At 72.8% G+C, this 88,766-nt stretch carries 87 protein-coding genes and 4 tRNA genes (1 of these 91 only partly in view); 51 read left to right on the top strand and 40 right to left on the bottom strand.

Features of this window, described 5'->3' with window-relative positions:
• The first annotated feature begins 247 nt into the window (after positions 1 to 247).
• Positions 248 to 415, top strand: a complete 168-nt coding sequence (locus tag ACYVOM_RS38280) for a hypothetical protein (RefSeq protein WP_460308517.1) — start codon at positions 248 to 250, stop codon at positions 413 to 415.
• 224 nt (positions 416 to 639) lie between these two features.
• Positions 640 to 840 carry a hypothetical protein gene (locus ACYVOM_RS38275; protein WP_460308516.1) on the top strand — a complete coding sequence of 67 codons (201 nt, stop codon included), beginning with the start codon at positions 640 to 642 and terminating at the stop codon, positions 838 to 840.
• Between the two features lie 108 nt (positions 841 to 948).
• On the opposite strand, the gene ACYVOM_RS38270 is transcribed toward ACYVOM_RS38275, so the two are convergent.
• The 3 genes from ACYVOM_RS38270 to ACYVOM_RS38260 form a co-directional block, all read right to left on the bottom strand.
• Positions 949 to 1,806 (bottom strand): acyl-CoA thioesterase, encoded by an 858-nt coding sequence (locus ACYVOM_RS38270; RefSeq protein ID WP_460308515.1) that lies wholly within the window; start codon positions 1,804 to 1,806, stop codon positions 949 to 951.
• A 74-nt stretch (positions 1,807 to 1,880) separates the two neighbouring features.
• Entirely contained in the window at positions 1,881 to 3,293 is a 1,413-nt protein-coding gene (locus tag ACYVOM_RS38265; RefSeq protein WP_460308514.1) for an amidohydrolase family protein, read from the bottom strand.
• Between the two features lie 60 nt (positions 3,294 to 3,353).
• The gene (locus tag ACYVOM_RS38260; protein ID WP_460308513.1) at positions 3,354 to 4,571 is read right to left on the bottom strand and encodes a CoA transferase; all 1,218 of its coding nucleotides are present in this window, start codon (positions 4,569 to 4,571) and stop codon (positions 3,354 to 3,356) included.
• A gap of 113 nt (positions 4,572 to 4,684) precedes the next feature.
• Between ACYVOM_RS38260 and ACYVOM_RS38255 the strand changes: the two genes are divergently transcribed.
• The 5 genes from ACYVOM_RS38255 (at position 4,685) to ACYVOM_RS38235 (ending at position 9,225) form a co-directional block, all read left to right on the top strand.
• A complete protein-coding gene (locus ACYVOM_RS38255; RefSeq protein WP_460308512.1) occupies positions 4,685 to 5,734 on the top strand; it encodes an enoyl-CoA hydratase/isomerase family protein in 1,050 nt (349 codons plus the stop codon).
• Positions 5,735 to 5,862: 128 nt separating this feature from the next.
• The gene (locus ACYVOM_RS38250; RefSeq protein WP_460308511.1) at positions 5,863 to 8,121 is read left to right on the top strand and encodes a sensor histidine kinase; all 2,259 of its coding nucleotides are present in this window, start codon (positions 5,863 to 5,865) and stop codon (positions 8,119 to 8,121) included.
• The gene (locus ACYVOM_RS38245) at positions 8,118 to 8,501 is read left to right on the top strand and encodes a roadblock/LC7 domain-containing protein (RefSeq protein ID WP_460308510.1); all 384 of its coding nucleotides are present in this window, start codon (positions 8,118 to 8,120) and stop codon (positions 8,499 to 8,501) included. Before ACYVOM_RS38250 ends, ACYVOM_RS38245 begins: the two co-directional genes overlap by 4 nt.
• 202 nt (positions 8,502 to 8,703) lie before the next feature.
• Positions 8,704 to 9,036, top strand: coding sequence for a hypothetical protein (locus ACYVOM_RS38240; protein WP_460308509.1), 333 nt, complete (start codon positions 8,704 to 8,706; stop codon positions 9,034 to 9,036).
• A gap of 117 nt (positions 9,037 to 9,153) precedes the next feature.
• Positions 9,154 to 9,225, top strand: a tRNA-Val gene (locus tag ACYVOM_RS38235).
• A gap of 170 nt (positions 9,226 to 9,395) precedes the next feature.
• On the opposite strand, the gene ACYVOM_RS38230 is transcribed toward ACYVOM_RS38235, so the two are convergent.
• From ACYVOM_RS38230 to ACYVOM_RS38215, 4 genes are all read right to left on the bottom strand, one after another.
• Complete coding sequence (locus ACYVOM_RS38230) at positions 9,396 to 10,409, bottom strand: cytochrome d ubiquinol oxidase subunit II (RefSeq protein WP_460308508.1); 1,014 nt, start codon at positions 10,407 to 10,409, stop codon at positions 9,396 to 9,398.
• A gap of 1 nt (position 10,410) precedes the next feature.
• A complete protein-coding gene (locus ACYVOM_RS38225; RefSeq protein WP_460308507.1) occupies positions 10,411 to 11,775 on the bottom strand; it encodes a cytochrome ubiquinol oxidase subunit I in 1,365 nt (454 codons plus the stop codon).
• A gap of 93 nt (positions 11,776 to 11,868) precedes the next feature.
• Positions 11,869 to 12,027, bottom strand: a complete 159-nt coding sequence (locus ACYVOM_RS38220) for a hypothetical protein (RefSeq protein WP_460308506.1) — start codon at positions 12,025 to 12,027, stop codon at positions 11,869 to 11,871.
• Positions 12,024 to 13,397, bottom strand: coding sequence for a helix-turn-helix domain-containing protein (locus tag ACYVOM_RS38215; RefSeq protein WP_460308505.1), 1,374 nt, complete (start codon positions 13,395 to 13,397; stop codon positions 12,024 to 12,026). Before ACYVOM_RS38215 ends, ACYVOM_RS38220 begins: the two co-directional genes overlap by 4 nt.
• 120 nt (positions 13,398 to 13,517) lie before the next feature.
• Between ACYVOM_RS38215 and ACYVOM_RS38210 the strand changes: the two genes are divergently transcribed.
• From ACYVOM_RS38210 to ACYVOM_RS38185, 6 genes are read left to right on the top strand one after another with little or no spacing between them, the layout of a single operon-like run.
• A complete protein-coding gene (locus tag ACYVOM_RS38210) occupies positions 13,518 to 14,993 on the top strand; it encodes an ATP-binding protein (RefSeq protein ID WP_460308504.1) in 1,476 nt (491 codons plus the stop codon).
• A 2-nt stretch (positions 14,994 to 14,995) separates the two neighbouring features.
• Entirely contained in the window at positions 14,996 to 15,394 is a 399-nt protein-coding gene (locus ACYVOM_RS38205; RefSeq protein ID WP_460308503.1) for a roadblock/LC7 domain-containing protein, read from the top strand.
• The gene (locus ACYVOM_RS38200; RefSeq protein WP_460308502.1) at positions 15,391 to 15,735 is read left to right on the top strand and encodes a DUF742 domain-containing protein; all 345 of its coding nucleotides are present in this window, start codon (positions 15,391 to 15,393) and stop codon (positions 15,733 to 15,735) included. The genes ACYVOM_RS38205 and ACYVOM_RS38200 overlap by 4 nt, the downstream gene beginning before the upstream one ends.
• A complete protein-coding gene (locus ACYVOM_RS38195) occupies positions 15,716 to 16,330 on the top strand; it encodes a GTP-binding protein (RefSeq protein WP_460308501.1) in 615 nt (204 codons plus the stop codon). Before ACYVOM_RS38200 ends, ACYVOM_RS38195 begins: the two co-directional genes overlap by 20 nt.
• Positions 16,327 to 17,571: a cytochrome P450 gene (locus ACYVOM_RS38190; RefSeq protein WP_460308500.1), complete on the top strand. Its 1,245-nt coding sequence runs from the start codon at positions 16,327 to 16,329 to the stop codon at positions 17,569 to 17,571. Before ACYVOM_RS38195 ends, ACYVOM_RS38190 begins: the two co-directional genes overlap by 4 nt.
• Before the next feature lie 15 nt (positions 17,572 to 17,586).
• A complete protein-coding gene (locus ACYVOM_RS38185; RefSeq protein ID WP_460308499.1) occupies positions 17,587 to 18,831 on the top strand; it encodes a cytochrome P450 in 1,245 nt (414 codons plus the stop codon).
• A gap of 74 nt (positions 18,832 to 18,905) precedes the next feature.
• Here the strand turns inward: ACYVOM_RS38185 and ACYVOM_RS38180 are convergent, their stop codons facing one another.
• Positions 18,906 to 19,265, bottom strand: coding sequence for a PGPGW domain-containing protein (locus ACYVOM_RS38180; protein WP_460308498.1), 360 nt, complete (start codon positions 19,263 to 19,265; stop codon positions 18,906 to 18,908).
• Positions 19,266 to 19,611: 346 nt separating this feature from the next.
• On the opposite strand from ACYVOM_RS38180, the gene ACYVOM_RS38175 reads away from it, so the two are divergent.
• Entirely contained in the window at positions 19,612 to 20,031 is a 420-nt protein-coding gene (locus ACYVOM_RS38175; protein WP_123667917.1) for an SsgA family sporulation/cell division regulator, read from the top strand.
• Positions 20,032 to 20,115: 84 nt separating this feature from the next.
• Here the strand turns inward: ACYVOM_RS38175 and sthA are convergent, their stop codons facing one another.
• From sthA to ACYVOM_RS38160, 3 genes are all read right to left on the bottom strand, one after another.
• A complete protein-coding gene (gene sthA / locus ACYVOM_RS38170; protein WP_460308497.1) occupies positions 20,116 to 21,531 on the bottom strand; it encodes a Si-specific NAD(P)(+) transhydrogenase in 1,416 nt (471 codons plus the stop codon).
• An 85-nt stretch (positions 21,532 to 21,616) separates the two neighbouring features.
• Complete coding sequence (locus ACYVOM_RS38165) at positions 21,617 to 22,426, bottom strand: aminotransferase class IV (RefSeq protein ID WP_460308496.1); 810 nt, start codon at positions 22,424 to 22,426, stop codon at positions 21,617 to 21,619.
• Positions 22,410 to 23,384, bottom strand: coding sequence for a chorismate-binding protein (locus tag ACYVOM_RS38160; protein ID WP_460308495.1), 975 nt, complete (start codon positions 23,382 to 23,384; stop codon positions 22,410 to 22,412). Before ACYVOM_RS38160 ends, ACYVOM_RS38165 begins: the two co-directional genes overlap by 17 nt.
• A 170-nt stretch (positions 23,385 to 23,554) precedes the next feature.
• On the opposite strand from ACYVOM_RS38160, the gene ACYVOM_RS38155 reads away from it, so the two are divergent.
• From ACYVOM_RS38155 to ACYVOM_RS38135, 5 genes are all read left to right on the top strand, one after another.
• Positions 23,555 to 23,626: transfer RNA gene (locus tag ACYVOM_RS38155), tRNA-Gly, on the top strand.
• Between the two features lie 27 nt (positions 23,627 to 23,653).
• Positions 23,654 to 23,724: transfer RNA gene (locus ACYVOM_RS38150), tRNA-Cys, on the top strand.
• Positions 23,725 to 23,736: 12 nt separating this feature from the next.
• Positions 23,737 to 23,811 (top strand) — tRNA-Val (locus tag ACYVOM_RS38145).
• Positions 23,812 to 24,067: 256 nt separating this feature from the next.
• Positions 24,068 to 24,856, top strand: coding sequence for a universal stress protein (locus ACYVOM_RS38140; protein WP_460308494.1), 789 nt, complete (start codon positions 24,068 to 24,070; stop codon positions 24,854 to 24,856).
• A 48-nt stretch (positions 24,857 to 24,904) separates the two neighbouring features.
• Positions 24,905 to 25,513, top strand: a complete 609-nt coding sequence (locus ACYVOM_RS38135) for a TetR family transcriptional regulator (RefSeq protein WP_460308493.1) — start codon at positions 24,905 to 24,907, stop codon at positions 25,511 to 25,513.
• A 27-nt stretch (positions 25,514 to 25,540) separates the two neighbouring features.
• Here the strand turns inward: ACYVOM_RS38135 and ACYVOM_RS38130 are convergent, their stop codons facing one another.
• The gene (locus ACYVOM_RS38130) at positions 25,541 to 26,494 is read right to left on the bottom strand and encodes a GlxA family transcriptional regulator (RefSeq protein WP_460308492.1); all 954 of its coding nucleotides are present in this window, start codon (positions 26,492 to 26,494) and stop codon (positions 25,541 to 25,543) included.
• A 72-nt stretch (positions 26,495 to 26,566) separates the two neighbouring features.
• On the opposite strand from ACYVOM_RS38130, the gene ACYVOM_RS38125 reads away from it, so the two are divergent.
• A complete protein-coding gene (locus tag ACYVOM_RS38125; RefSeq protein ID WP_460308491.1) occupies positions 26,567 to 27,811 on the top strand; it encodes an MFS transporter in 1,245 nt (414 codons plus the stop codon).
• A 1-nt stretch (position 27,812) separates the two neighbouring features.
• Here ACYVOM_RS38125 and ACYVOM_RS38120 read toward each other — a convergent pair whose 3' ends face one another.
• The 4 genes from ACYVOM_RS38120 to ACYVOM_RS38105 form a co-directional block, all read right to left on the bottom strand.
• Positions 27,813 to 28,532, bottom strand: a complete 720-nt coding sequence (locus ACYVOM_RS38120; RefSeq protein WP_460308490.1) for a trimeric intracellular cation channel family protein — start codon at positions 28,530 to 28,532, stop codon at positions 27,813 to 27,815.
• A gap of 51 nt (positions 28,533 to 28,583) precedes the next feature.
• Entirely contained in the window at positions 28,584 to 29,195 is a 612-nt protein-coding gene (locus ACYVOM_RS38115; RefSeq protein WP_460308489.1) for a TetR/AcrR family transcriptional regulator, read from the bottom strand.
• Positions 29,196 to 29,257: 62 nt separating this feature from the next.
• A complete protein-coding gene (locus ACYVOM_RS38110) occupies positions 29,258 to 29,707 on the bottom strand; it encodes a MarR family winged helix-turn-helix transcriptional regulator (protein ID WP_460308488.1) in 450 nt (149 codons plus the stop codon).
• Between the two features lie 161 nt (positions 29,708 to 29,868).
• Positions 29,869 to 30,840: a TIGR03557 family F420-dependent LLM class oxidoreductase gene (locus tag ACYVOM_RS38105; protein WP_460308487.1), complete on the bottom strand. Its 972-nt coding sequence runs from the start codon at positions 30,838 to 30,840 to the stop codon at positions 29,869 to 29,871.
• 79 nt (positions 30,841 to 30,919) lie between these two features.
• On the opposite strand from ACYVOM_RS38105, the gene ACYVOM_RS38100 reads away from it, so the two are divergent.
• Entirely contained in the window at positions 30,920 to 31,549 is a 630-nt protein-coding gene (locus tag ACYVOM_RS38100) for a class I SAM-dependent DNA methyltransferase (RefSeq protein ID WP_460308486.1), read from the top strand.
• Here ACYVOM_RS38100 and ACYVOM_RS38095 read toward each other — a convergent pair.
• The 3 genes from ACYVOM_RS38095 to ACYVOM_RS38085 form a co-directional block, all read right to left on the bottom strand.
• Positions 31,491 to 32,243: a YqjF family protein gene (locus ACYVOM_RS38095; RefSeq protein WP_460308485.1), complete on the bottom strand. Its 753-nt coding sequence runs from the start codon at positions 32,241 to 32,243 to the stop codon at positions 31,491 to 31,493. The genes ACYVOM_RS38100 and ACYVOM_RS38095 overlap by 59 nt on opposite strands.
• A 9-nt stretch (positions 32,244 to 32,252) precedes the next feature.
• Complete coding sequence (locus ACYVOM_RS38090) at positions 32,253 to 33,545, bottom strand: phosphoribosyltransferase family protein (protein WP_460308484.1); 1,293 nt, start codon at positions 33,543 to 33,545, stop codon at positions 32,253 to 32,255.
• Between the two features lie 158 nt (positions 33,546 to 33,703).
• On the bottom strand, positions 33,704 to 34,312 hold the full coding sequence (locus ACYVOM_RS38085) for a TetR/AcrR family transcriptional regulator (RefSeq protein WP_460308483.1): 609 nt from the start codon (positions 34,310 to 34,312) through the stop codon (positions 33,704 to 33,706).
• 98 nt (positions 34,313 to 34,410) lie between these two features.
• Here ACYVOM_RS38085 and ACYVOM_RS38080 point away from each other — a divergent pair, with 98 nt between their 5' ends.
• Both ACYVOM_RS38080 and ACYVOM_RS38075 read left to right on the top strand, forming a co-directional pair.
• A complete protein-coding gene (locus tag ACYVOM_RS38080) occupies positions 34,411 to 35,376 on the top strand; it encodes an AurF N-oxygenase family protein (RefSeq protein ID WP_460308482.1) in 966 nt (321 codons plus the stop codon).
• Positions 35,377 to 35,420: 44 nt separating this feature from the next.
• Positions 35,421 to 36,794, top strand: coding sequence for a 4Fe-4S binding protein (locus ACYVOM_RS38075; protein ID WP_460308481.1), 1,374 nt, complete (start codon positions 35,421 to 35,423; stop codon positions 36,792 to 36,794).
• 8 nt (positions 36,795 to 36,802) lie between these two features.
• Here ACYVOM_RS38075 and gndA read toward each other — a convergent pair whose 3' ends face one another.
• Complete coding sequence (gene gndA, locus ACYVOM_RS38070) at positions 36,803 to 38,242, bottom strand: NADP-dependent phosphogluconate dehydrogenase (RefSeq protein ID WP_460308480.1); 1,440 nt, start codon at positions 38,240 to 38,242, stop codon at positions 36,803 to 36,805.
• Positions 38,243 to 38,319: 77 nt separating this feature from the next.
• Positions 38,320 to 39,315, bottom strand: a complete 996-nt coding sequence (locus tag ACYVOM_RS38065) for a hypothetical protein (protein ID WP_460308479.1) — start codon at positions 39,313 to 39,315, stop codon at positions 38,320 to 38,322.
• 103 nt (positions 39,316 to 39,418) lie between these two features.
• Here ACYVOM_RS38065 and ACYVOM_RS38060 point away from each other — a divergent pair, with 103 nt between their 5' ends.
• Positions 39,419 to 40,009: a TetR/AcrR family transcriptional regulator gene (locus tag ACYVOM_RS38060; protein WP_460308478.1), complete on the top strand. Its 591-nt coding sequence runs from the start codon at positions 39,419 to 39,421 to the stop codon at positions 40,007 to 40,009.
• Between the two features lie 54 nt (positions 40,010 to 40,063).
• Here ACYVOM_RS38060 and ACYVOM_RS38055 read toward each other — a convergent pair whose 3' ends face one another.
• Positions 40,064 to 40,762 carry a type 1 glutamine amidotransferase domain-containing protein gene (locus tag ACYVOM_RS38055; RefSeq protein ID WP_460308477.1) on the bottom strand — a complete coding sequence of 233 codons (699 nt, stop codon included), beginning with the start codon at positions 40,760 to 40,762 and terminating at the stop codon, positions 40,064 to 40,066.
• 157 nt (positions 40,763 to 40,919) lie between these two features.
• Between ACYVOM_RS38055 and ACYVOM_RS38050 the strand changes: the two genes are divergently transcribed.
• Together ACYVOM_RS38050 and ACYVOM_RS38045 are read left to right on the top strand one after the other, a co-directional pair.
• Positions 40,920 to 41,744, top strand: coding sequence for a class I SAM-dependent methyltransferase (locus tag ACYVOM_RS38050; RefSeq protein WP_460308476.1), 825 nt, complete (start codon positions 40,920 to 40,922; stop codon positions 41,742 to 41,744).
• 126 nt (positions 41,745 to 41,870) lie between these two features.
• A complete protein-coding gene (locus ACYVOM_RS38045) occupies positions 41,871 to 42,764 on the top strand; it encodes a metal-dependent hydrolase (protein WP_460308475.1) in 894 nt (297 codons plus the stop codon).
• A gap of 41 nt (positions 42,765 to 42,805) precedes the next feature.
• Here the strand turns inward: ACYVOM_RS38045 and ACYVOM_RS38040 are convergent, their stop codons facing one another.
• Positions 42,806 to 43,549, bottom strand: a complete 744-nt coding sequence (locus ACYVOM_RS38040; protein ID WP_460308474.1) for an SDR family oxidoreductase — start codon at positions 43,547 to 43,549, stop codon at positions 42,806 to 42,808.
• Positions 43,550 to 43,708: 159 nt separating this feature from the next.
• Here ACYVOM_RS38040 and ACYVOM_RS38035 point away from each other — a divergent pair, with 159 nt between their 5' ends.
• Positions 43,709 to 44,455, top strand: a complete 747-nt coding sequence (locus ACYVOM_RS38035) for a VOC family protein (RefSeq protein ID WP_460308473.1) — start codon at positions 43,709 to 43,711, stop codon at positions 44,453 to 44,455.
• A gap of 211 nt (positions 44,456 to 44,666) precedes the next feature.
• Positions 44,667 to 47,639 (top strand): glycosyl hydrolase, encoded by a 2,973-nt coding sequence (locus ACYVOM_RS38030; protein WP_460308472.1) that lies wholly within the window; start codon positions 44,667 to 44,669, stop codon positions 47,637 to 47,639.
• 38 nt (positions 47,640 to 47,677) lie between these two features.
• Here the strand turns inward: ACYVOM_RS38030 and ACYVOM_RS38025 are convergent, their stop codons facing one another.
• The 8 genes from ACYVOM_RS38025 to ACYVOM_RS37990 all read right to left on the bottom strand — a co-directional run bounded on the left by ACYVOM_RS38025 (position 47,678) and on the right by ACYVOM_RS37990 (position 56,703).
• On the bottom strand, positions 47,678 to 48,481 hold the full coding sequence (locus ACYVOM_RS38025) for an endonuclease/exonuclease/phosphatase family protein (RefSeq protein WP_460308471.1): 804 nt from the start codon (positions 48,479 to 48,481) through the stop codon (positions 47,678 to 47,680).
• Positions 48,482 to 48,594: 113 nt separating this feature from the next.
• The gene (locus tag ACYVOM_RS38020) at positions 48,595 to 49,278 is read right to left on the bottom strand and encodes a phosphotransferase (RefSeq protein WP_460308470.1); all 684 of its coding nucleotides are present in this window, start codon (positions 49,276 to 49,278) and stop codon (positions 48,595 to 48,597) included.
• A 116-nt stretch (positions 49,279 to 49,394) separates the two neighbouring features.
• A complete protein-coding gene (locus ACYVOM_RS38015) occupies positions 49,395 to 52,463 on the bottom strand; it encodes a M14 family metallopeptidase (RefSeq protein ID WP_460308469.1) in 3,069 nt (1,022 codons plus the stop codon).
• A gap of 263 nt (positions 52,464 to 52,726) precedes the next feature.
• Entirely contained in the window at positions 52,727 to 53,938 is a 1,212-nt protein-coding gene (locus ACYVOM_RS38010) for a cytochrome P450 (protein WP_460308468.1), read from the bottom strand.
• Positions 53,939 to 53,962: 24 nt separating this feature from the next.
• Positions 53,963 to 55,336, bottom strand: a complete 1,374-nt coding sequence (locus ACYVOM_RS38005) for an NAD(P)/FAD-dependent oxidoreductase (protein ID WP_460308467.1) — start codon at positions 55,334 to 55,336, stop codon at positions 53,963 to 53,965.
• On the bottom strand, positions 55,326 to 55,547 hold the full coding sequence (locus ACYVOM_RS38000; protein WP_460308466.1) for a ferredoxin: 222 nt from the start codon (positions 55,545 to 55,547) through the stop codon (positions 55,326 to 55,328). The genes ACYVOM_RS38005 and ACYVOM_RS38000 overlap by 11 nt, the downstream gene beginning before the upstream one ends.
• Positions 55,548 to 55,736: 189 nt before the next feature.
• Positions 55,737 to 56,123, bottom strand: a complete 387-nt coding sequence (locus tag ACYVOM_RS37995) for an SCO5389 family protein (protein ID WP_460308465.1) — start codon at positions 56,121 to 56,123, stop codon at positions 55,737 to 55,739.
• Between the two features lie 190 nt (positions 56,124 to 56,313).
• Entirely contained in the window at positions 56,314 to 56,703 is a 390-nt protein-coding gene (locus ACYVOM_RS37990; protein WP_460308464.1) for an SHOCT domain-containing protein, read from the bottom strand.
• Positions 56,704 to 56,839: 136 nt separating this feature from the next.
• Here ACYVOM_RS37990 and ACYVOM_RS37985 point away from each other — a divergent pair, with 136 nt between their 5' ends.
• The 3 genes from ACYVOM_RS37985 to ACYVOM_RS37975 all read left to right on the top strand — a co-directional run bounded on the left by ACYVOM_RS37985 (position 56,840) and on the right by ACYVOM_RS37975 (position 60,858).
• A complete protein-coding gene (locus ACYVOM_RS37985; RefSeq protein WP_460308463.1) occupies positions 56,840 to 58,339 on the top strand; it encodes a hypothetical protein in 1,500 nt (499 codons plus the stop codon).
• Positions 58,340 to 58,594: 255 nt separating this feature from the next.
• Positions 58,595 to 59,152: a hypothetical protein gene (locus ACYVOM_RS37980; protein ID WP_460308462.1), complete on the top strand. Its 558-nt coding sequence runs from the start codon at positions 58,595 to 58,597 to the stop codon at positions 59,150 to 59,152.
• A 107-nt stretch (positions 59,153 to 59,259) separates the two neighbouring features.
• Positions 59,260 to 60,858 (top strand): phytoene desaturase family protein, encoded by a 1,599-nt coding sequence (locus ACYVOM_RS37975; protein ID WP_460308461.1) that lies wholly within the window; start codon positions 59,260 to 59,262, stop codon positions 60,856 to 60,858.
• A 67-nt stretch (positions 60,859 to 60,925) separates the two neighbouring features.
• Here the strand turns inward: ACYVOM_RS37975 and ACYVOM_RS37970 are convergent, their stop codons facing one another.
• On the bottom strand, positions 60,926 to 61,390 hold the full coding sequence (locus tag ACYVOM_RS37970; protein ID WP_460308460.1) for an SRPBCC family protein: 465 nt from the start codon (positions 61,388 to 61,390) through the stop codon (positions 60,926 to 60,928).
• 231 nt (positions 61,391 to 61,621) lie between these two features.
• Here ACYVOM_RS37970 and ACYVOM_RS37965 point away from each other — a divergent pair, with 231 nt between their 5' ends.
• The 5 genes from ACYVOM_RS37965 to ACYVOM_RS37945 all read left to right on the top strand — a co-directional run bounded on the left by ACYVOM_RS37965 (position 61,622) and on the right by ACYVOM_RS37945 (position 65,260).
• Positions 61,622 to 62,050, top strand: a complete 429-nt coding sequence (locus tag ACYVOM_RS37965; RefSeq protein WP_460308459.1) for a roadblock/LC7 domain-containing protein — start codon at positions 61,622 to 61,624, stop codon at positions 62,048 to 62,050.
• 322 nt (positions 62,051 to 62,372) lie between these two features.
• Positions 62,373 to 62,741, top strand: coding sequence for a hypothetical protein (locus tag ACYVOM_RS37960; RefSeq protein WP_460308458.1), 369 nt, complete (start codon positions 62,373 to 62,375; stop codon positions 62,739 to 62,741).
• A gap of 8 nt (positions 62,742 to 62,749) precedes the next feature.
• Entirely contained in the window at positions 62,750 to 63,115 is a 366-nt protein-coding gene (locus ACYVOM_RS37955) for a roadblock/LC7 domain-containing protein (protein ID WP_460308457.1), read from the top strand.
• A gap of 4 nt (positions 63,116 to 63,119) precedes the next feature.
• Complete coding sequence (locus ACYVOM_RS37950) at positions 63,120 to 63,920, top strand: serine/threonine-protein kinase (protein WP_460308456.1); 801 nt, start codon at positions 63,120 to 63,122, stop codon at positions 63,918 to 63,920.
• A gap of 206 nt (positions 63,921 to 64,126) precedes the next feature.
• On the top strand, positions 64,127 to 65,260 hold the full coding sequence (locus tag ACYVOM_RS37945) for a glycerophosphodiester phosphodiesterase (protein ID WP_460308455.1): 1,134 nt from the start codon (positions 64,127 to 64,129) through the stop codon (positions 65,258 to 65,260).
• A 395-nt stretch (positions 65,261 to 65,655) separates the two neighbouring features.
• On the opposite strand, the gene ACYVOM_RS37940 is transcribed toward ACYVOM_RS37945, so the two are convergent.
• The gene (locus ACYVOM_RS37940; protein WP_460308454.1) at positions 65,656 to 66,585 is read right to left on the bottom strand and encodes a carbohydrate kinase family protein; all 930 of its coding nucleotides are present in this window, start codon (positions 66,583 to 66,585) and stop codon (positions 65,656 to 65,658) included.
• Positions 66,586 to 66,816: 231 nt separating this feature from the next.
• On the opposite strand from ACYVOM_RS37940, the gene ACYVOM_RS37935 reads away from it, so the two are divergent.
• The 3 genes from ACYVOM_RS37935 (at position 66,817) to ACYVOM_RS37925 (ending at position 70,057) form a co-directional block, all read left to right on the top strand.
• Positions 66,817 to 68,076: an ABC transporter ATP-binding protein gene (locus tag ACYVOM_RS37935; RefSeq protein ID WP_460308453.1), complete on the top strand. Its 1,260-nt coding sequence runs from the start codon at positions 66,817 to 66,819 to the stop codon at positions 68,074 to 68,076.
• Positions 68,077 to 68,183: 107 nt separating this feature from the next.
• Positions 68,184 to 68,501, top strand: coding sequence for a hypothetical protein (locus tag ACYVOM_RS37930; RefSeq protein WP_460308452.1), 318 nt, complete (start codon positions 68,184 to 68,186; stop codon positions 68,499 to 68,501).
• Positions 68,498 to 70,057, top strand: coding sequence for an amidase (locus ACYVOM_RS37925; RefSeq protein ID WP_460308451.1), 1,560 nt, complete (start codon positions 68,498 to 68,500; stop codon positions 70,055 to 70,057). Before ACYVOM_RS37930 ends, ACYVOM_RS37925 begins: the two co-directional genes overlap by 4 nt.
• On the opposite strand, the gene ACYVOM_RS37920 is transcribed toward ACYVOM_RS37925, so the two are convergent.
• The 4 genes from ACYVOM_RS37920 to ACYVOM_RS37905 form a co-directional block, all read right to left on the bottom strand.
• Positions 70,058 to 71,230 (bottom strand): PrsW family intramembrane metalloprotease, encoded by a 1,173-nt coding sequence (locus ACYVOM_RS37920; protein WP_460308450.1) that lies wholly within the window; start codon positions 71,228 to 71,230, stop codon positions 70,058 to 70,060.
• The gene (locus ACYVOM_RS37915; RefSeq protein WP_460308449.1) at positions 71,227 to 71,817 is read right to left on the bottom strand and encodes a hypothetical protein; all 591 of its coding nucleotides are present in this window, start codon (positions 71,815 to 71,817) and stop codon (positions 71,227 to 71,229) included. Before ACYVOM_RS37915 ends, ACYVOM_RS37920 begins: the two co-directional genes overlap by 4 nt.
• A 119-nt stretch (positions 71,818 to 71,936) precedes the next feature.
• Positions 71,937 to 72,416 (bottom strand): VOC family protein, encoded by a 480-nt coding sequence (locus ACYVOM_RS37910; protein ID WP_460308448.1) that lies wholly within the window; start codon positions 72,414 to 72,416, stop codon positions 71,937 to 71,939.
• 172 nt (positions 72,417 to 72,588) lie between these two features.
• The gene (locus tag ACYVOM_RS37905; RefSeq protein WP_460308447.1) at positions 72,589 to 74,748 is read right to left on the bottom strand and encodes an MMPL family transporter; all 2,160 of its coding nucleotides are present in this window, start codon (positions 74,746 to 74,748) and stop codon (positions 72,589 to 72,591) included.
• A gap of 304 nt (positions 74,749 to 75,052) precedes the next feature.
• Between ACYVOM_RS37905 and ACYVOM_RS37900 the strand changes: the two genes are divergently transcribed.
• From ACYVOM_RS37900 to ACYVOM_RS37855, 10 genes are all read left to right on the top strand, one after another.
• Positions 75,053 to 75,322 carry a metal-sensitive transcriptional regulator gene (locus ACYVOM_RS37900; protein WP_460308446.1) on the top strand — a complete coding sequence of 90 codons (270 nt, stop codon included), beginning with the start codon at positions 75,053 to 75,055 and terminating at the stop codon, positions 75,320 to 75,322.
• 73 nt (positions 75,323 to 75,395) lie between these two features.
• Complete coding sequence (locus ACYVOM_RS37895; protein WP_460308445.1) at positions 75,396 to 76,709, top strand: MBL fold metallo-hydrolase; 1,314 nt, start codon at positions 75,396 to 75,398, stop codon at positions 76,707 to 76,709.
• Between the two features lie 32 nt (positions 76,710 to 76,741).
• Positions 76,742 to 77,230 carry a rhodanese-like domain-containing protein gene (locus tag ACYVOM_RS37890; RefSeq protein ID WP_460308444.1) on the top strand — a complete coding sequence of 163 codons (489 nt, stop codon included), beginning with the start codon at positions 76,742 to 76,744 and terminating at the stop codon, positions 77,228 to 77,230.
• Complete coding sequence (locus ACYVOM_RS37885; protein ID WP_460308443.1) at positions 77,227 to 77,991, top strand: sulfite exporter TauE/SafE family protein; 765 nt, start codon at positions 77,227 to 77,229, stop codon at positions 77,989 to 77,991. Before ACYVOM_RS37890 ends, ACYVOM_RS37885 begins: the two co-directional genes overlap by 4 nt.
• Positions 77,992 to 78,076: 85 nt before the next feature.
• Positions 78,077 to 78,601, top strand: a complete 525-nt coding sequence (locus ACYVOM_RS37880) for a PadR family transcriptional regulator (protein WP_460308442.1) — start codon at positions 78,077 to 78,079, stop codon at positions 78,599 to 78,601.
• A complete protein-coding gene (locus ACYVOM_RS37875) occupies positions 78,598 to 79,317 on the top strand; it encodes an ABC transporter ATP-binding protein (protein WP_460308441.1) in 720 nt (239 codons plus the stop codon). The genes ACYVOM_RS37880 and ACYVOM_RS37875 overlap by 4 nt, the downstream gene beginning before the upstream one ends.
• A complete protein-coding gene (locus tag ACYVOM_RS37870) occupies positions 79,314 to 81,464 on the top strand; it encodes an FtsX-like permease family protein (protein WP_460308440.1) in 2,151 nt (716 codons plus the stop codon). Before ACYVOM_RS37875 ends, ACYVOM_RS37870 begins: the two co-directional genes overlap by 4 nt.
• Before the next feature lie 98 nt (positions 81,465 to 81,562).
• Entirely contained in the window at positions 81,563 to 81,856 is a 294-nt protein-coding gene (locus ACYVOM_RS37865; protein ID WP_460308439.1) for an ArsR/SmtB family transcription factor, read from the top strand.
• 18 nt (positions 81,857 to 81,874) lie between these two features.
• A complete protein-coding gene (locus tag ACYVOM_RS37860) occupies positions 81,875 to 82,870 on the top strand; it encodes an LLM class flavin-dependent oxidoreductase (protein ID WP_460308438.1) in 996 nt (331 codons plus the stop codon).
• Positions 82,871 to 82,948: 78 nt separating this feature from the next.
• Positions 82,949 to 83,926, top strand: a complete 978-nt coding sequence (locus ACYVOM_RS37855) for a hypothetical protein (protein ID WP_460308437.1) — start codon at positions 82,949 to 82,951, stop codon at positions 83,924 to 83,926.
• A gap of 5 nt (positions 83,927 to 83,931) precedes the next feature.
• Here the strand turns inward: ACYVOM_RS37855 and ACYVOM_RS37850 are convergent, their stop codons facing one another.
• Positions 83,932 to 84,837: an MBL fold metallo-hydrolase gene (locus ACYVOM_RS37850; protein ID WP_460308436.1), complete on the bottom strand. Its 906-nt coding sequence runs from the start codon at positions 84,835 to 84,837 to the stop codon at positions 83,932 to 83,934.
• Positions 84,838 to 85,187: 350 nt separating this feature from the next.
• A complete protein-coding gene (locus ACYVOM_RS37845) occupies positions 85,188 to 86,282 on the bottom strand; it encodes an FUSC family protein (RefSeq protein ID WP_460308435.1) in 1,095 nt (364 codons plus the stop codon).
• Between the two features lie 97 nt (positions 86,283 to 86,379).
• Here ACYVOM_RS37845 and ACYVOM_RS37840 point away from each other — a divergent pair, with 97 nt between their 5' ends.
• On the top strand, positions 86,380 to 87,240 hold the full coding sequence (locus ACYVOM_RS37840; RefSeq protein WP_460308434.1) for a LysR family transcriptional regulator: 861 nt from the start codon (positions 86,380 to 86,382) through the stop codon (positions 87,238 to 87,240).
• On the opposite strand, the gene ACYVOM_RS37835 is transcribed toward ACYVOM_RS37840, so the two are convergent.
• Positions 87,237 to 88,112 (bottom strand): LysR family transcriptional regulator, encoded by an 876-nt coding sequence (locus ACYVOM_RS37835; protein ID WP_460308433.1) that lies wholly within the window; start codon positions 88,110 to 88,112, stop codon positions 87,237 to 87,239. The two genes, ACYVOM_RS37840 and ACYVOM_RS37835, sit on opposite strands and share 4 nt — an antisense overlap.
• A 196-nt stretch (positions 88,113 to 88,308) precedes the next feature.
• Here ACYVOM_RS37835 and ACYVOM_RS37830 point away from each other — a divergent pair, with 196 nt between their 5' ends.
• A protein-coding gene (locus tag ACYVOM_RS37830) for an alkane 1-monooxygenase (protein ID WP_460308432.1) crosses the window boundary here: on the top strand, positions 88,309 to 88,766 show its 5' end (the start). Its footprint extends 694 nt past the window's final position; the window shows 458 of its 1,152 coding nt (coding positions 1-458); its start codon is at positions 88,309 to 88,311; the stop codon falls past the right edge of the window.

The raw sequence follows: 88,766 nt of genomic DNA, 5'->3' as shown, positions 1-88,766 counted from the left end.
GGGTTCGGCGGGGTGGTGGGGGGTCGGGGGAGGGCAACGGGGAGGGGGAGGCTGGAGGGGTATATGCGTGCTTTGTGGCAAATGCGGCTTATGGGGTGGTTTGGGTGGGTTGTTTTGCTTGTGTTGATCACGGGGGGGCGTGTGACAGTGGAGGTGATGGTCATTCCAACGGATGAGGAGGCTTGTGATGAGCGCATCGCGCTTCGCTCGCGGGTTGGCTGTCGCGGGCGTGCTCGTGGGTGGGGCAGTGGTGGCCGCGCCGGCCGCTTCTGCCGCGGCGTCGGTCTCGACGGCTCCGACGCACGACGGCCCTTACTGGTGCGACGACGGATGGGGGGACAGCTACCACTGCGACTTCGGTGACTGGTGGTACGGAGACGGTGGCTGGGGCTACGGCTACTACGACGGCTGGTGATCCGGCCCCGGTCCTGAGCGGGGCCGGCCGGCGGTCCTGAGCGTCATGACGCCGGCGCGGTCCTCATATCCGGTCCCGGCCTCCTGAGGCTGCACCGTGAGAGTGGGAAGAGAACCCCTCCCTTTACGGGGAGGGGTTCTCGCTGTCGAGGGGGTGCCTCCGACAATGCGGAAGCGGGTGACATACTGGGCGCAATGATCACTCTCTGTAGTGGAGGAATCGCCATGAGTCATTCCCGTATCGCTCGTCGTCTCGCCGCCGGGGCCGTCGTCGCCGCCGGACTGTTCCTCGGCCTTCCCGCGGCGTCCGCGTCGGCGGCCCCGGCCGCGCCCGCGGGCGAGGGAGGGTGCTCCTTCGTCTTCCCGCCCCTTCCGGGCTGCCATGACCAGGACTCCTTCACCGGCTGGGGATTCGACGGCTTCTGAGTCCGCGGCACTTCAGGCCGTGGCGCGCCGGCGGGGACCCCGGGTCCCTGCCGGCCCGCAAAACCGGGACGGGAGGCGAGCGTCTCGGTCTGAGACACCGTCCTGGGATCAGCCCACCGGACGGATGAGGCCCTCCTGCATGACGCTTCCGAGGAGCCGGTGAGAGCGGTCGGAGAGGGATCCGCGGCAGAGCGCGCGGGCGCCTCCGGCCCACATGCCTTCCTGGTCGTAGAAGATCCAGTCATCGGCCTGCGGGACGCCGTGCAGCCACAGGGTGTGGTCGAGGCTGGCGAACTGGAAGCCTCCGCCGTCCAGGGTGGTGGCGTGGGGGGCGACGGCGCTGCACAGCAGCAGGAGGTCCGAGGCGTAGGCGACTGCGCAGGCGTGCAGCAGAGGGTCGTCTTCGGGCAGGGCCTCGTGGGTGCGGAACCAGAACCGCTGGACGGGAGGGGCGCTCTCTCCGCGGAGCCCGGCGAACCTGGGGAGTTCCTCGGCGAACCGGATCTCCAAGGGGCTGTCGCCGTGCACCCGCTCGAACCATGCGCGGGTCTCCGGGTCGGCGGCGGCGATGACGTCCTCGCCGGGCGGCAGTTCCTCCGGTTCGGGCCGTTCGGTCTTGGCGGGCTGATGGGAGAAGCCGTCCTCGGGCCGGTGGAACGAGGCGGACAGGTGGAAGATCGGCTTGCCGTGCTGGACGGCGACGGTCCGGCGGGTGGTGAAGCTGCCGCCGTCGCGGATCGGGTCGACCTGGTAGACGATCGGGGTGCCGGGGTCTCCGGGGCGCAGGAAGTAGGCGTGCAGCGAGTGGACGTGCCGGTCGCCGGGCACGGTGCGGCCCGCGGCCATGAGGGCCTGGGCGGCGACCTCGCCGCCGAAGACCCGGGTGTTGCGGGTCGTGGCCGGGGCGCTCCGGAAGATCAGGTCGTCGAGCCGCTCCAGATCGAGGGTCTCGCGCAGTCCGCCCATGTCGGCCACCTCGCCGTCTTGCCGGTCCCGTCGGCGCAGACGCCGTACAGGTCGCTTGTCTTACGGCTATGACCCTAGCCAAGAGGTAAGTGGTGATTTGCTACCGGGTGACCGTTCATGAAGACCGTCTGGACCGGCGTGTCGGGCAGCGCTGCCAGCACCTCGGCCAGCGGCGCGCGGAGCAGCACCAGGTCGGCGGGCTCGCCGGGCCTGACGCGGCGGGCCGGGCCGCCCGGGTCGTCGGAGGGGGCGAGGCAGAGGTCGAGTGCCGCGCGGGCGCTGAGGCGCTCTCCGGGTCCCAGGATCGCCCCTGAGGGGGTGCGGCGGCGGATCGCGGCGTCGATGACCGTCCAGGGGTCGAGGGGGCCGTAGGGGGCGTCGCTGGACAGCGCGAGCGGGATGCCCGCGGAGATCAGGGAGGCGCAGCGGTAGAGGTCGGCGTGGTCGGTGGAAGGCACGTCGCGCAGGTAGTCGTCGCCGCGGTCGGCGAGGAACCCGGGCTGGGTGACGACCCGCAGGCCGAGCCGCCGGATCGTGTCGAAGAGGTCGGGTGGGACGAGGGCGGCGTGCTCGATGCGGTCGCCGGGCAGGGCGCCTGCGGCCTCCATGGCCACCAGGAAGAGGACGAGAGCCGCATAGGTGACGCAGTGGGCGGCCACCGGGCGTCCCGAGGCGTGGGCCGCGGCTATCCGCGCAGTGAGGTCGTCCAAGGAGGGGAGCCCGGAGTCCGCGATGACGATCTTCTCCGGGCCCGAGGTGAGGCCGCCCGGCAAGGGTCCCGCGGCCCCGAGCAGTTTGACGCGCTGCGGAAGCGCACCGCTCGCTCTGGCCCGCGCAAGGAGGGCGACGGCCTCCGGGGCGAGGTCGGGAGTGGCGTCGGTGACGGAGGTGACGCCCGCCGAGGCGAGCGCCGCGCCCACCTCGGCGAGGCCCGTGCCGCCCTCGTCCGGAAGCCGGGTCCGCAACCATGCGTCCGCTCGCCAGAGCCGCCCCGTCGGAGCGCCTCGCGCGTCCCGCTCGATGCCGGGATGGTCGCCGGAGGCCAGCCCGGCCGCGCGGACGGCCGCGGAGTTCAGCACCCACAGCGCGCCGCTGCGGTGCTGTAGCCGGACGGGGACGTCGGCGCGGAACCCGTCGAGCGCCTCGGCGGTGAGGTCGCCGGCCACGGTCTCGGCGTAGCCGACGCCGCGCACCCAGCCGTCGGGGCCGGGCGCGGCGGTGGCGAGCGCCGCCCGAAGGGCCTCCGGGGCAGTGATCGAGGGCGGGCCGCACGCGACCGAGCGGCGGGCCGCGGCGAGGGCCAGGAGGTGCAGATGGTGGTCGCACAGGCCGGGGACGAGGGCCCTGCCCGCGCACTCGACGACCTCGTCGCCGTCCCGCGCGAGGCCGGTGCCGACCTCGTGGACGAGGCCGTTCCTGAGCCGCACGTCGGCGCGCCGAAGGCCGTCGACCTCGGCGTCGCGCAACAGAGTCCCCGGCCCGCCCACGCGCCCCACCCTACGGGCAGGCCCGGAGAGGGGCGGAGCCCCGTGCACGTCCTTCCGACGTCAGGGAAGAGCGATCCCCAAGGATCCGAGCACGGACACGGTATCGGCCCCCGACGCGGAGGCACCTCCCGCGACGATCGCCCGACGAACGGGTTCGGCCACCGGAACAGGACCGTCGGACGCCTCCACGACCCACCCCGAGGACGTGAAGCGCGCGCGCTCGGAGAGCCCGGTAGACGACGCGGAGAGGGTGGCCGCCACGACGTCGGTCATGGACAAGTCCCAGAGGACTCCCGAGCCGGAAGGGGGTTCCGACGCGGCGAGGACGGCGGCCGTCAGCCCGGTGAGGGGGTCGGCGAAGGCGTCCCCGACGAAGACCGGACCCGAACGGTCCCGGGCCACCAGTCCCGCCGAGGCGGCGACGTCATCGCCGAAGCCGACGCGGTCCGAGGCGCGTCCGTGCGCGGTGATCGAGACCCAGGTCGTGCCCGAAGCGGCGGCGGCCTCGGCGTCGAGCCCCCAGCGGGCCAGCGCGCGCGGGCGCGAGGCCTCGATGACGATGTCGGCGGCGGCCACCAGAGCGGCCAGGGCGCGTCTCCCGCCCGGCGTCTCCGGGTCGAGCACCACCGAGGAGTGCCCGGCGTGCAGCAGGTCGTAGAAGTCCGGGTCGCCGCCGCGCGCTCCGTCCGGCCTGGTCGGGGTCTCCACCTTCACCACGCGGGCCCCGGCCAGCCCCAAGAGGTGGGCGCACAGGGGCCCCGCCCAGAGCGCGCTGAAGTCGACGACGAGCATGCCCGCCACGGATCGCGGCGTTCCCGGCCCGGGCGGGCACGGCGCCTCCGGGCGGCGCACCGCGCCCGCCGCGACGCCGAGGAGCGCGGCCCGCTCGTCGAGTTCCCCGCCCGGGTGCCCGCGCAGCCACCGGGCCGTCGCGTCCCACGGGTCCTCGCCCGCTTCGGCGAACGCCAGCGCGCCGAGCAGCGCGGGGTCGTCGGCGCGCGCGCACGACACGGCGGCCCACCCGTCCAGGCACGGCAGAAGGCGGCAGCTTCCCCCGGCGGAGACGCTTCCGCGCCGTACGAAGCCGGTGTAGGCGGCCCGCTCGGACAGCAACCGCCCTCCGTCGACCTCGACGCCGGTCGCCTCGGTGAACCGCCTTCCGAGCGCGTAAGCCTTCAGGGCCCCTGTACCGGGAGGGACGAGCGGTACGTCACGGCCGGTCAAGGCGACCACGCCACTGCGCGCCCAAGCCAGATCCTCGCTTTCGACGCCTTCCACAGCACCTCCCTTAGCGGTCGAGCCTAACCACGCAGGGGCAGGTCGGCCCGCCAGGAGGGCCACCGGATCGGCACTAGACTCGAACCGACGGTGATCTCGGTGTTGGAGGGGCCATGGTCGGTGCGGTCGTGTCCGTGGAGGAACTGGCCGAGGGCGTGGCGGACGCCGGGGCGCTGGGCGAGGACGGCATGCCGGTCGCCCCCGTCGTGGGCGTCGACCTCGAAGGCTTCCGCAAGCCTGGCGTGCTCGGCAGGGCCGTCGAACGGCTCGCCTCCCACGACCGCGTGCTCATCGGCCTCGTCAACGCCGCCTCCCCTGCCGAGACGGCCCGTGTGCTCGCCCCTCACCTGGACCTCACGCTCGTCCGTTCGGGCCGCGCCCTTCCCCGTCCGTACGTCGGGGTGCCCGACCCGCGCGCCGAACTCGAACTCCTCCAGGCGACGGCCGAGAACAGCCCCCAGGCCGCCTTCACTCTCGGCGGAGTCCTGCGCTCCGGAACACGTCTGGACGTCCGGCAGGCGCTCGACCTTGAGTCGTTCGCCTACTCGACCCTCCTGTCCGGACGTGAGTTCGCCGCATGGCTCGCCGACAGGGGCGCCGCCGAGCCGCCGCCCGAGGTGGCCGACCCTGTCCTGTTCCGAAGGCAAGGCGACAGCCTTCACCTCACCCTCAACCGTCCAGAGCGGCGCAACGCCTACGGCCGCCAGGTCAGGGACGCGCTCGTCGAGGGCCTGTCCATCGCGGAACTCGATCCGACGGTCCGCCGCGTCCTCCTGGACGGGGCGGGGCCGGTCTTCTCCGCCGGCGGCGACCTCGCCGAGTTCGGCACCGCCACCGATCTGGCCGCCGCCCACTTCCTGCGCACGCGCGCGGGCGCTGCCCTGCCTTTGCACCGGTTGCGCGACCGCGTCACGGTGCGCGTCCACGGCACGTGCGTCGGCGCCGGCGTGGAGCTGCCGGCGTTCGCGGGCACGGTCGTGGCCGCCCCCGGCACGACGTTCCGGCTGCCCGAAGTGGCGATGGGCCTCATCCCCGGCGCGGGCGGCACGGTGAGCCTGCCGCGCCGCATCGGCCGATGGCGGACCTTGCACATGGCCCTGGTGAACGCCCCGCTGGACGCCGAAACGGCCCTGGTGTGGGGTCTGGTCGACCGTCTCGACTGACCGAACGGGAGATCTAATTTTGCTTTCGATTTCGGGTTAAGTCCGGCAAAATGGTGGTCTGCCGACCGTCCGAGAACTACGTTGCGTCCTACGAGAATGTCGCTTTCTATGCGGGGACGGGGTACGTGGTGCGCGGTAGACGTTCGTCGGCGAGAGGCGGGAGCGGTCCGAGGGCCCTCCCGGTCAGCGGGAGACTCGCCATCCTGCTGGCCCTGCCGCTGCTCTCACTGATCGTCCTGTGGTCCTTCGCGGCCACGACCACCTTGACGGCGGCGCTGACGAAGCTCGACTTCGACACCCAGTACGACAACATGGGCCTGCCCACGGGCGCCGTCCTCGACGCGATCCAGAAGGAGCGCACCGCGGCGGCCGCCCAGTCGGAGAAGTTCAACCAGCAGATCCAGTACACCGACGGAACCGTGAAGATGTTCCGCGCGGCGGCGTTCTCCGAAGAGACCCAGGACGCCATGGACGACCTGTCCAAGACGCGTGTCAGCGAGCTGAACGACGCGTTCGGCACCCTCACCCAGCTGCGCGGCAAGGTCGCCGCCGGGGTGTCGAGCGCCGAGGTCATCACCGACTACAGCACCATCGTCGACACCGCCATCCAGCTCCTCGGCGGCATGGTGAGCGTCGACGACGTCGCGGCCTACCGCAACAGCAACGCCGTCATCCACGTGCTCTACGCGCACGACCTCATGCTCCGCGAGGTGGCCCTGATCGGCGGGCTGCCCGCGAACGGCAAGCTCGACACCGCCCAGCGCGCGGCCTTCAGCGGCTGGGCCGACAGCCGCGACAAGTTCTTCCGCCTCGGCCTGGCCAGCCTGGACGAGGACCTCCGCGCCAAGGTCGCCGAGTTCGGCGACTCGGAAGCGTTCGCCGGCTACCGCGACCTCGAAGGAAAGATCAAGACAGGCGGAATCAACGTCGGCAAGGCGGGCCCGACCACCGCCCAGTGGGAGGCCGTCGTCGCCAAGGTCGATCCCACCTGGTACGCCAACATGGGCGAGGTCAGCGCGATGCTCGACGAGGAGATCGCGCCCGTCGGCGAGCAGATCATGCTGCGGTTCTACGCGGCCGGCGGCATCGGCCTCCTCGCCGTCGTCGCCTCGCTGGTGCTGTCCGTCCGCTTCGCGCGCAGCATGACCGGCGACCTGCGCGTGCTGGAACGCGCCGCGCACACCCTCGCCGACGAGCGCCTGCCCGACGTGGTCTCCCGGCTGCGCGGCGGCGAGAACATCGACGTCTCCCTCGCCGAGCAGCCACTGCCGGGCGGGGCGCGGACCAAGGAGGTCGCGTCCGTCGCCGACGCGTTCGCCACCGTCCAGCACACCGCCGTCGACGTCGCCATCGGCGAGGCCAGGCTGCGGCGCAGCATCGGACGGGTCTTCGTCAACCTGTCCTGGCGCAGCCAGGGCCTCCTGCAGCGTCAGCTCCAACTGCTGGACACCATGGAGCGGCGCGCCTCCAGCCCCGAGGAGCTGGACGACCTGTTCAAACTCGATCACCTGACGACCCGCATGCGGCGGCACGCCGAGGGCCTGGTGATCCTGTCCGGGGAGCCGACAGTGCGTGCCTTCGACCACCCCGTCCCCATCGAGGACGTGATCCGCGCCGCGATCGGCGAGGTGGAGGACTACACCCGCGTCGAGCCCGCGGTCGCGCGCTCGTCGTCGATCACCGGCGCGGTCGTCGCCGACGTCATCCACCTGCTGGCCGAACTGATCGAGAACGCCACGGTGTTCTCGCCGCCCGGCACCGAGGTGCTGGTCAAGGCCGAGACGGTCGCGAACGGGCTCGCCGTGGAGATCATCGACCGCGGCCTCGGCCTCTACCCCGACCAGCTGGCCGAGCTGAATCGCCGCCTCGCCGAACCGCCCGAATTCGACCTCGCCGACTCCGACCGGCTCGGCCTCTTCGTCGTCGCAAGGCTCGCCGCACGGCACGACATCCGAGTCGCCCTCCAGCCTTCCGCCTACGGAGGCACCACGGCCGTCGTCCTCATCCCCGCGTCCCTGACCGTCCAGGACGCGCCGATCAGGCCCGCCGCCGTGAACCCGCCCCGCTCCGCGCAGACCCAGGCCCCGGCCGTCGCTGCGGCCCCGGAACGGCGGCCCGTGCCGCTCGCCGCCCCGCCGCGCGCGGCGGACAACCGCTTCGAACCCGACGCGACCCCCGAGCAGTCCGGCCGCCTCCCGCGCCGCCGCAAGCAGCAGAGCATGGCTCCGCAGCTGCGCACGCAGGCCGCGCCGCCCCCTGTCGAGGACGATTTCGAGGAACCAGACCCCGAGTCGAGCCGCGCCCTCATGTCCTCGCTCCAGTACGGCTGGGCGCTCGGACGCGACGGGCAGGGCGAAGACCCGAACGACGAACGGAAGAGACCGTGACCGGCGAACTCAACTGGCTCCTGGACGACCTGGTGGATCGGGTCGTCCCCGTCCACCACGCGCTCCTGCTCTCCCGGGACGGCCTCGTGATGGCCGCGTCCCGCAACATGTCCGCCGAAGACGCCCAGTTCGTCGCCGCCCTCTCCTCCGGCTTCCACAGCCTGGCGCGGGGCGCGGCGGAGCACTACTCGGCCGATCGGGTCAACCAGGCGGTGATCGAGCTGGACGACCGGCTCTTCTTCGTCCTGCCCGCGGGCACCGGCACCTGCCTCGCCGTCCTCAGCGACGCGGGCGCCCAGGCCGCCCAGGTCGCCTACGAGATGGCCCTCCTCATCAAGCGCGTCAGCCGCCACCTCACGGCCGCGGCCCGGACGTCCTGACCCCGATCCGCGATGCGGCCGCGTCCCACCTGCGGGGCGCGGCCTTCGCCGTCTCCGGGTCGGCCGCGGCAGGATGCCTGATCGGACAGCGGAGATAAAATCCAGTCAGAACGGACGGCCTGGGGCGTTCTTTGGATCTCGTCCGAGCAACGCCGCGAAACATGATGGACCGCGGAGCCCGTCCGCCTCTACCGTCACCGTTATGAGCATGGACATCACGGAGGCCGCCGAGCCGCCTGCCCCCGGCTCCCCCGACCCGGGCACCGCCCACCTGAGAGCGCTCGCCCAGGCCGTCCGGCGCGGCTGGCCCGACCTGCGCACCGAACTCCTCCCGCCCGCCGAGGGCCGCCCCGAACGCCTCGCGGTCACCCGCGCCGCCGCCCGCGAGGAGATCTCCTGCCGCCTCGACCCCGAAGCCGGCTGGCACTACCTCTGGCTCTGGCCCCACCCCCGGCGCCTGACCCCCGCCTCCACCCCAGCCTCCGCCGCCCGCACCATCGCCTCCGCCCTCGGCTGCCGCACCCTCACCGTCTAGATCCAGAAACACCCGGAAACACCCCCGCCCGTCCCCGCCCCCCTTTTCGATGTGCGAACCACCCCCGAAACACGCTACTCTTAACCCCGTTGCCGGGCCGCCCGCCCGGACACCTCGGGGCGATTAGCTCAGTGGGAGAGCGCTTCGTTCACACCGAAGAGGTCACTGGTTCGAACCCAGTATCGCCCACCCCAGGTAAAGCAGCAGGTCAATGGCCGGTTTCCCGTCGAGGGAACCGGCCATTGGCGTCTCCGAGGTCGATCGGCTGAGCTGCGGACTGACTCACTGCCTGACGAGGACGATCCCGGGCCGTCGGAAGCTCACCGGGTGTCTTCGGGCCTGTGTGGGCGCTGTGGCTCCTATTCCTCTGTGGTGGGGTGTGGGGCGGGGGGCTGTTGGAAGGTGGTGTAGAGCCACCAGAGGGAGGGGAGGAGCAGGAGGGCTCCGCATCCGAGGGCCACGAGGCTCGCGGTGAGGGCCGCGGGGGTGGCGGCGGCCTGCGCGACGGTGAGGCCGGGCAGCAGGTCGGGGTACTGGCCGAGGCCCCAGCCCCACAGCAGGCTGAGCACGGCGACGGCGGCGGTGACGCGGACGGCGACGTAGGAACGCCGCAGCAGCAGGATCAGCGAGGCGATCCCCGCGACGATCGAAAGGACGAGCAGGGGCAGCGCCCGCCCGGTCACCAGCTGGTCGAACAGGGCGCGCGCGTCGGCGTGCAGCACGGCGAGGCCGATCGCCGACAGGACCCCGACGACGCAGCCGGACGCCAGCGCGCGATGCCGGAACGCCTCGACGAGGGCGGTCTCGCCCTCCCGCTGCGCGTCCCTGGTCAGGTAGACGGCGGCGAGGTAGGCGGTGGTGGCCACCGCGAGCGCGCCCGTGACGAGCGACGTGGGGTTCACCCAGCTGCGGACGAGGTCGCCGGCGGCGATGCCGGGCGGGACGCGGCCGGAGGCGAGGGCGCCCGCGACCGCGCCGAGGAAGAAGGGGGTGACGAGCGAGGAGAACGCGAAGGTCGCCCCGAAGAGCCGCTGCTGCCACAGCCGCCCGCTCACCTTGCGGAAGGCGAACGCCGCGCCGCGCGCGATGATGCCGAGCGCGACGAGCGTGAGCGGGATGTAGAGGGTCGACGCGATCGCGGCGAAGGCGGACGGGAAGCCCGTCCACATGACGACGATGACGAAGATCAGCCACACGTGGTTCGTCTCCCACACCGGGCCGATCGTGTGCTCGACGAGGGTGCGCTGCGGCCGTCCGCGCTCGCTGCCGCCGGCGAGGAGGTCCCAGATGCCTCCGCCGAAGTCGGCGCCCGCGAACAGCACGTAGGCGCTCACACCGATCCAGAGCACGGCGAGCATGATCTGCGCGGCCATGTCACACCACCTTGGTCCCGGCCACGTCGGCCTCCTGCGGGGCCAGCGGCACCGGCGCGTCCCGGGCGAGTCTGCGCATCACGTAGACGGTCGCGACCGTCAGCGCCACGTAGACGATGCTCACGAGGACGAATCCCCAGAAGAGCCCCGGTGCCGGGTTGACGGCGTCGGCGGTGCGCTGCACGCCGTAGACGATCCACGGCTGCCGCCCCACCTCGGTGACGATCCAGCCCGCCTCCAGCGCGAGGACCGCCGCGACGCCGGAGACCGCGCCCGCCCGCAGGAACCAGGGGCTGCGCGGCAGGTCGCGCCGCCGCCACCAGGTGAACGCCGCCCACGCCGACAGGAGCAGGAGCGCGAATCCGAGGCCGACCATGGTGTCGAACGCCCAGTGCACGACGTTGACCGGCGGCCGGTCGGCGGGCGGCACCGAGTTCAGGCCGATGACCTCGGCGTTCGGATTCCAGTGCGCGAGCAGCGACAGCAGGTTCGGGATCTCCAGCGCGTACCGCAGTTCGCCGTCGACGGCCACGCCGCCCAGGGCGAGCGGAGCGCCGCGCGTCGTCTCGAAGAGGCCCTCCATCGCGGCGAGCTTCACCGGCTGGTTGCCCGCGACGAAGTGGGCGGCCCAGTCGCCCGCCACGATCTGGAAGGGCGTCACGAGGGCGGCGACCGTGAACGGCAGGAGGAGGCCGAGCCGGTGGTAGCGGTCGCGTCGGCCGCGCAGCATGGCGACCGCGTAGACGCTTCCCATGCCGAAGCCCGCGACCATGAACGCCGCGAGGATCATGTGCACGGTCTGCGGCGGCGTCGCGGGATTGAACATCGCCGCCAGCGGGTCGACCGCGACGATCCTGCCGCCCTCCTGGTCGAACCCGGTCGGTGCCTGCATCCAGGCGTTGGCCGTCACCACGAAGAACGCCGAGGCGACGCCCGCCAGCACGATGGGCAGACCCGCCAGCATGTGCGGAACCGGCTTCATCCGGTCCCACGCGTACAGGTAGATGCCGAGGAAGATCGCTTCGAGGAAGAACGCGATGCCCTCCAGCGAGAACGGAAGCCCGATGACCTGCCCGTAGGTGCCCATGAGGCCCGGCCACAGCAGCCCCATCTCGAACGACAGGATCGTGCCGGAGACGGCTCCCACAGCGAACAGCACGCCCATGGCGCGCGCCCAGCGGCGGGCCAGGAGCCGGTAGGACAGGTCGCCGGTGCGGTGGCCGCGCCACTCGGCGAGCAGCGTGATCGCGGGCATGCCGACGCCGAAGCAGGCCAGCACGATGTGCCATCCGAGGGACAGTGCCATCTGCATCCGCGCGGCCCCGAGATCGGGCCCGGTCACCGCCGCGACCAGGTTCTCCGTCATGCGTCCTGCGCGCGCGCCGAGAGCCGCGGGCTCGTTGATCCGACCATGTCAGGCGCTCTACCCGTCGCTGCGCCGAGGACCCCGCTCACGGGGTCAAGGCCTGGCCAAGGGGGCGGCGACGCCGCGCTGGAGCACGGCGGACTCGACGTCATGCGAGGAGGGCTCGCCGAGATCGGCACGCGGCTCCTCGCGGTGCGCCGGGACGAGGGTCTGGCCATGGATGCGGCGGCACCCTGCAGACCGGTCGGTCATGACGGGAAAGGGGGCGGGGACGGGTGGTGGTGCGGGGTGAAGGCCGCGGTGAGGGCGGTCAGCTGGGCGGCCAGGCGGGCGGAGGTGATCGGCACGGCGGCGCGGAGGGCCTCGGCGGCGGTGCGGTGGGCCTGGTCCGGGGAACCGGTGGCGGCCTGGGCGGTGGCGAGGCGGGCGAGGCCGAGGGCGTGGTCGCGGGCCTGGGCGGGGTCGAAGCCGTGGGAGCGGTGGGATTCCAGGAGGGGGAGGGCGGCCTGGGGGCGGCCCGCCGCGAGGAGGGAGGCGCCGATCTCCATCTTGATGTACGCGGGGGTGCAGTAGCCCGCGCGGTCGTCCTCGGACTGGCCGTCGCCCGCCTCGGCCTCGGCCAGGGCCCGCTCGGCGTCGCGGTCGGCGGCCCGCTCGGCGTCGCGGTCGGCCACGGCGTGGAGGGTGCGCAGGCGCTGGCGGAGGATGACGGCGCGCAGGCGCGGGGTGAGGTCGCCGGACATGGCGAGGGCGGCGTCGGCCAGGCCCAGGCCGGTGCGGGCGTCGCCGGCGTCGGTGGCTATGGCGCTCTTGCGCATCAGGACGTAGGCGGTCACGCGCGGGTCCTGGAGTTGGAGGGCGCAGTCCAGGGCCCGGCTGGTCAGGGCGGCCGCCCGCGCGAAGTCGCCGGTGTCCTGGTGGAGCCAGCCGACGAACTCGATCCACTCCGTGGCGAGGAGCAGCGCGGCCGTCCGGTCGGCGCCCCGGGTCCTCGCGCAGACCTGTTCGACGGTGGCGAGGTGGGCCGAGGCGGCCTCCAGCAGAAGGGCCGGGCCGAGCATCGCGTCGGCGCGGATGTAGGCGGTGAGGATCGCGTGCAGCCCGGCGATGACGTCGGGATCGGCCGGAGAAAGTGTGAGTTCACGCACTTCTTCGGCGAACGGGTGGCGCTCCGGACGGGGCGGATCGAGCGGATTCTGAATTGCCTTATCGAGAGGCCCGGACGGTGACGCGCCCGCCCGATCCACCGGGGCGAGGTCTGAAATGTCGGCAGTTGCCTGAAATGGCGGGTTCATTCCAAGCCTGGTGAGGATGGTCATGATGTGGTGGTAGGTCGGGTCTGTTCGACGGCCGTTGCAGAGCCGGGAGATCTGGGCCTGGGAGACGCCTGCGGCCTCGGCGATGGCGGCCTGCGAGGCCCCCGTACCGGCCTGGACCTCGATGAGGACGGACCGCCAGTCCTGCGCCGCGAGGGCGGCCCGGATGTCGGGGCGGGTCCAGAATCCGCGGCCCAGCCGGATCGGCGACGGGGTGGTCCGGGCGGCGACGGTACAGGGGCCGCAGAGTTCGGTCCGGTTGTCACGGCTGAGTGGGTTCTTGCATTTGCGGCAGCGTGCACTCATCCGTGGATTTCCCTCGTAATTAGCCTCACTGTCAGGGACTATACCAATCGGAAAGGTCATGGCAGAAAACCTTTCCGATTGGTGTTGTCGTCGGGCGGTCGGTCGTCAACGCTGTTCCCAATGATCATGTCTGCTGCCCCGCCGCGTCCCGGGGCCCCGAAGGCGCACGGCAGAGCCGCCGCGGTCGGCCTGCCGCTGTCCGCCGCGGTCGCCGTGGCCCTGCTCGGCGCCGCCGGCCTGGGCTGCGGCGCCTTCGCCCTGCTCGGCGACGGCCCCTCCCCGCTCCTCTTCGCCGCGCTCGCGGCCGTCGTCGCGGCGTCGGCGGCGCTCGCGCTGCTGGCGGTCCGGGCGCGGATCGCGCAGCTCGCCCGGCTCATGTCCCAGGACCACGAGGCCTACCGGCAGCAGCGCGACGCGGCCTGGCGCGCGCATCTCCTGCGGGTGAACACCGCCGAGCGGGAACTGCTCCAGGACGTCCTGGCCGGCATGCCCGCGGTGCTGGCCGGCGAGCCGGCCGCCGAGCCGGACCGGGCGGAGATGGCCGCGGGGATCCACGACCTCGTCCAGCAGTTCGTCGTCATGGGGACGGCGGCTGCCGACAAGCGGCTCGCCCATGAGGAGGAGAAGGCGCGGCTGCGCGCGGACGCCGACGAGGCGGCCGAGCGTGCCGAATCGGCCCGGGTCGCCGTGCTCGGGCTGTCGCGGGACGTCCAGTCGACGATGGTTCTCCTGTTCAAGGAGGCCTCCGACCTGGCCGACGTCGCCGACGCGGGAGCCCGCGAGCTCGGCATGCGGATGGCCCACGCCACCGCGCAGGCGGGACGGCACGCGCAGCGGCTCGCGGTGCTGTGCGGGGAGCCTCCCGGGCAGCAGTGGCCGGAACCCGTGGCGCTCGTCGAGGTCGCCGCGGCCGGGCAGGGCCGCATCCTGGAGTTCGCCCGGGTCGACATCGTCGGCGACCAGACCGTCGCGGTCGTCGCGGCGGCGGCCGAGCCGCTGATCCACCTCGTGGCCGAGGCCCTCGCCAACGCCACCCGCTACTCGGCGCCGTCCACGCGCGTCGAGGTGATGGTGACCCCCACCGACCGCGGCGCGGTGCTGCGGGTCGACGACGCGGGGATCGGCATGGAGGAGCACCGGCTCGCCGAGGCCCGGGAGATCGCCTCCGGACGGCGTCCGGTGGGCCTCGCCGACGTGGAGCAGGTGCCGCGCCTCGGCCTGGCGATCATGGGCCACTTCGCGCGGGAGCACGGATTCGGGGTCCATCTGGAGACCTCGCCGTACCTCGGCGTCCGCGTCATCGTGCATGTGCCGCAGCGGCTGGTGACGACCGTGGCGGAGCCCGGAGAGCTGCCCGCGCCGCGGGGGCCGGAGCCCGGTGGACCGCGCCACGCCAGGTCCGAGGAGCGCACCTCCGCCGGACTGCCCCGGCGGCGCACCCGGCGCGGCGCGGCCGCCGAGGCCGCCGAGGACACTGCGGTATCCGAGGAGGCGAGCCCGGCCCCGTCGCCCGCATCTCCGGACCAGGCGGCCCGGCTGATGGGCGCGCTGGTGGACCTGACCAAGGCCGAGCGGCCTACGACCAAGGACGGATGACGATGAGCGACGGATGGATGCTGGGCGATCTGCGGGCGTTGCCGGGCGTGCGGCACACGGCGATCGTGACGACCGACGGACTGATCAAGGAGGCGTCCCCGGGGCTGGCCAGGGATTCCGCGGACCGGCTCGCCGCCGCCTGCTCCGGCATGCACGCGCTCGGCGTCGGCATGGCCACCGAGCACGGCATGGGCGGCAGGCGGGTCGAGCAGTGCGTGGTCCAGTTCGACGGGGGCTTCCTGTTCGTGCGCGCGGCCGGGGAGGGCACGCTGCTGGCCGTGGTCGCCGAGGCGAAGGTCGACGCCTCCCAGGTCGCCTACCAGATGGTCAGCGACGCCGCACGGATGCGGGAGGGGATGCAGACCGCGCCGCGCGCCGACCAGGGAGCCCCGGCCACATGACGCGTGAGCCGTCCGACCAGCCGGTCCCCCACTACGTCAGGGCGCGCGGGCGGATCGAGCCCTCCCGCAACATCCTGGCCGAGGACAGCCTGCTCCTCACCGTCCCGGGCAAGAGCCTCCAGGCGACGGCGACCCGGACGGAGCGGGCGCTGCTTCGGCTGTGCGCCGGGCAGCTTTCGGTCGCGGAGGCCGCCGCGTACCTGGGGCTGCCGGTGAGCGTCGTGAAAGTGGTGGCCAGCGACCTCATCGACACCGGCCACCTCCAGGTTCGCCCGCGGACCGACGGCGACCCGGACCTCGACCTGCTTGAGGAGGTGCTCCATGGGCTTCGCGCCCTCTGAGGTGCGCTACGTGCCCGACTCGGTGGTCCGCGCGGCGAAGATCCTCGTCCTCGGCGACTTCGGCGTCGGCAAGACGACCTTCATCGGATCGGTCAGCGAGATCGCGCCGCTGCGGACCGAGGAGACGATGACGGCCGCGAGCGCGGGCGTCGACGACCTGTCGCTGCTGCCGGGCAAGACGACGACGACCGTGGCGATGGACTTCGGGCGCATCACCGTCTCCCGCTCGGTCGCGCTCTACCTGTTCGGCGCGCCCGGCCAGCCCAGGTTCTGGGACACGTGGCCGACGCTCGGGCAGGGCGCGGCCGCGGCGCTCGTCCTGGTCGACAGCCGCCGCCTCGCGGGCGGCTTCGACGCGCTCGATCTCCTGGAGACCAAGGTGCGGGTGCCTTTCGCGGTCGTGCTGAACGTCTTCCCCGACACCCCCGCGCACACCGCCGCGGAACTGCGCGAGGCGCTCGACCTGACGCCGGGAACCCCGGTGCTGCGCTGCCGCGCCCCCGAGCGGGCGAGCTGCCTCGGCGTGCTCGTCGCGCTCACCGAACACGCGCTGCAGACCCGTCGGCAGCCCTCCTCAGCGAAGGCCCCCTGGTGACCACTTCCGTCCGCTGTCCCGTGACCGGCGCGATCGCGCCGCCCCTGTCGGCGACGACCACGCAGGCCGACGATCCGGCCGAGGTGCTCGCCGTCTGGCGGGAGGAGGGCCCGCTGAAGTGGGTCGAACTGGAACCGGGGATCGGTGCGTGGCTCGTCATGGGCTACGCCGAGGTCCTGGAGCTCACCCGCAGCGCGGACCGGTTCTGCCGCGACGCCCGCACCTGGGGCCTGTTCGCCGACGGAACGGTCCCGAAGGACTCGCCGCTCGGGCCGATGATGTTCTTCCGCGACAACGTCATCGGCTACGACGGCGCGCACCACCGGCGGCTGCGGGCCCCGCTCGACGCGGGGATCGAGGGCGTCGACAAGCGCCGGCTCCGCCGCAGGTGCGAGGCCATCTCCGCCGACCTCGTCCGCGGGTTCGGTGACCGGGGCGAGGCAGATCTGATCGCGGAGTACGCCGCGGTCGTGCCGATGCTGGCGCTGGCCGACCTGTTCGGCCTCGACGTGGCGCAGGGCCGTCGGCTCCTCGTCGCGATGAACCAGCTGTTCGGGTCCGCCGAGGACGCCCAGGAGGGCAACGCAGTCTTCGAGCGCCTCCTCGGGCAGGCCGTGGAGGCGCGCCGGCGTGAGCCCGCCGACGACCTCACGACGGCTTTCGTGAACCACCCAGACCTGCGCTCCGAGGCCGAGGTCCTCCAGTCGATCGTGGTGATGGTGAGCGCCGGGTACCACACCACGATGAGCTGGATCGGGCAGGCGCTGCGGCTCATGCTCACCGACCCGCGCTTCGCCGCGAACGTCCGGGTCGGCAGGCTCGGGATCGACGACGCGCTGGACGAGGTGCTGTGGCGGGACCCGCCCATGACGAACTTCCCCGCGCGCTACGCCCTGTGCGACACCACGCTCGGGGGCAGGCCCGTCGCCAAGGGCGACGCGCTCGTCCTCGGCCTCGCCGCGGCCAACCACGACCCGGCGATCCGCCCTGACCGGATCCTTCCGGGCAGCCGGGCGCACCTTGCCTGGTCGGCGGGCCCGCACGCGTGCCCGGGGCGGGACCTCGCCCGGATCATCACCCGCGCCGCCCTCGCCACGATCCTGCACCTGCTCACCGACCTCTCCCTCACCGTCCCGGCCGACGAGATCACCAGGGTCCCGTCCCCGTGGGCCCGCTGCCCGGCGGCGCTGCCCGTCGCCTTCTCCCGGCCGCTCAGCGGCCGGACCCCTCCCTCCGCGTGAAACGAAAGGCCTCCCATGTCGTCCTCCGGCCTCACCGGGCACCCGCCCGCCACCGCACTCGACCCGCAGGGCCGCGACCACCACGGCCAGGCCCGCCTGCTGCGCGAGGCGGGCCCCGTGGTCCCGGTGCTGCTGCCGGGCGCGCCCGGCCGCGAGCCCGTGCCCGCCTGGGCCGTCACCACCCACGCCGAGCTGACGGACCTGCTGCGCGACGAGCGCATCAGCAAGGACTACCGGCGGTGGACCGCCTACCGGCAGGGCATGATCGGTCCTGACTCGCCGATCCACGGGATGCTGGTGGTCAACAACCTCGTGACCGCGGACGGGGCCGAGCACGCCAGGCTCCGCCGCCCCCTCGGCCCCGTCCTGTCGGGCCGGCCCGTGAACGCGCTGGTGCCCCGGATCACCGAGACGGCCCAGCGGCTGCTGGGCGAGCTGGAGGCGACCGCCGAGGGCGGGGTGGCCGACCTGGCCCTGTACGCCGAGCGGCTCCCGCTGGAGATCATCGCGGCGATCACCGGGGTCGGCGACGAGCACTTCCCGCGCCTGCGCCGGCTGGTCTCGGCGATCTTCTCCAGCACCATGGGCGCGGAGGAGGCCGAGCGGATCTACCAGGAGATCCCCGCGCTGCTCACCGACATCATCACCTTCAGGGCCGCGCACCCCGGCGACGACATGACCAGCGCGCTCCTGGAGGCGCAGAAGGCCGGAAGGCTCGACGGGGAGGAGGTCGCGGGAACGCTGTGGGTGCTGCTGACCGCGGGCCACGAGACCGCCCGCGGTCTCATCCTCAACGCGGTCCGCGCGCTGACGGGCCATCCCGAGCAGCTCGCGCAGGTGCTCGACGGGTCACGCACGTTCGAGAACGCGGTCGAGGAGACCCTGCGGTGGGACCCGCCGATCACCAACTTCATGGCCAGGTACCCGACCGAGCAGATCACGATCGCGGGCGTCACCCTGGAGCCGGGCGAAGGGATCCTGGCCGCCTACCTGGCCGCGGGCCGCGACCCCGCGCGCTACGAGGACGCTGAGGCCTTCGACCTGTCGCGGCCGCGCGACGCGGGGCTGCTCAGCTTCGGCGGCGGCCCGCACGTCTGCCCCGGCTCCCGGCTGGCCCACCTGGAGACCGCGATCGCGCTGCGCGAGTTCTTCACCCGGTGGCCCGGCGCCCGGCCCGCCGCGGCGGAGGCCGAACTGGTGCCGGTGCCGTCGGTGTTCACCAACTCCGTCGCGGCCCTGCCCGTCACCCTGGCCCCCTGACACCCGGGCTCCGAAAGAACGAGAGGCCGTTCCCCTTCGCGGGAACGGCCTCTTCGACGTGCTGCGGCTGCGGATCAGGTGGTGTTGACGCGGCTCCAGTCGGCGTTCCAGGGGTACTGGAGGCCGATGACGTAGAGGTAGGCCACGACGAGGGCGGCCACGAGAAGGCCGCCGATCACCGCCAGGATGAGGTTGCGTTTGCGGGCCTTGGGGTCGAGGGCCTTCTCCTTGGCGCGTTCCGCGGCGGCCTTGGCCTTGGTGAGGGCGCGCTGGGCCCAGACGAACTCGGTCGCGAGGATCGCGAAGCCGACGACGATGGCGAGGATGCCCGGTCCCGGAAGGACCATCATGAGCAGCCCCGCGATGAGGACCGCGATGCCGACCGTGAAGACGCCGACGCGCCAGGTCGTGTAGAGCAGGGGATTCGAGCGCATCACCGCTTGGAAGCGCGCAAGGCGGCTCGGGCGCTCCCCGAGATCATTTTCCTGGTCAATCGCCACGGTTTCACCCTACGTGAAAAGTCTGTCCCGCGGCGGCTGAACCGCCCCGGGGCCGGGTGCAAACCTTACCGGGGAGTCAGACCTCCGGACCCGTGCCCGCAGGCGTTCCCGCAGGTCAGCGCGGTTTCGGTCACCGACTGTCAGGGCCTCTCGTGGCCTGGTGCTGGGAATGTTCTGACGTGTTCTCGCAGTTACGCGTCATAGATCAGGGGGACACCCGTCATTGAGGCGCAGTCCTCAACTCATGCTCGAGCACCGGGCCCGACGCGAAGGAATGGCGATGAACGGCAGCACCACCGTCTCCGCGGAGTTGGGCCTTCGGCTTGTCGTGCCCGATCGCTCCACAGTGCCACTACTGGCGACCTTGGAGTACGCCGCCGACGACCCGTACGCGATCAGGATGTCGTTCCACGTGGGCAACGACGATCCCGTCGAATGGATCTTCGCACGCGAACTGCTGACGATCGGCATCGAGCGGCGCGCGGGCGACGGCGACGTCCAGGTGTGGCCCGCCGGTCCGGAGAACGACAGGACCCTGCACCTCGCCCTGTCGTCGCCCTTCGGCAACGCGCTCTTCGACGTCCCGCTGACCCCGATGGCGGACTTCCTGCACAAGACGTACGACATCGTCGCGGCAGGCCGGGAGTCGGAGTTCGTCGACATGGACGCCGAGCTCGAACACCTGCTCTGGTCGTCCTGACACCCCTCGCGCAGACCGCGGAGCCCCGCGCCGGCCGTCACCACACCCGGCTTGCGCGGGGCTCCGCGCATGGTCCGGCGCGTCTCACAGTTCCGCGGTGAGCCGCTCGATCGCGCGCATCTTGTTCATGGCGTCCAGCGCCGCGACCTTGTAGGACTCGGCGAGCGTCGGATAGTTGAACACGGTGTTCACGAGGTAGTCGACGGTGCCGCCGCAGCCCATCACCGTCTGGCCGATGTGCACGAGTTCCGTCGCGCCCGTGCCGAAGACGTGGACGCCGAGGAGCTTGCGGGTCTCGGGGGAGACCAGCAGCTTCAGCATGCCGTAGGAGTCACCGATGATCTGGCCGCGCGCCAGCTCGCGGTACCGGGAGATGCCGACCTCGAACGGGACGCGCTCGCGGGTCAGCTCGTCCTCGCTCTTGCCGACGAAGCTGATCTCCGGGACGGTGTAGATGCCGATCGGCTGGAGTTCGTGCATGTCGGCGACGGGCTCGCCGCAGGCGTGCTGGGCGGCCAGGCGGCCCTGCTCCATCGAGGTGGCCGCGAGGGCGGGGAAGCCGATCACGTCGCCGACCGCGTAGATGTGCGGGACCTCGGTGCGGTAGTGCTCGTCGACCTCGATCCGGCCGCGCCCGTCGGCGCTCAGCCCCGCGGCCTCCAGGCACAGCTCGGCGGTCTTGCCCTGGCGCCCGGCCGAGTACATGACGCAGTCGGCGGGGATCTTCTTGCCGCTCTCCAGGACGGTGATGGCGCCGCGCGGACGGCGCTCGACGGCCGCGACGCTCTCGCCGAAGCGGAAGGTGACGGCGAGGTCGCGCAGGTGGTACTTGAGCGCCTCGACGATCTCCAGGTCGCAGAACTCCAGCATCCGCTCGCGCCGCTCGACGACGGTGACCTTGGTGCCGAGCGCGGCGAACATGGAGGCGTACTCGATGCCGATGACTCCCGCGCCGACGACGACGAGGGTCTCGGGGACGCGGTCGAGGTGGAGGATGGCGTCGGAGTCGATGACGGTGCGGTCGTCGAACTCGACGCTGGACGGGCGGGCGGGCGAGGTGCCGGTCGCGATGACGATCTTCTCGGCGGTGACCTTCTTCTCCTCCTTCTCCTCGGTGCCGCCGGACACGCCGATGGTGTGGGCGTCGAGGAAGCGCCCGGTGCCCTCGAACATGTGGACGTGGTTGCGGCCGAGCTGGCTGCGGATCACCTGGATCTCGCGGCCGATGACGTGCTGGGTGCGCATGCCGAGGTCGGTGACGGTGATCTCGTCCTTGACCCGGTAGCTCTGCCCGTAGAGTTCGCGCTGGCTGAGGCCGGTCAGGTAAAGGACGGCCTCGCGGAGGGTTTTAGAGGGAATGGTCCCGGTATTGATGCAAACGCCGCCGAGCATGTGCCTTTTCTCGACGACGGCTGCCTTCTTGCCGAGCTTGGCGGCGGCGATGGCGGCCTTCTGGCCGCCCGGTCCGGATCCGAGCACGAGGAGATCGAAGTCGTACACGGCATCAGTCTGAACCGGGACGGCCGTCGGAATAAGGCCTTTCGTGTAACAAGCAGCGAGGCTCCGGAGAATGTCCCTTTACGGATCAGGGATCGACCTTTTCGGCCGACCGGATCGCGAACTCCTCCGCGGCCGCGCGGGTGCGCTCGCCCACGGGGAGCTCCCGGCCGTCGATCCAGGTGATCGGCTGGACGTCCCGGGTCGTCGAGGTGAGGAACGCCTCCTCGACCGAGCCGAGCGCCTCGAAAGGCACGTCGGCCTCTTCGGCGTCGGTCCACTCCAGGACCAGCGCGCGCGTGACCCCCGCGAGGCAGCCGCTCGCCAGCGTCGGCGTGATCAGCCTTCCGTCGGCGACGACGAAGATATTCGAGCCCGTGCCCTCGCAGAGGTTTCCCGCGAGGTTGCCGAAGATCGCCTCGTCGCCGCCCGCCTCGGCCGCCTTCGCCAGCGCGACGACGTTGTCGGCGTAGGAGGTGGTCTTCAGACCCGCCAGCGGCCCCCGCTCGTTGCGCGGCCACGGGACCGTCGCCACCCGCGACGTCGGTGCGAACGGCTTCTGCTCGCTCACGATCACGATCGTCGTCGGGCCGTCCTCGCCCCGGGACGAGCCGAGCGGGCCCGGGCCGCCCGTGTAGGTGATCCGGATGCGGCCCAGCTCCCACGGGTCGGCCTCGGCGAGGAGCTCCTCGATGCCCTTGCGCACGAAGCCCTCGTCGGGCTCCGGCAGGCCCAGGCCCCGGGCGGAGAAGGCGAGCCGCCGAAGGTGGCGCGTCAAAGCGAACGGGACGCCCCGGACCAGCTTGATCGTCTCGAACACGCCGTCGCCCACGGTGATCCCGTGATCGACCACGCTGATGGTGTCGCGACCCAGGACGCCGTCAGTCCAGACCAGCATTAGCCACCTCCAGTAGGCGCTCGGCCTTCAATTCCGTCTCCCGCCATTCTCTCGTGGGATCCGACCCCCACGTGATCCCCGCCCCCGCGCCGTAGCAGAGCAGGCCGTCCTCGATCCAGAACGTCCGGATCCCCACGGCGAGCGCGGCCTTGCGCCGGTCGGCGTCCACCCATCCGATGGCGCCGCAGTACGGGCCGCGGGCCACGGGCTCCAGCCTTTCGATCAGCTCCAGCGCCGACGCCTTCGGGGCGCCGGTGACCGAGCCCGGGGGGAAAGTCGCGGCGAGGATCTCCGACCAGCCGGCGGATGTCCTGGCGCGGACCGTCGAGACCAGGTGGACCAGGCCAGGATGGTGCTCCACCGCGCACAGCGCCGGGACCTCGACGGTGCCGGGCAGCGCGATCCTGCCGAGGTCGTTGCGGACCAGATCGACGATCATGACGTTCTCGGCGCGGTCCTTCGGCAGGAGGTCGGCCTCCGTCCGCCCGGTGCCCTTGATCGGCCCGGAGGTGACGGTGTCGCCGTCACGGGCCAGATACAGCTCCGGACTCGCGCAGGCGATCTCAAGGCCGGGCAGCTTGAGCGTCATCGAGTACGGGGCGGGATGCGCGTCGGCGAGGCGGCGGCCGAGCCCCGTGATCCCGTCCTCGACCGGCGCGGACAGCACCCGGCAGAGGTTCGCCTGGTAGACGATCCCGTCGGCGATCGCCGCTCGGATCTCCCGGACGCCCTGCTCGTAGGCCGGCCGGTCGAGGGAGCTGCGCCACGGTCCGGGGGAGCGCCACGGGCCGTCCGGGTGCGGGGCGGGCCGGACGCGGTCGAACCTGGCGCACGTCACCTTGCCCTCGTAGGTGACGGCCACGGCCCACCAGCCGCGCCCGTCGAGCACGGCCGGGTCGCAGGAGACCTCGGCCAGATCCGTGGCCAGAAGACCCCCCACGTGGGCGAACGCATCCATACCCCTAGTTTCACGCCCGGAACCCACCACTCGCACCCGGTTCGGCAGGCCCCGGACGCAGCTCACGATGCGCTTCGCGGTTCCGGTTTGGCACTAGGGCCGAGAGTTGGCTAGAGTTTTCCACGTCGCCAGGGACCGGCCGGGACAACCGGAAGGGCCGAGGCAGACACGCGGAAGTGGCTCAGTGGTAGAGCATCACCTTGCCAAGGTGAGGGTCGCGGGTTCGAATCCCGTCTTCCGCTCGGAGAGATCCTTGAAGGGTCGATCACGGTGGAGTGGCCGAGAGGCGAGGCAACGGCCTGCAAAGCCGTGTACACGGGTTCAAATCCCGTCTCCACCTCGCATTTCCCCCGGACGATTAGCTCAGCGGGAGAGCGCTTCCCTGACACGGAAGAGGTCACTGGTTCAATCCCAGTATCGTCCACCACACAGAAGGCCCCGGCGCATCCCGCCGGGGTCTTCTTCTTTTCTCCCGAGTTCCCTTTCTCCCTTTCCCCCGAGCCCTGACGAACGGCCCGCCCCCACCCCGAACCGAGCCCCGCCCCGGAGCCCCGCCCGCCCCCGCTGCGTGCCCCAAGACTCGCCGGACCCCGGTCCGCCCCCGCTGGGCGGGCCCGGGTGTCCGCCTCTCGGCGGATGGGCATGGGCTCGGTATGGGGGACAGTCGAGACGGTGCGGTGCTCGTGGGCACGGATGGGTCGGCGGTGGCGGCGAACGCCGTGCGCTGGGCGGCTCTGGAGGCGGCCCGCAGGGGGAGTTCGCTCAGGGTGCTGCGCGCCTGGGATCCGTGGGGGCCGTGGCCGACCCCGGAGCGGCCGGGCCGCGACGCGCAGGGCCGGGAGACCGATCTCGTGCTGCGGGCCGCCGCCGCGATGGTCGCGGGGCGGGGCCTGAAGGTGGAGACCGAGCTGCTCGACGGTCCGGCGATCCCGGCGCTGCGGGCCGCGGCGGATCGCGGTGCGGTGCTCGTCCTCGGGCACCGGGGTGCGGGGAGGGTGTCGGAGTTCCTGCTGCTCGGCACGACGAGTCTCGGCGTGGCCGGGCACACCGCGGGGGCCGTCGTCCTGGTGCGGGGGCATGACAAGGGCAGGCGGGGCGCCGTGACGGTGGGGCTCGCTCCGGGCAGGCCGGGGGACGCGGCGGAGCTCGCCTACGGGTTCGAGGCGGCCGACCGCGCCGGGGCGGTGCTGCGGGTGGTGCGGGCCAGGCCGCCGCGCGACGACGAGCCGGCCGACCCGCTGGAGGCGCTGGAGGGCCTGCTGGAGCCGTGGCGGGACAGATACCCACTGGTCCGGGCGGTGCCGGTGCTGCACTTCGAGGAGCCGCAGAGCGCGCTCCTTGAGGAGTCGAGGTCGGCGGACCTGATCGTCATCGGTCCGGGCCGCCGTACGGATCTGTGGCCCTACCTGGGTTCGGTGAGCGGCGCGGTCCTGCACCACGCGGACTGCCCGGTCGCGGTCGTCACGCACTGACGTCCGCCCCCTGAGGCCGGATGTGGCCGACCCCGTAGCATTGACCCGGTGAACGGAGCCGTACGGACCACCAGCACCAGGGACATCGCCCGCGCCGCGGTGAGGGCGGAGCTCGCCCAGGTCGCCTTCGACCTCTTCGCCCGCGACGGCTTCGACAACGTCACCATCACCGAGGTGGCCGAGGCCGCGGGGGTCTCGCGCAGCACGTTCCTGCGCTACTTCGAGAGCAAGGAGGACGCGGTCCTCGACGCCCTCGACTCCCAGGGCAGGGCCGCCGCCGAGGCGCTGCGCGCCCGGCCCGCCGGCGAGGACGACTGGACTGCGCTGCGCCACGCCCTCGGCGCCGTCATGGAGCCCTACACCAGTGACCCGGAGCGGACCGTCGCGCTGACCCGGCTGCTGCGAGACACGCCGTCGCTGCGCGCCCGTCAACTGGAGCGCCAGCACGCCTGGCGGCCGCTGCTCGCCGAGGCGCTCGCCGGGCGCTCACGGGCGCGGGTGCCGCAGATGCGCCATTCCGTCCGCGCCGCCGCGGCCCTCGCGTGCCTGCACGCCGCGTTGGAGACCTGGATGGAGGATCCGACGGACCGCGATCTCCTCGCCCTGCTCGATGAGGCCTTCACCGCCCTGTCGATCCCGCGCCGCCGCGTCGGCTGACCCGCGGTCCACGGCAGGGCCGCGGCGCTACGCGGACGGTGCGGGCAGGCCCCGGTGCGCGTGCCGGTAGGCCGACGGGGTGGTGCCGACGGCCGCGCGGAAGCGGCGCCGCAGGTTCGTCGCCGAGGCCAGGCCGGTGCGCAGGGCGACCGCCTCGATGGGCAGGTCGGTCTCTTCCAGGAGGGCGCGGGCGTGCGCGATGCGGCGCTCCAGGAGCCAGCGGCCGGGGGAGACGCCGAGGCGCTCGGTGAACCGGCGGCTGAGGGTGCGCTCGGACAGTCCGGCGTGATCGGCCATCTCCGCGACGGTCAGGGGCCGGGCGAGGTGCTCGGTGATCCAGTCCAGGAGGGGCGCGAGGGGGTCGGCGGCGGCCCCTTCCGTGGGGAGCCTCGGGTACTGGCGCTGGCGGCCCTCGCGGTGCGGGGCCGCGGCGATGTGGCGGCCGATCCGCAGTGCGAGGGCGGCCCCGTGGTCGGCCCGCACGAGGTGCAGGCACAGGTCGACGACGGTCGCCGACGCGCCGGCCGTCACCACGTCGCCGTGGTCGGTGTAGAGGACGGAGGCGTCCGGGCGCACGCGGGGGAACCGGCGGGCGAGTTCCGCGGCCAGCTCCCAGTGGACGGCGGCCCGCTTCCCGTCGAGGAGGCCGAGCGCGGCGGGGACGAACACGCCGGCCCAGACCGTGATGAGCCGGGCGCCGCGCGCGTGGGCCGCGCCGACGGCCGCGAGCAGTCTGGGTGAGGGATGGCTCCGCCAGTCGGCGAGCAGGACCGTGTCGGCCTCGGCGAGGGCCTCCAGGCCGTCGGTGACGTGCAGGGCGGATCCGAGGGTCGTCGGGATGGGCCCGGGCCGTTCGGCGCACAGCCGGAAGGAGTACCGACGCGGGATGTCCGGGCCGTGGTTGCCGAACACCGCGGACGCGCAGGTCACCGGGTACAGCTCCTGCCCTGGGCCGACCAGGGCCACCACACGATGCCGCATGGCAGGAAAGTACCGGATCACGTCTTTCCGGACACCTGTGCGGTCCCCGGGACGCGTCCAAGATGTCCTGTCATGGAGAGCCTCACCCTGACCACGACGGCAGCGCGCACGGCGGTCGCGCGCCAGGGACTCTGGACCCGGAACTTCACCCTCTACTTCGGCGCCCGGGTCGTCTCCCTGTTCGGCGACGCGATGATGCCGGTCGCCACGGCCCTGGCCGTCGGGAGGCTCTACGGGGTCTCCGGGGTCGGCTACGTCATGGCGGTGTGGACCGCGCCGTTCGTCCTGTTCCTCTTGGTCGGCGGGGTGCTCGCCGACAAGACGGGCGCCCGCGTGATGATGGTCGGCGCGGACGCCGTCCGGGTCGTCGCGCAGGGGGCGGTCGCGGTCGCCTTCCTCACCGGCACGCCGTCGCTGGGGCTGCTGTTGGCGGCGTCGCTGCTGTCGGGCGTCGCGGCGGCGATGTTCCAGCCGGGCGTCAACGGGATGGTGCCGCTGGTCGCGGCGGACCCGCAGCGCGCGAACGCGGTGCTGAAGATCGCCGACGCGGGCGCGCAGGTCGCCGGGCCGGTCGTCGCCGGAATGCTCGTCGCGCTGGCGAACGCGGGTGTCGCCTACTCCGTCGACGCGGCGACGTTCCTGGTCAGCGGGCTCCTCCTCGCCCTCCTCCGGGGGCTGCCCCCTGCGGCGCGGCGGGCGACGGCGTTCCTGGCGGACCTCCGCGAGGGCTGGCGCGAGTTCCGGGCGCGGTCGTGGATGTGGTCGGTGATCATCATCTGGGTGTTCTTCGGGCTGCTGGTGTTCGGGCCTGTCGTGCCGCTCGGCGCCCAGCTCGTCGGGGAGCGGCTCGGCGCGACCGCCTACGGGTGGGTGATGGCCGCGCTCGGGATCGGCACCGTCGCCGGCGGGCTCGCCGCGATGCGGGTGCGCCCCGCGAGGCCCCTGGCCGCGGGCGGCGTCGCCCTCTTCGGCTACACGCTCATCCCGCTGACCCTGGCGCTCCAGCCCGATCTGCCCTGGCTCATGGCGGGCCACTTCGTCGGCGGCTGCGCGTGGGCGTTCTGGTCGGTGATGTGGTCGACGAGCGTGCAGACGCAGGTCCCGTACGCGGTCCTCAACCGGATCACCGCCTACGAGGTGGCGGGCTCGGTCGCCGGCGTCGCGGTCGGGCAGGCGCTCGCCGGGTCCTACACGGCGGTCCTGGAGCCGCGCGTGATGCTCCTCGTCTCCACCGCGACGACCTTCGCCGTCTGCTCGGCGGTGCTGCTCACCCGTCCGGCACGCCGCCTGCGGGCGGTGGGGCGCGCGCAGGGCTGAGCTAGGAGCCGTCGTCGGAGCCCTTGCGGCCCAGCCGCCGCGCCCTGCCGCGCGGCGGGCGCTCCCGCGGCGCGCGGCGCACCCGGCCGAAGACCTCCCGCGCCTCGTACGGCATCCCCCTGGGCAGCCCCCAGCCTCTGCGGTACGCGAGGAGCCGCATGAGGGTGCCGACGGCGATGCCGAGGACGGTCCCGGCGACGACCGCGCCGAAGGCCGAGCAGGCGACGTAGAAGGTGGCCACTACGATCGCGACCGACGCGTACAGCTCGTTCCCGCCGAAGACCGTCGGGACGCGCTGGACGAGCAGGTCCCGGATCGCCCCGCCGCCGACGGCGGTGAGGGTGCCCAGCAGGATCGCCGGGACCCAGGCGAGGTCCGCCGCGAGGGTCTTCTGCGCGCCGGCGATCGCCCACACGCTGAGGGCGATCGCGTCGAGGCCGAGGAACAACCGGTTCCAGTCCTGCTCGCTGAATGCCAGGAGGAAGGCGACGGCGGTTCCCGCGAGGGCCGTCGGCACGTAGAGGGGGTTGGTGAGCGCGACGGGAGGGCCCTGCATGAGCAGGACGTCGCGGACGACCCCGCCGCCGAGCCCGGACACCACGCCGATCACCGCGAACCCGAAGAGGTCGAACCCGCGGTTGCGCGCGACCACCCCGCCCAGCAGCCCGTTGATGCAGACGCCGACGAGGTCGAGCACTGTCGTGATGGTCGCGATCTCCACAAGGGAGATCGTAGGGACCGCCCGCCCGGCCGCGCGCCGGAGGGCCGCCGGTCAGGGCGGCAGGGCGTCCCGCGCGGCGAGGACCAGATCCTGCACCCGGTGCATCTGGGCGCGGAAGATCCGGCGCGCCTCGGGGTCGTCGGGAGCGAGGTGGGTGCCGTCCTCGAGGGCGACGCCGCCGTTGAGGAAGCCGTAGAGGCTCCAGGTGACGATGTTGCCGAGCATGAGGTAGTCGGGCTCGCTCAGCAACCCCGGGCCGACGATCTCCGCGCCCCGCTGGAAGAGCGGCATTCGGTAGCGGGGCTCGATCTCGGAGAGGTCGGCGGCGTCGTCGAGCCTGCGGTGCAGCCAGAGCGCCATCACCTCGGGACTGTCGAGGTAGAAGTCGAGGACGCGTGCGAGGAACACGCGGGCGCCGTCGGCGTCGCTCGTGAAGGAGTCGGCCATCTCGTCGAACAGGGCGTTCTGGGCGGCGAAGAAGTCGGCGATGATCTGCTCGTACAGGGCGGCCTTGCCGCCGCGCCCCCTGACCTCCGCGACGTCGACGCCCGCCGCGTCGGCGATCATCTGCGCGGTGGTGGCGTCGTAGCCCACCCCGGCGAAGAGCCGGAGCGCGACCTGGACGACCCGGTCGGGCGGCGGCGCGTGCGGGCTTCGGGCCATGTGCACCACCCTAAGACGCCGGTATGTCAACGATCTGCCGCGAAAGGGAAGATCGTCCGAGGTCAGGGGCGGGGCCAGGGGCGTCCGGTGAGCTTCTCCACGTCGGTGTTGAAGCGGCGCAGGAAGGCGGCGAACGCGTCGGCGTCCTCGGCGGTCCAGTCGACGACGATCTTCTCGACGCCGCCGATCGTCAGCAGCCGCTCCTCCTCCAGCCGTCGGGCGCCCTCATCGGTGATCTTGAACTGGCGGGCGATCCCGGCGTCGGGATCGGCGATCCGCTCGACGAGCCCGGCCCGCAGGAGCGCGGAGGTCTGCCGGTTGAGGGTGGACTGGTCGAGTCCGAAGGCCTCGCTGAGCTGCCGGATCGTCATCGGGCCGTCCAGGAGGATCCGGCTGAGCAGGACGTAGGCGCTGCGGTCCATCCGGTCGCCGTGCCGTCCGTGCGGGCCGAGTACCTGGCTGTGCCGGCCGAGCAGCATCATCTCGTACTCGATCTTCTCCGCCGGTTCCATCGCCCCATCCCGTCCGCGAGCCGCTCCGCCTGGCCGGGGGAGCACGGTCCGAACCTATACCACCCAATTCTTAGGGACTACGAGGCTATGTCCAAGCGCAGGAGAAGCACCTAATGCATAACTTCGGAATGATTATTGGTAAAGGCGGCGGATGCAGTGGTTCAGGGCTGCTTCGGAAGTGCGCGCAGGCGGCCGTCCAGATTCTCGGAGTAGTAGTCGAAGAAGGAATCGGCGTCCGGGCCGCAGTTGAGGATCGCCAGATGGTCGGTGCCGGCCTGGACGTGCTCGCGCGCCGCGGCGACGATCGCGTCAGGGTCGGGTCCACAGGGGAAGGACGCGGCGACGTCCTCCTCCCGCACCGTCGCGCACGCCGCCGCGAAGCTCGCCGGGGTGGGCAGCTCCGCCATGACCTTCCAGCCCAGGACCGACCAGCGCGTGGTCGCGTGCGCGGCCTTGACCGCCTCCTGCTCGCCCCGCGCGTAGGCCACCGTCATCTCGCTGTAGCGGGGGCCCTTGCCGCCCGCGTCGCGGTAGGCGCCGACGAGCGCGGGATCCGGCTCGGTGAAGAACAGCGCGTCGCCGATCTCGGCGGCCAGTCGGGCCGCCGCCGGGCCCCCGGCGGCCACCGCGACGTCGACGGGATCGTCCGGCAGGTCGAAGATCCTGGCCCGTGCCACCTCGAAGTACTCCCCGCGGTAGGAGCGGTAGCCGCCTTTCCAGAGCAGCCGGATGATCTCGACGGCCTCCCGGAGCATGTCCTGCCGCTTCTTGGGCGATTCGGGGAAGCCGTCCCCGACGACGTGCTCGTTCAGCCGCTCGCCGGACCCGACCCCGAGGGTGAACCTGCCACGCGACAGCACCGCGAGCGTCGCCGCCGCCTGCGCGACGACCGCGGGGTGGTACCGGACGGTGGGACAGGTGACCCCGGTGAGCAGCCTGATCCGCTCGGTCCGCGCGGCGATGGCGCCCAGCACCGTCCACGCGAACGGCGCGTGCCCCTGCTCCTCCACCCACGGATGGAAGTGGTCGCTGATCTCCACGAAGTCGAACCCGGCCCGCTCCGCGCGCACCGCCTGCTCCACCAGCTCGCCCGGCCCGAACGCCTCGGCCATGAGCTTGTAACCGATCTCCATGAGCCCCCCTCGATGCCCTCCAAGGAGCGCTACCCCGGGAAGCCTCCCGGTTATCCCCCAGCGCGCTAGGGTCGCCGTGGTGGACAACTCACAGCTCGCCGTCACGGCCGAGGCCTACGACGGCATCGCCGAGACCTACGCCGCCCACTACCGGGACAGCCTCGCCACCCGGCCGCTGGACCGGGGGTTCATCGGGGCGTTCGCCGATCTCGTGCGCGGCACGGGGCCGGTGCTGGACGCCGGGTGCGGCCCCGGGCACGGGACCGCGCACCTGCGGCGGCTCGGCCTCGACGTCGAGGGCGTGGATCTCGCGCCGCGCATGGTGGAGCTGGCCCGGCTGGGGTACCCGGAGATCGCGTTCGAGCGGGCTTCGGTGACCGCGCTGCCGCACCCGGGCGCGGCCTTCGCGGGCGTCATGGCCTGGTACTCGCTGATCCATCTGCCGCCCGCGCTGATGCCCGTCGCGCTCGGCGAACTGCACCGGGTCCTGGCGCCAGGCGGCCACCTCGTCCTCGCCTTCCAGGCGCACGAGGACCCCTCGACCGCCCACCTCCCGTTCGACCACAAGGTGACGCCCGGATTCCGCTGGTCGCCCGACGGCCTGGGGGCGCTCGTCGAGGAGACGGGCCTGGTCGAGGCCGCCAGGCTCATCACCGAGCGCGAGGGCGAGAGCCAAAGGCGCGGGCACCTGCTGTACCGGAAGCCCTGACCCGACCGCGCAGGACGGCCGGCGCGTGCAGGCGGGTGGTGACGCCGGGGGAGTACAGGACGCTGTCGGGCGGCCCCGGCAGGGCCGGGAGGCCGGACGCGGACAGGAGCCCGTCGTCGTGCCATGCGAGGAGGCGGGCCGAGTGCAGCGGCCAGGGGGCGTGGTCCACGGGCAGGCGTAGGGAAGCGCCGTACCAGCGCTGGTAGAGGAACAGCCTGTCGGTGAGGGACCTTTCGGCGCTCAAAGGCTCCGGCAAAGGCTCGCCGACGGAGACGCGCAGGCGCACCCCGGCGCGTCCGGCCTCGGGAAGGAGCCGCCGGGTGGCGTAGGAGACGACGCGCCCGTCGTGGGCGAAGCGCATGGACGCCCATGTGTACGGCAGGCGCAACGAGGCCCGCGACGCGGCGGCGAACACCGGGTCGCTCGCCTCCATCGCCCGGAAGACGACGCCCGGACGCCCCTCGGCGTCCCGCCCGTACAGCCGCACGTTCAGTTCGAGGAACGACCGGTAGGGCACCCCCGCGAGGGTCAGCGCCGTCATGCGCAGTCCGACGACCCCGATCCACGCGGTGCCGTCCACGAGGTCGGGCACGGTCCCGTCGGGCAGGTGCGGGGCGACGTCCGCGGCCGCGGCCCGCCAGTGCAGGAAGACCACGTCGCGCCACGTCTGCCCGCCGAATCCACCCCGCGTCATGCCGCGAGCCTAGGGCAGGTGCTGGCGGAACCAGGCGGCGGCGAGGACGGAGACGGCTTCCAGCGCCCCCGGCTCGGCGAACAGGTGGGTGGCCCCCGGCACGACTTCGAGCCGGTTCGGGCAGCTCAGCCCGCGCTGCGCGGCCCGGTTGAGGTCGAGCACCTCGGTGTCGGCCCCGCCGACGATCAGCAGGGTGGGCGCGCGGACGTCGGGCAGGCGGTCGCCGGCGAGGTCGGGCCGGCCGCCGCGCGAGACGACGGCCCGCACCGGCGAGACGCGTGAGGCGGCGGCGTGCAGCGCGGCGGCGGCGCCCGTGGACGCGCCGAAGTAGCCGACGGCGACGTCGGGGGCCTTGCCGTGCAGCCACTTGGTCGCGCCTTCGAGCCGGGCGGCGAGGAACGCGATGTCGAAGGTGCGGTCGGCCTCGGACTCGCGGAGCAGGTCGAACAGGAGGGTGCCGAGCCCCGCGTCGTTGAGGGTCCGCGCGACCTGCCGGTTGCGCGGGCTGGCCGCCCCGCTGCCGCTCCCGTGGGCGAAGACGACGATGGACCGGGCGCCGGGCGGGACCGTCAGATGGCCGGGCAGTTCTTCCCAGCCGACCAGCACGTCGGCGTCGGCCTCGGGGGCCTCCGCGGCGGCCGCGCGGGAGAGCAGGAGGGCGACCTCCCCGTCGGTCGTCTCGCTGAAGTCGCCGTACCAGGCGCCGACGGCGGTGAACGCGTCGGGCAGCAGCGGGCACACGAGGGCGTCGGCGACCGCGGCGACGGTCTCGGCCGAGTCCCGCGCCGCGACGGGGACCGCGACGACCACCCGGTCGGCGCCCAGCGCGCGGGCGACCGCGCAGGCGGCCCGCGCCGTGGCGCCCGTCGCGAGGCCGTCGTCGACGATGACCGCGCACCTTCCCTCCAGAGGGATGCGCGGTCTCAGCGCGCGGTAGCGGGCCGCGCGCTCTTCCAGGAGGGCCCGCTCGCGCCGCTCGACCTCGGCGAGTTCGGCGCGGCCCGTGCCCGCCTGTCCGATGATGTGCTGGTTCAGCACCTTGACGCCGCCCTCGCCGACCGCGCCGAGCGCCACCTCCGGCTGCACGGGCAGCCCGAGCTTGCGCACCACGATCACGTCGAGCGGCGCGTCGAGCGCAGCGGCGACCGCGGCGGCGACGGGCACCCCGCCGCGCGGCAGCCCCAGCACGATGGGCCGCATCGCGGCGAGTCCGGAGTCGGCGAGCAGCGCGCCGAGGCGCGTCCCGGCGTCCATCCGGTCCCGGTAGCCCCGGTCGCCCGCGCGGGCGGATCGGAAGACCATGCCACCTCCGCTCCCGGCTGGAGGGAACCTCTTCCCTCCAGTGTGGGCGCGTCCGGCCCGCCGCGTCGATGGCCGGAGGCCGATGGTGGACGGTCCTTGGCACTCGGCCGGGACCGTGACGCGGGCGGTGCCGATCGTTGACCGCGGGTTTGCGCCGCTCAGCGGGCGGCGGGCAGCCCCGTCAGGAAGGAGATCCCCGTGCGGAGGTAGGCGCGCAGCACCTCGGGGTCGTCGAAGTCGTACCGGGTCTGCACGACGACCGCCGAGATGACGACCCGGTAGAGCGCGTCGACGAGGACGGAGATGTCCACGTCGGGCATCCGGCCCTCCGCGATGTGGGCGCGCAGGACGGGGGTGACGAACTCCTCGATCCGGTCGACCTGGACGCCGGCGTGCAGGGTGAAGACCGGGAGGACGAGTTCGGGGACGTCGCGCAGGGCCGCGGTGAGCAGCGGGTGGTGGCGGGCGTAGTCGATGACGAGGACGAGGAGGTCGGTCAGGTACTCCGGCGTCCAGGCGATCTCGTCGAAGGCGGGGGAGATGTGCCCGATGAACTTCGCCAGCTCCCGTTCGACGAGCGCCTCTTTGATGTCGTCGACCGTGCCGCCGTACTTGTAGAGCGTCGGCCGGGAGACGCCGGCCTTGCGGGCGATCGCCGACAGCAGCCGTCCGGAGGCGAAGCCGCCCTCGACGAGGCATTCGCCGGCCGCGTCCAGGATCAGCGTGCGGAACTCTCCGGGAGTGCGGCGTGATGGGCGCTCTGTCACGCACATCACTTTAGGGCCTCCCGGGGGAGGCCCTTGACCGTCCAGCCGTACCCGTTTACAGTCACCGCAGTAAGTGTAAACGGACTGCGGAGGCAGTGATGATCGAGCAGGACTATCGGGACATGCTCCAGACCCTTTCGGAAGGGTCGGTGCACCGCCGGTTCGACCCGTACCTCGACATCGACTGGGACGCCCCCGAGATGCGGATGGACCCGGAGGACCCCCGCTGGGTCCTGTCGGAGCACCATGACCCGCTTGGCGCGCACCCCTGGTACCAGGCCCTTCCCCTGGACGAGAAGATCGCGATCGGCCGCTGGCGCATGGCCAACGTCCAGAAGGTCGGCCTCAGCTTCGAGAGCGTGCTGATCCGCGGCATGATGCAGTACGCCATGCGGCTGCCCAACAACTCCCCGGAATTCCGGTACTGCCTCCACGAGATGACCGAGGAGTGCAACCACATCCAGATGTTCCAGGAGTTCGTCAACCGCACCGGCGCCGATGTGCCCGGCATGCGCAAGGACTACCGCAAGACCATGGCGGTCTGGTCGCTGTTCGCGCGCTGGCCCGCGCTGTTCTTCATCGGCATCCTCGCCGGTGAGGAGCCCATCGACCACATCCAGAAGAGCCTCATCCGCGAAGGCAAGGACGTGCCTCCCGCGATGCTGCGGACCATGGAGATCCACATCGCCGAGGAGGCGCGGCACATCTCCTTCGCGCACCGCTTCCTGCGCGAGCACATCGGCAAGCAGGGGCGGATCGCCCGGTTCGTCACATCGATCATCTACCCGCTGGTCATGCGCTGGCTCGGCGGCGCGATCGTGGTGCCGCCGCCGGAGTTCGGCAAGGAGTTCCAGATCCCGCGCGAGGTGCTGAAGGAGGCGTTCTGGGAGGCGCCGAAGTCCCGGCAGATGCTGCGCGACTGCTTCTACGACGTCCGGATGCTCGCCGACCAGCTCGGCCTCATGAACCCGGTGTCGCGCGCCGTCTGGCGCAGGTGCGGGATCGACGGGCCCGCCTCCCGCTTCCGCGGCGAGCCGCACCGCCCGGCCCGCACCGCCGCCTGAGCCTTCGCCGCCCGACCCGCCGCCCCAGGGAAGACGCCACCCCCATGCCGCACGTCGTCACCCGGTCCTGCTGCAACGATGCCAACTGCGTCTACGCCTGCCCGGTCAACTGCATCCACCCCACCCCCGACGAGCCCGACTTCGCGACCGCCGAGATGCTCTACATCGACCCGGCGGCCTGCGTCGACTGCGGTGCGTGCATGACGGCCTGCCCCGTCGGCGCGATCCGCCCGCACAGCGCGCTGGGCGCCGACCAGCTCCCCTTCCTGGAGATCAACGCCGACTTCTACAAGGGCGGCCGCGACCGGGGCACCGTCCTCGCCCGCGTGCCCACGCCCCTGTCGATCGGCGAGGCGGCCCCGCCGCGCGTCGCGATCGTCGGCTCCGGGCCCGCCGCGATGTACGCCGCCGACGAGATCCTCACGATCCCCGGCGCGTCCGTCGACGTGTACGAGCGCCTCTCCGAGCCGTACGGCCTGGCCCGCTTCGGCGTCGCGCCCGACCACACCGACACCCGCCGCGTCACCTCCACCTTCGACGTCATCGCCCGCCAGGAGGGCTTCCGCCTCCACCTGGGCGTCGAGATCGGCCTCGACCTGACGCACGCCGACCTCCTCGCCTCGCACGACGCCGTCGTCTACGCCGTGGGCGCGGCCGCCGACCGCCGCCTCGACCTTCCGGGCTCCTCCTCCGTGGCCACCGCGACGGAGTTCGTCGGCTGGTACAACGGCCACCCCGACCACAGGTCGCACACCTTCGACCTCTCCCACCCCCGCGCCGTCATCATCGGCAACGGCAACGTCGCCCTGGACGTGGCCCGCGTCCTCACCCTCGACCCGGAGGACCTGGCCGGCACCTCCATCGCCCCCGCCGCGTTGGCCGCCCTGCGCGAAAGCCGCGTCGAAGAGGTCGTCGTCCTGGCCCGCCGCGGCCCCGCAGACTCGGCCTTCACCTCCGGCGAACTCCTCGGCCTGGCCGCCGCCGTCAACGTCTCGGTGGAGGGCGACCTGACGGACCCGGGCGACCTGACCCCGTCCGCCGCGCGCAAGCTTGCCCTCCTCTCCGGCCTCGCACCCCCTTCCCCCGGTGCCCGCGTCACCCTGCGTTACCACAGCGCCCCCACGGCCATCACCCCCGAAGGGGTCCTGATCGGCGACGACCTCCTGGAGGCGGGCCTGGTCCTCTCCTCCATCGGCTACCACGCCCGCCCCGTCCCCGACCTCCCCTTCGACCGGACGACGGGCACCGTCCCCCACACCCAGGGCCGAGTCCACGACCTGGACCGCACCTACGTGACGGGCTGGATCAAACGAGGCCCCAACGGCTTCATAGGCACCAACAAATCTTGCGCCCGAGAAACCGTCCGCACCCTGACCGCCGACCTCGCCACCCGGGTTCCGGCCCTCACCCTCCCCTGACGCGCGCGTCAGGCGTCCACCTCGGAGCGGTCGTCGGACCAGAGGGTGTGGAAGGCGCCGGGTTTGTCGGTGCGGTGGTAGGTGTGGGCGCCGAAGTAGTCGCGCTGGGCCTGGGTGAGGGCGGCGGGGAGGCGGGGGGAGCGGAGGGCGTCGTAGTAGGCCAGGGCGGCGGAGAAGCCGGGGGTCGGGACGCCCTGGTGAGCCGCCGTGGCCGCCACATCGCGCCAGTCGTCCTGGGCCCCGGCGAGTTCGTCGGCGAAGCCCGGGTCGGCGAGGAGGAGGGGGAGACCGGGGTTCGCGTCGTAGGCGGCGCGGATGCGGTCCAGGAAGGCGGCGCGGATGATGCAGCCCGCGCGCCAGATCGCGGAGATGGCGCCCAGGTCGAGGGTCCAGTCGTATTCGGTGGCGCCTGCCGACATCTCGTGGAAGCCCTGCGTGTAGGAGACGATCTTGGAGGCGTAGAGGGCCTGTTCGACCTTGGCGGCGAAGGCGTCGGCCTCGGCCTGCGGGAGTGGGGACGGCTTCGGGCCGGCCAGGCCGGTGGCGGCGGCGCGCAGGTCGGCGTGGCCGGACAGGGAGCGGGCGAAGACGGCCTCGGCGATGCCGGAGACCGGCGCGCCGAGGTCGAGGGCGGTCTGCACGGTCCAGCGGCCGGTGCCCTTCTGCTCGGCCTGGTCCAGGACGACGTCCACGAAGGGCTCGCCGGTGGCGGCGTCGGTGTGCGCGAGGACCTCGGCGGTGATCTCGATGAGGTAGGAGTCGAGGCGGCCGGTGTTCCAGGAGCGGAAGACCTCGGCGATCTCGGCGGGGGAGCGGCCTGCGACGTCGCGCAGGAGCTGGTAGGCCTCACCGATCAACTGCATGTCGGCGTATTCGATGCCGTTGTGCACCATCTTCACGAAGTGGCCCGCGCCGTCCGTGCCGATGTGGGTGACGCACGGGGAGCCGTCGCCGGCCTTGGCGGAGATCTTCTCCAGCATGGGGCCGAGCGACGCGTACGATTCGGCGGAGCCGCCCGGCATGATCGAAGGGCCGTTCAGGGCGCCTTCCTCGCCGCCGGAGACTCCGGTTCCGACGAAGTGGATGCCTTTGTCGCGCAGGGCCTTCTCGCGGCGGCGGGTGTCGAGGAAGTGCGCGTTGCCGCCGTCGATGATCATGTCGCCGGGTTCCAGGAGCGGCGCGAACTCCTCGATGACCGCGTCCGTGGGCGGACCCGCCTTCACCATGATCATGACGCGGCGGGGGCGCTCCAGCGCGGCGACGAGGTCCTGCGGGGTGCGCGCCGCGACGAACGCCCCCTCCGATCCGAACTCCTCGACCAGGGCCTTGGTGCGGCTCTCCGTCCGGTTGTGCACCGCCACGGTGTAGCCCTGCCGCGCGAAGTTCCGCGCGAGGTTCCGCCCCATCACCGCGAGTCCGCTGATCCCGATCTGCGCCGTGCCGCCCATCTGCCCGCCCCCCTGGAAAAGATGCCGATGAACGTGCCCTACCCCGCCGGGCCCGGGGCTACCGGCGGGGCGGGGGATCAGGCCGCGGCGACGAGGGCGTCGTCGGTGACGGGACGCTCGGGGGCGGCGGGCCCGCGGCGTCCGCCGAGCACGAGCAGCGCGAGGCCGGCGAGCGCGAACGCGGCGAGGACGAGCAGCGGACGGATCGCGCCCGCGCCGTCGAAGTAGCCGACCGAGCGCATCAGCGTGGCCGCGGCGCCGGGCGGCAGGTACTGGCCGATCGTGCCCCACGGCTGCGGGAGCAGTTCGGGGGCGCTCGCGGCGGCGGAGAACGGGTTGCCGACGAGGAAGGTCGCGGCGACGCCCAGCCCGAACCCGGCCCGGCCGATGAGGACGGCGAGGCCGCCGATCGCCGCGGGGACGGTGAAGGTGACCAGCGCGCCGACCGCGGCGATCGGCCAGTAGGCCGAGGACGGGAGCAGGCCGAGCCAGGTCACCGACACCAGCGTGCTGAGCAGGCCCGCGGTGACGGCGAAGACGCCGAGCGCGGTGAGCCGGGCGGCGGTGGTGGTGAGCAGGAAGGACACCAGCGCGGCCCCGGCGATCCCGGACATGACCAGCGGCAGGATCATCGTGGCGAAGCCCGCCCCGCGCGGGTCGTCGGCGCTGATGGCGACGACGTCGGTGACCTGTGCGGCGGGCGCGGCGGCCGGGGCCGCCGACATCTGCTTCGCGGCCTCGGTGAGCAGCGCCGAGACGGTCGGGGAGGCGGCCGAGGCGACGAGCAGGTGCGGCGTCTGCCCGCCGAGGACGATCGCGCCGTAGACCTCGCGGTCCTCGATCGCGGCGGTGGCGGCCGCCTCGTCGGCGTAGGAGGTGACCTTGAAGGCGCCGGGCTCTGCCTTCTCCAGGGTCTGGGTGAGCTGGGCGACGGCAGGGGGAGGGCCGGCGATGCCGACGGGGAGGTCGCGCGGCGCGGACTGCGTGGGCGCCCAGGAGAACGCGACGATCAGAAGCGCTTGGACGAAGGCGAGTGCGACGCCGAACACGATCGGCAGCCGTGACTGCGACATGGGGGGCTCCATCTCTACAAAGCGAACATCCGTTTTCTTTTATCCAGTGCAGCACGGCGTGCGCCGAGTTGTCAAAAGCGAATGTCCGTTTTATTTTGTGGGCATGCCCAAAGTGAGTGACGAGCACCTTGAGGCGCGGCGGCGCCAGATCCTCGACGCGGCCACCCGGTGCTTCGCCCGCGAGGGCTTCGGCGGCACCTCGATGCAGGACATCTTCCGGGAGTCCGGACTGTCCGCGGGCGCGGTGTACCGCTACTTCCCGGGCAAGGACGAGATCGTCAAGGCGATCGTGCTGCACAAGCGGGAACTCCTCAACGAACGCATGGACACGCTGCTCGCCCTGCCCGAACTGCCCCCCGTCGAGGAGATCTTCCGACGGTTCGCGAACGCCGTGCGCGAGATCGCCGAGCTCGAAGTCCTCGGCCTGGTCCCGCAGGCGTGGGCGCTGGCCACCTACGACACCGAGGTCGGGCCCACGATCCGCCTCCTGTTCGGCGGCCTGCGCGAGCGGTGGGTCAAGATCGCGCTCCGGCTGCGCGACGAGGGCCGCCTCGCCCCGGACGCCGACCCCCAGGCCGTCGGCAAGGCGCTGTTCGCCCTCATGCCGGGCTACATCCTCCAGAACGCGTTCTTCGCCGACTTCCCGGGCGACGAACTCGCCAGGGGCGTCGCGGGACTGCGCACGATCACCTGAGCACGATCACTCGGGCACGATCACCTGGGCACGATCACCTGGGCACCTGACCCGTCAGCCGGGCAGGCGGGTGAGCAGCTCGCGCGCCAGCGGCTCGGCCGAGGCGGGGTTCTGCCCGGTCAGCAGGGTGCGGTCGGAGACCAGGTGCGGCTGCCACGGCGTGCCCTCGTCGAACTCGGCGCCGAGTTCGACGAGGCGGTCCTGGAGCAGCCACGGCGCCTTGTCGGCGAGACCGCCCTGGCGCTCCTCCTCGTCGGTGAAGCCGGTCAGCCGGTAGCCGGCGACGGGCGACGAGCCGTCCGCGCCGCGCGCGGCCAGCAGCGCCGCGGGGCCGTGGCAGACCAGCGCGAGCGGCCGTCCGGCGGCGAGCTGCGCGGTGATGAGCGCGCCCGACGCCTCGTCCACGGAGAGGTCCTCCATCGGGCCGTGCCCGCCCGGGTAGAAGACCGCGTCGTAATCGGCCGGATCGACGTCCTCCAGCCGCAGCGGGCGCTTAAGGCCCGTCATCTCCGCGAGCCCGTCGGCGACGGCCTTCGCGCCCTCCTCGCCGCCGTTCACGGCAGCCGCGAGGCTCGCCTCGTCGGGCACCGGGACCGCCCCGCCCGGTGCGGCGAAGACGACCTCATGCCCCGCCTCCGTCAGCACCCGCCAGGGCGCGACGGCCTCCTCGGCCCAGAAGCCCGTCGGGTGCGCGGTGCCGTCCTTGAGGGTCCAGGAACGCGCGCCCGTCATCACGAAAAGGACCTTCGCCATGGGATCTCCTCCACCGATCGCCGAACCGCCGTATCCAGACCGCCGTATCCAGATCTGTCCCGCCGCGGGTCGGGGCAATCCCCGCGCCGGTCGAACGGCGCGCCAAGCCCGGAAAAGCGCTTTCCGTCCCCGCCGCGCCGATGCGATGCTCCCTCCCATGGCAGACGACGCGCGTAAGGCGGGCACAGACCTCAATCGGGCCCTGTGGGACCAGAGGGCGGAGCTGCACGGGACGACGCAAGGCGACAGGTTCTACGACGAGGAGTCCTTCCTCGCCGGACGGACGACCCTGAACCCGTTGGAGACGGGCCTCGCCGGAGACGTCGAAGGGCTCGACCTCCTGCACCTCCAGTGCCACTTCGGCATGGACACCCTCGATTGGGCGCGGCGCGGGGCCAACGTCACAGGCGTCGACTTCTCTCCCGTGGCGGTCGAGCGCGCCCGCCGCCTCGCCGAGCGGGCCGGCCTGGAAGCGGAGTTCGTCGAAGCCGACACCCAGGACCTGCCGGCGAGCCTGGACGGCAGGTTCGACCTCGTCGTCGCCACCATCGGGGTCCTGTGCTGGATCGGCGACGCCGCGTCATGGATGCGCGGCGCGGCGCGGGCGCTGCGGCCCGGCGGCAGGCTCGTCCTGGTCGACCTGCACCCGGCCTGCCAGATGGTCGCCTCCCTCGACCCGCTCGTCATCGACTGGCCGTACGGCGGAGGCGAGCCGCGACGGGAGGTCAACGAGGGCACCTACGCGGACCTGTCGGTGAAGACCGAGCCGCGCGAGACCGTCGAGTACCCCTACTCGCTCGGCGAGATCGTCACCGCCGCGCTCGGCGCCGGCCTCGTGCTCACCCACCTGGGCGAGCACGAGGCGGCCCCCTTCGACCCGCGCGGATTCCTCGCCCGAGGCGACGACGGCCTCTACCGGCTGCCCGTCGGTGACTCCCACCTGCCCGTCCTGTACTCCCTGACGGCGGACAGACCCCGCTGACGTCGCGAGAAGGCCCGATCCGGACGCCCCGCGTGGCGTTCCGGGGGAAACGGGACGGGGGATGCCACAATGCGGAAGCGCCGACGGCGCTTCCCCCGGCAACCCCCGCTAAGGAGTCCCCCTCCCATGATGGGCCGCACCCACGCCCTGTCCGGAGCCGCCCTGTTCACGGCCGGTGCGATCCCCCTCGACCTGCCGCCCGACCAGATCCTGCTCGGCGCGGTCGCGTGCGCGGGGGCCGCGGTGCTGCCGGACATCGACCACCACGGCTCGCACATCGCGCGGACGTTCGGCCCCCTCACCCGCGGCTTCGCCTGGACGATCGGGAAGGTCGCGGGCGGGCACCGCAACGGCACCCACTCGGCGCTCGGCATCGGACTCGTCGCGGCCCTGGTCTTCTTCGCCTCGGCCATCTACACCCAGGACGAGGAGACCCTCTACACGGGCCTCGCCATCACTGGCGCGATGCTGGTGTTCGGCCTGTTCTTCGGGCTGCTGCCGTCCAAGGGAAAGGGCAGGGCCGCCTACCGTAAGCCGTGGCACGGCTTCCTCGCGATCATGGCGTGCGCGCTGGTCGCCGCGGGCCTCGGCACGGCCGCCTACCGCTACGGGCAGGAGGCCGGCGTCGTCCTGGTCGGCGCGGTGCTCATCCTCGTGCTGGCCGCCGCGATCCGGCCGCTGAACATCAAGGGCGTCTGGGACGACCTGTCGCCGATCCCCATCACCGTCGCGCTGCTGTGGTTCGAGGTCGACCTCACCGTCCTGCCTTACGCGATCGTCGTCGGCGTCGTCATCCACATCCTCGGCGACATGGTGACGCGCGGCGGCTGCCCGCTCGGCTGGCCGTGGTCGCAGACCATGTTCGGCCCGAAGTGGTTCAAGACCGGCGACAAGACCGAGAAGCGCCTGGTCTTCCCCGCACTGGTCCTGATCCTCGCCGTCTCCACCGGCGTCCACGTCGGCCCGTACGTCATCGACCGCGCCGACTCGGTGCGCCACTCCGTCGAAGACGGCACCTAAAGCTGTAGACGGCACCTAAAGCTGTAGACGGCACCTGAGGCTCAGGCCAGCCCGCCCGTGGCCCGGAGGTTCTGCCCGGTGATCCAGCGGGCGTCGGGCCCGGCGAGGAATCCCACCACGTCGGCGACGTCCGCGGGCGCGCCCAGCCTGCCGAGCGGCGTGATCGAGGCGACCGCGTCCAGCGCCTCCGCGGGATTGGCGCCGCGCAGCAGGTCGGTGTCGGTCGCCCCCGGCGACACCGTGTTGACGGTGATGCCGCGCCGGCCGAGCTCCTGGGCGGCGACGAGGGTGAGCTGCTCCAGCGCGCCCTTGGAGGCCGCGTAGGGCGCGTTGCCCGGAGCGGGCCGGACGGTGTTGGCGGTGGAGACGTTGATGATCCGCCCGCCGCCGCGCATGACCCGCGCCGCGTGCCGCATCAGCTGGAACGCCGCGCGCAGGTTGACGGTCAGAGCCGTGTCGAAGGCGGCGTCGGAGATGTCCGCGAACGGGGTCGGCGCCACCTCGGCCGCCGCGTTGTTCACCAGGATGTCGAGCCCGTCCAGACGGGCTTCGGCGAACTCCGCGAGCCTGGCCGCGGCGCCGTCCTCGGCCAGGTCGGCGCGCACCGCGAAGGCGACGCCCCCCGCCTCCTCGACCTCCCGCAGTGTCTCTTCGGCGGCCTTCTCGTCGCGCGCGTAACCGAGGACGACGGCGGCTCCGTCGGCCGCGAGCCGCCGCACCACCGCCCGTCCGATGCCGCGCGAGCCGCCCGTCACGATCGCGTTCTTCCCCGTGAGAACTCCCATGGCCCGATTCGATCACCGAAGTCCGGAAGCCGGAACGGGACTGCGCGGGTTGGCCGGGCGCGGCCACGCAGGACAGGGCGAGGACAGGGCCGGGCGAAGGGGGGTAAAGGTCTGGTCTCACCCGGGTTCCGGGCGAAGACGCCGGGTGACGATGGAGTTATGGGGAGAGGCGAGGGGGTGCGGGCGGGCACTCCCTGCTGGCTGGAGCTCACCGCCAGGGATCCTCAGGAGGCGGTGCACTTCTACGGAGCGCTCTTCGAGTGGCGCCTGGAGTACGACGAGGCCAGCGGCTATGGCACCTTCTTCCGCGGCGGCGCGAGCGTCGCGGGCCTCTGGCCGGAGCCGACGTCGGGAGCGGCGGCCGACTGGACCGTGAGCTTCGCGATCGAGGACGTCGCGGCCGCCACCGCCCGGGTGCGGGACGGGGGCGGGCAGATCGTGGTGGAGCCCCGCCCGATCGAGGACTACGGCGTCCTCGCGGGCTGCCTCGACCCCGAGGGCGTGTTCTTCACGCTGTGGCAGCCGGGGACGCGCGGCTGCGCCGAGCTGACCGGGCGCTCGAACACCTGGGCGTGGACCGCCCTGTTCACCCGCGCCCCGGAGCAGGCCGAGGCGTTCTATCTCCGGGTGTTCGGCTGGGGCCGGGCGCGCGAGAGCTTGGGCGTGCGCTGGACGGCGGGCGGGGCCGCCGTCGCCGCCATGATCCCGATCGGCCCGAACATCCCGAAGGAGGCGCTGGCCGACTGGCTCCCGCACTTCGGCGTGGCCGACGTGCAGGAGACGACCGACCGCGCCCTGGCGCTCGGCGGGATCTTCGTGGCCGAGTACGAGGACCCCGTCTACGGGCGGGCCGTCTCCGTGACGGACCCGCAGGACGCCCAGTTCGTCCTGATCCGCACCCCCTGACCGGGCACCCTCGTCCCAGGCATCACAGGCCAGTAAAACGTGCAAATCCGGGACGGATCATCTGATCTGGTCTTGACGATTGATATTGCTCACATCTACCGTCGATCAACGACCCTCTGTTAAAACGTTTTACTCACGCTGCAAAGACCCACCCCAGGGACCGGGCCCACCCGCGTGCGGCCGGTCCCGCCCCCGAGTTCGAGGTACACGCATGACGGCTCAGCCCAGCCACGCCTTCTTCTCCCGCCGCCGCTTCCTCCAGGCCGCCGCCGTCACCGGTGCCGCGGCCGCCACCGCCGGCTGGCAGGCGCCGCCCGCCGCGGCCGGGAGCGCCGCGGGGACCGGATTCCCCGACCTGACCGCCGCGGTCCGTCCCCGCTTCCGCTGGTGGTGGCCGGACGGCCTGGTCGACCCGAAGGAGATCGCCCGGGAGGTCGACCAGATCGCCGACGCGGGCTTCGGCGGCGCCGAGATCGCCGGCGTCCACCACAGCGTCGCCGACAAGTCGGTGCTCGACACCGCGCACCACGGCTGGGGCAGCGCCTCCTGGCTCGCGGGCGTGGAGGCCGCGCTGGAGCGCGCCGACCGCCGCGGCCTGGAGATCGACCTGACCCTCGGCCCGGCGTGGCCGTCGGCGGTGCCGACCCTCACCGCGGACAGCGCCGCCGCGAGCCGCGAACTCGCCTACGGCGCGGTCCTCGTCGCCGCGGGCCAGACCTACAGCGGGCCCGTCCCGGCCCCTGCCGTCGCGCACGGGACCGAGCACACCCTGCGCGGCGTCAACGCGGTCCGCGTCAACGCCGCGAACGCCACCCGCAAGGAGACCGGCCTGGAGCACACCTCGGCCACCGACCTCACCGGCCTGGTGTCGGGCGGGAACCTGACGTGGAGCGCTCCGGCCGACGGCGACTGGTACCTGTTCTCCTACTGGGAGCGCGGCTCCGCCCAGACCCCCGAGTCCGGGCCGCACACCGCGACCCCCGCGTACGTCGTCGACCACTTCAGCGAGGCCGGCACCGCGGCGCTCATCTCCTACTGGGAGAAGGAGATCCTCACCCCCCGCCTGCGCGCCCTGCTGCGCCGCGCGGGCGGCTCCCTGTTCGAGGACTCCTTCGAGCTGGAGACCGACGCGCTCCAGTGGACGACCTCCCTGCCCGAGGAGTTCCGGCGCCGCCGCGGCTACGACCTCCTCCCGGTGCTGCCCGCGATCGTCCTCAACAACGAGCAGACGGTGTTCGCGTTCGAGGCGGCGTTCACCCGGCAGGTCCGGCACGACTACTGGGAGACCGTCTCCGACCTTTTCCTCGAGTACCACTTCACGCCGCTGCGCGACTGGGCGCACCGCCTCGGCATGAAGCTCCGCGCCCAGCCCTACGGGCTCAACACCGACGCCATCGCCGCCTCGGCCGTCCTCGACGTCACCGAGGGCGAGTCGCTGGGCTTCAAGAACCTCGACGACTACCGCGCCCTCGCGGGCGGCCGGGACATGGCGGGGCACACGGTCCTGTCCAGCGAGGCGGGCGCCTACCAGGGCGGCGCGTACGCGACCCCGTGGAAGAAGATCCTGCGCACGATGTCCGGCGCGTACGCGGCGGGCCTCAACCAGACCTACATCCACGGCTTCTCCTACGCCACGGTCCCAGGCGTCAAGTGGCCCGGTTTCGCCGCGTTCACCCCGTACGGCGGCAAGGTCGGCTACTCCGAGTCGTGGGGGCCGCGCCAGCCCGCCTGGACGCACACCCGCGACGTCGCCGACTACCTCGCCCGCGTCCACGCCGTCACCCAGGCCGGCGCGATGCGCGCCGACCTCGCGGTCTTCCGGCAGACCGGTTACTCCAAGACCGGCATCGGGGCGGGCTGGCTCACCGCCTCCGGCATCCCGATCGGCTGGACCCACCAGTTCATCAGCGAGCCGCTGCTGTCCCTGCCGTCGGCGAAGGTCCGCGACGGACGCCTCGCCCCCGAAGGGCCCGCCTACAAGGCGATCGTCATCGAGGGCGACCGGTTCTACTCGAACGCCGCGACGGTGCCCGTCGCCGTCGCCGAGAAGTTCCTCGGCTACGCCCGCGCCGGGCTGCCGATCGTGTTCGTCGGCGACTGGAGCGCCGCGACGATCCCGGGCCTGGCCGTCGGCGAGGAGAACACCCGCCTGCGCGCGCTCATCGGGCAGCTGCTCGCGCACCCGAAGGTCCGGGGCGTCGCCACCGCAGACGGGATCCCGGGCGCGCTCGCCGAACTCGGCGTGACGCCCGACGCCTCGTACCCGACGTCCACGCTGCTCAACCTGCGCCGCGTCGACAAGGACATGGACCTGTACTACCTGTCCAACGGCAAGCACGCCGACAGCGCGAAGGGCGTCGTCGCCATCGACCACGCCGTCACGCTGACCCGCGACGACCGCCGCCGCGTGCCGTTCCTGCTCGACCTGTGGACGGGCGAGCTCCGCCGCGTCGCGCAGTTCACCGAGTCCGGCGACACCGTCACCTTCCGGGTCGCGCTCCAGGTCAACGACACCGTCGCGGTCGTCCTGGCCCGTCCCGAGCACCTCGGCGAAGGCGGCAAGGGCAAGAAGGACTACGCGACGGCGACGACGGCCGACGCGGTCTTCTTCGACGGCTCGCGCCTCGCCGTCCGGGCCCGGACCGCGGGCGCGTACACGACGACCCTGTCCGACGGCAGCACCGTCTCCTCGACGATCGGCGAGGTGCCGGCCGAGATCGTCCCGGCCTCCTGGACGCTCGACGTGGAGTCCTGGCTGCCCGGCGCGACCGCCACCGAGACCGTCAAGGAGAAGGTGAGCGTCGCCCTCACCGCCCTGACGGCCTGGTCGGCGATCCCCGAACTCCAGGACGTGTCCGGGGTCGGCCGCTACACCACCACCGTCGAGCTGCCGGAGACCTGGGCGGCCGACCACGGCGCGGTCCTGTCGCTCGGCGAGGTCTTCGACACGGCCCGCGTGTGGGTCAACGGCAAGGCGCTGCCCCCGGTCAACCCGATCACGCCCGCGCCGGACGTCTCGGCGCACCTGCGCCCCGGCCGCAACACCCTGGTGATCGAGGTGACGACCACCCTCAACAACCGGCTGCGCCTCGCCGACCCCGGCGTCTACGGAGGCAACGCCCGCCAGGCCTACGGCATCACCGGCCCCGTCCGGCTCGTTCCGTACCGCACGGCCCGCCTCTGACGGGCCGACCGCGGCCGCCCGGCGAGGGGCGGCCGCGGTCAGCGGCGCGGCAGGACGAGGTCGGCGACGACGGGCAGATGGTCCGAGGCGTCGGCCTCGACCACCTCGACGGCGCGGACCTCGACCGCGCCGGAGACGGTGATGTAGTCGATGCGCTGCTCGGGCTCGGCCGCCGGATAGGTGAGGCCCGCGCCGGAGCCCGCGGCGGCCCAGGCGTCGGTGAGCACGGCCCAGAGCGGCGCGAGTTCCGCGGCGCCGGGCTCGGCGTTGAAGTCGCCCATCAGGATCCGCGCGGCGGCGCCGTCCCCGGCCAGCACCGCGAGCATCTCGGCGACCTGGACCCGGCGCACCGCGGGGTCGGGCCGGAAGTCCAGATGGGTGGAGTAGACGTGGACCGGGACGCCGTGCACCTCCACGACGGCCTCCGGGAAGCCCGGCGCGGGGGCGGCCACCGGTGCGGCAGTCTGCGTGGACAGCCGGGTGATCGCGTGGTTCGCGACGGAGGCGAAGGGCAGCCGCGACAGGATCGCGTTGCCGTACTCGCGGCGCGGCGCCCCCCGCGCGGGCGGGTCGAGGCTGTAGATCGGCCCGGTGCACGCGTGCATGCCGAGGGCCCCGCCCAGCGCCGCGGCGAGGTCGAGCCAGCCGGTGCGGTCGCCCCAGTGCACGTCCACCTCCTGCAGCCCGATGAGGTCGGCGTCGAGCTTGCGCAGCACCGTCGTCAGGCGGGTGAGGTCGAACACCCCGTCGCCGCCCGCCGCGGCGTGGATGTTGTACGTCGCGACGCGGAATCCCCGGCCCGCGGGGTCCGCCGGCGGAGAGGAGAAGGCAGAGAGCGGCACAGGCAGCAATCCGAACACGGCGCGTGCGGGAACGCCAGACACTTCACGGTCTCTTGAAGCCACCGACCATGATCGTCATACGCGGACAACCCGGACCGGGTCTTCCCATGACTTCACGGCAGGGCGGCGGCCAGTTCGGCCTCGTGGGCGCGCATCCAGGACGCGAGGTCGGCGAAGACGGCTTCGGCGGCGGTCCTGCCCGCCGCGTGGTGGGCCTCGCGGGTGCGCTCGAAGCGGGCCGTGATCTCGGCGAGGACGGCGGCGGGGTCGTCCCAGCCGTAGGCCGCGCAGAACAGGGCGGTGCGGCGGGCCTGCTCGGCGAGCGCGCTGCCCGGGTCGGCGACGTTCGCGAAGCACCAGACGGCGTGGCCGAGGTCGTGCAGGCGGGAGCCGGGGGCCAGTTCGTCGTCCCAGTCGATGAGGCCGATCGCGGTCTCGCCGTCGAAGACCGTGTTGTGCGGGCCGAGGTCGCCGTGGCAGACGACCTCGCCGCCGTCGGCGACGGACGAGCCCGCCGTCGCGTCGTGGAACGCGCGGATCAGCCGGGCCGCGGACTCCAGTCGCGCGTCGGACACGGGCAGATCGTCCTGGACGGTCTCGCCGGGAATGTAGGTGAGGATCTCGCGGTCGTGCTCGTCCTCGCCGAGCAGCCGCGGTGAACCGGCGAACTCGGCCTTCTCCAGATGCAGCAGGACGTCCCGGACATAGGGGCTGCTCTCGTGCACCGGGCGGCGGACCGTGTCGCCGACCCGCACCAGCCCGAGGGTGTTGCCCCCGGCCAAACTCTGCTCGTTCATGATCTGGCCACCCAACACCCGCCGGCCCTGCCCCGCAACCGCTGTGATCCAAGAGTGATCAAGCAGAAAGCCCCGCCCGGAAGGCTTCCGGGCGGGGCGCGATCAGTGCCGCGCGGCTAGCGCAGCAGGTGCTGGAGCGACTTCTTGACGAGGTCGGCCCGGGACGCCGCGGAGCTCAGCCCTTCCAGGCCGAACCCGAGGTAGACGGTGTCCTTCGTGGTGACGCCCGCGCCCTCCTCGAAGGCGAGAGCGGTGCGCACGAAGTCGTTCGCCGACACCGACGAGCCCTCGGGCGGTCCGGGAATCGCCCAGCCGCCGAGGTCGTCCTCGAAGGACGTCTCGGCGAGCGTCGCCCCGTCGGCGGTCACCTTGGCGTCGTCGACGAACACGCCGATGCCCTGGGTGCCCCAGTCGCTGGCATAGGAGATCGACACCTCGACCTTCTTGCCCGCGTAGGGGGTCAGGTCGAACGCCATCTCGTGCCATCCGCCGGACTGGCCGGAGGCGGCGTGCCACGCGCCGGTCGTGCCGGTCGGGGAGCAGTCAGCGCCCTGGTAGTGGTCCAGCTGCGGGTGCAGCAGGCGCCAGCCGGAGGCGCAGCTGTCTCCGGTCTCCTGGCTCGTCGCGCCGTTGAGGTCGGGCAGCGTCGTCCAGTCGTCCTGGCCCTCGGTGTGCGCCTCGACGAAGAGGAAGTCCCAGTTCGCCTCGGTGTCGAACGAGGCCTGGAACGCCAGCTGTCCTGCGGACTTCCCGGTCAGGTCGATCGTCCGGGTGAGGCGCTTGTAGGACACGTCGGCGTTCTGGCTGAAGACGTACTGGCTGCCCGTCTTCGGGTCGAACGGCCCCGATCCGGCGCGGTCCCACTCGACGGTCGCGGCGCTGGCGAACTGCGGGAAGTCCGCGGCGGGCAGGAAGCTCGACGTGGTGAGCAGCGACGCCGTGTGGTCCTGGTTGTTCGGGGAGTCCCCGCCGTTCAGGACCCCGGAGAAGCCGGTGAACTTCCCGGAACCGCCCTTCACCGGGTAGGGGTTGCCGTCGGCGTCCTGGCCGGTCCCGCTGACGTAGGTGTACGCGCCCAGGTAGTACTGGAGGAAGTCGTTCACCAGGGGCAGGCAGGGCGGCTCGGACGGCACCGTGCACTCGGGGTCGGCGGCGTCGGGCTCGTAGAAGTAGGCGCCGTTGGCGGCTTCGGCGAATCCGGCGTACTTGCCGGTGTAGAGCAGCTTGCCGCCCTCGTTGAGGTAGTCGCGCACGGCGAGCTGGGTCGCCAGCGCGCGCTTGGACGCGGTGCCCGGGACCTGGCCCTGGGCGCGCGGGATGACGTCGTCGCCGGTCTCCCAGATGACGGCGTCGTAGTGCGACAGCACGCCCAGCGGGTGCGCCGCGGCGTTCCAGGCGTCCTGGTCGTAGACGTCGGAGGAGTAGCCGGCGGCCTTGACCGCGGCCTCGTAGGAGCCCGCGTACTTGGCGGCCGTGACCCCCTGCGCGGGGCTCAGGCCGGTGACGTCCTCGGCCGCGAGGACGAGGACCTTCCCGCCGATGTCCGTCGCCACCTTGTAGGTGAACTTCTCGCTGGCGACGTCCTTGCCGTCCTTCTTGGCGGTGTACCAGACCTCGACCGAGTCGTTCGGCTTGGCCTTCACGTTCGCCCGGTACTCGGCGTAGTAAACGTCGTTCTCGCCGCCGTACCGCTCGCCGCCCTTCCACTCCTTGGCGTCGGCCTGGCGGACGGGCCCGCCGTTGATCCGGTAGCTGAGCCGCAGCCTCGCCAGGGCCCGCTTGGCCTCGACGGCGACGGGCTGGGTCGTGCCGTAGGACACCGGGAACGGGTCGATGACGAGGTCGGGCGCGGTCTTGCCGACCACCGAGACGGGGTCGTCGGGGTCGTGCGCGGACTTGGCGGTGGCCAGCGCCAGCGGCAGGTTCTTCTCGAACTCCTGCTGGATCAGGCCCTCGTCGTCGGGGAAGTTGAAGACGCTCTCGCAGGCGGCGGGGTCCCAGGCGTCGTCCGGGGAGATGGCGCTCGCCGTCTCGCAGGTCGACATCTCGGGCGTCATGGTGAGCGCGCCGTACTCGTTGGTGAAGTGGCCGTCGGTGTCGCCGTTGGTGATGTACAGCTCGGCGCCGAGGTCGGGGTCGTAGCCGGGGACCGCGGGGTTCGCGTCGTCGCCGAGCAGTGCCTCGAAGATCCGGTCGTCGGGCGTCGGGGTCTGCTGCTGCCAGCCGTTGCCGTAGAGCAGCAGCTCGGCGGCGGAGTGGTAGTTGATGACGTACTTCGGCCGGATCTTCTTGACCCAGTCGTTCTGCGCCTTCGTCTCGGGCTCGGACGCCGGGCCGGTGCCGCGGAACGTCTCGCTGTCGATCGCGGGGGACGAGCCCTCGTTGTCCCAGCCCCACTTGTAGGGGTAGTTCCGGTTGATGTCGACGCCGTCGAGGGTGGTGATGACGCCGTCGCCGTCGTTGTCGTGCAGGTTCTTGCGCCACAGGCGGTTGTCGGGCGTGAACGTGTGGTCGTAGCCGTCCACGTTCACCACCGGCAGGAACCACAGGTCGGTGGTGTCGACGAGCTTGGTGACCTCGGCGTTCGTGCCGTACTGGGCGAGGAAGTACTGGAGCTGGCGGCGCACGTTCTCGGTGGTGATCCACTCGCGGGCGTGCTGGGTGCCCTGGAACACCACGGTCGGGCGGCCGCTCTTCACCGGCTGCTTCTTGACGCCCTTGGTGACGCGCACCGCGGTGATCGGCTTGCCCTGGACGCTCTTGCCGATGTCGACGGCGTCGGCGATGGCCGGGTACTGCGCCTCAGCGGTCAGCAGCTCCTCCCGGATGCCTCCGGTGCCGCTGTAGGGCCGGTAGACGCCGTCGCCCGCGACGGCCGCCCTGGCCTTCGCGACGGGCTTCGGCGCGATCGGCACGCCCTTGGCCGCGAGCGCCTCGCCCTTGCGCGCGCTCATGACGACCTCGACCGCGACCTTGTCGCCGTCGCGCGCGCCGAGTGCGATGTCCTCGTGGTCGAGCCCCAGTGCCCGAAGGCTCTGGAGCTGTTCGGCCGTGACTTGTCCGGTGAACACCTGGATCCGGTCCGCGCCGGGGTCGGGGGCCGCGGCGGCTGGGGCCATCGAGGCCACCACCGCCGCCGCGCCCACGACGACCGCGGCACAGGCCGAGATCAGCGTGCGCCTCATTGCGTCTCCTGTCTTGGGGGGTTCCGGGGAGCACTCGAAGCACACGAGTAACCCCGTGAAGCAGATTTCAGATTCGCCGCACCGCACGCACCGGTCAATGGCAGAACTTCCGGTTTTGACAGGAGTGAGGATGTGGGAATTCGCCGAAGATCCCGCGACCTGGACGTGCGTCGCCACGGGGCCTCGGCCGGATTCGGACGAGGCCCCGTGAAGTTGACGCGAGTAAGAAGGACGATCGGAATGAGTGGGGTGAAACCCGTCGATCAGTCCTTCACCGAGCTGAAGGAGACCTCAAGATGGCGCGGCCCGCGCAGCACCGGATTGGGCCGGTACGGGGGCGGATCGGCGACGAGTTCGGGATCCTTCAGGCGGCGGGCGAACTCCGTCAGGGCGAGCCGGGTCTCCATCCTGGCCAGCGGAGCGCCGAAGCAGTAGTGGATGCCGCTGCCGAAGCCGAGGTGCTGCACGTCGGGCCGGTCCGGCACGAACTTGTCAGGCTCGGCGAACCTCGCCGGGTCGCGGTTGGCGGCGGCCAGCATGAGGTTCACGTCGGTGTTCTTCGCGATGACCGTCCCGGCGACCTCCACGTCGTCGAGGGTGCGGCGGTTCGGCAGGTACTGCACAGGCGGCTCGAACCGCAGCAGCTCCTCCACCAGCGGGACGGCCAGGTCCGGGTCGTCGCGCAGGCGCTTGAGGGCGTCGGGGTTGCGCAGCAGCGTGAGCACGCCGTTGGCGATGAGGTTGACGGTCGTCTCGTGGCCCGCGATGAGCAGCAGGAACGCGTTGGCGACGAGCTCGGGCGGCGACAGCCTCCCGTCGGGGCTGTCCTCGGTGGCCAGGGCGGAGAACATGTCGTCACCCGGCTCGCGGCGGTGGCGCTCGAACAGCTCGGCGAGGTAGCCCGCCATCTCGACCTTGGCGGTCTCGGCGTCCATGAGGCGCGGGTCGGGCGCTCCGGTGCCGGGCCCCAGAGCGGCGTTGCCGAGCAGGGACTCGGTCCAGAGGTGGAACCGCGGCTCGTCCTCGATCGGCACGCCGAACAGCCGGCAGATCACCGAGATCGGGAACGGGTAGGCCAGCTCGTCGACGATGTCGACCCTGTCCTTGCCGGCGAACGCGTCAATGAGCCGGCCGACGACCCCGGCCGTGCCGGAGCGCATCTCGAACACCCGGCGCGGGGTGTGCGGCGGCCCGAAGGGACGGGTGATGATCCGGCGGATCCGGTCGTGTTCGGCCGGGTCGAGCCGCAGGAAGCTCTTGGACTCTCCCGGCGCCTCCACCACGGGCGGCCGCGTCTGCGAGCTGACCCGCGGGTCGTTCAGCAGGGACCGCACGTCCCAGTAGGCGCTGACCACGTACACCCCGTTGTCCTGGCGGACGACCGGGGTGCGGCGCAGGTCCTCGTAGAGCCGGTACGGGTCGGCGCGGTTGGCCGGGTCGTTGATGGCCTGCAGGAGGCTGTCGGCGGAAGTCATGGATCCTCGCTGTGGGGCCGGGGCTCAGGCCGGGGCGGGCGTGAAGGTGATGCGGCGCTCGCTGGGCGCGTAGCCGCTGACGGTGACGGTCGGCCCGTGGCTCGGCACGGAAGGGTCGGGGAAGCCCGCAGGGACGGCGGAGGTCCCGGGCGGCGGCCGGTCCACACCGACGAACTCGGGCGGGAACGGCGCGGCGCGCTCGATGAGGCCCGTGTAGTGGTCGAGCCAGCGGCCGTGGTCGAAGGCGACGGCGGCGATGACCCGGCCGCGGTGCCCGTAGACGGCCGTGAAGCTGCCTTCTTCGAGCGAGCCCTGGGTGACGAGGAGTTCGTCGCCCATCGTCGGCACGCCCACCGACTTGATGTTGACGCCGAACTGCGACGACCAGAAGGCCGGGATCCACAGGTGCGGGCGGCGGTCCTGACCGGCGCAGAGCATGTTGTGGGCGGCGAGGGCCGCCTGCTCGACGGCGTTGCCCCAGTGCTCCAGGCTGAGGAACTGGTAACCGAACAGGGCATGCGGCATCCGGGCGACGTCCCCGGCGACGAAGATGTCGTCGGTGGCGATCCCGTTGTGGTCGAACGCGCGGCACGCGGCGTCGGCGGCGATGCCGCGCGGGCCCGCGGCCAGGCCGGAGCCTTCCAGCCAGTCGGTGTTGCGTATCGCGCCGAGCGCGATCACCGCGATGTCGGCGTCGAGGACGGTGCCGTCCGACAGGTGGGCGCGGCGGAGCCTGCCCGCTTCGTCCCCCTCCAAGGAGGTGACGGTGACGCCGCATCGGAGGTCGACGCCGTGCGCGCGCTGGAGGCGGGCGGCCACGTCGCCGACGACCCCGCCGAGCGCGCCGACGAGCGGGGCGGGGCCGCGTTCGGCGACGGTCACCTCGACGCCCCGCTCCCGGCACGCCGAGGCGATCTCCGAGCCGGTGAAGCCCGCGCCGACCACGAGCACACGGCTCGGCTTCGCCTCCAGGAGCCGCAGCAGATGCTCGGCGTCCTCGCTCGTGCGGAGCGTGAGGACGCCTTCGAGCGCGGCCTCGCCCACGCGCGGCCACGGCCGGGCGCGGGTTCCGGTGGCGATGAGCAGCCTGTCGAACGGCACCTTGGCGCCGTCGGCGAGCAGGACCGTCTTGCGCGACAGGTCGAGGCCCGTCGCGGCGACGCCCAGCCGCCACTGGGCGTCGATGTCGCGGGTGTGCGGCAGGGCGGTCGCGCCGGGCGCGACCTGGCCGAGCAGCACCTGCTTGGACAGCGGCGGCCGGTCGTAGGCGGGCACCGGCTCGTCGCCGATGAGCGTGAGCCGTCCGGTGAAACCCTCGTCGCGCAGCGCCTCGGCGGCGCGCAGGCCGGCCAGGGACGCGCCGACGATGACGATGCGCTCGATCCCGTCAGCCGACAACCGGATCGACCTCCCTGAGGCCGGGCGCGTCCACCAGGATCGCCTGGACGGGGCAGGCCGCCGCGGCGGCGAGCACCTGCTCGCGCCGGTCCTCCGGCACCACGGGGTCGTAGAGGAGCGCCTCCTGCCCGTGCATCCGGAAGACGTCCGGGCCGAGGAACGCGCACTGCGCGTACCCCTGGCACCGGTTGAGGTCGACCACCAGCCTCATCCGTACCGCCTCTCGCTCACGGCCCCGTCGCCGTGGCGGAGCGATACCCACCCGCCGCGTGTTCCCCCTCGGCCGTGGCCGAACCTTGGCCCGGCCCCGACGCATCCCAGACCTCGATGTCCGGGCCCTGCCGCCCTGTCCCGCCGTTCGGGGCCCGGCCGCCCCTGGAGGGGCGGCCGGGCTGAGCCGTCAGCAGTCGACGAACTCGGGGCTCTGGTTCAGCAGCTGGGCCCGCGGCGAGGTGAAGCGGGCGAGCGCCTCGGTCGCCTCGGGCCGGAACGCCGCGACCCGGTGGCAGTTCTGGAACGCCAGCCGGACGCCGAAGTGCCGTTCCAGCGCGCCGCGCATGGCGTCGCTGGCGAGGGCGCGCAGGAGCTGGCCGCGCGCGGCCTCGTCCGGCGGCGGCACCTGGTTGTCGGCGAACGCCGCGTCGCCCTCGCGCAGCTCGCCGACGACCCGGCTGACGAGCGTCCAGGCGTAGGGCAGCGAGTCGCGGACGCACGCGAGGAACGCCGCGTCGTCGACCTCCCCCTCCTTCGCCCGCTCCACCAGCTCCGCCGGAACCGTAAGAGACATGCCCTCTCCTTCCATCAGTCGGATTCCTCCCGCGGAGGGCTCCGAAACGAAAACCGTTTTCATTATCGACGGAGGTCGGGGCGATGGCAAGGGCTCCCGGGAAGACCCGGGCGGTATTGGGCGATACGCGAAGAAGGTCGGGCGGGGCGGGTCCGGCCGCCCCGCCCGACTCGGCGGTGGAAAGGGTCGGTCACTCGGCGAGGATCTTCGCTTTCGCGCGCTCGTATTCCTCGGCGCTGATGGCGTTCCGCTCCTTCAGAGCGGCGAGTTTGCCGAGTTCCTCCGCGGCGCTCGGCCCCTGGGCTGTCTCGCGGACGTAGGAGCGGAACTGCTCCTCGCGGGCCTGCGCCTCGGCCATGTCCCGTTGCGCTATGCCGCTGCCGCGCGCGACCAGGTAGATGAGCACGCCGACCAGGGGCAGGACGATCACGAGGACGGTCCAGCCCGCCTTCGCCCAGCCGCTCAGCTTGTGGTCGCGGAACAGGTCGGCGAAGACCCGGAAGAGCAGGAAGATCCAGATGACCCAGCAGAAGAAGACGAGCATCGTCCAGAACAGGTTGAGCAGCGGGTAATCGTCCATGACTCTGCTGTTTCCCGCCCGACTATTGGACGAAATGGGCAACTGTTAAACATCAGCCCAAGAACGGCGGGTAACCGCCTAAAAGCGTGTCCTTCCAGGAACACCTACCGCAGGGACAACAGACGCGGGGGTGCCGATGTCCGAACCGGTGGGAGAAGACGGACCGGACGAGCCGGAGCGGCCGTCCGGGGCGGCACCGGCAGGATCCTCAGCGCCCGGCTCCTCAGCGCCCGGCTCCTCAGCGCCCGGCTCCTCAACGGCAGGTCGGTCCGCGGCGGGCTCTGCGGCGGCAGGTTCGTCTTCGGAAGGCTCGTCCGCGGCGGGTTCGTCGGCGGCTGGTTCGTCGGCGGCGGGTTCGTCGTCGGCTTCGCCGGGCGGGCTCGACGCGGCCGAGCGCGCGGAGCTCGCCCGGCTGCGCACGGAGGTCGCCGAGCTCAAGGCGGGCCGCAGGCCGCCCGGCCACACCGCGCGGGCGGTCGGGGCCGTCGTGCTCATCGTGCTCGGCTGCCTGCTCGCGCCGCTCGCCGTGGTCGCCGCCTGGTCGGGCAGCCAGATCGGCGACCCCGACCGGTACGTCGCCACCGTGGCGCCGCTCGCCGAGAGGCCCGAGGTGCAGACCGCGGTCGCCGACCGGGTCACCACGGAGATCGTCGACCGGCTCGACGTGCCCGGACTCGTCGACCAGGCGTTGACGGCCCTCGAAGGCAGAGGGCTGCCCGCCCGGCTCGGCGACCGCCTGAACGGCCTGTCCGGCCCGATCGAGAACGCGCTGACGTCGTTCATCCACGACAAGGCGCTCGCCTTCGTGAAGACCGACACCTTCGAGAACCTCTGGGTCCGCGCGAACCGGCAGGCGCACAAGCAGCTCACGGCGGTCCTTTCCGGGCAGGGCAGCAAGGTCCTCAAGACCGAGGGCACGACGGTCTCCCTCGAACTGGGGCCCGTGATCGAGGGGGTCAAGCAGCGCCTCGTCGCCGACGGGCTCGGCGCGGCCGGCGCGATCCCGGAGATCAATCCGACGTTCGAGGTGTTCGACTCGCCCGCGCTCGTCAAGGCCCAGCGCTGGTACCAGGTCCTCGGGGCGCTGCGCTGGGTGCTGCCCGTCCTGTCGCTCATCCTGATCACCGCGGGCGTCTACACCGCGCGCGACCACCGCCGCGCGCTCATCGCCGCGGCCTTGGGCGTCGTCCTTTCGATGCTGCTCCTCGGCCTCGGCCTCCTCGCGGGCCGCGCCTACTTCCTCGACGCGATCGCGGTCCGCGGCCTGAACACCGCGGCCGCCGGAAGCATGTACGACACGCTCATCACCTTCCTGCGCTCGACGCTGCGGATGGTCGCGGTGGTCGCGCTGGTCGTCGCGGCGGGCGCGTTCCTCACCGGGCGGTCCCCGGCGGCCGTGCGGACCCGGGAGACGCTCTCGGCGGGCCTGGCCAGGCTGCGCGGCCGCGACCACGGCAGCCGCTGGGTCTACGACCACCGCAGGCTGCTGCGCACCGGCGTCGTCCTCGCGGCGATCCTGGTGTTCTTCTTCTGGAACTATCCGACCGGCCTGGTCGTCCTGCTGATCACCCTGCTGGTCCTGCTGGCCTTGGCCGTCGTCGAGGCGCTGGCCCGCCCGCCGGACCCGGGCCGCTAGCCCGGCGTCCCGGAGCGGGGAGGGGCCTGTGCCCCCGAAAGTCCCGGATCCGCTCGGGGACTCCGGGCTTGCCCCGCTCCCTGGCGGCTTGGGACGCGCCCCCGCGACCGTGGACGCAACGGGGGCAGGGCGCCGCCGGGAAAGGGGGCGGCGGTGTCCGTCGACAGGAATCCGGGACAGAGAGACCCGGGACAGAGAGATCTAGGACAGAGGGTCCATTCCGCGCAGGCGGGCGGGGGGCCCGGCGACGCGGCGGTGCGGCTCACGGGGCTGGCGCTGGCGGCCGGGCCGCTCGTGTGGGCGGCGGGCCAGTTCGCGGGCGAACCGCTCGTGCGCGACAGCGACGAGGTGCCGCCGGTCGAACTCGCGGCGAGCTGCGCGTTCCTCGTCGCGCTCGCGGCGCTGGCCGGCCTCATGCTCGCCGCGCGGGCCACCGGAGACCGCAAGGGCAAGGCGCTGCCGATCGTCGTGCTGGCCCTCGTCCCGATCGCCATCGCGACGAGCCTCGGGACGCTCCCGTACGAGACGTACTCCGAGACGCCGCTGTGGGTGAAGGCGACCGACCCCTCGTGGCCGCTCACCCAGGTCATGATGCTGGCGTGCGCGATCGCCGTCATCCGGGTGGGCCGCTGGAAGGGGCCGCTGCGGTTCCTGCCGCTCGCCGGGTCGCTGTGGCTGCTCGTCACCGGGTTGGGGGAGGGGCTGACGAACCCGGAGACCGGCACCTACATCTTCACCGCGTGGATGGTCGTCACCTACGTCGCCGCGGGGATTCTGCTGCTGGCGAGGCCGTCGGCGGCCCGGGGCCGCTGAGCCCGTCCGACGAGCCGGTCCCGCCCCGTCCCGCGTGAGCGGCGGCGGGGCGGGTAGGCGCATCTCAGGGGCGGGTTCGGGGGAACAGGCCCGGGGGAGGCACGGCTATGGCGGACGCGGTGGTGGTGGGCGCGGGCCCGAACGGGCTCGTCGCGGCCAATGTGCTGGCCTCCGCGGGCTGGGACGTGGTCGTCCTGGAAGCCGCGGACACCCCGGGTGGGGCCGTGCGCAGCGACCGCGGCGTGCATCCGGACTATGTGAGCGACCTGTGCAGCTCCTTCTACCCCCTCGGTGTCGCCTCGCCGGTGCTCGGCGGGCTGGGCCTGGAGCGCCACGGGCTCGAATGGCGGCGCTCCCCGGCCGTCCTGGCGCATCCGCTGCCCGACGGGCGCTGCGCGATGATCGAGGAGGAGGCCGAACGCACGGCCGAGGGGCTGGAGGTCTTCGGCGCGGGCGACGGGGACGCGTGGCTGCGGCTGTGGGGCCTGTGGCAGGAGGTCGGCGACGACCTGGTCAGGGCCCTGCTGACGCCGTTCCCGCCGGTCCGGGCCGGGACGGCGCTGGCACTGCGGCTGCGGGCCGCGGGAGGGCTGCGCGCCGCGCGGTTCCTCACCCTGCCGGTGCGCCGTCTCGGCGAGGAGGAGTTCACCGGACCGGGCGGCCCGCTGCTGCTCGCCGGGTCGGCGCTGCACACCGACCTGTTCCCCGAGGCCGCGGTGTCCGGCGCGTTCGGCTGGCTCATGGCGATGCTCGGCCAGCGGCACGGCTGGCCGGTGCCGCGGGGCGGTGCGGGCGCGCTGACCGACGCCCTCGTGCGGCGGCTGGAGTCCCTGGGCGGGACGGTGCGCTGCGGCGTCCGGGTCACCGAGGTCGTGGTGCGCGGGGGGCGGGCGCTCGGCGTCCGGACCGCCGACGGCGACGCGGTCCGGGCGACCCGCGCCGTCCTCGCCGCCGTGTCGGCGCCCGCGCTGTACGGCGGGCTGGTCGACTGGGCGCACTTGCCCGTGAGGCTGCGCGACGACATGCGCCGCTTCCAGTGGGACCACGCCACGTTCAAGGTCGACTGGGCGCTCTCCGGGCCGATCCCGTGGGCGGCGGACGGGGCGCGCCGGGCCGCGACCGTCCACCTCGGAGACGGCATGGACCACCTCACCCGCTACAGCGCCGAGCTCGCGACCGGGACCGTCCCGGCCCGGCCGTTCGCGCTGGTCGGCCAGATGGGGATCGCCGATCCCGAGCGCTGCCCGCCCGGCACCGAGTCCGCCTGGGCCTACACGCACGTGCCGCGCCGGGTCTCCGCCGACGCGGGGTCCGACGCGATCACCGGATCCTGGGACGAAAGGGAGGCCGAGGCCATGGCAGACCGCCTGCAAGCGCGCATGGAGCATTTCGCGCCCGGATTCTCCGCCCGGGTCGTGGACCGCCGCGTCCTCACCCCGCCCGGCCTGGCCGGCCTCGACGCCAACCTCGACGCGGGGGCCACGAACGGCGGCACGGCCGCCATCCACCAGCAGCTCTTCTTCCGGCCGGTCCCCGGCAGCGGGCGCGCCGAGACGCCCGTCCGGCGCCTCTATCTGGCCTCCGCCTGCGCGCACCCCGGCGGAGGGGTCCACGGCGCGTGCGGCGCCAACGCGGCCCGCGCCGCGTTGCACGGGCGCGCCCCGCTCGCGTTCCTCCAGCGCCTGCTCTCAGGCCCCCGCCCCTGACGGCCCAGGCCACGCCCGGCTGCGGCTCAGGCCCGCCCCTGGCGACCCAGGCAGTGCCTTGGACGGCTCAGCCGGGACCGACGCCGGTGCGCCGCGCCTCGACGACGCGCCGGGCGACCCGGGAGAGGTTGCCCAGGACCACACGGTTGCGCAGGTGCAGGACGAGTTCGGTGGTGGGCGAGTGGAAGGCGGCGCTGAGGCCGCGCAGCGGGTGCTCGTCGAGGACGACCACGGTGCCCGTGCCCCACTCGATGAGCTGGACAGCCGCGCGGATCGTGCCGAACCGCCTCGCGTGGATCTCCAGCTCCAGCCGGTCCGGCGGGCGGCTGACGCGCACGACGGTGCGGTCGTGCAGCCTCCAGGGCCCGTATCCTGCGGTGAACTGCAGTTCCGCGCCGACGGCGGGCCAGGCGGGGTCGACCGAGCGGACCTCGCGGGTGCCGACGACCCACTCCGCGTAGGCCATTCCGTTGGCCAGGACGCGCCAGACGTCTTCGCGCGGCGCCTCGATGTAGATGTCTCGTACGGCCATTCCGGTGCGCTACCCGCGGGCGTCCCCGGGCAGGGCCCGCGGCGGGGCAAGACTCGCCAAGGGAGGCGGGCCGCGGACGGGTCCGGAACCCCTCTGAGGCCGCAGCGCACGGGAAATGGTGCATTTTGCACAACGGACTCATTGCGTTACGATCACGGGCATTCAGCGATCTTGGTGCGGCCCGGAGAACCCGGACGGCACCTGTCGAGTGTCCAGCGGGACGGGAGCGCCATGAGTCAGACCCTCGAAGGAGCCCTGCGTGAAGCGGCCCTCGGCCTTCCGGCCGTCGCGCAGGCCGATACCGAGGCGGTCCTGAGGGAACTCGCCTCCTTGCGCGCCGACGTCCCCGGGGTCACCGCGGCCGCGGCGGCCTCCCTCGATGGCATGCTCATCGCGGCGGTCCCCGACGAGGGCCGTCCCGACGTCACGGCGGCGCTCGCCGCCACCGCCCTCGGCCTCGGCCGCACCACCGGCGCCGAGATCGCCCTGGGCCGTCCCGGCGAGGTCGTCATCCAGTGCGCGGACGGCCGCCTGTCCGTCCGCCCCGTCGGCCGCAGGAGCCTGCTGGTCGTCCTCGGCGACGCCTCCCTCGACCTTCCGCGCCTCACCGAGCGGTCCACCGCGGCCGTCGAGAGCCTGGAACCCCTTCTGGAGTCCTGACCCCGAGACTCCCACCCTCTGTCCCGGACGCCGCTCACGCGGTGCCGGGCGAACCTCCCCGGCGGCGCGGTCGGGGAGGTTTTTTCATGCCCGCGATCCCCCTGACGCCATTTCTGGGGGCATATGACACCAGCCTTTTGCCCGTGCTAGCAACTCCCATTTTTCGCACACGCGTCGTTAGATATGAATTCTTCTCACGAAATAGTACAAATTTTGAGCAATGCACTAATTGCGTTAAGATCCCGGCATCCAGCGAATCTTGGAGCCATCCGGTATCTACCGGACGGTGACTTTCGCGTTTCCTTTTCAGCGGGGGGCACCCATGAGCCAGACCATCGAAGCGGCGCTGAAGGAGGTCATGGACCTCGACGGGGCCGCCGGCGCCTCGCTCGTCGACTACGAGAGCGGCATGCCGATCGGCATCCGGGTGACCGGCGAGATCGACCTCGACGTCGCCTCCGCGGTGACCACCGACATCGTCCGCGCCCAGGTCAAGGCGTTCAAGGCCCTCCAGATCGAGGACTCCATCGAGGACATCCTCATCTCCCTCGACACCCAGTACCACCTCATCCGCGTCATCGACCGCGGCCAGGACCGGCTGCTGATGTACGTCGCACTGGAGCGGGAGAAGGCCAACCTGGCGCTGGCCCGGCTCACGCTGCGCAGAATCGCCCGCGAACTCGGGGTCTGATCGCGCGCATGGACAAGGAAGCAGTGCTCAAGGAACTCGCCGCGCTGCGCGGCGACGTCCCCGGCGTGACCGAGACCGCGACCGCGTCGGTCGACGGCATGCTCATCGTCGCGGACACCGACGAGGCGCGGCCCGACGTGCTCGCCGCCCTCGCCGCGACCACCCTCGGCCTCAGCAAGAGCGCCGGCCACGAGGTCGGCATGGGCGAGTTGCGCGAGGTCGTGGTCCGGTGCGCGAGCGGCCACATCGTCGTCTACGCCGTCGGCAGGAAGGCGCTGATGGTCGTGCTCGGCGACGAGGGCCTCGACGTGGCGCGGCTGCACGTCCGCTCCCGCACGACGGTGCAGCGCCTGGCCGAACTCGTGGACCGCTGAGCCGATGAGCGAGAGCCGCGACGCGCGTCCGAGACCCGCCGGAGTGCTGCTGGCCGGCCTCGACCGGAGGGCGGGCGAGGGCTTCACCGGGGTCCTGCGGGCCGACGGTCCCGTCTCCGGGAGCGTCATCCTGCGGGAGGGGCGCGTGGTCGCGGCCTCGACTCCCGCGGCGCCCGGCCCCGAACCCCTTCTCCTGCGCTCCGGGCGCGTCCGCGAAGCGCAGTGGAGCGCCGCGTTCGCCGAAGGGGCCCCTGACGGTCGGCTCGCCGAGGCGCTCCTCGGCGTGCTCGGACCGCTCGGCGTCGAGGTCCTGGCCACGACCGCGCTCGCCGACGCGATCTTCGCGCTCGCCCTGTGCGGCGTGCAGAAGCTGGCGGCCGAGCCCCTGGACGTCACCGAGACCGGCCCGCTCGTCCTGCTCGACCCGGGGCTGGCCGCCCCGGAGCTCATCCGGGAGACCGAGCGGCGGCTCGCCGTCGCCGCCGAGTGGGACGCGCAGGGGCTCGCCTTCGCGACGGTCCCGCTGCGCACCCCGGACGCCGTCGCGCACGACCCCCTTCTGGAGGCCGTCAACGGCAGGCGCAGCGTCCGCGACCTCGCCTTCACCGTCGGCCGCGGCCTGTTCGCGACGATGCGCGCGCTCGCGGACCTGCGCGACGCCGGAGCCGTCACGCTGCCGCCCGCCGCGGCCTCGCCGCACGGCCCGCCCGCGCCCGCTGAGCCCGCGATCCCCGGCGAGCTGCCGAAGCGGATGCGCGGCGCGAGCGACGTGATCCGCGTGCTCCCCTTCCGTCCCGACCGCTGAGGCGCGCGGCGTTCGGGCGGCCCTCCCCGGCGGCGCGGCCGGGGAGGGCATGGAACGCTCCCTGACGCGGTCGCAGCGGGCCTCGCGCCTTTCCCGGCCGTCCGAGGGTCGCGCCACCCGATGTTCGCGTGCGCGTCGCCGGGAGTCGGCGCGCGCGATACGGCACCGGCATAGCTTCCGGGGCAACCGATCTTGGAGGGTTGTCCATGAGGCTGCTGGGGAAGAGGACCGTGATCGCCGGCCTGAGCGCGGGCGTCATCGCGTCGGGCGTGCTGCTGGCGGGCGCCGGACAGACCGCCGTCGCCGCGCCCGGCCGGGACAGGGCCGAGCCGATCGTCGTCGCGCACCGCGGCGCCAGCGCCTACCGGCCCGAGCACACACTCGGCGCCTACGAGCTGGCGATCGAGCAGGGCGCCGACTACATCGAGCCCGACCTCGTCCTCACCAAGGACGGCGTCCTGGTCGACCGGCACGAGAACGCGCTCAGCGGCACCACCGACGTCGCCGCCCACCCCGAGTTCGCTGACCTGAAGAAGACCAAGACCATCGACGGCGTCACCGCGACCGACTGGTGGACCGAGGACTTCACGTTCGCCCAGCTGCGCACCCTGCGGGCCAAGGAGCGCATCCCCGCGATCCGCCCGGACAACACCGCCTTCGACGGCCAGTACGCCATCCCGTCGTTCGACGAGGTCGCGGAACTGGCGAAGAAGCACGGCGTCGGCGTCTACCCCGAGACCAAGCACCCGACCTACTTCGCCTCGATCGGCCTGCCGTTCGACGAGCCGCTGCTGAAGGCGCTGAAGAAGAACGGCCTGACCAAGCGCTCCTCGAAGGTGTTCGTGCAGTCCTTCGAGCCCGGCATCCTCCAACGCCTCGACAAGCGCACCGACGTCCGCCTCGTCTTCCTGCTCAACGCCACCGGCAGGCCCTACGACTTCACCGCATCCGGCGACACGCGCACCTACGCCGACCTCGTCACCCGCGACGGCCTGCGCTGGACCGCCTCATTCGCCGACGGCATAGGCCCCGCGACGAACTGGATCATCCCGCTCGACACGGCGGGCAGGACCACGGCCCCGACCGCCCTCGTCAAGGACGCCCACCGCGTAGGCCTCACCGTCGTCCCCTGGACCTTCCGCCCGGAGAACTCCTTCCTCCCCGCCGACTTCCGCCAAGGCGACCCCGCCTCCCCGGCCTACGCCCGCGCCCAAGGCGACGCCACCGGCTGGCTCAAGCTCCTCCTCGCCCAAGACATCGACGGCATCTTCTCCGACGACCCGGCCCTCGCCCGGGCTGTGTTTGCTGGCCTTGCCTCCGGCCCTGGGGGCCTGCGGTAGGGCGGTGATCGGGCGCTTTCGCGCTGTGTTTGCCGGCCTTGCCTCCGGCCCTGGGGGCCTGCGGCAAGGCTGTGATCGGGCGCTTTCGCGCTGTGTTTGCTGGCCCGACCTCCGGCCCTGGGGGGCCTGCGGTCGGGCTGTGATCGGGCGCTTTCGCGCTGTGTTTGCTGGCCCGACCTCCGGCCCTGGGGGGCCTGCGGTCGGGCTGTGATCGGGCGCTTTCGCGCCCTGGGCTGCCCCTCCGGCCCTGGGGGCCTACGGGGCAGCCCAGGGGCGCCCGATCACGTGAGCGGCCGCGCCTTCGGCGCTCCCTGGAAACAATCCGCGCATGGGCGCGCTTGGCGGCTCCGGGGGAACGGAGCCTCGCGTGGTCGTGCGGGGGTGCTGAGGTCGGGTTAGAGGGCTAGGGCGGTTTCCAGGTTGTAGGTGCCGGCGTCGGTGCCCAGGCCTCGGGCGACGAAGGAGGCGGTGGCGCAGCCGAGGTGGGCGGCGGCCTCCAGGTCGCGGCCGAGGGACAGGGCGCGCAGGAAGCCCGCCGAGAAGGCGTCGCCGCAGCCGGTGGTGTCGACGAGCTCTTCGGGCGGGATGGGCAGGGCGGGGACCTCGAAGACGCGGTCGGCGGTGGCGACCAGCGCGCCCTTGGCGCCCTGGGTGACGGCGACGCAGCCCGCGCCGCGCTCGACGAGGGCGCGGGCGCCGGACGCGAGGTCGGGCGCGCCGGTGAAACCGAGGACCTGCTCGTCGTTCGGCAGGAGGTAGTCGGTGTGCGGGAGCGCGTCCGCGATCCACGCGAGCATGTCGGGGTCGCCGGGCGCGAGGACGTCCACCGAGGTGGTCGCGCCGAGGGAGTGCGCGTAGGCGAGGAGTTCTCCTGCGGCGGGCCCGCCGAGGAACTCCGGCCCGCCCAAATGCACATGGGTGATCCCGGCGAGCGCGTCCCGGTCGAGGTCGTCGAGGGTGAACGCGCCGTTCGCGCCGATGCAGTGCCACGCGGGCCGGTCGCCGTTCGGCCGGACCGGCAGGACCGACGCGGAAGTCTGCTGCCCGTCCTTGCGCACCAGCCCCGACGTCTCGACGCCCTCGCGCTCCAGCAGCGACAGCAGCGCCGCCCCGATCGGGTCGGCGCCGACCGCCCCGAAGCTGCGCACCTCGGCCCCGAGCCGCGCCAGCACGAGCGCGGTGCCGCCCGCGGTGCCCGCCGCCGAGAACCGGATCGTCTCGACGATCTGCCCGTCGGACCCCTCGGGGATCCCGGTGACCCCGACGACGTGGGTGTCCAGCACGTGGACGCCGACCGCGGCGACCTTCATCGGGGGGTGGCTCATGGCAGTTCTCCGTCTCCGCGCCGCGGCGCGTGGGGGTGGGGACGCCGGACGCCCCTTCCACGCGGAGCCGTCGCGGGCTGAGAGTGTAGAACAGCCAGACCCGAATGTCTCTCATGTTCATGAGGGCGAACACCCACCTCGCGGCGGAATTTCTGATCTTTTCTTTTCGTGGTCCGACGCCTAGGTTGTGATGCGGGTAACACGAGGCGTGCCGGGTGCTAGGTGGGTGTGATGGCCGAGATCGTGCTGGACGGGGTCAGCAAGTCGTTCGGAGGCGGGCAGCGGGTCGTCGACGGGATGCGGCTGCGCATCCGCGACGGCGAGGTCTTCGTCCTGCTCGGCCCGTCCGGCTGCGGCAAGTCCACGGTGCTGCGGATGATCGCGGGCCTGGAGGAGATCTCCAGCGGCGACCTGTGGCTCGACGGCAGGCGCGCCAACGACCTCCAGCCGCGCGACCGCGACGTCGCCATGATCTTCCAGAGCGGGGCGCTCTATCCGCACATGTCCGTCCGCCAGAACATCGGCTTCCCGCTGCGGCTGTCCGGCGAGGAGCCCGAGGAGACCGCGGGCAAGGTGACGGAGATGGCCCGCGCGCTCGGGCTCGACGGCCTCCTCGGCCGCAAGCCCGCGACCCTTTCCGGCGGCCAGCGCCAGCGGGTCGCGATGGGCCGGGCGATGGTCCGCGAGCCGAGCGTGTTCCTCATGGACGAGCCGCTGTCGAGCCTGGACGCGGGCCTGCGCACCGAGTTGCGGATGGAGATCGGCGGCATGGTCCGCTCGCTCGGCGCGACCACCGTGTACGTCACGCACGACCAGATCGAGGCGCTCACCCTCGCCGACCGGATCGGCGTCATGCGCGACGGGGTCCTCCAGGACGTCGGCACGCCCCAGCAGGTCTACGACGACCCCGCCACGGTGTTCGTCGCGGCGTTCCTGTCGAGCCCGCAGATCAACCTGCTCGCCGGCACCGCCTGGGCCGTCCGCGACGAGGGCATCATCATCTCGCTCGGCGACCAGCAGCTCACCCTGCCGTGGAGCGACCCGCGCTCGCACGCGTTCGTGCCGCACCACGGCCGCCCCGTCATCGTCGGGCTGCGGCCCGAGTCGCTGACGCCGGTGGCCGAGCCGTCCGGCGGGCCGGTCATCACGGCGCGGCTGCGCGCCGCGGAGTTCCACGGGCACGAGTGGATGGCGTTCGCCGAGGTGAGCATCCCCGGCGTCGACGTGGACGCGGTCGGGGTCCGGCCGCGGCCGCGCCCCGACGGCGGGCGGGAGGACGGCAGGCTGCGCGGGCTGCTGCGCCGACGTCCGGCCGAACCGCCGCAGGAAGAGCCCCGGCACGTGGGCCAGCGACGCCGCACCGACCTGCTGTTCCGCGCGGGCGCCGCCCGCACCATGGTCCAGGGCGCCCGCGTCCACCTCGCCGTGGACTTGGACCGCGCCCTCTTCTTCGCCGCGAGCGGCCGGCGCGTGGACACCCCGACCCGCTGACACAGCGACAATTCGGGCATCAAGTAACTCCAAGCGAACCGCTCCGAAACCCCCGGGAAACCGGAGGCCGATGTGATCACCGGAAGATCGAGAAAGGACGTGCTCCGGTGGCCATCCCCTCCGACGCAGAGCTCGACGCCCTCATCCGGGCGCGGCTCGCCCTCGCCGGCGTCGACATCGACCAGCTCCCCGAGACCGCCGACCCCGTGACCGGGTCCCCGACGCGCGCCGCGGCCATGGAGTCGCTGCGCACCTTCCTCGCGGGGGCCAAGGTCAACGGAGTCCGGCAGGGCGGTCGGCCCGCGGCCCTGTCGTTCTGGACGCCTCCCGCGACCGGCCCCGACGGCCTCGCCAAGGCCCAGCAGGCGTCCCCGCCGCTGCTCTACCCGTCGATCACCGAGGCCTGGACGGAGGAGGGCAGGTGAGCCGGGAGTATTCGCGCCGTATCTTCCTCGCGCAGGCGAGCGCCGCGGCAGGGGCCGCCGCCTTCGTCGCCTCGCCCGCCAAGGCGGGCGGCAGGCCGCTCGCGCCCTCCCTGCCCGACGTGGACGTGCGTCAGGCCGCGCTCGACGACCCGACCGAGGCGACCCTCGCCGAGGCCGCGGCGCTGATCAGGGCCCGCAAGCTCAAGCCGAGCACCCTCGTCGAGGCGCACCTCGCCCGCATCGACGCGTTCGAGCCCACCTACAAGGCCTTCAACGCCATCGCCCGCGACGCCGCCCTCGACGCCGCCAAGGCCCAGGACCGCAGGCCGACCGGGGTCCTCGCGGGCATCCCGTTGTGCGTCAAGGACAACTACTTCACCAAGGGGATCGCGACCACCGCGAACTCCTTCGTGTTCGCCGACTTCGTCCCCGACGAGGACGCCACGGCCGTCGCCCGGCTCACGTCCGCGGGCGGGATCGTGCTGGGCAAGGGCCAGATGGGCCCGCTCGCCACGACTCGCGCGACGACCCCGAACGGCACGGTCACGACGGTCAACGCCTGGACCCCGACGAACATCGCGACCGATCCGGGCGGCTCGTCCACCGGACCGGCCACGGCGGTCGCGGGCCGCCTCGCGACGTCCGCGATCGGCACCCAGACCGGCGGCAGCATCATCCTGCCCGCCAACCAGCAGAACATGACGGGTCTGAAGCCGACGATGGGCCGCACGTCCCTCTACGGCATCATCCCGCTGTCGTTCACCCGCGACCACTCCGGGCCGATCGCCCGCGACGCGCTCGACGCGGCGGTCATGCTGACCGTCATGTCCGGTCCCGACCCGAAGGACCCCCGCACCCAGGGGCTGCCGGACCTGCCCGACCTCGTCCGGGCCGCGACGCCCGTCCTGCGCAAGGGCAGGCCGAAGATGCGCCGCACGACGGTCGTCGGCGTCCCGGCGGGCTACGCGAGCGGGAGCACCGCGGCGCTGCGCCAGGCCTTCCTCGACACCCTCGCGGGCATCGAGGGCGTCCGCCTCGTCGACGTCGCCTACCCCGACGACTGGGCGCTGCTCACCGGCACGTTCAACGACGCCCGGCTCGCCGAGCGCACCGAGCCGTTCCGCGCCCACCTCCAGCGGGACCTCAAGCTGTTCGGCGTCTCGGTGCTGAGCTGGCTCCAGGGCCTGATGCTGTCGGGCGACGAGTGGATCACCTCCCAGCGCGCGAAGGCGCACCTGATCCGGGAGGTCCTCGACGGGCCGCTCGCCCAGTGCGACGTCATCCTCCAGACGAGCGTCGTGCCGTTCGACATCCTCGGCCTGCCCGAGATCGGCTTCCCGATCGGGTTCAGCGCCTCGGGCGTCCCCGTCGGCGCGATCCTCGGCGGCCAGCCCTACGAAGAGGACCGCCTGCTGGAGGTCGCCTCCGCCTACCAGGCCGCCACCGACTGGCACCTGCGCCGTCCGGTGGACCCGCCGCAGGCCGGCGTCGCGGCCCGCGGGCTCGTGGCCCCGCTCGTCCTCACCGCCGAGGAGGCCGCCGCCGCGAGCGCGTGATCAGGCGGGTAAGCCGGTGATGTCCGCGAGGTCCGCGCGCAGGGCGCGGACCTCCTGGGCGGCGCGCCAGGCCTGCGGGCCCGGCCCGCTCTGCCCGCAGACGCGCAGCAGGTGCAGTTGCGCGCGTTGCAGGCGGCGCAGGGTCCGGGCCGCGGGCCTGCCGTGGCGGAAGCGCAGCGTCTTGCGCGCGGCCCTGCGGTCGCGGAACGAGGCGAGGGTGCGGATCTCCTCGGGGGCGACGAGGGAGCGGTCGAGGTAGGACTCGGTGATCGCGCGCACCCGCAGGCCCTCCTCGCGCTCGGCGAGGTACCAGACGGCGTAGCCGACGACGAGGACCGGGATGCCCTTGACCAGCGCGAGGACGATGACGCCGCCGCCGAGGCCGCGCAGCAGGGGCGAGTCCCAGAAGAAGTGCGCCGACCAGGCCAGCAGGAAGAACGCCGCGGCGACCGCGATCCGCCGCCCGAGCGGTCGGTCGGGCCGGGCGACGAGGTAGCCGAGCCCGAAGCAGGCGATCGAGGTGTACAGCGCGTGGCTCCACAGCCCGCCGAGCACGCCCCGCACGATCAGCATGACGACGACCGGCGCGACCTGGTTGGTGCTGGGGAACTGGATCGCGGTGTTGGCGGTGTAGACGAGGTCCTCCATCACCTGGAAGCCCAGCCCGACCGTCGCCCCGGTGACGACCACCGACAGGATCGTCGGGAACTGCGACCGCGCGATCAGCACGAGCAGCACCACGCCGAGGTACTTGAACAGCTCCTCGTTCGTCGGCCCGGCGAGGGCGGGCCCCCAGTTCGCGGCGAACTCCGGTCCGCCGAGCTTGGCGGCCAGCGACTCGACCGCGCTGTTCACCGGGATCACCAGGTACACCGCGCCGAACCCGCCCCAGGCGAACGCGAGCGCGAAACCGAGCGGGGAGTGCTGCTCGAAGACGTCGAGGGCCCGGAGGAACCAGAGGAAGGGCACCGTGTAGAGCGTCCACACGAAGATGCCGACGAGCACCGCGGTAGGCACGATCTCGTAGCTGAGGTGGATCTTCGACAGCGTCGAGAACGCCCCGACGACGAGGAAGAACAGCAGCAGCCAGAAGGCGGCGCGGCGCGGCTGGAAGAAGCCGTCGACGCCCGGCGGGGCCTCCTCCGGCGACGGGTCGGCGCGCACCGCCGTCATGTCCGCGTCCCGATCCGGACGCTGTCCACCATCTCGTGGAAGTCCGGAAGGTGGCGCTGGAGCGTGCCGTGCGGGCTCTCGGCGCGCACCGTGACGACGGTCCTGGCCGTCGGCTCCCAGCCCATCCACACCAGGCCCTCCCCGCGCACGCCGGAGTAGTAGAAGCGGACGCCGCTGAGCCCGTTCTCGGTCTGGAACGACTGGTCGCCGCCGAAGACGCGGGCGCCCGACGCGGACCGCAGGATCCTGCGCTCCTGCTCGACCTTGGCGTCGAGGTGCTCGGTCCACGGCGCGAGCCGCACGACGAACGCGCTGGATCTGCGGGTGACGGTCGCCTGGCTGCCGGGCGTGGTCTTGCCGCGCGACAGCGACCAGGCGTGCGCCGGGATGAAGGACACCGAGGGGGACACCTGGACGGCCTGTCCGGCGGTCACCTCCTCGCGTCCCGGCACGAGGGCGTCCCAGCCGAGCCAGAACCCCTCCCACAGGCAGACGAACCCGAAGAGCAGGAGCGAGCTCTTCCAGGTGCCGTAGCGCTCACGCCGGGCCGCCGCGGGCAGCCGAGAACGCGCAGGACCGTCGATCACGGCACTTCCCCCTCGTCCGCCCGGCACCACTGACGTAGGTATCGTCACTTTCTGCGATGATCACACTACTTATTGGTGGTTTATCGCGAATGTCGGGTTCTGTGGCGGTCTCGGGGTCGTCAGGGGCGGGTCGCCGGACGGAGCGCCTCGGTGTAGTGGCCCAGGACGGCGACGGTGTCGTAGAACGCGTAGCCGCCGTCGGCATGCGGGCCGAAGCCCGTGAGGGACTGCACGAGCGGGAAACCGGCCCGCTCCATCCGGGCCGTCTCCTCCTCCAGGGATTCCACGAACACCGCGAGATGGTGCACCCCGTGTCCGCGGGTCTCCAGCCAGGCACTGTAGACGCTCGGGCCGCGCACCGACTCGATCAGCTCGATCTCCGGCCCGGCCCCGCCGAACGCGAGGCGGACGGTGAACTCACCGGGGGCGCCCAGGTAGGACGTGCCGGGCATCGGCCCGTCCGGCTCCACCCTGCGCCACAGCTCGGGCGGGCAGAACGCCGCGTAGGACGCGACGGCCGCGTCGACGTCGGGCACGAGGATGCCGATCTGGCAGATCTTCCTGCCTTCGAGCACGGGGACCGCGGGGGAGGGGTTCACGCCCGCACCCTACGGCCGGGACGATCCGGCGGGGAAGGCTCGCGCGGGCAGGTAAGGGGTGAAGAGCACGGAGATGGTCGTCGTGCTCTTTCGGTACTGCGGGCCGTGAAGGGCAAGGGAAGCGCGAAAGGCCCCGGAAGTTCGACTTCCGGGGCCTTCTCGCACGGATCCGTCAGCCGACGGGCTGCGGCGTCCTCACCTCGGGCTCGGGCGCCTCGGCCGAGGGCAGCTTCGCGCCTTCGATGTCGAGGTCGGGCAGCGCCCTGTCGACCGGCTTCGGCAGCCACCACGCCGCCCTGCCGAGCAGCGACATGGCGGCCGGCACCAGCGTCATCCGGACGACGAACGCGTCGACGAAGACGCCGACGGCCAGCGCGAACCCGATCGACTTGATGATCGGGTCGGGCACCAGAACGAACCCGCCGAAGACCGACATCATGATGAGCGCGGCGGCGGTGACGACCCGGGCGTTGTGGCCGAGCCCGTTGACGGTCGCCTGGTGCGGGGTGTCGCCGTGCACGTAGTCCTCGCGCATCCGCGAGACGAGGAACACCTCGTAGTCCATGGCGAGCCCGAACAGGATGCCGATGAGCAGGATCGGCAGGAAGCTCACCAGCGGCCCTGGCGTGTCCACCCCGATGAGGGACGCCAGGTGGCCTTCCTGGAACACCGCGACGGTGACGCCGAACGTCGAGCCGATCGTCAGCAGGAAGCCGAGGGTGGCCTTCAGCGGCACGAGGACCGAGCGGAACACCAGCATGAGCAGCAGCAGCGACAGGCCGACCACCAGCAGGAGGTAGACGGGCAGCGCGTCCGACAGCTTCTCGGACACGTCGATGCCGACCGCGGTCACGCCGGTGAGCGCGACCTCGGCGCCGGCGACGTCCTTGACCTTCGCGCGGATCGCGTGGACCGCGTCCTCGGTCGCGGCCTCCGTCGGCCCGGTCTTCGGGACGACGGCGATGAGCGCGGCCCTGCCGTCGGCACTGAACTGGGCGGGCGCGACCGCGAGGACGCCTTCGGTGCCCTGGATGAGCCCGGCGGCCTGCTGGGCGGCAGCGGCGGCGGCCTCCTTGGTGTCGGCGGTGAGGACCGCGACGAGCCGCCCGTTGAAGCCGGGCCCGAAGCCCTCGGACGTCAGGTCGTAGGCCTCGCGCGCGGGAGTGCCCTCGGATGCGGTGCTCGCGTCCGGCAGGGCCAGGCGCATGTCCTGGACGGGCAGGGTGAGCCCGCCGAGCGCAAGGATCCCGACGATCAGGACGGGAATCCGCACCTTGGTGACCAACCGGCCCCAGCGGAACCCGAAGGGCTCGCGCTCGGAAGTCTTCGTGCCCTTGCGCGTCCGGCGATGCAGGACCTTCTGCCCGGCGAAGCCGAGGACGGCCGGCAGGAGGGTGAGCGCGACCAGGACGGACACCGCGACGGTCCCTGCCGCGGCAAGGCCCATGACGGTGAGGAACGGGATGCCGACGACCGACAGCCCCGCGAGCGCGATGACCACGGTGACGCCCGCGAACACCACGGCCGATCCCGCGGTGCCCGTCGCCCGTCCGGCGGCCTCGCGCGGGTCGAGCCCGTCGGCGAGGTACTGCCGGTACCGGGAGGTGATGAAGAGCGAGTAGTCGATGCCGACGGCGAGGCCCAGCATCAGCGCGAGGACCGGCGCCGTGCTGTTCAGCTCGACCAGGCTGCTCAGCGCGTAGAGCCCGGCCATGCCCGCGATGACGCCGACGAGCGCGTTCGCGAGGGTCATGCCTGCCGCGACGAGCGAGCCGAACGTGACGAGCAGGACGACCGCCGCGACGGCGACGCCGATGACCTCGGTCGAGCCGATCTCCTCGACGCTGCTGCTCATCACCTCGCCGCCGTGCTCGACGCGCAGCCCCGCCGCGTCGGCGCCGACGGCCTCGAAGGCCGCGCGCTGCTCGGCGGTGACCTCCTGCGCGGTGGTGTCGAACTGCACGTTGACGATGGCGTACTTGCCGTCCTGCGAGACGGCCCGCACCTGGAAGGGGTCGAGCGCGCTGATGACGCCGGGCACCTTCGCGGCCTCGGCGACGAGCGGCGCGACCTGCTGCGGTGTGAGCGGCGTGCCGTCGGCGGTGGCGACGACGACCGTGCCGGCGCCGCCTCCGGACTGCGGGAACGCCTGTTCCAGTGTGTTCATCGCCCGGTACGACTCGGTGCCGGGCATGGTGAAGGCATTGGTCGTGGGTCCGCTGAAGAGCGCGGCCGCGCCGCCGAGCGCCGCGAGCAGCACCAGCCAGACGGCAAGGACGCGCCCGCGCCGGTGAAAGCAGAACCGGCCGAGTCGGTAGAGGAGAGCTGCCACCCCGAAAACCTCTCTATGTCGCCGTGTCGGTCGGGACCCGTTCGGGCCCGAGGAGCCGCGGGGAGTCATGCACCCGGTTTTCGCGCATGGGTGCGAGGGGGCGAGTCGTGCGCGGACGCGCACGCGATCCCGCCGAAGACGCTGAGCCCCCGCCTCGACGATAACTGTCCGATCGGTTAGGAATCTGGATCAGTGCGGTTATCTCTGATGATCTGCGTCACAACGTTCCAAATTTCACTATCCCGGTGCTTGGTGGGACATGTGGTGGATTTGGAGGTTAATACCCTAGGGGGTATCTTAAGGTATGCAGATGAACCAGGAACTGGCCGGCGACGCCGTCACCCGGCTGCGCCGCGCCAACGGGCAGCTCGCCGCGGTGATCGCGATGATCGAGGAGGGCGAGGACTGCGTGAAGGTCCTCACCCAGCTCGCCGCCGTGTCCAAGGCCATCGACCGGGCGGGATTCAAGCTCGTCGCCACGGGCATGCGGCACTGCCAGGCCGCCGCGGCGCGCGGCGACGAACCGCCGATGGACGTCGCCGATCTCGAGAAACTGTTCCTGGCTCTCGCCTGAGCCCAAGGCCCCGGGCGTCCGCTCTGCGGACGGCCCCTTTTTTGCCTCAGCTATACCCCAGGGGGTATTTCACATGGAAATCATCGGGTTCCGCACGCCGGGACTGGGCGACCAGTCCTACCTCCTCGCCCACGAGGGCCACGCCGTCCTGATCGACCCGCAGCGCGACGTCGACAGGTTCCTCGAGGCCGCCGACGAGCGCGGGCTCGACGTCCGGTACGTCCTGGAGACCCACCTGCACAACGACTATCTGTCCGGCGGCCCGATCGCGGCGGCCCGGACGGGCGCCGAACTCGTCATGCCGGCGGGGGCCGCTCCCGAATACCGGCACACCCCCGCGTTTCACATGGAGGACCTGCCCGGCCCCGACGGCCTCACGATCCGGCCCGTCCACACGCCCGGCCACACCCCCGAGCACACCAGCTACGTCGTGCTGCGCGACGGCGAGCCCGTCGCGGTGTTCTCCGGCGGAAGCCTGCTCGTCGCCTCCGCCGGACGCACCGACCTGCTCGGCCCCGAACGCGCCCGCACCCTCGCCCGCCTCCAGTACGGCTCCGTCCACAGGCTCGCCGGCCTGCCGCGCGACGTCGGCCTCTACCCGACGCACGGGGAGGGCTCCTTCTGCACGGTGACGGGCGCGGGCCGGCACACCTCGACCATCGGTGCGGAGCGCGACGGCAACCCGCTGCTCGCGCTGCCCGGCCCCGAGGAGTTCGCCGACCAGATGCTGGAGACCAGGCTGCCCATCCCCGCGTTCTACGCGCACATGGGCCCCGGCAACGTCCGGGGAACCGGCGCGGCGCCGACGTCCCCGCTGCCCGAGCTGACCGCCGCCGAAGCGCTCGCGCTGCCCGGCGTCCACCTCGTGGACGTCCGCCCGCGCGCAAGGCAGGCCGAAGGCTTCCTGCCCGGCTCGCTCGGCATCGAACTCGCCGACGACTTCGGGAGCTGGGCCGGCTGGCTGCTGCCCTACGGCGCGCCCGTCGTCCTCGTCGCAGAGCCCGGCCAGGACGTCGCCGAGGCGCGCGTCCAGCTCGCCAGGATCGGCTTCGACGACATGCGCGGCACGGTCCACGACCTCGGCGGCCTCGCCACCTCGCGCTTCACCCTCCTCGACCTCGACGAGGCGGCCCCGCTCGTGCCCGGAACGCAGGTCCTCGACGTGCGGATGCCGCACGAGCACGCCGAACGCCCCCTTCCGGGCGCGATCGAGCGGTTCGTGCCCGACCTCGTCACCCGAGGGATTCCGGCGGAGCTGGACCCCTCCCGCCCCGTCCTCGTCGCGTGCGGCTCCGGCCGCCGCGCCTCGATCGCGGCGACCCTGCTCGTCCGGGCGGGCTTCACCGCGCTGGCGCTCACCGGCGCCGCCGCCCCCGACCTCGCCTGACCGACCACCACGCACCACGGGAAAGAAGAGCCATGCAGAACCTCGACACCGCCCGCGTCCGCGCCCTCGGCGGCGGCGCCCTCCTCCTCGACGTGCGGACGCCCGCCGAGTTCGAGTCCGCGCACATACCCGGCTCGGTCAACGTGCCGCTCGACGCGCTCCCGTCCGCGCTGGCCTCGGTCACCGAGCAGGCGGCGGGCCGCACCGTCGTCCTCGTGTGCCGCTCGGGCATGCGGGCCCGGCAGGCGCAGCGCCTCGTCACCGGCGCGGTGCTCGACGGCGGCGTCCAGGCCTGGGAGGCCGACGGGGGAGACCTCGTGCGGGGGAAGCAGACATGGAGTCTTGAGCGCCAGGTGCGGTTCGTCGCCGGGACGCTGGTGTTCGCCTCGGTCCTCGCGAGCCTCGCGTGGACGCCCGCCGTGGCCGTCGCCGGGTTCGTCGGCGCGGGGCTCGCCTTCGCGGGCGCGACCGACACCTGTCTGATGGGGCGAGGCCTCGCGCTCCTGCCCTGGAACCGGTGAGCCTGGCACTGACCCTGCTCGGCGCGGCGGCCGTGGGCGTGACCCTCGGCCTGCTCGGCGCGGGAGGATCGATCCTCGCGGTCCCCGTCCTGGTGTTCCTCGCGGGCCAGCCCGTCACCGTCGCGATCCCGACCTCACTGGTGGTCGTGCTGCTGTCGTCGGCGGGCGCGCTCCTGCCCCGCCTGCGCTCCGGCCTCATCCGCTGGAACGTCGCCGCGGTCTTCGCCGCCGGAGGCATCCCCGCGGCGGTGGCGGGCGCGAAACTCGGCGGGGCCCTTTCCGAGCGGGTCCTCATGCCGGTGTTCGCCGTGCTCATGGTCGTCGTCGCCGTCCGCATGCTGCGCGACGCGACCCCCCTCGGCGGTGCCTGCCGCGCCGCGCCCGGCGCCCGCCCCGACCGCCGCCACTGCCTTCCCAAGGCGTTGCTGGCGGGGGCGGGCACGGGCGCCCTCACCGGCGTCTTCGGCGTCGGCGGCGGCTTCGCCGCGGTCCCCGCCATGACGCTCCTGCTGGGCCTCACCGCGGCCGAGGCCGCGGCCACCTCCCTCGTGGTGATCATCGTCAACTCGGCCGCGGGCTTCACCGCCCACCTGGGCGCCCACCTCGACCTCGGGCTCGTCGCCGCCTTCGCCGCGACCGCGATCGCCGCCTCCCTCCTCGCCGGCCGCCTGGCCCGCCGCGTCCCGCCCGACCGCACCCGCCGCGTCTTCGCCTGGACGGTCCTCGCCCTTGTGCCGCTGATGGCCTTCGGGGCCGCCTAAGGGCCCGCGTGGTACTCGGGAGGGAGGCGAGGTCATTCCAGGGAGGGATCTACCTGGCTATACATCACGCGTATAGTCACCGACCATGGACAACGGGAAGACCCTTCTCGGGCTGCTCAGCCGAGAGGCGAGCCACGGGTACGACCTGAAGCACGCCTTCGACAGGTACTTCGGGGCGGAGAAACCACTGGCCTTCGGGCAGGTGTACGCGGTGCTCTCGCGCATGGTCCGCGACGGCCTCATCGTGCTCAGCGGCCACGAGGCGACCGGCGAGGCGCCCGACCGCAAGAAGTACGAGATCACCCCCATCGGGCGGGAGATGCTGCTCGGCTGGATGTTCACCGCCGAGCCGCCCTCGCCGACGTCGCGCAGCGACCTGTTCGCCAAGACCGTCATCGCGCTCCTCGTCGACGAGGACGCGCAACGGCTCCTCGACGTCCAGCGCACCTCCCACCTCGCCCGGATGCGCGAGCTGACCCGCGCCCGGCGCGACGCGGCCCTCCTCGACGTGCTCGCCCTCGACCACGCCCTTTTCCACCTCGAAGCCGACCTGCGGTGGATCGACCTCGCCGCCGCCCGCCTCGACGCCCTGCGAGAGGAACTCCGATGAACGCCCCCCTGCCCCGCCTTTCGGCCGAGCCGCCGTCCGGCGGGCCCGCCCCCGTCATCTCCGCCCGGGGGCTGCGCAAGTCGTTCGGCCCGACCGAGGCGCTGCGCGGCGTCGACCTCGACGTGCGGCGCGGCGAGGTCCTCGCGGTCATGGGGCCTTCCGGATCAGGCAAGTCGACCCTGCTGCACTGCCTCGCCGGGGTGATCACCCCGGACGAGGGCACCGTGGACGTCGCGGGCCGGACCGTCTCGGCGCTGGGCGAGGCCGATCGCAGCAGGCTCCGCCTCAGCGAGTTCGGTTTCGTCTTCCAGTTCGGCCAGCTGCTGCCCGAGCTGACCGCGGCCGACAACGTCGCCCTCCCGCTGCTGCTCGCCGGGACGCCCAGAGCCCGCGCCCGGACCGCCGCGCGCGCCGCCCTCGACCGGCTCGACCTCGCGGGCGCGGGGGAGAAGTACCCCACGGAGCTGTCCGGCGGGCAGGCCCAGCGCGTCGCGATCGCCCGTGCGCTGGTCACCCGCCCGAAGGTGCTCTTCGCCGACGAGCCCACAGGCTCCCTCGACTCCTTGGCGGCCGAGAACGTGCTGACCGCGATGCTCGACCTCGTCCGGGAGGACGGCACGACCGTCGTCCTCATCACCCACGACCCGCGCACCGCCGCGCACGCCGACCGCGAGGTCATCGTGCGCGACGGCCGGATCGGCGCGGTGGCCGCGTGAACCTCTCGGCCGCCCGGCTCGCCCTCCTCGGCAGCCGCTCCTCAGTCGGCCGCCTCCTCGGCATCGGCGCGGGCGTCGCCCTGGGCGTCGCCGCCTTCCTGCTGCTGTGGGGCGCGGGCGGCGGCCTGGAGCAGCGCGAGCAGCGCGCCGCCTGGCTCTACACGAGCGGGACCGAGGCGGACGCGGCCACCCGAAGCGGGGTGCTCGAACCCGGTGCGGCGCTGTGGGTGCGCTCCACCGACTACCACCGCGGCGTCCCGATCCTCCGGCGCGACGTCGCCGCCGGGCCGGACGCCTCCGCGACCCTCCCCGGCGGTGGGGCGCTTCCGGCGGCGGGCTCCTACTACGCCTCGCCGGCGCTGGCCGAGCTCATCGCGGCCGCGCCCCCGGCCGAACTGGGCGCCCGGTACGGCGTCCTCGCCGGAACCCTTCCCGCGTCGGCCCTGCCCGGCCCCGACGCCCTCGTCGTCGTCAAAGGCGTGACCCCCGAACGCGCCGCCGCGCTGGCGCATCCGACGGTCGTCACCGAACTGGACGCCGAACCCGCGGTCCGGGGCGGCTCCTACCGGACCGTCATGCTCATCGGCGGCGTCGCGGTGTTCTTCCCGGTGCTGCTGCTCGTCGGGATCACCACCCGGCTCGGCGCCGCGGCCCGCGCCGAGCGTTTCGCCACCCTGCGGCTCATCGGCGCGACGCCCGGCGCGCTCGCCCGGCTCGCCGCCTGGGAGATGGGCGCCGTGGCGCTCGCCGGAGGCGTCGTCGGCGCGCTGCTCGCGTGGGCGCTGCGCCCGGTCGCCTCCCTGATGCCCGTCGCCGAGGGCAGGCTCTACGCCGCCGACCTCGGGGTGTCCCCGGCGATCGCCGCCCTCACCGTCGTGTCCGTGGCGGGGGTCGCCGCAGCCGCGGCGGCCTGGCGGATCCACCGCGACGGGATCGGACCGCTGGGCGCCGCCCGGCAGCGCCGCGAGCGCCTCCCGAAGGCGTGGCGGATCCTTCCCCTCGTCGCGGGCCTCGCCGTCATGGCCGTCGCCACGCTCGGGTCGGACGCGCTGCCCGACACCGCGCTCCAGGTCCTGCCGTTCGCCGGATTCGTCCTGACGACCGTCGGCATCGCCGTCGTCGGCCCCTGGTTGACGCTCCTCGCCGGCCGCGCCCTGGAGCGGCGGGCCGAGAGCGCCGCCGGGACCATCGCGGGCGGCCGGATCCGGGCGACCCCGGCGGCGACGTTCCGCTCGGTCAGCGGCATGGTCGTCGCGGTGTTCACCGTGAGCGTCTTCGCCGGCGGCGCGAGCTCCGTCGACCAGGGCACCACGCCGGACACCGGGCCGGGCCATGCCCCGGTGAGCAGCGTCTTCGCCGGGATAGCGCCCGGCGCGGCCACCCCCGACGCGCTGCGCACGGCGGCCTCGGGCGCGCAGAGGCTCATCGTCGCCTACGGACCTGCCGAACGGGAGTTCCTCGCCGTCTCCGCCGACGACGCCCGCGCACTGGGTCTCCCGGTCGATTCCGGCGCCCGGTACCTGCGGTTCGACGCCTGGCCGTTCTTGGAGCCGAAACCCGAGGCGCCCGCGACGCCGAGTCCGCTGCGGAGCCTTCGCGGGCTGGAGCCGTCGATGGCCTTCGCGCTCACCGACGGCACCCCGGCCGGGCTGGAGCGGGCCAGGACCGCCCTGGACGTCTCGGGCCTCACCACCGTCGTGGCGCTCACCCGATCCGACATCGCCGACCTCGGCCTGCGCGGGGTCGTCGGGAACCTCGCGCGGCTCGCCTACCTGGGCGTCTTCGTGGCGATCCTCGTCGCGGGGGTCTCCCTCGCGGTGTCCACGGCCGCGGCGATGCTCGACCGGCGCAGGGTCCTCGGCCTCATGCGGCTGATGGGCATGCCGCCGAAGGTGCTCCGCCGGGTGATCGCCTACGAGACGGCGGTCCCGCTGGCCGCGGTCCTGCTGCTGTCGTCGGCCGCCGGGTTCGGCGTCGCCTGGCTGATCCTCGAAGGACTCACCCGGGGCCAGCTCAGCATGGGGTTCCCCGACCCGGTCTTCTTCGCCACCCTGGCCGTCGGCCTGGCGCTCACCGCGGCCGCCACGGCGGGCGCGGCCTCCCTGGTCCGGCAGGGCACCGGCACGACCGCCACCCGGTTCGAGTGATCACGGGGGCCGCCCTCCCGAGGGCGGCCCCCGTCGCGTTCCGGGCAAGGCTGGACGGCGCATAGTATTTCGTTAATCAGCGAAATGCCGAAGGGGCGGTGTCCGTGCTCGACGAGTGCAAGGCCCTGGCGAACGAGACCCGGCTGCGGGTGCTGGAGTGGCTGAAAGAGCCCGAGACCCACTTCCCGGTCGGCGACGCGGCGGAACTCGGCGTCTGCGTCGGCCTGCTCCAGCGCAAGGCGGGCACCTCGGCGTCCACCATGTCGGCGCATCTCGCGGTGCTCCAGCGGGCCGGGTTCGTCACGGCGACCCGGCGGGGCCAGTGGACGTACTACCGGCGCGACGAGGAGCGCATCCGGGAGTTCGCCGCACGGGTCCACCGCGATCTTTAGGAAAGGTAGTCAGAGCTCATGACCGCACTGTCCATCCTGGACCTCGCCCCCGTGGCCAACGGGCAGACGCCCCGCGAGAGCTTCGCGGCGAGCGTCGAACTCGCCCGCGCGGCCGAGCGGACCGGGTACAAGCGGGTCTGGTACGCCGAACACCACAACATGGCCTCGATCGCCTCGACCGCGACAAGCGTCCTCATCGGTTACGTCGCCGCGCACACCGAGTCGATCCGGCTCGGATCCGGCGGCGTCATGCTGCCGAACCACTCGCCGCTGGTGATCGCCGAGCAGTTCGGCACGCTGGAGACCCTGTTCCCCGGCCGGATCGACCTCGGCCTCGGCCGCGCCCCCGGCACCGACCAGCGCACCATGCGGGCGCTGCGCCGCGACAACACCTCCGCCGACACCTTCCCCCAGGACGTCCTGGAACTCCAGGGCTACCTGAGCGGGAACTCCCTGGTGCCCGGCGTCCAGGCCGTGCCGCTCGCCGAGAACCCGGTGCCGCTGTACATCCTCGGCTCGTCCCTGTTCGGCGCGCAGCTCGCCGCCCAGCTCGGCCTGCCCTACGCGTTCGCCTCGCACTTCGCGCCCGACGCGCTGCACGAGGCCTCCGGTCTGTACCGCGACACGTTCAAGCCGTCCGAGCACCTCGCCGAGCCGTACCTGATCACCGCCGCGAACGTCTTCGCCGCCGACGACCACGACACGGCCATCGAGCAGAAGACCGTCGCCTACCGGGCCCGCGCCCGCGCGATGATCTCCCGCGGCCCGATGGGCGCCGCCGACCTCACCGACGACCAGATCGACGCCTTCCTCGCCTCCCCGAACGGCAGGCCCCTCGCCGGAATGACCCGCTGCACCGCCGCCGGCACCCCCGACGAGGTCCGCGCGTGGCTGGAGGAGTTCGCCGCCTCCACCCTCTCCAACGAGATCATGGTCACCCATCAGGCCCCCGTCCTGGCAGACCGCCTCCACTCGGTCGAACTCACCGCGAAAGCCATGTCCCTGCCCATCTGACGCGATCCTCCCGTTCCGCCCTTCACTTGTGGATCTTCCCGCTAGGTTCGGGTCTCCACGAAGGGTGGAGGGGGAGCAGTGAGAATCCTGCGCATCGGGTTGTTCTGCGTGGCCACCGTGTGCGCCCTGGGCCTGGGCAATGCGTTCTACCCGCACTGGGACCGGCCGGCGCCCGCGGTGGCCCTCGGCCCCGACGGCTGCCCGCGCGTCGTGTTCGAGCACGAGTTCGACCGCGTACCCGGCGCAGGTCCATGGCCGCTCTCGAAGCTCCCGCACGACCTCGCGCCCGACGGCGCGGTCTCCGCGGTGCTGTGCGCCTGGAGCTGGGAGAGCGACAAGGCTGTTGAGGTTCTGCGCCTCACCCGACGCGTCGGGGAGCTGCAGCGGTTCCTCGCAGATCTGCCGTCCGTCAAAGGCGGCGGAATCGGAACCGCGATGGGCTTCGGCCGCGTCAACCTAGTGCTCGGATACCCGGACGGCACCTCCATGCCGATGACCTTCGACTTCAACCGGAACCATCTGACGAGCCGGGTCGCCGTGCGCAGGGGCGCGACCCGGGTGACGCGGGAGTTCGTCCGGCTCTGGCAGGCCGAGAACACCGTCGCGGATCCCACGAAGATTCCGCCCGCGGACTGCCTGCAGAAGCTGCCGCGCGACTTCGACCGGCTGCGGGCGGCACTGCCACCGGCCATCCCACGGGGTGAGAACGGGTTCGACCGACGGCGCGAAGCGCACCTGCCCGTGCCCGTGGCGGTCGTGCGCGCCTGCCGCTACGTCGAGGACGGTCGAAAGGCACTCAGACTGCGCGGGACGGGCTGGACCCGTGAGGGGCTCGCCGAGATCCGCGCGGCGGTCGAGCGAGCGCGGCAGCACGGCGATCGCTGCCGGGGCCGGGACACCGCTGTGGACACGCTGCACCTCACCGATGCCACCGGAAGGACGCTGACCGTCTTCATCGCGAGAAAGCCCTGCGGATACGAGTCCCTGTACGGGCTCCCGGTCGGCGGACCGCTCTCCCCGGAGCTCGCGGCGGTCGCGACCCGGCTCCTGGGCTGAGGGGGTCAGCGCCACGTGCCGAAGGGGTCGGTCTCCTGCCAGGCGGTGGGGACGACGAGGGTGACGCGGTCGCGGCGGGAGGCGCGCTCCAGGAAGTCCATGGCCGGGGTGATGTCGTCCATGAAGAACGGCATGGGGCGCAGGGGGCGGTCCAGAGGGAGCATGAAGTCGTCCCAGTGGATCGGCAGGACGGTCTTGGCGCCGGTGGCCAGGACGGTCTCCCGCCAGTAGGACTCGCGGTCCTCTTCGGACTGGGAGCCCAGGCGGCCGATGCTGAGGTAGGCGGTCTCGGCGTGGAAGGACGCGAGCTTGCCGGGGATGTGGTTGGCGCTCGGGTGGATCAGCAGCGAGCCGGCCGGGTGGCGCAGGAAGAACGTGTAGCACTGGCCCGACCGCCACGCGGTGTACCGGGCCGGGGGCACGAGCGGCTCGGTGACGGGCCCTTCGGCGATGTCGCCGGGGCTGTGCAGGGCGTGGACGGGGGTGACCCGGAAGTCCCCGAACGCGAACACCTCGCCGTCCTTGGCCCGCACCAGCAGGTCCGAGGAGAGCCCGTACCCTTCGCCGATCTTCACGGCCGATTCCGACCCGATCAGGGGCGCCCCGAACTTGCGGGCGATGACGGGCGCGTCAAGGGCGTGGTCGTAGTGGGCGTGCGCGCACAGGACCGCGTCCAGCGAGGTGACGCCGGCCTTCTCCAGGCAGGCGTCGATCCTGCCGGGGTCCGGGGCGATCTTGCCGGTGGCGATCCGCCAGAGCGGGGGCCGGGAGAAGAAACCGTCGATGAGGACGGTCGTCCGGGTGTCGCGGACCAGCAGCGTGCTCGTGCCGAGGAACATCGTGCGGACCCCGGAGGAGGCGGGGCCGTCGGGATCGGGGCCGCGCGTGGCGAGCGCCGCGTACAGGCTCATGCTCGGACGGGACAGGGGGAACCTCATCCTCGTGCGCCTCCCCGGCCGGAGCCCCCGGCGGTAGTTCCGGCGGGGGCGTCCTTGACAAGCCCAGGGACGACGGGTCCAAGGGCGACAAGCCCGGGCGCGACGAGCCCGAGGAGGGCCGCTGAGACCTGCATCACAGCATCGTACGCCTGTGAGATGCCCCTCGCGCCCCCATCGGTGATCATCCCCGGCGATTCAGGGAACAACCAGGACGAACGTCCCGAGATTCGCAGGTAAAGGGGCCTCTCGGCTCAGGACCGCCTCTTCCGGCGGCGGGGCTCGATCCACTCGGGTCCGCTCGAAGCGGATTCCCGCCGCAGGCCTCAGGACGCGCGGGAGACGGCCCTGTGCGGGAAGGCCGCGAGGGCGTCGGTGTGGCCCTCGCCGGTGGCCTCCAGGAGGTCCACCGCGATGGAGCGGAGCTGGGCCAGCACGACGTGCGCGGAGAAGTCGAGAGAAGGCAGCGGCACCGGGTCGAGCCGGGCCGCGGCGCGGCGCAGTGCCTTGCGGGTGAGCAGCGGCGTCGCGCCCGACGCGAGTTCCTCGCGCAGCCGGTCGGCCGTGGCCGCCAGCTCCGTCATGCCGTCGGCGAGCAGCTCCGGCGCCGCCTCGCCCTTCTCGATCACCGCGACGGTGTGCCGGAGCAGCACCCGCGCGTTGCGCAGGGCGTGGTCGAGCGGGTCGGCGGCGGTCGCGAAGACCTGGAGCCGGTCGCGGCGGCCGCGGTGCAGCGGCGACAGCGCGGCGGTCTCGTGGGCCGTGGTGAGCGCGGCGTGGTACGTGTCGACCTTCCCCTGCGAGCCGCGCGCCCGCTCCAGCGCCTCGGCGGCGCCTGCCGGGTCCCGGTCGCGCAGTGCCGTCGCGGCGGCCTCCAGTGCGGCCGACAGCTCCTCCAGCAGTTCGCGGATCGCGCGGGTCGCGTGCGCTGCGGGGTTGCCGGGCAGCAGCGCCACCGCGACGAGCCCGATGAGCCCGCCGACCAGGGCGTCCACCATCCGGTCGACGCCTCCGGTGCCGCCCGGCGGCAGCAGCGTCGCGACGAGGACCGCGGACGAGCCGGCCTGCAGGGAGATCAGCGCGCCGCCGTCCAGCAGCACCGACACGGCCATGGACAGCGCGACGACCAGCGCGATCTGCCAGGCGCCGCCGCCGATCGCCGAGATCAGCAGGTCGCCGACCCCGACGCCCACGCTCACCCCCGCCACGAGCTCCCAGACCCTGCGGCGGCGGTGCGTGCCGAGGCCCACGCCGATGGACAGGACGACGGCGATGGGGGCGAAGAAGGGGCGGTCGTGGCCGAGGAGCCGGGTGGCGATGATCCAGGCCAGTGCCGCGGCGACCGCGACCTGGACGATGGGCAGTCCCATGGTGCGCAGCCGCCCGGTGCGGTCCCGAAGGCTGTCTGCGAACGCTGTCATGCCGTCAACGATCTCCGACCTGGGCCCATGCGTCAAAGACACGATGTGACCGTCGGCCATAGAAGATGTTTATATGGGGCACCGTAGGATGGGCGGCGTGAGCTTCCGGCAGATGGAGTACCTGGTCACGGTCGTGGAGGAGGGCTCCTTCACCGCCGCGGCCGAACGACTCGGCGTGACGCAACCCACCCTTTCCCATCAGATCCGTGCGCTGGAGCGTGACGTCGGCGTGCCGCTGCTGGAGCGGTTGCCGGGCCGGGTCCTGCTCACCCCGATGGGCCGCGAGTACCTTCCGCACGCCGTGGCCGCCCTGCGCAGCGCCCGGCTCGCCGCCGGGGAGGGCGCCGGACGGGCCGGGCCCGCCCGCCTGCGGATCGCGACGCTGTACTCGATCGCGCTCGGCGTCGTGCCCCCGGCCGTCCGGGCCTGGCGGGCCGCCGATCCCGGGGCCGAGGTGGAGGTCGCCGAGTTCGCGTCCGTGAGCGCGCTGGAAGGGCACGTCGCCTCGGGCGGGGCCGATCTGGGCATCGGCCCGCGCCCCACCCGCTGGAGCGGCCCCCTGTACGAGCTGGGCGAGGAGGAACTGGTCCTCGTCCTGCCCCCGGGCGATCCGCTGGCCGACTACCCCCACGTCCCCCTGCGCGCCCTGTCGGACCGTCCCTGGGTCCTCTACGACGCCGACAACGCCCTCGCCCCGCTCGTCGCCGCCGCCTGCGCCGAGGCGGGGTTCGAACCCCGCGCGGCAGTCCGCACCCACCACAGCGCCACCGCGCTCCAGCTCGCCGCCGCGGGGCTCGGCCCGGCCCTCGTCCCCTCCGGCGTCCTCGACCCGGCCCTCCCCGTCACCCCCACCCACCCGACCCCGCCCATCCGCCGGCACCTGGCCGCCTTCATGACCGATCCGCCCTCCCCCTCCACCGCCCGCTTCCTCACCTTCCTCCAGAACCCCGCCTCCTAGGGGAGGAGGGCGTGGGCCGCCAGGAGGTCGGCGAAGGCCTGGGCGGCGGGCGCCGGGTCGGTGCGGGTGAAGGCGACGAGGCGGCGCACGATCGGATCGGCGGGGCGGGCCGTGTGCGCGGCGTGCCGGGCGCCGATGACGTCGGCGGGGACGAGGGCCGGGCCCAGACCGGCCGCCGCGAGCTCCACGGCCGTCGCGGTGTGGTGCACCCGGGCCGCCGCCCGCGGGACGAATCCGGCGTCGGCGAAGATCCGGGAGAGCAGCGGGGCGAGTCCGAAGTCGGCGGCGTAGAGGACCCACGCCCGGTCGGCCAGCAGCCCCAGCGGGACGCCGCCCGGACGGCGCAGCAGTGGATCGTCCTCGGGCAGGACGAGCCGCAGTTCCTCCTGTCCGAGCACCCGCAGCGGCCCCGGCCAGCCCGCCGGTTCGGTGCCGACCCCGATGTCGGCCTCGCCGCGCTCCATCGCCTCGGCGAGGAGGTCGATGTGCGCGTACTCGGTGAGCGCGACGCGCACCGCCGGATGCGCGAGCCGCCAGGCGCCCAGCGCGGGCGGCACCAGCCCCATCGCCATCGAGTGCAGCGCCGCGACGCGCAGTTCCCCGCCCTCCAGCCGGGCCGCGTCTTGCGCCGCGCGGGCCGCCGCCCGGGTCGCGGCCAGGGCCGCGCGCGCATGCGGCAGGAACCGCTCGCCGTGCGGGGTCGGCCGCGCCCCCTCGGGCGTGCGCTCGAACAGCGCGTGCCCCAGTTCCCGCTCCAGCGCCTTCACCTGGTGGGACAGCGCGGGTTGGCTCACCCGCGCGGCCCGCGCGCCCTCGGTGAACGACCCCTGCTCGGCGACCGCCACCACGTACTCCAACTGCCGTGGCCTCACACCGGCACCCTACGCGCCGCTCGGGGAGGCGGGCTCCGAGCCGCGCTCGGGGAAGGCCGCTCGGAGCCTTGTGTGAAGACGGAAAGCCTTACGCGGCAGGCCTTCTGGGGCGGGGACCGTTGACAGGGCCGCGGGGCGCGTGCGACCGTTTACGTACAACGTAAACAACTGTAGATCGTACGTACGGGGTGGTGACATGACCGCTGAAGCCGCGCCCCCGCGCGACCTCGGATGGGTGGACCGCAAGAAGTACCTCTGGATCCTCGGGCTCGCCGTACCGGCGGCCCCGTTCGCGTCATATCTCCTGGTCGAGGCCACCGGCTGGGGCGTCCTCTGGCTGCTCGGCCCCTTCCTGCTCATGGGCCTCAGCCCGATCCTCGACACCGTCTTCGGCAAGGACGAGCGCAACCCTCCCGAAGCCGTCATGGCCTGGCTGGAGAAGCAGCGGTACTACCGCTGGTGCGTCCGGGCCTACCTGCCGCTGCAGTACGGCGGACTCGTCCTCGCCTGCTGGATCTGGTCGCGCGGCGACGTCGCCGGCTACGAGAAGGCCCTGCTCGTCCTCGCCACCGGGGCCGTCGGCGGCATCGCCATCAACGCCGCCCACGAACTCGGGCACAAGAGCGAGGCCGTCGAGAGGTGGCTCTCGAAGAT

The organism is Actinocorallia aurea (assembly GCF_054783995.1).
This window is presented reverse-complemented; position numbering and strand designations above follow the sequence as displayed.

Bases quoted from the DNA above. Each gene is read 5' to 3' on its own strand.
- ACYVOM_RS38275 (WP_460308516.1), top strand. From the start codon at position 640: ATGAGTCATTCCCGTATCGCTCGTCGTCTCGCCGCCGGGGCCGTCGTC.
- ACYVOM_RS38270 (WP_460308515.1), bottom strand. From the start codon at position 1,806: ATGGGCGGACTGCGCGAGACCCTCGATCTGGAGCGGCTCGACGACCTG.
- ACYVOM_RS38255 (WP_460308512.1), top strand. From the start codon at position 4,685: ATGGTCGGTGCGGTCGTGTCCGTGGAGGAACTGGCCGAGGGCGTGGCG.
- ACYVOM_RS38240 (WP_460308509.1), top strand. From the start codon at position 8,704: ATGAGCATGGACATCACGGAGGCCGCCGAGCCGCCTGCCCCCGGCTCC.
- ACYVOM_RS38230 (WP_460308508.1), bottom strand. From the start codon at position 10,409: ATGGCCGCGCAGATCATGCTCGCCGTGCTCTGGATCGGTGTGAGCGCC.
- ACYVOM_RS38225 (WP_460308507.1), bottom strand. From the start codon at position 11,775: ATGACGGAGAACCTGGTCGCGGCGGTGACCGGGCCCGATCTCGGGGCC.
- ACYVOM_RS38220 (WP_460308506.1), bottom strand. From the start codon at position 12,027: ATGACCGACCGGTCTGCAGGGTGCCGCCGCATCCATGGCCAGACCCTC.
- ACYVOM_RS38215 (WP_460308505.1), bottom strand. From the start codon at position 13,397: ATGAGTGCACGCTGCCGCAAATGCAAGAACCCACTCAGCCGTGACAAC.
- ACYVOM_RS38210 (WP_460308504.1), top strand. From the start codon at position 13,518: ATGATCATGTCTGCTGCCCCGCCGCGTCCCGGGGCCCCGAAGGCGCAC.
- ACYVOM_RS38205 (WP_460308503.1), top strand. From the start codon at position 14,996: ATGAGCGACGGATGGATGCTGGGCGATCTGCGGGCGTTGCCGGGCGTG.
- ACYVOM_RS38200 (WP_460308502.1), top strand. From the start codon at position 15,391: ATGACGCGTGAGCCGTCCGACCAGCCGGTCCCCCACTACGTCAGGGCG.
- ACYVOM_RS38195 (WP_460308501.1), top strand. From the start codon at position 15,716: ATGGGCTTCGCGCCCTCTGAGGTGCGCTACGTGCCCGACTCGGTGGTC.
- ACYVOM_RS38185 (WP_460308499.1), top strand. From the start codon at position 17,587: ATGTCGTCCTCCGGCCTCACCGGGCACCCGCCCGCCACCGCACTCGAC.
- ACYVOM_RS38180 (WP_460308498.1), bottom strand. From the start codon at position 19,265: ATGCGCTCGAATCCCCTGCTCTACACGACCTGGCGCGTCGGCGTCTTC.
- ACYVOM_RS38175 (WP_123667917.1), top strand. From the start codon at position 19,612: ATGAACGGCAGCACCACCGTCTCCGCGGAGTTGGGCCTTCGGCTTGTC.
- ACYVOM_RS38165 (WP_460308496.1), bottom strand. From the start codon at position 22,426: ATGCTGGTCTGGACTGACGGCGTCCTGGGTCGCGACACCATCAGCGTG.
- ACYVOM_RS38160 (WP_460308495.1), bottom strand. From the start codon at position 23,384: ATGGATGCGTTCGCCCACGTGGGGGGTCTTCTGGCCACGGATCTGGCC.
- ACYVOM_RS38130 (WP_460308492.1), bottom strand. From the start codon at position 26,494: ATGCGGCATCGTGTGGTGGCCCTGGTCGGCCCAGGGCAGGAGCTGTAC.
- ACYVOM_RS38125 (WP_460308491.1), top strand. From the start codon at position 26,567: ATGGAGAGCCTCACCCTGACCACGACGGCAGCGCGCACGGCGGTCGCG.
- ACYVOM_RS38115 (WP_460308489.1), bottom strand. From the start codon at position 29,195: ATGGCCCGAAGCCCGCACGCGCCGCCGCCCGACCGGGTCGTCCAGGTC.
- ACYVOM_RS38110 (WP_460308488.1), bottom strand. From the start codon at position 29,707: ATGGAACCGGCGGAGAAGATCGAGTACGAGATGATGCTGCTCGGCCGG.
- ACYVOM_RS38105 (WP_460308487.1), bottom strand. From the start codon at position 30,840: ATGGAGATCGGTTACAAGCTCATGGCCGAGGCGTTCGGGCCGGGCGAG.
- ACYVOM_RS38095 (WP_460308485.1), bottom strand. From the start codon at position 32,243: ATGACGCGGGGTGGATTCGGCGGGCAGACGTGGCGCGACGTGGTCTTC.
- ACYVOM_RS38090 (WP_460308484.1), bottom strand. From the start codon at position 33,545: ATGGTCTTCCGATCCGCCCGCGCGGGCGACCGGGGCTACCGGGACCGG.
- ACYVOM_RS38080 (WP_460308482.1), top strand. From the start codon at position 34,411: ATGATCGAGCAGGACTATCGGGACATGCTCCAGACCCTTTCGGAAGGG.
- ACYVOM_RS38075 (WP_460308481.1), top strand. From the start codon at position 35,421: ATGCCGCACGTCGTCACCCGGTCCTGCTGCAACGATGCCAACTGCGTC.
- gndA (WP_460308480.1), bottom strand. From the start codon at position 38,242: ATGGGCGGCACGGCGCAGATCGGGATCAGCGGACTCGCGGTGATGGGG.
- ACYVOM_RS38065 (WP_460308479.1), bottom strand. From the start codon at position 39,315: ATGTCGCAGTCACGGCTGCCGATCGTGTTCGGCGTCGCACTCGCCTTC.
- ACYVOM_RS38060 (WP_460308478.1), top strand. From the start codon at position 39,419: ATGCCCAAAGTGAGTGACGAGCACCTTGAGGCGCGGCGGCGCCAGATC.
- ACYVOM_RS38055 (WP_460308477.1), bottom strand. From the start codon at position 40,762: ATGGCGAAGGTCCTTTTCGTGATGACGGGCGCGCGTTCCTGGACCCTC.
- ACYVOM_RS38050 (WP_460308476.1), top strand. From the start codon at position 40,920: ATGGCAGACGACGCGCGTAAGGCGGGCACAGACCTCAATCGGGCCCTG.
- ACYVOM_RS38045 (WP_460308475.1), top strand. From the start codon at position 41,871: ATGATGGGCCGCACCCACGCCCTGTCCGGAGCCGCCCTGTTCACGGCC.
- ACYVOM_RS38040 (WP_460308474.1), bottom strand. From the start codon at position 43,549: ATGGGAGTTCTCACGGGGAAGAACGCGATCGTGACGGGCGGCTCGCGC.
- ACYVOM_RS38035 (WP_460308473.1), top strand. From the start codon at position 43,709: ATGGGGAGAGGCGAGGGGGTGCGGGCGGGCACTCCCTGCTGGCTGGAG.
- ACYVOM_RS38030 (WP_460308472.1), top strand. From the start codon at position 44,667: ATGACGGCTCAGCCCAGCCACGCCTTCTTCTCCCGCCGCCGCTTCCTC.
- ACYVOM_RS38020 (WP_460308470.1), bottom strand. From the start codon at position 49,278: ATGAACGAGCAGAGTTTGGCCGGGGGCAACACCCTCGGGCTGGTGCGG.
- ACYVOM_RS38015 (WP_460308469.1), bottom strand. From the start codon at position 52,463: ATGAGGCGCACGCTGATCTCGGCCTGTGCCGCGGTCGTCGTGGGCGCG.
- ACYVOM_RS38010 (WP_460308468.1), bottom strand. From the start codon at position 53,938: ATGACTTCCGCCGACAGCCTCCTGCAGGCCATCAACGACCCGGCCAAC.
- ACYVOM_RS38000 (WP_460308466.1), bottom strand. From the start codon at position 55,547: ATGAGGCTGGTGGTCGACCTCAACCGGTGCCAGGGGTACGCGCAGTGC.
- ACYVOM_RS37995 (WP_460308465.1), bottom strand. From the start codon at position 56,123: ATGTCTCTTACGGTTCCGGCGGAGCTGGTGGAGCGGGCGAAGGAGGGG.
- ACYVOM_RS37990 (WP_460308464.1), bottom strand. From the start codon at position 56,703: ATGGACGATTACCCGCTGCTCAACCTGTTCTGGACGATGCTCGTCTTC.
- ACYVOM_RS37985 (WP_460308463.1), top strand. From the start codon at position 56,840: ATGTCCGAACCGGTGGGAGAAGACGGACCGGACGAGCCGGAGCGGCCG.
- ACYVOM_RS37975 (WP_460308461.1), top strand. From the start codon at position 59,260: ATGGCGGACGCGGTGGTGGTGGGCGCGGGCCCGAACGGGCTCGTCGCG.
- ACYVOM_RS37970 (WP_460308460.1), bottom strand. From the start codon at position 61,390: ATGGCCGTACGAGACATCTACATCGAGGCGCCGCGCGAAGACGTCTGG.
- ACYVOM_RS37965 (WP_460308459.1), top strand. From the start codon at position 61,622: ATGAGTCAGACCCTCGAAGGAGCCCTGCGTGAAGCGGCCCTCGGCCTT.
- ACYVOM_RS37960 (WP_460308458.1), top strand. From the start codon at position 62,373: ATGAGCCAGACCATCGAAGCGGCGCTGAAGGAGGTCATGGACCTCGAC.
- ACYVOM_RS37955 (WP_460308457.1), top strand. From the start codon at position 62,750: ATGGACAAGGAAGCAGTGCTCAAGGAACTCGCCGCGCTGCGCGGCGAC.
- ACYVOM_RS37950 (WP_460308456.1), top strand. From the start codon at position 63,120: ATGAGCGAGAGCCGCGACGCGCGTCCGAGACCCGCCGGAGTGCTGCTG.
- ACYVOM_RS37945 (WP_460308455.1), top strand. From the start codon at position 64,127: ATGAGGCTGCTGGGGAAGAGGACCGTGATCGCCGGCCTGAGCGCGGGC.
- ACYVOM_RS37940 (WP_460308454.1), bottom strand. From the start codon at position 66,585: ATGAGCCACCCCCCGATGAAGGTCGCCGCGGTCGGCGTCCACGTGCTG.
- ACYVOM_RS37935 (WP_460308453.1), top strand. From the start codon at position 66,817: ATGGCCGAGATCGTGCTGGACGGGGTCAGCAAGTCGTTCGGAGGCGGG.
- ACYVOM_RS37920 (WP_460308450.1), bottom strand. From the start codon at position 71,230: ATGACGGCGGTGCGCGCCGACCCGTCGCCGGAGGAGGCCCCGCCGGGC.
- ACYVOM_RS37900 (WP_460308446.1), top strand. From the start codon at position 75,053: ATGCAGATGAACCAGGAACTGGCCGGCGACGCCGTCACCCGGCTGCGC.
- ACYVOM_RS37895 (WP_460308445.1), top strand. From the start codon at position 75,396: ATGGAAATCATCGGGTTCCGCACGCCGGGACTGGGCGACCAGTCCTAC.
- ACYVOM_RS37890 (WP_460308444.1), top strand. From the start codon at position 76,742: ATGCAGAACCTCGACACCGCCCGCGTCCGCGCCCTCGGCGGCGGCGCC.
- ACYVOM_RS37880 (WP_460308442.1), top strand. From the start codon at position 78,077: ATGGACAACGGGAAGACCCTTCTCGGGCTGCTCAGCCGAGAGGCGAGC.
- ACYVOM_RS37875 (WP_460308441.1), top strand. From the start codon at position 78,598: ATGAACGCCCCCCTGCCCCGCCTTTCGGCCGAGCCGCCGTCCGGCGGG.
- ACYVOM_RS37860 (WP_460308438.1), top strand. From the start codon at position 81,875: ATGACCGCACTGTCCATCCTGGACCTCGCCCCCGTGGCCAACGGGCAG.
- ACYVOM_RS37850 (WP_460308436.1), bottom strand. From the start codon at position 84,837: ATGAGCCTGTACGCGGCGCTCGCCACGCGCGGCCCCGATCCCGACGGC.
- ACYVOM_RS37845 (WP_460308435.1), bottom strand. From the start codon at position 86,282: ATGACAGCGTTCGCAGACAGCCTTCGGGACCGCACCGGGCGGCTGCGC.